This window comes from Nocardia sp. NPDC050712 (assembly GCF_040654295.1).
Lineage (GTDB): Bacteria > Actinomycetota > Actinomycetes > Mycobacteriales > Mycobacteriaceae > Nocardia.
The window spans coordinates 336,199-447,054 of sequence record NZ_JBFAHT010000005.1; the positions used below are offsets into that span (position 1 = coordinate 336,199).

Consider the following 110,856-nt stretch of genomic DNA (forward strand, 5'->3'; position numbering starts at 1 on the left):
GGCGAGGCTGTCCTCGTAGACGTGGTGGCGAGTGACGAGTCCGTTCTCGACGGTCAGGTGCAGTGCGAATCGGGAGCGGTAGGCGCGGCCGGTGGGCCGGGCGGTCTGGCGGATCTCGCCCAGCACCACCGCATCCGGGCCGTCGACCAGAATGCGCTCGACCACGGTGGCGACCTCCTCCGGCACATGGTGCCGGGCGATCTCGCGAAAATGCTCGGCCGCGTCGGCGCGGGTGGCGCGCGCCCGAATCCACGGAGTCGCCGGCCGGTCGTGTTCGTGCTCGGGCCAATTCAGTTTCCAGTCGCTGATCGGGGCGTACACCGCGGCCGTCGCGTCTGCGTCGCCCGCACCGATCCGGTGCAGCAAATCCTCCACGACCGTTCGGGTGGTGCTCGTGCCGTTGTTGTTCATGCCCGCCACTGTGCCCGGGACGATGCGTCGCGTCGATTACCTGGGAGGTAAGCGCGCTCGGACCATCCCGAGTGGCGTGGTCGTCAATGTCCGCCGGGCACCACCCGGCCGGTTTCGTAGGCGAAGACGACGAGTTGGGCGCGGTCGCGGGCGTCCAGTTTGGTCAGGAGGCGGCCGACGTGGGTTTTGACCGTGGCGACGCTGACGTAAAGGGCGGCGGCGATTTCGGCGTTGGACTGGCCGGCGGCGACGTGGGCCAGCACTTCGCTTTCGCGGTCGGTGAGTGCCGGCGCGGTGCTCGGCTGCGGTGTGGGTGCGGCGGGTTGGCGGGCGAAAGCGCTGATGAGTCGGCGGGTGATGCTCGGTGTCAGCAGGGCGTCGCCGCCGGCCAGGACTCGGATCGCGTGCAGCAACTGCTCGGGCGGCGAGTCCTTCAGGAGGAAGCCGCCGGCGCCGCCGCGCAATGCCCGGAAGACGTGTTCGTCCTGATCGAAGGTGGTGACGATCAAGACGTGCGGGCCGTCCGCGCCGTCGGCCGCGATATGCCGCGTCGCCTCGAGGCCGTCCATGATCGGCATCCGGATGTCCATCAGGACGACATCGGGGTGGAGTTCGCGGGTGAGCCGGACGGCTTCGCCGCCGTTGCCGGCCTCGCCGACCACGGTGAGATCCGGCGCGGAATCGACGAGGACTCGGAACCCGGCTCGGACCAGCGCCTCATCGTCGGCGATGAGGACCCGAATCGGGGCCGGGGGGAGTGGCTCAGGCATGGTGCTCCCGATCGATCGGAAAGCTTGCGGTGACGGCGAATCCGCCTTCGGGGCGAGGCCCGGCGTCGAGCCGGCCGCCGAACAGCGACACCCGCTCCCGCATCCCGGCCACACCGAGACCGGAGCCGCTGGTCTCGATGCCGGTGGACTGTTCGGCCAGGCCGGTTGGGCCGTCATCGGTGATGGCGGCGATCAACTCGTGCGGAGAATGCCGGATCTCGACCCGCGCACGGTCGGTCCGCGCGTGCTTGACCACGTTGGTGAGTGCCTCCTGCACGATGCGGTACACGGTGGTCTGGAGTAGGGCGGGATAGTCGAGTGCCGCACCGACGGAGTGATACTCCACGACGAGCCCGCTGTGCCGAAGCCGGTCGACAAGGCCGTCGATCTCGGCGAGACCGGGCTCGCTCGGCTCGTCCGGCGGCGCGGACTCCCGGATCTGGGCCAGCACCGCCCGCAGGTCGGTCAGCGCGGACCGGCTGGCCGTCTCGATAGCGCTCAACGCCCGACGCGCCTCCTCCGGCTGCTCATCGATCACCAGGCGCGCCACTCCCGATCGGACAGCGACCATGCTCAGCGTGTGCGAGATCAGGTCGTGCACGTCGCGTGACACTCGCAACCGTTCCTCGGCCCGGATGCGGCGTTCCTCCTCCGCTGCCCGCCGGCGTTGCTGCTCGGCGAGGCTGCGCCGGTACTCGCGCCGCGTCCGGGTCATATCGCCGAGCAGCCAGGCGGCGGCCGCGATCGGCAGTTGGACGAAGTTCTGCTCCTGATCGGTATGCAGGTCGACGGCGATTTGGGCGGTGACACACAGGGCGACGAGCGCGAGGCCGGTGGCGAGGAGCGATTCGCGGCGCGGTCGGCGGTCTGCGAGGGTGAAGACGGCGACGGCCAGGGCCGGGCCGGCATTGCTCACCCACGGGGTGAAGCGGACGCCGGCTATGGCGGCCAGGCACAGAACAGCCGAGACAACGACGAGAGCGGTGAGTGGCAGGCGCCGCCGGACGAGCAGCGGCGCGACAGCGGCCGCGCCGAAAGCGGCGATCGCCGGTGTGGACCCGATCCCGCTGATCCAGCCCGTGAGGATGGGCCCGGTCATCGCCGCGAAGCAGATCAGGGCGATCGCGATATCGATCCATTCGGATCCCAGGCGTGGGACCGGGGTGAGCCGCCGCGGCCACGGCGGCCGTGCGGCCTGGCCCGGCGGCGAGGAAGTGATCGACATAGCGCAGACGGTAATCGCCCGGACAGTGCCGGTGCATCACCCGGAAGCCGGGGTCGCGCATCATCCGGAAGTCGGAGAGACCCCGCGGCCTCCACCCGTGGTCGCGCGGCTTCTCGCGGCGGGAGGATGACGACACGGCCGCGTCGAAGAACCAGGCTGAGGGCATGAATACTCAAGGCTCCGAACATATTCGGTCCACAGCCCGGCTCGGCGATTCGACGCGAATTCGCTCACGGCTGTCGGCCCCGCTGGTTGCCATTACCGTTGCGTCGTTCGCGGCAGGCGTCGTGTCCGGCGGGATCCACTATCTCCAGCGTTCGCCCCACCGCGAGATGCATGTCGACGGCACCGCCGCGTGGGGCCCGCACCTCGTCTTGCTCGTGCTGGCCGTCATCGCCTTCGGCGTCGTGCGGCGCCGTACACACTCGGACGCTCGGTTCCTGCTCGCCCCGGTAAGCGCCGCCGCCTCGAAACGCCTGGTGCACACGCTGTCCGCGGTCTTCCGCCACCCGACCGCACTGCTGCGACTGCTGCTCGCCCTCGTGCCCGTCGCGCTCCTCGTCTACAGCCCGTGGCGAATCGGAATGCAGATCCTCGCCGGCCTGGACCCGAACTTCACCGTCAACGCCTGGGGCGGCCCGAGCTACCTCGGCGCAATGGCATGCCACTACCTCGACGCCGTTCTGTTGATGGCAGCGGCGGCGGGTCTGCTGAACCTGCTGCTGTTGCGGCGGAACATAGGATCGAGCGATGACGCTGGCATGCCGTGAATGGGCAGGTCCGCTAGGCGCGGAAACGAAAAGCGGCGCCTACGATCGGCTGCTCGAACTGAAGAACACGCTCACGCCGATCCTCGACCGGTACCCGTCGGCGCGGTTTCGTGCGCGCGGCTACTTTTCGACAGTCGACATGGAGAACGACCTGCTCGTCCCCGGGCAGTTGCTGTCCGCGGCCGGTGCACTGCCGGTCCTCTGGCTCAATATCACCTACGAGCATCCGGACTTGCCGGCCGATGCGCTCCTCGAGGTGGAGCGGCAGTTCGGGCTGCGGTTACTCGGGGAATTCATGGCGGAGAGCTGACGTCGGCATCCGATTCGCTTGCGGATCAGTCGGATTCAGGCACTTTGCGGGTGGATGAGCGGTAGGTGAGGATGACCGCCACGATCAGAACCGTGATGATCTCCAAAAGGTCCCAGCCGACCGGGTTTTGGATCGGCTCGAATGCCGCGATACCAGGCAGCGCTGCCTCGGGCGGAATCGATGGTGCCGGGACAGTGGCTGGTGCCGGGGCAGCGGCTGGGTGGGCAATCGCGCTTCCCGGAATAGGCAAGGGGGACATCGCACTTGGGCCGATAAGTAGCTGGCCGGGGATCAGCGGCGGTTGCCCGGCGGGCGGGGGAATCTGGATCGGGACTCCGGGTGCCGGCGGGGTCGGGGCAGCGGGCAGTAGGAGGGAGAGGCAGGTGAGCGCCGCGCTTCCGGTGAGGCCGCTGCCGGTAGCGGCGCTGCCCAGGGCGGCGCTGCCGGGGCCGAGGGGGGCCGAACTGGCGGCGCCGGATCCGGCGCCGGCCGAGCCGACCACGAGGGCGGATCCGAGCACGACCGATCCGGGGCCGAGGACGCCCGAGCTGATGCCGCTACCGGTGAGCAGGGCGAGGACCAGTGCGGATCCGCCGAGTACGGCGCTGCCGGCGCACGCGGTTTCCGCGCTGCCGGTAGGGGCGGCGGCGGGGTGACGAGCGAGATCGGTCCCGGGCGACTGCTCGGTTTCGAGCGCACTATCCGTGGGCGGCAGCGCCGGGCCGAGCCGGAGCGGGGTGCTCGCCTCCTCGGGCGTGCCGCTCTGACCGCCGGTCGAGCCGGTGCCGATATCGCCGAGGAACGGCAGGTCGGCGGGCCCGGCGGCGGCGAGGGGGCAGCCGAGCGTCATCGGGAGTAATAGGGCCAGTGCGGTGATTCTGCTTGCGGCACAGTGCCTTCGGCTAGCGGAAGCCATGCGCAGAATCCTCACTGCGGGGTGCCGCGCTGTCGTGCTGGAACTCGGTTCGGGCGTAGGTGAACGCGTCGGCAGGGATGCCGATGACACTGGAGAACGGCCGTTGCAGCCCGTAGATCGTCAGCAGCGCGGCGCCCACCACGATGCCGAGCAGTGCGGTCATCACGACGCTGCGCCAGGTCACCCGCATCCCGGACAGCACGGGGCTCAGCAGCACCAGAATCGAGCCGATGCACAGGGCGGTGAAGAGAAACCCGGGCAGCTTGCGCCCGGCGTCGATGGCGCGCTCGTAGCGCGCCTGGTCGACCCGCTCCAGCGCGGACAGGGTGCGCGATCGCGCATCGGTGACCAGCGCGTCGGGGGAACGCACCGCCGAGACGGTCTCGCGGATGTTGTCGAGTTCGTCGCCGACGGACCGGCTGACCCGATGCTCCCGGTCCATCAGCGGCCACTCCTGGGTGACCACCGCATCGGTGTAGGCCCGCACCAGCGCGCGCACCCGCTGCTGTTCCGGCGCGGGCAGCCCGTGTGCCGCCTGGTACACGTCGACCAGGGCTTTCGCCTCGGTGACGGTGTGGCTGTGCGCGGTCTGCACCTGCTGCCAGCAGACCACGAAGGCGAACGCGATCACGGCCGTGAACAGGGTTTTGATCAGGTCCAGCACCAGCGTGCCCGAGGATTCGTCGCTGGTCTGCCGCCAGGACTTGGGCCGCAGCCGGTCGCCGAGCACGAGCAGCGCGACCGTCGCCAGGGCGACGCCGAGGACGACGAAACCTACCTGATCCATGCGCGCTGCACCTTCCCGGTCGCGATCGGTTCAACTGGTTCCGAGTCGAGCGTTCGAGAGGACGAAAGTGAAACGTCGATGGATCGTACCAATCGCCGGATCGGACTATCGGGACCTTTCGCCCAGGAGTCCGGCGGCGCCCAGGGCCGCGTAGGAGCCGGTGAGGGCGAGCATGGGCAGCGCCGCGCGTACGGGGACGTCGCGCCGGAGCAGCTGCGTCAGGCCGGACGCGGTGTCGATGACGTCCACAGCCAGCCCGAGCCGCCGCCAACGCCGGCGTTCCCGCGCGTCGGCGGTGAGGTATCCGAATCCCATCGCCAATGCTCGGACGCCGTAGACGCGGGTCGTGTAGGTCAGCTCCGGCGTGGATTCGATCCCGAGTGTCGCGGCGAATCGCTGTGGGGCGGTGAGGGTCAGCAGCGCCAGCAGTATTCGTCCGACCGCCATGAGCTGGGCCGTGCCGGCCGGTTGATCAGCGGTGCGTTCGGCGTGGGTCGGGAACAGGCGGGGCAGCAGGCGCGCCGCGAGGAAGGGATGTGCCAGCAACGGCGGCACCAGCGGGATGGGATCGAAGTAGGTGTCGTTGCTGACGAAGCAGCCGTCGCGCAACACGATTCGGTCGACCACGTCGATCGATACCGGCCGCTTGCCGAGGGTGCCGCTCAGGGTGAACTCGATCAGGACGCCGTCTCGCGTCGGCCCCCAGCGGTGGACGGTGCCGTGCAGGTCGGGCACCGCGGCGAACGTCGCCGCGAACAGGCGCCGGAACCCCGCGTGGCCGTAGCTGCCGCGCGCGAGGGGTTGCCGCTGCCGGGCGTCGGGGCGTATACGCGGAAGGAAGTGGTCGAGGAACGCGTCCCGGTTTCCGAGGGCCAGGCCGCGGCCGAAATAGTCGACGAATTCGGCCTTTTCCTCGATGTGCTCGGTCGTGGGGCTGGTGATGTCAGACATGTGCGACTCCTTGCGGGGCGGTCTCGGGCTCGAGAAGTGTTGAAAAGCAAGGGACTTCGGTTCGGCAGGCACCCGCGGATCGATCGTTACATAAGTTTTTGTAGTAGACAAGAAGGAATCTGTACTCTTAGTGTTCGAGAGGTGGCGCGCCGTACCTATGACCAGTTCTGCGGTCTCGCTCGTGCGCTCGATATCGCGGGGGAGCGCTGGACGCTGCTGATCGTTCGGGAATTGATGGCCGGGCCGAAGCGGTACTCGGACTTGGCCGGTGCGCTCGAGGGCATCAATACCTCGTTGCTGGCCGCTCGCGTCAAGCAGCTGGAGGCCGAGGGTTTGGCCGAGCGCCGGCATCTGGCGCCGCCGATCGCGTCCACCGTCTATCAGCTGACGCCGGTCGGCAAGGAACTCGCCAGCGCGCTGACACCGCTCGCGGTGTGGGGCGCTCGCCACTACCTGCCCGAAAAACGTTCTCCCGCTGAGTCCTTCCGCGCCGAATGGGCGCTGGTCTTCCTGGCCGAACTCTTCGAACCCGGCCAGCTGTCGGGAATCGAGGCCACCTACGAGATCCACGCCGACGACAGTGTCGCCCGGCTTCGCATCCACGACGGCACCGCGGAGGTGCGACCCGGTGTGGGCGATCACCTACCCGACGCGACGTTCACCGCGGATGCGGCCGCGCTCGCCGCGCTCGCGGGCGGCACGTTGACGGTCGAGGCGGCGCTGACCCAGGGCCGGCTGCGCGCCGACGGCGATCCCGCCGCGCTCGCCGCGCTGCTCGCCGTGCTGCAACCCGCGCTGGACAGCATGGTCCAAAGACGTTCGGCGAGAGAGTAACCCCGGCGATCGCGCCCGAGCGGCGGCGGCCGCGGGCTACCGTTGTCCCATGCCGGATGCCGTGAGCTCTGCCGCGCTCGTCATCACCCACGCTGCCCGTGCCGAATGGGCGACGGTACTCGAGTGGGCCGCCGCGGAGGGCTGGAATCCGGGGGAGGGGGATGCGGTTCCGTTCTTCGCCCAGGATCCGGACGGCTTCTTCCTGGGCCGGCTGGACGGCGAGCCGGTGAGCGCCGTGTCGGTGGTGAACTACGGTGCGGCGTACGCGTTTCTGGGCTTCTACCTGGTCCGGCCGGATCTGCGCGGCCACGGTCTCGGCCTCGCGACCTGGCGGGCGGGCCTGGAGCACGCGGGCGATCGGCTGGTCGGCCTGGACGGTGTTCCCGACCAGCAGGACAACTATCGGCGCAGCGGATTCGAACTCGCCTATCGCAGCGCACGTTTCACCGGCATTCCGGATCTGCCCGCACCCGACGCCACGGTGCGCGCGCTGGCGCCGGGCGATCTCGCGCGGCTGCACGGCTACGACGCGGAGTGCGTGCCCGCCGACCGGCCCCGATTCCTCGACGCCTGGCTCGGCGATCCGCGGCACCGGACCGTCCTGCGGATCGTCGACGGCCGGTTGACCGGCTACGGAACCATCCGCCCGGCACGGGATTCCATGCGGGTCGGCCCGCTGTTCGCCGACACCGCCGACGACGCGCGTCAGCTCCTCGCGGGACTGGCCGCCGAGGCCGACGGCCCGCTGGCCGTGGATGTCCCGCTCCGCAACGACTTCGCCGTCGAGGTGGTCGAGGAAGCGGGGCTGAAGCCGAGCTTCGAGACGGCGCGGATGTACACGGGCCCGGTGCGCCCGCATCGGCTGGACCGTCTCTTCGGGACCACGACACTCGAACTGGGCTGAGTTCGTGGCGGTGGAATAGCCCGCACCCGTGGTCCCGGTGCCCGCCTGCGCGGACGCGAATTGCCAAGCACGGTAGGCGAAATGACTCGTTGACGGGCTGTGTCACCCGGGTTTAACTTAGCTAGGGAAACGAGTTTTGTGAGAGCCCGCTCAGATCCGGAAGGGAGAGCGTGATGACCACCGACTTCGAGGTTCGCCACTATCCGTTCGGCGAACCCGTCCGCCTCGACATCCACCCGCTGCTGGCGCGATTACGCCGCGAAGAACCGGTGGCCCGCATCCAATTGCCGTACGGCGGCGAGGGCTGGCTGATCACCCGCTACGACGACGTCCGGCTGGTCCTGGCCGATCCGCGCTTCAGCCGCGCCGAGGCGGTCGACCGGGAGGACCTCCCGCGCGCGACACCGGAACCGCCCCGCGGCGATTCGCTGCTCAGCATGGATCCGCCGGAACACACCCGCCTGCGCAAACTGGTCGCCAAGGCCTTCACCGGCCGCCGGGTCGAACAGCTGCGCCCGCGTGCCCAGCAGATCGTGGACGAGCACCTCGACGCCATCGAGCGGTCCGGCCCGCCCGCGGACCTCGTGCGGCAGTTCGCGCTGCCGCTGCCGGTCACCCTGATCTGCGAAATGCTCGGTGTGCCGACCGATCAGCAGCACCGGTTCCGGGATTTCTCCGACGCGATCCTGTCCACCACCGCCTACACCCGCGAGCAGATCCTCTCGGCCCGCGCCGAGCTGGAAGGCTATCTGGCCGAACTGGTCGCTCAGCGCCGTGCCGAACCTGCCGACGATCTGCTGGGCGCGCTGGTCGCCGCCCGCGACAACGACGACCGGCTCAGCGAGACCGAGCTGGTCAACCTCGGTGTCGGCCTGCTCATCGCCGGGCACGAGACCACCGCGAACCAGATCGCCAACTTCACCTACGTCCTGCTCACCGAGCCGGGGCACTGGGATCTCTTGCAGCGTGACCCCGGCCTGCTGCCGGGCGCCGTCGAGGAACTGCTGCGCCACGTCCAGCTCGGCTCCGGCGGCGCCTTCGCCCGGATCGCCACCGAGGACGTAGAACTCAGCGGCGTCACGGTCCGCGCGGGCGAAGCGGTCTTCGTCAACACCCAGGCCGCGAACCGCGACGAATCCGTCTTCGCCGACCCGGAGGAGCTGGATCTCACCCGGGCCGGCAACCCGCACATGGCCTTCGGGCACGGCGCGCACCACTGCCTCGGCGCGCAGTTGGCCCGGCTGGAGCTCCAGGTCGCGATCGGCACCCTGCTGCGCAGGTTCCCCGGTCTTCGCTTGGCGGTCCCGCTGGACGAGGTGCCGTGGAAGACCGGGTTGCTCGTGCGCGGCCCGAAAGCCCTGCCGGTCACCTGGTAGCGGTTACTCGGGCCCGCACAGCGCCTGCTGGTAGAAGGCCGACAGCGCGTTCTCGATCCGCGCCGCGCCGGACTTGTTCCCCCGCACGGAGTTCATCGCGACCGACAGCTGCCGCCGGCCGTCGGGGGAGTGCAGCGTCATCGTCGCGGCGCCGAACACCGAGCCGTCGTGACCCCACAGCACCTCGCAGCCCGGAAGTTGCACCCGGTGCAGGCCGAGACCGTAGACGATCGGCTGCCCGTCCAGGGCGATGACCGGCACCGTCTGCTGCATCTGTGTCAGCGCGGCCGGATTCACGATCTTCCCGGCGAGCAGCGCGGCGTAGAAGCGGTTGAGGTCGGACATGGTCGACACCAGGCCCGCACCCGGCATGGTCCAGGACATGTCGTAGACGCTGTAGTCCCGCGGCGGATCGATGACGCCGTACATGCCTTCGTACATCTTCGGGTGCGGGCCCTCGAGGTACGGGCTGTCCGGCAGCGAGGTGTGTTCGAGCCCGGCGGGCCGGATGATGTTCTCGCTCAGGTACTGCGCGGTCGGACTTCCGGTCACCGACTCCAGCAGCTGGCCGAGCAGGAAGTAGTTGGTGTTGGAGTACACCCCCGGCAGTGCGCCCGGCTCACCGGCGGGCGCGTTCAAGCCCATCGCGATCAGTTCGGCGGGGCTGAAGACGCGGAACCGGTTGTCGTCCAGGCTCTGCGCCGAGACCGCGCCGTCGCCGCCGAACAGGCCCGCTAATGACGGGAACGCGTACGGCATGAGGTCCGGGATTCCGCTGGTGTGGTTGATCAGCATGCGCACCGTGATCGCCCGGCCGCGCTCGCCCGGCACCAGCTCGGGCAGGTAGTCGCCGATCGGTGCGTCGAGCCGGATCCGGCCCTGCTCGACCTGCTGCATGATCGCGACGGCGATAAAGGTCTTGGTGATGCTGCCGACTCGTTGCCGCATGTCGGGCGTGACGGGGCTGCCGGTGCTCAGGTCGGCGACGCCGGAAGCGCCGCGCCACACCTGCTCTCCGGTGCGCACCTCGGCGAAGACGCCGACCACTCCGGCCCGCTGGATCTCCTCCAGCGCCGTTTGCAGCGAATCATGCGTAGTTGCAGAGTGTGCCGACGTGCACGCACTGATGCTCAGTGCGGTCGCGACTGCCAGCAATATCGGTCCGGTTCTCACAACATTCGTCCTCTCGTGCACAACGTGGTGCCACGATGGTCGCGCCGGACCGGTCCCGTCCGCGTCCGCCGAAACGCGCGATCGGCTACGTCGGCGGGCGTACTCAGGAATCGAGTCGACTCAGCCCGGTTCGGTAGGCGATGACGACCAGTTGCGCGCGGTCGCGCGCACCGAGTTTCGTCATCGCGCGGCTGACATGCGTGCGCGCGGTGGCCGGGCTGAGGAACAACGCGGCCCCGATCTCGTCGTTGCTCAACCCCTGACCCACCAGCGCGAGCACTTCGCGCTCCCGATCGGTCAGCACCGCGAGCCGCTCCGCACCGGACTTCGCGGCCCGGCGCTGCGCGGTGACCTGGCCGATGAGCCGGCGCGTGACGCGCGGCGCCAGCAGCGCCTCACCCGCGGCGATCACCCGGATGGCGTGCAGCAGTTCGGCGGGACCCGCGTCCTTGAGCAGAAAACCGCTCGCGCCCGCTTCCAGCGCCTCGAAGACGTTGTCGTCGGTGTCGTAGGTGGTGAGAATGAGGACCCGGACCTGTTCCAGCCCGGCGGCTTCGGCGATCCGGCGGGTGGCCTGGATGCCGTCCAGCCGCGGCATCCGGATGTCCATGAGGACCACGTCGGGCCGGGTGGCCAGCGCCTGGGCGACGGCGTCCGCGCCGTTGGCGGCCTCACCGGCCACCGTGATGTCGTCCTCCAGATCGAGCAGCAGCTTGAAACCGGAGCGCACCAGATGCTCGTCGTCGACGAGCAGAACTTTGATCGGCTGGGTCATGCGGCCGAACCGACCGGGGCGAGCGGCAGCCGGGCGCTGACTTCGAATCCGCCCTGCGGCCGCGCGTGCGCGTCCAGATCGCCGCCGAGCAACTGGCAGCGTTCGCGCATGCCCGCGATCCCGCGGCCGGGATCGGCGGAGCTGTCGGTCGGTGCGCCGCGCCGGCCGGCGTCGGTGACGCGGATGCGCAGATCGTCGATACCCGGTTCGACCGCGACCGTCACCTCGGTGGGGCCGGCGTGCCGGATCACGTTCGTAATCGCTTCCTGCACAATGCGATAGGCCGCGCTGCCGACCGCACCCGGAATCGGCGTCGGCGGTGCGCCGAGCCGGATCTCGATGTCGAGGCCGGCGTCGCGGGCCTTGCCGGCCAGGTCGGCGATCTGCTCGAAACTCGGTGCGGGCGCGCGATCGTCACCGTCGCGCAGCACACCCAGGATCGCGCGCATTTCGCGCAGCGCCCGCGAACTGGTCTGTTCGATATTGCGCAGGGCGTCCTTGGCTTGCTCGGGGCGCTTGTCGAGTACGTGCGCGGTGACACCGGCCTGCACGTTGATCACGGCGATCGCGTGAGCGACGGTGTCGTGCACCTCCCGGGCGATCCGCAGCCGTTCGGCGTCTACCCGCGATCGGGCCTCCTCCTCCCGGGACCGTTCGGCCAGCTCCGCGCGCTGCTGGGCGTCGGCGGCCAGCACCCGGCGGGACCTCGCGGACTCGCCGAGCGTCAGGCTGATCACCGAGGCGCCGATGCGGAACAGCACCCAGCCGATGGCCGGGCGCGGCTCGATATCCGCGGCGGCGAGCAACCAGCCGACCGCCAGCACCGCGATACCCGCACCGGCGATCCGCAGCGAGCGGTCGCCGTCGCCCTGGGCGGCCAGGGTGTAGAGGGCGACGAAAAGCCCCAGGCAGGACAGCCCTTCGGGGAAATCGAGGGCGAAGTAGATCAGGCAGACCACCGTGATGACGGCGAACACCGGAACCGGCCACCGCCGCCGGGCGGCGACGGCCATGCCGCTCACGACCAGCAGGGCGTAGGCGATACCGGTGGCCGGCTGCGCGACCGGCGCGAGCGGCAGTGCGAACGACGCGGCTTGCACCTGGACCGCGGTGACGAACAGCGCCAGCAGCAGGTCGGTGAACCAGGACGGCCGGCGGGCGAACCGATCCGCCGCCACCCGCAAGAACATGATGCGACAGTACAACATCGGCCTACCCGCGGATCTACGCTCGAAAGCGCGACCGGCTACGTCGATCGACGTAGTGCCCCAGGCGTCGCGGGACTCACCAGCCGTTCCAGTGCAGCACGTGGTCGCGGGAGATGCGCTGGGCGGGACGGAAATCGGTGCCGACGGTGAAGGCGAGCGGGATGAGGGCGGCGAGCATGACCCGGTCGTAGTCGACCCGCAGGACCTCGGCCAGTTCCTGTTCGAGCGGGGCCTGCGCGGTGGTCCAGACGGTGCCGAGGCCGCGGGCCCGGGCCGCGAGCATGAAGCTCCACGCGGCGGGCAGGATCGAGCCCCAGGTGCCGGCCTGCTCGGTCACCGACGCGCGATCGGTGCGGCCCTCGACCGCGGGAATCACGATGGCGGGCACCTGATGGATGTGGTCGTAGAGATAGTCGACGCCCGCGGCGATCCGGGGCCAGGAGCCGTGCGCGTTCATGCGCTGCACATCGCGGGCGGTCAGCGGCGTGCCCTCGGCGAGATGCAGTGCCCTGCGGTAGATGTCGGCGACCGCCGCGCGGCGCGCCTTGTCGGTGACGACCAGGAAGTGCCAGCGCTGCCGGTTGCGGCCGGTGGGCGCCTGGGTGGCGAGGTCGACGCATTCCTCGATCAGGCGGCGCGGGACCGGCCGGGTGAGGTCGAGGCGTTTGCGCACGGCTCGGGTGGTGGACAGGACCTCGTCGGCGGACAGGTTCAGCGTCATCGGGTTCCTCGCACTTCGTCTGCTGGCAAATCATCTGTGCCCAGATGATTGGAACCTTACGAGCAGGAATCGTCTGCCGTCAAATGATCTGCTGACAGACGATCGTGATAGGTTGCGGCCATGGCCAAGACCGACGCCCGCGCCGCCTACCTGCCGGGGCTTGCCGCGGAACGACCCGACATCGCCCTGTGCCGGGCGTCGGCGCTGGTGGCCCGTGCCGCGGACGCCGCCGGTGGTGAGCTGGGCGTGGGCCCGCACTTGGTCCTGAAGATGCTCGCCGACGTCGGGCCGTGCTCCCAGCAGGTGCTCAGCGCCGAGCTGCGCATCGATCGCAGCGTCATGGTCGGCATCGCGGACGAACTGGAGAAATCCGGTTATGTGCGCCGCGAACGCGATCCGTCGGATCGCCGCGCCTACGCGGTCACCCTCACCGAGGCCGGGCAGCGCGCGCTCGCGGCCGCGGAGCGGACCGTCCCGGCGTTCCTGGACCGCACCTTCGCCGCCCTCACCCGCGCCGAGCGCGACCGGCTCACCGAACTCCTCGGCAAGCTCCTGTTCGCCGACTAGGGCAGGGTGGTCTGTAACCGCTTGAGCGCGTTACGAATCCGGGATTTGACCGTGGGCAGCGGAATCCCGAGGTATTCGGCCACCTCGGGATAGGTGCGCCCGCCGTAGTAGGCCAGGGCGAGGGTCTGCCGCTGCGCGGTGGTCAGGGTCTGCAGGCCGTCGATGACCGCGCGCTCCTCCGCGCGCTGGCGCACCGTCTCGGCGACCACATCGTGATCCCGGCCCAGATCGCGCAGTCCGTAGGCGAAATCGCGGGTGGTCGAGCGTGATTCGACACGGACGTGATCCACCGAACGGCGGTGCGCGAGCATCATGATCCAGCCGATCGGGCTGGCCAGCCGCTCGTCGTACTGCCCGGCCGCCTTCCAGACGTGCAGATACACCTCCTGGGTGACTTCCTCCGCGGCCGCGTGCTGCCGCACGATCCGCAGCGCCAGTCCGAACACCCGGGACTGGGTCGCCCGATAGAGCTGGGTGAAGGCGTCGCGATCACCGTCGGCGGTGGCGGACAACAGCTCTTTGAGCCGGCGCGTGGCGTCAAGCGCCGTTGCCCGCCGATCCACGGGACCGGCCGGTCTTTCGTCGACGTTCACATCGGCGTGATCGCTGCTGACGGTGTGGAAGCGCTGTAGATCCGCCATACCGGGGTGACTCCGTACGTCGTTGTCGCTCGAAACCGTGCTTTTGGAGGGTTCGATCCGCCCACCGGCCCGGTTTGGTCGGAGTCCCGGAAACTTTGCGCCGGCTCGATGGCTGGGTGTCAGCTGAAGGCGCGCCGGTAGCTCGCGGGACTCACCCCGGTGGTCTTCTTGAAGCGGTCGCGAAAGGCGGTGGGTGAGCCGAAACCGACCTGGGCGCCGATGCGTTCGACGGGGTGACGGGTGGTTTCCAGCAGGTGCTGGGCGCGGCGGATACGGGCGCGGTGCAGCCACTGCAGCGGGGTGGTGCCGGTCTGCTCCCGGAATTTGCGGATCAGGGTCCGGGTGCTGGTGCCGGCGTGAGCGGCGATGTCGGCGAGGGTGAGCTCGGCGTGCAGGTTGTCGTGCAGCCAGGTGAGGACGGGTTCCAGGGCCGACCCGTCCGGACTCGGCGTGTAGGTGTTGACGATGAATTGTGCTTGGCCCCCTTCGCGTTCCAGCGGCATCACCGACAGGCGAGCCGCGTCCGCCGCCACCGCCGAGCCGTAGTCGGCGCGAATCATGTGCAGGCACAGGTCGAGTCCGGCGGCGGCGCCCGCGGCGGTGAGAATCTGCCCGTTGTCGACATAGAGGACATCCGGGTCGACATCGATCGCCGGGTGGGCCGCGGCCAAGAGGTCGGCGACGATCCAGTGGGTGGTCGCGCGCAGGCCGTCGAGCAGCCCGGTGCCGGCCAGTGCGAAGGTGCCGGTGCAGATGGAGGCGATGCGGGTGCCGTTCGCGGCCGCCGCGCGCAGTGCGTCCCGGACGGCGGGCGGGAGCGGAGCCGCCGGGTCGGCGGTGCCGGGCACGAAGATCGTGTCCGCGCCCTCGAAGCCCGCCAGCCCCCAGGGGACGCGCATCGTGAAGGCGCCCGCGTCGACTTCCGGTTGCTCGCCGCAGACGCGGATCTCGTAGCCGGGGCTGCCGTCGGGCAGCAGGGTGCGGGTGAAGACCTCGATCGGGGTGGACAGGTCGAAGGGGATCACCTTGTCCAACGCGAGGATCGCGACCGTGTGCATGGGCAGAAGATACCTCCGGCGGCTGTCACTAATCCGTTGAAGCCTGTCACTATCGCCACTGGGCGGTCGAACGTGGGCGGATTAGCGTCGGATCCGGGCCCGGTACCGACCGGGCCGACGAATGGAGGGACCTACCGATGCACGTCCAGATAGTCCTGTTCGACGGCGTCGATCCCCTCGACGCCGTCGCGCCCTTCGAGGTGTTCGTCGCCGGTGGAATCGCCTCCGCGGGAGTGGTTTCCGTGGAAATGGTCGCCGCGGAGGGGCCGCGCGAGGTGGTCAGCGGCAGCGGGGGACTGGTGCTGCGTGCGACTGCCGCGCTGGACCCCGACCGTGCGGGACTGGTCCTGGTCCCCGGGGCCGCGGGCCGGGTCGGCGAACCCGGCGAGGTGCCCGACGACGAATCGATCCCGGTCCTGCTGGGCCGCACGTTGACCACCGCCCTGCCCACGCTGCTGAAGGCGGCGATGGACAACCCGGCCGTGACGGTGACTTCGGTCTGCGGCGGATCGCTGGTGCTGGCCATGGCGGGGCTGCTGGAAGGCCGCTACGCCACCACCCATCACCAGGGCATGGATCTGCTCGACGCCACCGGAGTGCGGGCGGTCGACGCCCGCGTGGTCGACGACGGCGACCTCGTCACCGGGGCGGGCGTCACCTCGGGTCTGGACCTGGGCCTGTATCTGCTCGAACGTGAAGTGGGTCCGCGGATCGCGCACGCGGTCGAGCAGTTGTTCGCCTACGAGCGGCGCGGCGTCGTCTGGCGTGCGCACGGCCCGGCGCCCGTCACCGTCTGAATATCGCTGTCACAGTTAGGAATACGCACATGTCCATCGAAGGCACCTGGGACCTGATCATCTCGACCCCGATCGGCAAGATCGACGTCGTGATCGAGCTGCGGCGCCACGACGATCTGCTGTCCGGTACGGCGCACGGCGCGGGCGAGGACGTGCCGATGCGCGAACTCGCCGTCGACGGCGATCAGCTCACCTGGCAGCAATCCATCACCAAGCCGCTACGCCTGAACCTGGCCTTCGCGGCGACAGTCGACGGCGACGACCTGCGCGGCACCGCCAAGGCCGGACGCCTGCCCGCTTCCACACTCGCCGGACGCCGCCGCACCGTTCCCCTGGACCGCGTCTAGGCCCTGCCCTATCACCCGCGAGGGCGCGGTCCGGTTGTGGCCGTTACGATATCGGCGGTTATCTGGCACTGACGTGCGGGTGCAGGGGCGGAAGGGTTGGGGATGAGGGTTACCGCAGGGCTGTTCGGTCTTTTGATCGCTGTGGCCGGGGCCGTGATGATGTGTTTCGGCTATATGGCTCAGAAGGATTTGCGCGACGATTCGGCGCGAATGGCGATCAATATGGGCTGGACTTGCGAAGCGAATCGAGACGATCCCACGATGCAGGAGTGCCGTTGGGGTAGGTGGGACGGCAAGAGCAGGACTGCGGGCGAGGACGTCACGCCCGTCCGGGAGCGTTCGGGTGAACTCATCAGCAATGTCGTGCTGATCGGTGCCGCCCTCTTCGTCGGGGGTTTGGTCCTGACGGGCGGCGCACTCGCCGGCGGGGGCCGGGCGGCTCCCGTGCCGCCGCAGCAGTGGCATGGCGGCGGGCACTAGTTTCGTTCGACGCGCACGGTGTTGCGGGCGGCGAAGGGTTGCTGGAACTCGGTGAAGAGGCGTGCGACCAATTCGCCGCGGCTGGTGACGCCGACCTTGTCGAAGATGGCTTTCACGTGGTCGCGGACGGTGTGCGGGGACAGGTGCAGGTGGGTGGCGATGTCCCTGGTCGGCAGGCCGCGGGCGATGAGGTCGATGACGTCGAGTTCGCGGTGGGTCAGTTCGAAGGCGGCGGTGACCAGCGCGGCGATCTCGGAGGGTTTGGCGGGTTCGATGACCAGCGCGGTCGAGGTGGCGCCGCCGTCGGGGGCGCGCAAACAGGACGCGTGGCAGACCAGCCAGCGGCCGGTGGTGGCGCGGATCCGGATGCGGGCACTGCCGCCGGTCAGCCGGGCGCGACCGGCGGTGCTCAGAATCCATACCGGCAACGGCAATTCGATGCCCAGCGGTGTGGTGGTGGACGGGCCCGGCGGCATCTGGTCGAGCAGATCGCGGGCTTCGTCGTTGAGCGACACCAGGTTTCCGGCGGCGTCGAAGAGCAGCATGCCGGGCGCCCGGGCGGTGTCCTCCGGAGTCGGTGTCGCCGAAGGCTGGACGAAGGACCGCAGCCGCTGAGCCAGGGGCGCGGACAGCGATTCGACGAGGTCGATATCGGTGGCATCGAAATCGGCGCGGCCGCGCTCACGGAACAGGCTGAGCTGACCCCAGGGCTGGCCGTCGACGCGGAAGACAGCGCGCAGCTCGTCCTCGAAACCTCGGGGGCGCATGAAATTCCGGTAGAGCGGGCTGCGGGCCGGCTCGCCCTCGGTGACCGCGCGCAGCCCCGCGACCGGCACCCGGGCCTGCGCGAGATCCCGGAAACGATTGACGTGCTCGGCGAAAAGTTCTGATTCCCAATAGGTTCCGCAGCCACCCTCGTGCAGGTTCTCCACCCGCACGGGCGCTGTGGTCAAGCCGTTGATGGGGTCGGTAGCCACCCAGACCGCGGCGTCGAAGGGCGCGAGGCGGCGCAGGCGAGTGGAGGCGTCGGCGAACAGGCGCTGCGCGTCCGGCGCGTTCGCGATGTCCTGGAGCAGTGCCTCGACCGCGTTGCGGGTCGGAGTGGTCATAGTCGCGATCCTGCTGGGTCCGCCGAGCGCGCGCCATCCCTCATATGAGGGGGAACCCGGACGCGCCCAGCCGAATTCCCCCCGATCGGGGGATGGGAGCGGGCGCCGAACCCGGCGACGCTGGTCGACGCACCGCACGGTGCCCGGAAGGAGCAGTGTCATGCATATCGGAATCGTCGGAGCCGGAGCGGCCGGAGTCGGCCTGCTGGACGCACTCGCGGCGGCGGGCGCGGAGCCGGGAACGGTCACGGTTTTCGACGGCTCGCCCGCCCTGTGGCGGGGCCGGCCTTATCAGCCGGACCTCGAGGCGGTGCGGGTGAACGCGCCGCCGGTGATCATGTCGATTCGCGCGGGCGATCCGGCGCACTATCAGCGGTGGTTGTCCGCGCGGACCGGCGTCGAGCAGTATCGCGACGACCTGCTGGAGCAGATATTGCTACCGCGGGCGCACTACGGCGAGTATCTGACGGACACCGCCCGCGCCGCCATCGGCGCATTACGCAGGGCCGGTTGGCGAGTGAGTGTCGTCAACGCCCGCGTTACCGGGTTCTCGCGGGGCGAGACCGCGGTACTGCACACCGAGGACGGGGGCCGGATACCCGTCGATCGCGCCGTGCTGGCGGTCGGCAACGGCCGCCCGCACGATCACTACGGACTGACCGGCGCGCCGGGCTACGTGAACGAGCCCTATCCCTTGGCGCGCACGCTCACCGATATCGCGCCGGAAGCGCACGTGGGCGTGATCGGCAGCGGATTGACCGCCGTCGACATCGCGGTCGCGTTGTCGGCGCACGGCCACACCGGCCCGATCAGCTTCCTCTCCCGCAGCGGCACCTTGCCGTTCGTGCAGAAGCGACCGGCCCGGCTGGAACTACGGCACCTCACCCCCGAGGCGATCGCCGCCGCCGGCGCCGGTCTCACCTTCGACCATCTCGTCGACCTCATGCGTGCCGAAATCACCGGCCTGGGCCAGGATTTCGACGCCTTCGCCGCCGAGATCCTGGCGACCGAAACCGAGTCACCCACCGACCGGCTGCGCCGGCAACTGACCGAGGTCGACTCCCCGCGGCACGGTACTCGGCTGCTCGCCATGGCCATTCGCGTGGTCGGGCCACTCGCCTGGCCGCTGCTGCCGGAATCCGAGCGCACCCGGCTGCGGGAGCGGCACTTCCGCACGATCAACAGCCTCAGCTCGCCGATGGTGCCGCACAACGCGAAAATTGTGCTGCGCCTGCTGGATTCGGGTCAACTGCGGCTACGGCCCGGGGTGCGCAAGATCGAGGCGCGACCGAACGGCGGGTTCACGATCACCGACGAAAGAGAAGGGATGGCCGACGTCATCGTCAATGCCGTCAACCCGCCCGCGTACACCACGCCCGCCGAAACCGCGGCGCTGGTGAGCGCGCTGCTGGCCGGTGGCGCGGCCGAACTTCGCGCGGTCGGCGGTCTGCCGGTCGACCGCGAGACCCGCGCACCGCTGGTGCAGGGCCGCCCGGACCCGACCTGGCATGTGCTGGGCAACCTGGCCGCCGACTCGATGTTCATCGCCACCAACCCGCCGGGCCTGGCGGCCGAGGCCGCACGGTTGGCGCGCATCCTGACCCGCGCCGGGTAGCAACCCACAGAGTTCTCTCACAAGTCATGGCAGCGCGGGGTCGATGCAGCCAGTAGCGTCCCCGGGGAACGATGAGGAGAGAGAACATGGCTGCTGGCCGCAACGGATTCCTGCTGCTGGGTGGCGTGGCTTCGCTCGGGGCGGGTGCGCTGCACCTGTTCGCCGCGGGGCTGCATACCGAGCACGCCACGCTCGCGCGGCTGATGGTGGTGCTCGCGGCGGCGCAGTGCGCGGCCGGGTTGCTGGCGGCGGTGAGCGCGCGAAAGGCCGTGCCGGTCACGGTGATCGGGGTCAACCTGGTCGCGGTGGCGATCTGGGGCTACACCCGGTTCGCGGGGCTGCCGTGGCCCGCCGGCCTCACCGCGGCGGAGGCGCCGCAGTTCCTCGACAGCACGTGCGCGGCACTGGGTGTGCTCGCGATCGCCGGGGCCGCCGTCGCTCTGGTCCGGCCTGGGGCGACACTGGCCACGCTGTCGACCGCGACCGCCGCGGCGCTGGCGGGTGCGCTGGCCGTCGCGGCGATGCTCGGCGGCGCCGGGCACGTACACAGCCACGAGGGCGGTGGCGGCCACTCCCATGCGGCCGCGGGCGAGCACGACCACGGGACCGGCACCGCATGGCCGCGGCCGTTCGATCCCGCGAGCCCGATCGACGTCTCAGGAGTGCCCGAGGTGACCGCCGCGCAGGAACAGCGCGCGAGCGCCCTGATCCGCACCACCCTCGATCGGCTGCCCGCGTTCGCCGACGTCAATTCGGTTGGCGCACTGGGTTTCCGCTCCATCGGTGACGCGTCCACCGGCTACGAGCACTTCATCAACTTCGGCTACATCCGCGACGATCGATTCCTCGACGCCGCTTACCCGGAGTCGCTGGTCTACCGGGTCGACGGGACCGCGCGGACCCTGGTCTCGGCCATGTACATCGCCAAGAACAAGAAGATCGACGATCCTGATCTGGTCGACTACGGCGGGTCGCTGATGCAGTGGCACGTGCACGACAACCTGTGCTGGAAGTCCGGCGACAACGGCCCCCAGGTCGCCGGAGTCGTTGATGCCCAGGGTAATTGCCCGCCGGGCTCGCTCAACCCCGGTTCCGGTAACCCGATGGTCCACGTCTGGATCACCGCCAACCAGTGCGGGCCGTTCGCGGCGCTGGAAGGCCACGGCGCGGGCCAGGCCGACACCACCGCGGCGGGTCGCCGGACCGACACCTGTTCTCACGATCACGGCGGTAGCCACCGCTGACAGTCAGCCGGCGAGACGTTCGATCAGAGCCTGCCAGCTGTCGCCGAGCATGCCGTCGACGTCCGGTGCGGGCGGCGCGTTCGTCTCCGACATGGATAAATACAGCAGCAGCGGGCCCTCGAGCGCGGCGGTGAGCTGGACCGAGAGGCCGTCGAGGCTGGGCATCCGCACGTCGGCCAGGCCGAGCAGCATGCGGATATGGACCTGGGAGACCGAGATATCGCCGGCCGGCACCGGCTGGTTGCGGTCCAGGGCCGCGCGGGCGATGGCGTGGTGGTCCAGCAGGAACGCGATCCGGGCGCGGCCGTAGGCAACCAGGCGCGCCACCGGGTCGGCGCCGGGTCCGAGCGGTGGCGGGCCCGACATGACCTGCTCCTGGAAACGGAGCTCGTCGGCGTCCAGCAGGGCCTGGAAGATGCCGGCGCGGGTGCCGAAGCGGCGGAAAACGGTGCCTTTGCCCAGCTCGGCGCGTTCGGCCAGGCCGTCCATGGTCACCTTCTCCACGCCGTGCTCCGCGATCATCGCGCGGGCCGTCGCCAGGAGGTGCTCACGGTTGCGCACCGCGTCGGCGCGTTCGCCGCGCGACTTTCCGAAGGGGATAACTGGCCCGGTCACGGGGTTCAATCTAGCCGGGAATAGTAAACGGGGTAAAGTCCGTTTAAGGTCTTGTCGAAGCGACCACCCCCGAACTCTCGAAGGAATCACGTCATGAATCTGTTCCGTCTGGACGCCAGCATCCTGCCCGGCACCTCCACCAGCGCCGAGATCGCCGATGCCGCCGAAGCCGAGTGGACCGCCGCGCACCCCGGCGCCACGGTGACCCGCCGGCACCTCGGCACCGACCCGCTGCCCGCCGAGGCCTGGGCGCTGGCGACCACCGCCGCGTTCACGCCGGAGGCCGATCGCACCCCGGCACAGCTCGAGGCGCTCGCGCTCGCCGCGACCCTGGCCGAAGAAGTCCAGCGGGCCGACGCCGCGATCCTGGCGGTGCCGCTGTACAACTTCGGTGTCTCCCAGCACTTCAAGACCTGGGCGGACCTCGTCATCGCCGGCGCCGGCCCGACCACCCCGCTGCTGAAGGGCACGCCCACCGTGCTCGCCACCAGCCTCGGCGGCGGCTACGGCCCCGGCACCCCGCGCGAAGGCTGGGACCACTCCACCCCGTACCTGGAACGCGTCCTCGGCGACATCTGGCAAGCCGACCTCACCGTCATCAAGCGCGAACTCACCCTCGCCGCCACCACCCCCGGCATGGAAAGCCTCCAGGATCTCGCCGAGCAGCACCGCATCGAGGCTCTCGCCGCCGCGAGCCGCGCGGGACGAACCCTCGCCGGAAACTGAAGCCCCCGCCGACGATCGAGCCCTCAGCGGAGGTCGATGTATTCCATGTAGGCGGTGCCGCTGATCGCGCGGCCGGCGAAATGGCCGGTGTAGTCGTAGCTGCCGACGAAGCCGGCGCCGAGGCCGTAGCTGTAGTCGTCGTTGCTGATTCCGTCGATGGTGAGCAGGGGGTGGTCGCGGTCGTCGCGGACTTGCCAGCGCAAGTGGTGGGGGAGGCGCATCGGGCGGCCGGTGGGGGTGGTGCGGGTGCGGGATTCGGTGACGGTGAAGTCGAAGCCGCGGGTGTAGACGCTGCCGTGGTCGTCGAGTCCGCGCACGTAGGCCCGGCGCTGAATGGGCAGGCCGGCGGGGCCGAGCACCTGAACGAGCAGAACCTGGGTGGCGGCATCGATATTGAGCACGTGATAGGTGAAGAACGGCACCGGTAGGTTGCGCGGATGCCGCCGGCGATGCTGTGCAGTCCGACGCCGGTGGCGTATTCGACCGTGCACAGCGTGTCGACCGGCAGGACGCCGTGCTGGTCGCGAATGCTGCCGCGGCACCGGGCCAGCACGCTCCAATGGTCGTAAAGGCCTGGGACGCGGGCGAAGTGGGAAACCACGTCGGTGGCCTGGATCTCCAGCTCGACCTCGGCCTCGCGGTGCCGCCGGTGCACCGTGAAGGCCGGATAGCTGCCCTCGATCAGCAGGTCGTCGCCGAACTTCAAAGAGCTGCCGTCGGAACGGAATTCGCAGTCGCGCTCGCGGCTGTGCACCAGGAACTGCCCGTCGGACATCGCGGCGGTCGCCGAGCTGGTGTAGACGGTGTCGGCGGGAGTGGTGGTGATCGCGTGATCGTTGGCGAAGATCGCGACGCCCGGCGTCCCGAGGATCGACATGACGCCGAAGAAGCGGTGCGGCGCGGGCAATCCGGGCACCATGACGCCGTAGTGCGCCCAATTACGGCGGCGCCCCTCGGGGGTTCGCATCGGCGTGTGCGCATCGAATCGACGGCCGTTGACCGCACCCGTCCGGTTGATCACCCCGGCCAGCCGCTCGATCATGGCTACGCGGTCCACGGCACCTCCGATATTGTTGTTACCAACAGTAACGTACACATCGGGAGCGACCCGGCGCTAGCTCAGACGCCGCACCACGGCACCGGTCGCGGTCGCGGCCACCTCGTCGATCCAGGCCGGAATCGGCGCCGCGGCGGCGATGTACTCGCGGACCAGCCCGTAGGGGATCGCCTTGACCGCGGCCGCTGCGATCGCCATGTGATGCTCGTCGGCGTCGCCGAATTCCGCGACGACGGCGGCGCGCAGCGCCTCGTTCATTCGATCGTTGACCGTGGCGATCTCGGCGCGCAGCTCGGCGGGGCCCACCTCGAGCAGTTCGTCGCGCCGGAACATCTTCATCGCGCGGGCTTCGGTGGGGTTCTCGCGGCAGTATCGCGTCAGGTAGATCGCGGCCGTGAGCAGCGGGTCGGGTCCGCGCAGGGCTTCGAGAAGGCCGGTGTGGAAGCGCTGGATCGAGCGCAGCCACAGCCGGGCCAGCAACTCTTCGCGAGAAGGGAAGCGCACGTAGATCGACCCGGTGTGGATGCCGGCGGCGGCGCTGATCGCGGCGATGGCGGGCCGGGTCGTCGCCGGATCGGCGAGTAGATCGCGCGCCGCGTCGAGGACCTGGTCGTCGGTGAACCTGCGGGGTCTTGCCACGGGGGACAGCTTAGGGCAAGGTTTATGAATATGGATTCAAAAACTGGTTTCCCGCTCACGGGTGTTCTGCTCGCCGTCATCGGCACCGCCCACACCGCCCTGGGCGTGGTCATCTGGACGACCGGCGCCGAGCAGGCCGAGCTCTCGTTCTGGTTCACCGCGTTCGGCGTCGCCGCCGTCGGTTTCGCCATCGCCGTGCTCGAGGTGGAACGCGTCCGCGGGTACGTCCCGGCGCCGATACTCGCCGCCCTCCTGGTGCTGACCGTGTTCGGCCTGATCTTCGAACCGGTGTCCGGATTCCTCACCCTCCTGCTGCCGCTGGCCCTCGGCCTGCGCGGATGGCTGCGCCATCGTCGACTCGTGGCGGTCCCGGTGTAAGACCGTTTGGACCCGCGGGGCCGGGGTATCAACCCCGAGCCCGCATTCGGTAGCAGCACGAGGAGTTCAGATGAGCAAGCGGCGGAACGACTCGGAGTCGACGAGTGACAGCTACGACAACATCGAGCCGTGGTTCGAGAAGTTGGCGGCGCTGGACCCCGAGGACCCCCGCCACACCGCGCTGCGCGAGGAGATCGTGCACCGCTGCCTGCCCCTGGCCGGAAATATCGCGCGCCGCTTCGCCAATCGCGGCCAAGAGCTCGAGGATCTGACCCAGATCGCGCGGGTGGGCCTGATGAACGCGGTGATCCGGTTCGACGTAGCCCAGGGCAGACCGTTCCTCGCCTTCGCCGTGCCCACCATCATGGGTGAGGTCCGCCGCCACTTCCGCGACCACAGCTGGGCCGTACGGGTGCCCCGTGGCCTCAAGGAATTGCAGCAGCGCCTCGGCCCGGCCACCGACATCCTGACCCACCGCCTCGGCCGGGTGCCCACCGCGCGTGAACTCGCCGCCGAACTCGGTGTCGAGCTGACCGAGGTCACCCAGGCCCTGGTCGCGCGCAACGCCTACGCCAGCGAATCGCTGGACACCCAGCACAGCGGCGGCGGCGAGGAGGGCTCGATGCCCGCGCTGCGCGAGACCCTCGGCGTCGTCGAGCCGCTGTACGGCCTGCTCGAGGACGCGATGGCCGTCCGCCCGCTGATCGCCGCCTTGCCCGAGCGCGAGCGCCAGGTCCTGATCATGCGGTTCTGGGAGAACCGCTCCCAGGCCGAAATCGGCAGCCGGCTCGGGTGCTCCCAGATGCAGGTGTCGCGGATCCTGGCAACCACGCTGGAAAAGCTGCGGACCCAGGCGATGGCCGAGGGCCCGGCCAAGCGCGCCGTGGCCTGAACGCGCAAGGATGCGCCGGACCGTTCGGGCGGTCCGGCGCATCGAATCCGAAGGTGACAGAGCTACTTCGGAGGTGCGGGCACCATCGGGTCCTTGCACAGCGGGAGCTCCGGCGGGCAGGGCGCCAAGATGGTGGAGAAGTACTGGTAGGCCGAGAACAGCGCGAGCGGCCCGCCGACGGTGAGCAGGCCGACCATCGCGCCGACCGCACCGAGCGTGGCCGCGCCGAGCACACAGCCGGCGATGGTCGCCCCGACCCAGGGCAGCAGCAGGGCGATGACGGGGCTGGCGATGGTCGCGCCCGCCGCGCCGCCGACGAGGCAGCCGACCCCGCCGCCGAGCACCGCGCCGATGATCGCGCTGACCGAACCACCGATGGTCAGGCGCTGGGCCAGGACGCCGAGCGCGCCCTGATCGCGCGGCGTGAAGGACTCGGCGACCGACTGCAATGCCTGATCGGTGCTGACGACATCACTCGGCGTCACCGCCGCGACGGGCACGCCGCCCTCGCGGGACGGAGTGAGAATCGCTGTGTCGCCCTCGATTCGGGCCGCGATCGGGTACGCAACCGCGTCCACCCGGTAGGTGAGCGGGATGGCGGCGACCGGAGTGTCCTGAGTGTCGGTCAGCACGAGCTGATCGGCGACCGCGCGGAGTTTCCCGTTGCTCACCGACAGCAGCGCGGAATCACCTTCGCGGCTGACCTCGTAGCGCACCTCGTGCGGTGCCGGCGTGGGCTCGGCGTTGGTGACACCGGAGCTGACCCCGAGGGCCACGGTGGCGAGCGCCGCGGTGACTACTGATCTGTGCAATTTCATGGATGAACCTCATCGATGGTTTTCAGAGCTGGCCGCGACGCCGGACTGCGCCGCGGCGGTCGGGATGGCTACTTGGCGGTGTTGATGACATCTCCGGTGAGCGTCCAGTGGTCGCCTTCGAACCGCTGGATCCGCATCGCCTCGATCGGAAAGGCGTCGCCGGGGCCGGTTTTCAGGGTGAGACCGGGCAGCAGCAAGTCGACGCCGACGTTGTCGAGGGCGCGCAGGGAATCGCGAAGTCCTTCGCGGGTGGGGCATTTCGCCGCGTCCATGGCCTTGTGGAAGCTCTGGGCCATCGCCCAGCCGACGGCCGTGTACTGATTGGTGGGGTCGGCGCCGGGCGCGTACTGCACCACCTTCTCCCGGTAGATGCGCATGCCGTTGTCCCCGGCCCATTGCGCGTCGGCGGGATCCTTCATGAACGCGACCGACACCACGCCCTGCACGTTCTGGAAGCCGACCGGCTTGAGCATGCTGACCGTGTTCGCGACCTGGGCCAGGATGTGCAGCGGGTTCCAGTCGGTGTTGCGGGCCTCGGCGGCCAGTGCCTGCGAGGCGAACTTCGGCGTCGAGAAGTTCAGCAGCACATCGGCTTTCGAATTCGCGAGATTGCGCAGCTGCGGTTCCACGGTCGGGTCGGTGACCTCGTAGCTCTGCTCGCTCACCACCTTGACGCCGCTGCCGGCGACGGCCTCGGTGAAGCTGGTCAGCAGATCCTTGCCGAAGTCGTCGTTCTGGTAGAGCACCGCGACGGTCGCGTTCGGGCGCTGTTCGCGGACATAGCGCGCGAACGCCTGCCCTTCGGCCCGGTAGCTGGGCTGCCAGCCGATCGTCCACGGATGTTCGGTGTCGGTGCCCCACTTGGTCGCACCGCCGGCGACGAACGCCTGCGGCACCTTCCGCTGACCGAGGTAATCCCAGACCGCGGACGAGGTGGCCGTGCCCAGGGTGGAGAAGACCGCGAACACCTGATCCTGTTCGACGAGCCGGCGGGTTTCCTCCACTGTTTTCGGCGGCTGATAGCCGTCGTCGCGGACCAGGTATTCGACTTTCCGGCCCTTCATTCCGTCCAATTCGGCATTGACGTAGTCGAAATACGCGCGGACGCCCTTGGGAAGTTCTCCGTATGCCGAGGCCGGCCCGGACAGCGGATAGACGCCGCCGAGTTTGATGCTCTTATCGGTGATTCCGGTAGTTTGCTGACCCTGGCAGTCGCCCTGTCCGACGGTGCCGCCGTCGCCGTCGCGGCCGCCGCAGGCGGTGACCGTGAGCAGGACCGCCACCGCCGCTCCTACGGCTCGAATCGCCTTCGTGCGCATCGGATTCTCCCTTTCCTCTCGAGCATTCGGCCACCCGCCCGCGTTTGAGACGCGGGAAAGATTCGCTGCGGGACAACAAACTTCCGCCGCCTGGTTCGGTGCCGGTGGCCAGCGTAAATTCGCTGGTCAGCGCGCGCATCGGCCGCGGCGGCCCAAAGTCGGTCGGCGTTATTGGCCCCGTGGGACATGGACGGGACCGTCCCCGATCGTGTTGACACCCCCGCCACGGCAATGGAGTATCCGCATATGTCAGCTGGGTCACATTCGGGCAGCGCGCTATATCCGGACGAAGTGCAGGCCGAGCGCAAACGAATCATCGGCAATGCCTATGACGACGCGGAAAAGATCGCCGATGCGGGAATGTCGGCGATCCTCGCGCAGATCCCCGGTTATGCCGCGCGCGACGACACCTTTCACGCCGATGTGCACGACCAATTGACCCGATTGACCCGGTCCGGACTCGGCGCGTTCCTGGACCACCGCAAGGTCACCGCCACCGATGTCGCCTATGCCCGGCAGGCCGCGGCGCGGCGGGCGCGGGCCGGACTCACCCTGATCGACTACATCGCGGCCTTCCGGCTCGGCCAGCAGGCGACGTGGAAGTCGCTGCTGGCCTTCGCGGGTGAATCCGAGGCCGGACGGCTGGCCGCGTTGTCGATGGTGGTCCCGCTGGCCCGCTACAACGATCTGATCAGCGCCGAAGCGGCCAACGCCTACCTCGAGTTCCAGCAGTCCTGCACGGCCGACGCCGGGCGCGAAGGCCAGGAACTACTGGAGAGTCTGCTCGCCGGCGCGCTACCCGACCGCGGGCCACAGCTGGCCCGGGCCAGCGCGCACGGCATCGGCGCGGACAGCACGGCCCCGATGGTGGTCGTCACGGCGACCGTGCTGGGCAGCCGGCTGCGCGGCGAACGGGACGGAACCGAAACGGAGGCAAGGCAGGTCGCCGCCGCGGCCATGGCGGGCGTCGCGGTCAACGGCCTGCGCACCCTCGCGGCGGTGCGCGGCGCCGAGGTCATCGCCGTGCCCGCGCTCGGCCGCAGCGCGAGCACGGCGGAACTGTGCGAGCGACTACGGGCGATGCAAACCAAGCTCAGCGCCGCCGGGATCACGCTCGCGGTCGGCGTCAGCACCGTCGTCGCCGGCATCGCCCAGCTCCCGAAGGCGTATCAGCAGAGCCGCGACGCCCTGGACCTGCTGCCCGAGGCCGGTGGTGTGCTGGCGCTGCCGCAGATCACGCCGTTCCGGTACCTGATGCTGCGCGCCGACGACACCGCCCGCCACCTCATCGACCCCGCCATCGCGGCGCTGCTCGCCGACGACCGGGTGCGCGGCGGCATGCTCGCCGAGACGATCCGCGCCTTCGCCGCCGCCGACATGAACATTCGCGAAGCCGCCGACCAGCTGCGCATCCACCACAACACCGCCAAGTACCGGCTGCGGCGGATCCAAGACCTGACCGGTCGCAGCGTGCGCACCGTCAACGATCTGATCGAGTTGCTGGTGGCGATGGAATTGCAGCGGTAGTAAGGGGTTCAGCGTCCGAACGAACTCAGCAGGCCGGTGTAGGTCTTGGCCGGTGGCGGCGCCGACTCGCCCCGCCCCGAGGGCCGCAGATCCATGGTGAGCAGGGATTGGACGGTCAGGGTCGCCGCGGCGACCCCGTCGACCACCGGGACGCCGAGTTCGGCGCGGATATGCGCGCACAGGTCGGCCATGCCCGCGCAGCCGAGCACGATCGCGTCCGCGCCGTCGGCCTCCAGCGCGGACCGGCAGGCCTCGGTCACGATCTTGCGGGCGTCCGGATCGTCGTCCAGCGCCAGCACCGGGAGTTCGCAGGCGTGGATGCCGCGGCAAAACCGTTGCAGCCCATAGTGATGCACCAGGTCCGCGGCGCGGCCGACGGTGCGGCCCAGCGTGGTCACCACACTGAAGCTGCGTCCCAGCTGGGTGGCTGTGCGCATGGCGGCCTCGGCGATTCCGATGACCGGTCCGCGCGCCAGTTCGCGGGCCGCGTCCAGGCCGGGATCGCCGAAGCAGGCGATCACGTAGCCGTCGACACCCTCGCGTTCCCCCGCGGCGATAGCGGCGAGAATGCCTGGGACGCTGAGGGCTTCGTCGTAATGACTCTCGATCGAAGCCGGTCCCATGCCGGCGGTGACCGCGTCGAGCAGGGTGGCCGGGCCGGCGACGGCCGCGGCACACTCCTCGATGGTCGCGGTCATCGCCTGCGTCGTGTTCGGGTTGATGACCCGGATCCGCATCAGGCAGTTGCTCCTCTCGTTTTCGGGCGGGCGATCAGGTAGTAGACGGCGAAGCCGATACCGCAGCCGATGAACCAGCTGTACTGGGCGGCGGTGTACATGCCCGGCACGCCCCGGGCCAGGACCGGGATCACCGCGATGATGGCGCCGGCGGCGGTGGCCGCGATCGCCGCGGGGTTGTATCCCTTGCGGTACCAATAGGTTCCGCTCTCGGACATGGTGAACAGGTCGTCCACGTTCACCTGCTGCTTCTTGATCAGGTAGTAGTCGGCGATCAGCACGCCGAACAGCGGGCCGATGAACGCGCCCAGCGTCTCGAGGGTGTAGTGGATGACGTCCGGGTTGCTGTACAGGTTCCAGGGCGTGATCAGCACCGAGCCCACGGCGGCGATCATGCCGCCGGCCCGCCAGCTGATCCGCTGCGGGCTGACATGGGAGAAGTCGAACGCGGGGGAGATGAAGTTGGCGACGATATTGATGCCGATGGTGGCGATGGTGAAGGTCAGCGCGCCGAGCACGATGGCGAAGGTGCTGTCGATCCGGGCCACCGTCGCGACCGGGTCGGTGATGAGTTCGCCGTACACCGGCAGCGTCAGCGACGCGGTGATCACCACCAGCAGGGCGAACACCAGGAAATTCAGCGGCAGGCCGAGCAGGTTGCCGCGCCGCACCACCGCGAAAGACTTTCCGTAGCGGGAGAAGTCGCCGAAGTTGAGCATCGGGCCGGAGAAGTAGGACACCACCAGGGCGATCGCGCCCAGCATCACCGGCACCGAGGACCAGCCGGTGTATTTCACCTCACCGAGACTCAGATCGATGGCGCCCCAACCGGCTTTCGCGATCAGGTACCCGCACAGCGCGAACATCACGACGTAGACCGCGGGCCCGCAGAAATCGATGAACCGGCGAATGGCCTCCATGCCACGCCAGAACACGCACGCCTGCACCACCCACAGCAGCAGATAGCTGCCCCAGCCGAGCAGCGAAAGACCCAGGAAGCCATAGTCGTCCACTACCGCGTAGGGCGCCAGCGACGGAAACAGCTTGATCAGCACCACATCCAGCGCGGCCGAGGCGAGGAAGGTCTGAATTCCGTACCACGCCACCGCGATCAACCCGCGGATGATGGCGGGGATATTGGCTCCGAGCACACCGAACGAACTGCGGCACATCACCGGATACGGCACCCCGGTCACCTGGCTCGGCTTGGCGACCAGATTGCAGAAGAAATACACCAGGGTGATGCCGATGACCAGCGCGACGAGCACCTGCCAGCTGGCCAGGCCGAGCGCGAACAGGCTGCCCGCGGTGACATAGCCGCCGACGCTGTGCACGTCCGACATCCAGAAGGCGAAGATGTTGTAGGAGCCCCAGGATTGGTCGCGCAGCGGCGCCAGGTCCGCGTTGGTCAGCCGGGGGTGATATTCCGCGGGGGGCGCGGTGGTGGCGACGGGCGCCGGGAGCGTTTCGGTCATGGTGGTTCCGATCCGAAGGTGAAACTTGGATGGAACGACGGTAGGAATCTCCGATTGCGGCGCCGTTGCGCGGCTATATCTCGATTATTGCGCGAAGGATATATCTTCCGCGGGTGCGAGCAGTCCGGTGTCGGTGGGCAGGGTCGCGATCATCGCTTCCAGTCTGCGGTGATGCTGTTCGGCCACCTGGATCAGGCGATCCGCGTCCCCGGCCAGAAAAGCGTCGAGCATCAGCGAGTGATCGGTGTGCAACAGCGCCCGGTCGGCCGGGCCGATGTGCACCATGGACTGCACCGGCTCGGTGACATTCCAGGCCGACTCCAGCATGTGCAGCAACCGGAACATGCGCGAGGGGCGGGTCAGCGCAATGTGGAAATCTCGGGAACGGCGCTGGTAGGCGACCGGGTCATCGTCCCGAATCGCCTGTTCGAGCCGCTCGTCCAGCTCGCGCAGCGCCGCCCGATCGGCCGGGCCGGCATTGCGCACCGCCGCGGCCAGCGACGCCGTCTCCAGGGTCTCGCGCACGATATACATCTCGCGCAGTTCATCGGCGGTGAGCTGCGCGACGGTATATTCGCCGTGCGGCTGATGGGTGATCAAACCCTCGCCGATCAGCGTTTTCAACGCCTCCCGCACCGGAATATGACTGACACCGAACAGTTCCGCCACTTCGCGCAACGGAATCTTCGTGCACGGCGGCACCGCGCCATCCAATATCACCCGGCGCAATTCACCGAGAATGATCTTCGGCCGGCCCGGCTCGTCCACGACCAGCCGCGCGAGCAAAGCGGAACGTCTGCGTGGAGGCATGCCGACCACGGTAGAGCGCGGGTGTTGCGGTCACAGGGCGGCATGTGACGACCGGGAAAACATGATCGGTCGCGGCCCCGCGCCGAAGCGTGTCGATCTCCGGATCGGAACCCGGCCATCGATACCTTTCTACCCATGGACGAATTCACGATCGGTGAGACGGTGCGGATCACGGGGAAGACGATGACGGGGAACGTCGGTACCGTGGTTCACCAGGGTAAGGATGGGAAGTACCTGGTGCGGGTCGGCGCGGTTACGCAGAATTACTTCACCGCCGATGAGCTGGAGCAGTTCACGAGTTGAGCGTTGTCCGGTCCGGCACTGGTAGAGGAGTGAGCGCATGGCACGTCAACCGATCGACATCACCATTCCCGATCTGACCGGACAGCGGGCCGTCGTCACCGGCGCCAGCGACGGCATCGGGCTCGGGATCGCCACGCGGCTCGCCGCGGCCGGGGCCGAAGTGCTTCTGCCGGTGAGGAATCCGCGCAAGGGTGCGGCCGCGCTCGCCACAATTCGCGAGCAGCAGCCGGACGCCGATGTGTCATTGCGGGACCTGGATCTGTCGTCGCTCGAATCGGTTGCCGCGCTCGGCGAGACGCTGCGTGCGGAAGGTGCTCCGATCCACCTGCTGATCAACAACGCCGGTGTCATGACACCGCCCGATCGGCAGAGCACCGCCGATGGCTTCGAGCTGCAATTCGGGACCAACCACCTCGGACACTTCGCCCTCGTCGGCCAATTGCTGCCGCTGTTGCGCGCGGGTCGCGCCCGGGTGACCTCGCAGATCAGCGTCTCGGCGAACCAGGGCGCCATCAACTGGGACGACCTGAACTGGGAGCGGTCCTACCGCGGCAACGCCGCCTATAGCCAGTCGAAGATCGCGTTCGGGCTGTTCGGGCTCGAACTCGACCGGCGCAGCCGCGCGGGCGACTGGGGGATCACCAGCAATCTGTCGCACCCCGGCGTCGCGCCGACCAACCTGCTCGCCGCCCGTCCCGAGGTGGGACGTGATCGAGATACGTTGGGCGTGCGGCTGATTCGCGTCCTGTCCGCGCGCGGCATTCTGCTCGGCACCGTCGAGACGGCGAAACTTCCCGCCCTGTACGCGGCGACCGCGCCCGATGCCGCGGGCGGCAAATTCTATGGTCCGAGCGGCCTCGGCCACCTCGGCGGACCGCCGGCCGAGCAAAAGCTCTACTCCCGGTTGCAGAGCACCGAGGACGCCCGGCGGATCTGGCAGGTCTCCGAAGAACTGACGAAGGTGCCGTTCCCCGCCAGCTGAGTTGTCCGGTGCTCAGGCGTGCAGCGAGCGGCGATAGTAGGCGGGCATCACGGCACTGGTCGTGGCGAGGACACCCAGGGCGATCGCCGCGACGGTCAAGACGGTGTCGACCAGCGCGCCGATCCCGGCGGTGTCGTGGCTGACGAGGATCTCGCTGACTCCGGTCAGCCCCAGGGACCCGGGTACCAGAACCCAGAACGCCGGCAGGAACAGCACGAGCGCGGACGGGGCGGTGCGCCAGCGGGCCAGCAGCAGCGCCGCCAGCGGCAGCGTCGCACCACCGGCGAACGCGCCGAACAGCGGTGACGCCCACCATGTCACGGCCACCTGCGCGCCGTGCGCGACGCACATGACCGCGATCAACCACGGCAGCGTCGACTTGCTGGCCGAGGAGAACAGCGAGTAGCCCGCGGCCAGCAGGACCACGCCGACCCAGGTGGCCCACATTCCCAGCGGGTGATGCTGACCGGCGTGCTCGACCGGATGAATCGTGGCGAGTTGCGTGCCGACCGCCACCCCGAACGCGATCAGCACCAGGACATTGGTGCCGTAGACGAGCCGGCTCGCGCCGGCGACGACCGACCCGGTGGCGAGTTCCATGGTGCCCAGCGTCAGCGCCGCGCCGGGCAGGAACGCCACCAGCGGTGGGATGAGCAGCGTGGTCGCCTCTTCGTTGAGGATCGGCCCGGCATATCGGAAGGCCAGTACGGTCACCACTATCGCCGCGATCGCGGGCACGAGCAGCGAACTGCTGCCGCCGCGGAGTTTGGCGCTGAGTTCCCGTAGGCAGGCGACGACGAAACCCAGGCAGGCGTAGCCGATGACGGTCAGCGGTTCGGGTCGTGAGAGCAGACCGAGGCCGACGCTGATCGCCACGTATCCGGCGATGCGCGCGAGCAGGCCGAAGCGCGGGGGCGCGTCGGCGATAAGGGTCAGCTCGTGCAGGCCCTGCTCCGGCGGGATCGGTTCGGCGCGCACCTGGTGCAGAAACCGGAATAGTCGATCGATCTGATCCAGGCGCAACTGCGATTCCTGCACCGACCGGAACTGGACCACCTCGCCGATCCCGATGAACACCCCGGTGGGCAAGACGAAGCAGCGCGTATCGACAGCGTGGTAGCGGTGCCCGATCTCCTCGATCAGCGCGGTCACCAACGTCGTCGGCTCACCGGCCCGGCACAGCATCACCGCGGCCTCGCGCAGGAACAACGCCAATTCCTGCTCGGAGCCCTCAGGCGCTTCGACCTCCGGGTCCGGGGTGTGCCACCAGTCCCGCAGCCGGCTCACACCGGCCTGAACACCGGGTGCCCAGCTCGAGGGAACGGGCACGCCGGATTTCCACTGGCGCAGTACTCGGGCGATGTCGGCCGCACGGTCGGCGGAATCAGCGCGCGGCATGGATCCCTTCCGCTCGGTCGATCAGATAACTGATCTATGAGAACAGCAGGGTGATCCGGAGTTGTGCTCGCGGGTGCGCCGAGGTCGACTCGCTCACATCCACGCCGAAGTGCGGCGTGGATCACAGGAGTGGGCCGGGTTACAGCTCGAGGCTTTGGGCGACGAGGTCGAGGAACACCCAGATGTCGCCGCGCATATAGGCATCCGGTTCTTCGGAGCCGCCGAGGAAGGGGTAGGGGGCGGCGATGTAGACCTCGCCGTCGTCGAGTTCGCCGAGCAGTTGGCGGATTTCTGCCACGTGCGGCGGGCGCAGGACGTACTTCATGAACACGCGGTCGAGCAGGACGTCGGTGATGAAGTCGTCGAGATCGAGGAAGCGGCCGTGGGCGGCGGCCCGCGCCTCGTAGGGATGCAGGACCGCGTATTCGCGGCTCGCGCTGTTGCGCAGGAAGACGTGCCCGAGTTCGGAGTATCCGCGCACCGTGTCGTACTGCGGGAAGTGCGGTTCCCAAGCCGGCATGACCTCACCGAGGTGACGCGGCTCGATCAGCCGGAAGCAGTCCGGTTCCACGCGAGTACCACCTTCTCGAAAAGTATGACCATACGGCGGGCCCGCGCGCGGCTACACCTATGGCCCGTCTCACGCAGAGCTCGGCAACTAAATTGAACAACTAAGTTGTATGGTTGGCTAATGACTTCTGCACCCTCCACCGCGCAAGCACTGGGTGAAGCGCTGTATCCGATCGCCCGCCGGCTGCTCGCGGGCCGGACGATCTCGGCGGGCAAGCTCGGCGTGCTCGGGTATCTGGACAAGCACGGCCGCGCCTCCGCCACGACGCTGGCCGCGGTCCAGACCGTGAGCCCGCAGGCCATCGCCACCGCGGTGCGCGAACTCGAAACCCTCGAACTGGTCGTGCGCACGCCCGACAGCGACGATCGCCGGCGAATCTGGATCGAACTGACCGACGCCGGCCGGCAGCGGCTCATCGAGGAACGCGCCGACGCGCTGAACTGGCTCGAACGGGCCGTCGGCACCAGGCTCGACGCCGAGGAACGCGCCGCGCTCGAACAGGCGCTGCCCGCCTTACGGAAGCTGGGGCCGCTCGCATGAGACGTCTGACTCCAGCCCTCGTCTACACCGCTCTGACCGCGGCCATCGTCAGCTCGCTCGGCATGCTGCTGGTCCCGGCTATCTCGCGGGAAATGCATGTCGACGTCAGCGCCGCGCAGTGGATGCTGACGGTCAACCTGCTCGTCGGCGCGGTCACGACGCCGATCATGGGCAGACTCAGCGACGGCCCGCACAAGAAACGGCTACTGCTGTGGTCGCTGTCGATCATTCTGCTCGGCTCCTTCATCGCCGCCCTGGCCCCGAACTTCGCGGTCTTCCTCGTCGGCCGCGCGTTGCAGGGGCTCAGTTACGGCATCGTCCCGGTGACGATCGCGCTCGCTCGCCGCTACCTGCCCGCCGACGAAGTGCGCAACGGCATCTCGACGCTGTCGGTCACGGTCGCCAGTGGACTCGGGCTCGGTTACCCGCTCACCGGCATCCTCGCCGACGTGTTCGGCTACCGGTTCGCGTTCTGGGCCGCCGCGCTGTTCCTGCTGTCGACCGTGCTGGTGGTCTGGCGCGCGGTGCCGGATGGCCCGGACGAGCAGGCCCCGCGCACGCCGTTCGATCTTCGTGGCGCGCTGCTGATCGGTGTGGGTCTCGCGACGCTGCTGCTGGTCGCCGGTGAGGGTTCGCGTTGGGGCTGGGGTTCACCGTGGACGATCGGCCTGGCCGTCGTCTCGGTCGCGATCCTCGCCCTGTGGGCGCTGGTCGAGTTGCGGACCCGCCACGCCCTGGTCGACCTGCGCGTGCTGCGCACCAGCGATGTGCTGGTCGCGAACGGCACCGCCATCGGGCTCGGCGCCGCGATGTACGCCTGCCTCTCGATCGCCAGCCTCATCGCCCAGGCCCCCGCCTCGACGGGGTACGGGATCGCGCTGCCGTTGTTCTGGGCCGGGTTCGTCATGCTTCCGCTGTCGGTGGGCAGCTTCGGGGCCAATCGGGTGGTGCGGGTGATCTCGGCTCGTATTCCCATGCGCGCCTTACTGATTCCCGGTGCCGCGATGGTGAGCGCGTCCAGCCTGCTGTTGCTGGTGGCCCACGACGAGCTGTGGGAGATCATGATCGGCATGCTCGGGTTCGGCGCGGGCATCGGGACGACCTACGCCGCGATGCCCGCGCTGATCGCGCGCGGTGTCGCCGACCGCGAACTGGGCAGTGCGGTCAGTTTCAACCAGGTGCTGCGCACCGTCGGCGGCTCCCTGGGTAGCGCCGTGTCCGGCGCGGTGATCGCCGCCCATCTCGACCCCGCCGGCCATCCGACCGGCACCGGGATCGAGATCGCGCTGGGCGTCGGTGCCGCCGGATGCGCGGTGGTGCTGGCCGTCCTGCTGATCACCCACGCGACCACCCGCCAGAAGGCGATGAGCGTGGCCGGCGGGTGATCGGCCGCGGTCAGCGTGCGGTCGGCACCGAGCCCACCAGGCCGCCGTCGACGACGATGTCCTGGCCGGTGATGTAGGAGGCGTCCTCGGAGGCGAGGAACGCGACCGCGGCCGCGACATCGTCGGCGTGACCGATGGTGCCGAGCGGGACTTGCGCGGCGTTGACGGCATCCGCGTCGGTATCGGGGTTGGCGCCGCGATACATCTCGGTGTCGATGTAGCCCGGGCTCACGGAGTTGACCCGGATGCCGCGCGGTGCGAGTTCGGCGCCGAGGGTGCGTGCCAGGTTGTGCACGGCGGCTTTGCTGGCGGAGTAGATCGAGGCGACCGGAAGCCCGCGGTACAGGGTCCACGACGCGTTGATGACGATCGCGCTGCCGTCCCGCAGCAGCGGCTGCGCCGCGTGAATGGTGAAGAAGACGCCTTTGACGTTCACGTTCAGCGTGCGGTCGACGTCCTCCTCGGTCAATTCCGCACTCGGCTTGAAGATTCCGACTCCGGCATTGGCGAACACCGCGTCCAGCGTGCCGCGCCAGGTCTGAATCCGGCGCATGAGTTCGTCGGTATCGGCGAGCGAGGCCGCGTCGGCCCGCACCGCCAGCACCCGCGGCCCCGCGTCCAGCCGCGCTACCGCGGCATCGAGCCGCTGCTGATCGCGTCCGGTGATCACCACATAGGAGCCTTCATCGAGTACCCGCCGCGCGGTAGCGAACCCCATTCCGCTGGTAGCGCCGGTGATGAGAACTGTTTTATTGCTGAATCGCTGCATGTCAGCAATCCTGCGGCCGGGCACCCGGGCCCGGCAGTGCCGGATGAACCTGGGTCTGTCACCACCACCTTCAGCGTGACACCGGCTCCGCCCCGGCGAGCAGATCACCCAACCGCGCTTCGGTCTCGGTTCCCGGTGCCGGAGTGTGCAACAGGAGGCGGTGGCCGGGGAGGTCGAGGAGGGGGAGGGTGGTGTATTCGAAGGTCAGTTCGCCGACCTGCTCGTGGTGCAGGAATTTGATGCCCTGGGTGGCGCTGCCGACAGGGTGTTCGGCCCAGATCTCGGCGAATTCGGGGCTGGCGGCGCACATGTCGGTGGCGAGGCGGTCGAATTCGGGGTCGTCGGGGTAGCGGGCGGAGTCGGAGCGGTATTGGCCGGCGATCTCGCGGGCCACATCGCGCCAGTGCGTGTAGGAGGAGCGGAACGCGGCTTTGGTGAAGAAGCTGACCAGGCAGTTGTGGTCGCCGGCGTCGTAGCCGAAGACCAGGTGGGCGGCGTGATTGACGACGACGAGATTCCAGTGCCGGTCGATGACGTAGGCGGGGCGGGGCAGCCAGGCGTCGATCACCCGCCGCAACTCCGGGGAGACCTCCCCGCCCGCCGGTCGAAGCGCGGGCGGGTTGAGCCCCGCGAGCAGATACAGATGCTCGCGTTCGGCTCCGTCGATCCGCAAAACCCTTGCGACAGCGTCGAGTACGTCCGGTGACACGTTGATGTCGCGACCCTGCTCCAGCCACGTGTACCAGGACACCCCGACTCCGGCCAGCACCGCGACCTCCTCGCGCCGCAGCCCGGGTGTGCGCCGCCCACCGGAGACCGGCATGCCCGCGTCGGCGGGGGAGATCCGCGCGCGGCGAGTCCGCAGGAATTCGCGGATCTCGTCGCGGCGGCGTTGCCGGGCATCGGGGGATAGCGCGGGGGTGGCCATCCATCGAGGATACGACCGACCGGTTTCGGCTCCCCGGGCCTACCTCAATCGGTGATGATGGGCGTGGTCTGAGCCAGGCCGATTTTCCAGCCGTCCGCGGTCCGGACCAGGACATAGCTCATGGCTCCGGAGGAGGCCGGCGCCGGCTGCGCGTCGGGCCGCTCGTCGTGCACCGTCTTGATCAGGCTGACGAGCACGGTGTCGACGGTAAGCGCCTGGATATCAAGCACTTCGAGGCTGGTGCGAACCTGTCCGAGGCCCTGTCCGAGCGCCGCGCCCATCGCCGCCTCGAACGCCGCGCGCCCGAAAAGCCGCCGCCCGTAGAAGTTCACGATCCGGGTGTCGTCGGTGTGCAGACCCGGGAGCACCGCGGCGTCGGCCTGGGACCGGTCGGCGAGATCCACCAGATCGCGAATGGCGGCCAGGTCCGCGTCGGAAAGCACTGCGGTGGCATCGGATTGTGAGCTGTCGATCGAAGTCATGTAAAGCATTATTCAACCTCGAGCTAACTCGAGGTCAAATGTCGCAGGTGGGTCAGCCGCCGATGTCGCCGTGCCGCAGCGCGGCGATGATCGCCAGCGTCGGCCTGCGCCCCGCCTCGGTGTGGTCGAGCATCGCGTATTCGGCGAGGCGCTCGTCGCCGGAGACGATGGCGTCGATGAGGTGCTGGTGTTCGTCGAGCTGGCCCGCGACGGCGCGCTGGGTGGTGATGACGAACAGCCAGGCCATGCGCGCCAGGATGGTCCGCATCAGCTGGGTGAGCAGGCTGTTGCCGGACAGCTGGACGATCTCGCCGTGCAGTTTCGCGTTCGCCTCGGCGATGCGCAGGGGGTCGTGGGTGGCCAGGGCGGCGTGCGAGTCGCGCAGCGCGGCGTGCAGCGGGGTGGTGTCCGCGCCCTGCCGGACCCGGGCCGCGGCCAGCCGAGCGGCCAACGGCTCCAAGCCGATTCGCACATCGAACAGCTCCTCGACCGCGGTCCGGTCCCAGGAGCGGACGACGGCGCTGCGGCGCGGGCTCACGCTGACGATGCCGTCGAAGGCGAGCAGGGCCAATGCTTCCCGGACCGGCAGCCGCGAGGTGCCGAGCTGGTCGGCCAGGCGCGCTTCGGGCAGCTTCTGGCCTTCCTTGTAGGCGCCCGTGATGATGCTGCGCCGGAGATCGTCATAGATCCGGCGCGTCTGGGACGTGTCGTCGATCGCTGGCGGAGACGACCGGGATTCTCGGGGCATCAGGTCAGTCTACGAAGCGGTGCGCCGAAGTGGCGGTTCTGCCCGTGCGGACCATTCGGTAGACCGTATGCGCCATGGTCGCCGAAGTGCTTCGCCGCGCACCGCGGACTGCCGCCGTCCTGGTTTTCGCAGTCTTACTGCGAGTTTCGCTCCCGAAGATAGATCGATTGGTTCACCAGCTCGAAACACCGCGAACACGGCGGAGATACGGATTGAGCCGATTCTGTATACCGAACCGCTGCAAGGCAAGGAGAGCTCGAGTTTGGCCGTCTACCTTCTGCGCCGCCTGATCCAGGCGGTGATCACCGTCTTCGTCGTCGTCTCGCTGGCCTTCGTGCTCGGACGGCTCACCGGCAGTCCGGCGGCGTCGCTGCTGCCCGATACCGCCAGCGAGGCGGACATCGCGGCCCTGAACACCCAGCTCGGTTTCGACCGGCCGCCGCTGACCCAGTACTTCGACTATCTGGGCGGGGTGTTCGGCGGCAGCTTCGGTGACTCGTACCGGCAGCAGGGCACCTCGTCGATGACGATCGTGCTGGAGCGGCTGCCCGCCACCCTGCAACTCGGCGCGACCGGATTCCTGATCGGCCTCGCCCTCGCGTTCTGCGCCGTGCTGACCGTGCACCTGAGCGGCTTCTGGTCGCTGCGCGGCCTGCTGCTCGGTCTGGGTGCGGCCCGGCTCGCGGTGCCGGACTTCCTGTTCGGGCTGCTGCTGGTCCTGGTGTTCTCGGTGTCGCTGGGCTGGCTGCCGTCGCTGGCGGGCCCGAATCCGCTCTCGATCGTGATGCCCGCGGTGACCATCGCGACCGCCCAGTTCGTCGTGTACTCCCGGCTGCTCGACAATTCGCTCACCACCGAGAGCGGGCAGGACTACGTGCGCACCGCCTACGCCCGCGGCGAGCGGCGCTCGACCGTGCTGCTGCGCGAGATCCTGCCCAACGCGCTGCTGCCCGTGCTCACCGTCTCGGGCATCAATCTCGGCACGCTGCTGGGCGGCCTGGTGATCGTCGAGGCGGTGTTCGCCTGGCCGGGGCTGGGCCAATTGATGCTCACCTCGGTGTTCAGCCGCGACTTCCCGGTCGTCCAGTCCGGGCTGGTCGTGATCGCCACCCTCTTCGTCGTCGTGAATCTCTGCGTCGACGTCCTGTACGGCTTCGTCGATCCGAGAGCGAGAGTCCGATGATCCCTGCCCCGCGAAATATCTTCGCGCTCACCGGTTTCGCGATGATTCTCGTAGTCGCGCTGTTCTCCCTGCTGTATCCGCTGCTGCCCGGGTACGACCCGTACGGGCAGGAGCTGGCGCAGGCGTTCACCCGGCCCTTCACCACCGGGCACTATCCGCTGGGCACCGACTCCCTGGGTCGGGACCTGGCCAGCCGCCTGGCGCTGGCCGGCCGGATCACGCTGCTGCTCGTGGTGATCATCGTGGGCGTCAACGCCGCCATCGGGGTCGTCATCGGCACGGTGTCCGGCTACTTCCGCGGCCCGCTCGACAGCGCGCTCATGGGTTACGCCGATGTGCAGCTGGCGGTGCCGATGAGCTTGGTGCTCATGGCGCTCTCCGCGCTGCGGGGGCCCAGCGTCGGGTTGATGGCCACGATTCTGGGGCTCACGTTCTGGGTCGGGTATGCCCGCGTCGCCCGCTCGGTCGCACTCGGTTTGTCGGCGCGCGATTTCGTCATCGCCCCGCGACTGCTCGGCGCCCGCTCGACCTGGGTGATGCGCAAACACGTTGTCCCGCATGTGCTCGTTCCCGTCGGCATTCTCGCCGCCGCCGATCTCGGAAATGTGATCATCATGATCTCCTCGTTCGACTATCTCGGTCTCGGAGTCCAACCACCCACGCCCAGTTGGGGACTCATGATCACCGATGGGCAGAAGTATGTGCGCCAGGAGCCGTATCTGACGATCGTGCCCGCCGTCGCGCTGCTGCTGGTCATCGCCGGAACCCTGCTGGTCAGCCAGCGATTCACGAATCAGGGGCCGGGACTGCGCCGCACGACCCGGCTGCGCCGCACCGAGCCGTCCGCGAAGGTGGTGGCGGCATGAGCGACGCGCCCGTGCTCGAGGTCACCGATCTGACCGTCGGCTACATCGCCGAGGACGGCACCCGGGTCGTGCTCGTCGATGCGGTCAGCTTGCGATTGGACGCGGGCGAAGTGCTGTGCCTGGTCGGCGAATCCGGCTCCGGCAAATCGGTGACCATGCTCGCCGTCCTCGGACTGCTCACCCCGCCGCTGACGGTCTTCTCCGGCAGCATTCGCTTCCGCGGCCGCGAACTGGTCGGTGCCGACGACGAGACCCTGCGGCGGCTGCGCGGCGCGGAGCTCGGCATGGTGTTCCAGGACCCGATGACCTCGCTGAATCCGGTGCGACGGGTGGGCGTCCAGATCGAGCGCGCCCTGGCGATCCATCAGCGCCTGGATGCCCGCACCCGCAAACGCCGGGTCGTGGAACTGCTCGCGGATGTCGGTATTCCGCAGGCGGCCCGCAGATCTCGCGCCTACCCGCACGAGTGGTCCGGCGGTATGCGCCAGCGCGCGGTGATCGCGATGGCGATGGCCAACGATCCCGCGGTGCTGATCGCCGACGAACCGACCACGGCCCTGGATGTCACGATCCAGGCCCAGCTGATGGCGGTCCTCGCGGCGGCGCGCGCCCGCAGCGGCGCCGCGATGGTGCTCATCACCCACGATCTCGGGCTCGTCGCCCAGCACGCGGACCGGGTCGCGATCATGTACGCCGGACGGGTCGTGGAGACCGGCACCGTGTGGCAGATCTTCGACGACGCCGCGCACCCGTATACCCGTGGCCTGCAACGGAGTCTGCTGGGCCAGGCGCAGGCGGGCGGCCGCGCCTACGCCATTCCGGGGTCGCCGCCGGCCGCGGCCGCCCGGCCCGCGGGCTGCGCGTTCGCGCCGCGTTGCGAGTTCGAGGGCAAGGACAGCGCGTGCGAGGCGGCCGCGCCCGTTCCGCTCGCGTTCGGCGACGGCCGCACCCTCGCCTGCCCGCCCGTGCTGGCGAGCGCGCTGATCAGTCAGGACGCCCGGCTATGAGCACCATGATCAAGGAAACGACCGAGGCGGTCATTCAGGTCGAGGACCTGGCGGTGACCTTCCCGATCCGCCGCGGCCTGCGGGGCAAGCGCACGCTGCGCGCGCTGGACGGGGTCAGCTTCGAGGTGCGCCGCGGCGAAACCTTCGGCCTGGTCGGCGAATCCGGCGGCGGCAAGTCGACGCTGGTCCGCACGCTGTTCGGCATCAACACACCCAGCGCCGGTTCGGTGCGCATCCTCGGCCACGAGCTGCGCGCACTGCGCGGACGAGAGCAGCGGGCGCTGCGCAACCGGGTGCAGCTGGTCTTCCAGGACCCGTACTCCTCGCTCGACCCGCGGATGACCGCGCACGACATCGTCGCCGAACCGCTGCGCGTCGTCGGCGGCTACTCCCGCGACCGCGTCGTCGAACTCCTGGCCCAGGTCGGTCTCGGCGAGGACGCGCTGACCCGCCGCCCCGCGGCCTTCTCCGGCGGCCAGCGCCAGCGCCTGGGCATCGCGCGAGCGCTGGCGCTGAATCCGGAGGTGCTGGTGCTGGACGAACCGGTCTCGGCGCTGGACGCGTCGGTGCAGGCCCAGGTGATCAACCTGTTGCAAGACCTGCAGGACCGGCTCGGCCTGTCCTATCTGTTCATCGCCCACGACCTGTCGGTGGTGCGGCACCTCGCCGACCGCGTCGCCGTCATGCACCTGGGCAAGCTCGTGGAGGTGGGTGCGACCGAGGAGGTCTTCACCAGCCCCCGCCACCCGTATACCCGCGCGCTGATCGCCTCGGCCCCGCAACCCGATCCGCACCTGCGTGGGCGGCCCGCCGCCGAACTGGTCCGCGGCGAGATGCCCGACGCGGCGGACCCACCGAGCGGGTGCGCCTTCCGCACCCGGTGCCCGACGGCGAAAGACCTTTGCGCACAACGGGAACCGGCGCTGGAGCCGATCGGGCCCAGCGGCCGCACGGTGGCCTGCCATTTTCCCGTGCCCCACTGATTTCGCACCACTGATGATTGAGGAAACACTGTGAAATTCACGAAACCCGCCGCGCTGGCCGTGCTCGCCGCCGCGCTGCTCCTGACCGGCTGCGCGCCGGCGGGGAGTTCGAGTTCGTCGACCAAGGAGATCGTGGTCGGGGCGGTGACCGAACCCGAGAAGATCCCCGACCCGATCCTGGATGGATCGCTGGCCGGATACAACTACTACTTCGCCGCTTTCGATCAGCTGGCCCGCTTCGACCCGGCCGGCAAGATCACCCCGCTGCTGGCGACCAAGTGGGAGCACAACGACGATTTCACCCGCTGGACCTTCACCATCCGCGAGGACGCGAAGTTCCACAACGGCGAGCCGGTGCGGGCCGCCGACGTCGCGTTCACCTACAACACCATCAAGGCCAATCCCACCGGTGACCCGGCGTCCTACATGGAGATGTTCGAATCGGCCGCCGTCGGCCCGCAGAACACGGTCGTCTTCACCTTGAACGCCGCGTATTCGGCGTGGCCCACCATCGTCACCGGTGTCTCGATCGTGCCCGAATCGGTCTACACCAAGCTGGGTTCCGCGGGCTTCGCCGCCGCGCCGGTCGGCTCCGGCCCGTTCGTGTTCGACCATTACACCCGCGGTGTCGAGTACGTGCTCAAGCGCAATCCGAACTACTGGGGGACTCCGGCCGAGATCGAGAAGGTGACCTTCAAGACCGTGGCCGACGCCGACGCCCGCCTCAACGGCGTGCAGTCCGGCAGCCTGGATATCGCCCTCGTCGCACCGAATCAGGTTGCGGCGGTGTCGGGTTCGGCGAGCGTCGCGGTGCAGTCGATGACCTCGAACGGCGTCACCTTCCTCGGCATGAACTCCTCGACCGGTCCGCTCGCCAATCCGAAGGTGCGCGCGGCGATCGGGCTGGCCATCGACCGGGAGGCCATCGTCAAGACCGTGCTGGCCGGCAAGGCGACGGTCGACAATCAGCTGGTGGCGCCGAACGTGGGCGGCTTCAACCCGAATTACCCGGCGGCACAGCATGATCTGGCCAAGGCCAAGCAGCTGGTCGCCGAATCCGGCTACACCGGGCAGCCGATTCCGTTCCAGTACGCCACCAACGGCCGCATCCCGCTGAGCTCGGAGATCGCGCAGGCCATTCAGGGCGACCTCGCCAAGGCCGGTCTCACCGTCACCCTGCAGGGCACCGACCAGGCCAGCCTGTCGCAGATCATCTACGGCAAGAAGGCGGTGGCGGGCCTCTACCTGAACACCTACGCACCCTCCACCATGGACGGCGACGCGCCGGTGTCCTCCATGTTCGGCGGCCAGCAGAACGACTACGCCATGCTCCCGGCCACCAAGGCCCTGGTCGCCAAGACCCGCACCGTCAGCGGGCAGGCCCGGATCGACGCCTACAGCGAACTGTTCCGGCTCAACGACGCCCAGACGCTGCTGATCGGCCTCTACACGCCCGATACCAGCTACGCGGTGGATCCGGCGCTGAGCTGGACGCCGCGCGCCGACGGCATGATCACCGTGCACACCGCGAGCTTCGGAAAGGACTGAACACTCCGATGAACAACCTGCTGATCAGCAAGGTACGTCCGTGGGGCGGGGAACTGGTCGACATCGTCGTGACCGAAGGCGTGATCTCCGAGATCGCCCCGGCCGCCGACGATCCCGGCCCGGGTCTGGAAGGCGGCGGCCGGCTGATCCTGCCCGCCCTCTCGGATGTGCACCTGCACCTGGACTCCAGCTGCCTGGGCCTGCCGGTCCGCCCGTACACCGGCGAGCCGGGCCGCTGGGGGCGGATCATGAACGACCGGAAGAACTGGCGCACCGCCGAACGCTCCGTCGCCGAACGTGCGACTTTCACCCTGGCCGTGGCAATTGCCAACGGGGCCACCCGGATTCGCACGCACGCCCAGGTGGATGTCGACTCCGGGCTGGAGAAGTTCGAGGGTGTGGCCGCGGCGCGGGAACGCTACGCCGACGTGGCCGACGTGGAGATCGTCGCGTTCCCGCAGGTGGGCATCCTGCTCGAGGCCGGATGCGCGGACCTGCTGGACGCGGCGCTGCGCGCGGGGGCCGACCTCATCGGCGGCATCGATCCGTGCGAGATCGACCGTGACCCGGTCCGGCACCTCGACGTCGTGTTCGATCTCGCCGAACGCCATCAGGTCGGCGTGGACATCCACCTGCACGAAGCCGGCGAACTCGGCCTGTTCACCACCGCGCTCATCCTGGATCGGGTCGAGGCGCTGGGAATGCAAGGGCGGGTGACGATCTCGCACGCCCGCAGCCTCTGTAGCGGACTGCCGGGTGTGCCCGCCGCGATCGATCGGCTCGCCGCCGCCGAGGTGGCGATCACGCACGCCGCCGGGTCGCGCGGCTGGGAACTGCCCCTTATCGCGCTGGCCGAGGCCGGGGTGCGGGTCGGGGTCGGCATGGACGGCCAGCGTGACTTCTGGTCGCCCTACGGCAACGGCGACATGCTCGACCGCGCCTGGCAATTGGCGTTCACCAACGGATTCTCCACCGATCAGGAGATCGAACACGCGCTTGCGGTCGCCACCTGGGGTGGCGCGGGAATCCTGGATCGCGGCCTGCGCCCGCTGGACCGGCTCGGGCTGCACCCCGGCTTCGCCCCGGGTGACCCGGCCGAGTTCGTGCTCGTCGACGCGCCGAGTCCCACTGCGGCCGTGATGGATCGGCCCGGCGCCCGCACCGTCGTCCATCGCGGCGCGGTGGTCTCGGTCGACACCGATCTGGACGGTTTCTCGATGCCCGGCCGGTGCGAATGAGTACGACGCTGCGGGCGGATCACGTGCTCGCGCACGTGGCCGGTGAGCACGTGTTGCTCGCGGACGGTGAGGTTGTCGTCGAAGGACAGCGCATCGTGTTCGTCGGACCGCGCGGTGCCGGCCCCGCGGCCGTGGAGACCATCGAGCTCGGCCCGTCCCTGCTCGTGCCCGGTTTCATCGACCTCGACGCGCTGACCGATATCGACCACACCCTGCTGGACTCCTGGCAATCACCCGAACTCGGGCTGGGCCTGCAGTGGTCGCGCGATTACGCCGAGCATCGGCGGCGCGCCGTATTCGACGCGGAGGAGCGTGCTTTCATCCGCGAGTACGGCTTCATCCAACTGCTGCGGCACGGCGTGACGACGGCCATGCCGATCGCCTCAGAGGTGCACAGCGACTGGGCCGAGACCTATCAGGACGCCGTCGCCATGGCCGAAACGGCCGAAGGTCTCGGCCTGCGCGTCTACCTGGGGCCGAGCTACCGTTCCGGCGTCAATGTGGTCGACGACGACGGCACCCGTTCGCTCTACTGGAACGAGAAGCTGGGGATCGAGGGCTTCGAGGACGCCGCCCGGTTCCTGCGCTGGGCGGCGGAGCGGGATTCGGATCTGGTGCGCGGCGCTCTGCTGCCGTGCCGGATCGAGACGCTCAGCGAAGACCTGCTGCGCCGGACCGCGGCGCTGGCCGCCGAGTCCGGCGTCCTGGTCCGCCTGCACGCCCTGCAAGGGCTGCTCGAACGCGACCTCGTCCTCGCGCGGTTCGGCGCGCCGCCGATCAGCGTTCTGGAGCGCACCGGTCTGCTGGGCCCGAACCTGTTGATACCGCACGGGATCTACGTCGACTCCCATCCGCGCGTGGACGCCGACACTGACGACGACGTCGCCATGCTGGCGTCCGCCGGGGTCGCCATCGTGCACTGTCCGCTCACCTCGGCGCGGCACAGCTCCGCCCTCGACAGCTTCGAGCGCTACCGCGCGGCGGGCGTCACCCTCTGCCTCGGCACCGATTCCTACCCACCCGATCTGGTGCGCGGCATCGACACCGGCGTCACCGTGGCGAAGATCCTCGCCCACCGCGCCGACGCGGCGACCTACGCCGACTATCTGTCCGCCGCTACCCTCGGCGGCGCCACCGCGCTCGGGCGACCCGATCTGGGCCGGCTCGAAGCGGGCGCGACCGCGGACCTGGTCGCCTTCCACCTCGGCGACCCGCTCGATGGTGTGCTCGACGACCCGGTGCGCACACTCTGTATGAACAGCACCGCGCGTGCCGCGACCTTCTCGATGATCGGTGGTCGAATCGTCATGCGGGACAGCCGGATTCCCGGTGTCGATCTCGCCGCCGTGGCCGAGCGCGCGCAAGCGCTGTTCGATCGCATGCGCGCGGCCTACGCCGAGCGGGACTATCTCGGCCGGGCTACCGAAGACCTCTTCCCGCCCTCGTTCCCGAGGGTCGGATAGCGGTCAGGCGCCCCGGGCGGTCTCGCCGCGATCCTCGCTGCCCACCTGGCAGGTCTGTGGATCGGGCGGGGCCGGTCGCCGCTCGGGTCTTCGATAGTCCTCCGGCCGTCTCGCGTTATCCGAGGCCGGTCGCCGACCGGGTATCCGCCAGTCGGTGCGCCGGACAGTTGGATTGCTCACCCACTGCAGCTGAGTATCGGCGGATCCATCGCCGGTACGTCCACGGACGCGCGGCCGATCGCTGTTTTGAGCCAGCGGCGTGCGCGGTCGGTCAGCGCCCAGTTCTGCTCCGGTCCCGCGCCGGTCTGCTCGACCAGGCCCGATCGAATCAGGGAGGCAAGCGCTTTGCGGATCACCTTCGTGTCGAGGTGCGTCACCGACTCGAAACCCCGCATGCACAGTGGTTGCGAGCCGGCGTGCAGGGCCGCTAAGACACGGCCCTCGTTGATGGTTGTCATCGTCGACTTCCTTCCCTCGCCGCCGGGGCGGCGCGATCATGCGGGAGCATGGTTCGACCGTAAGAACCCGGGGCGCGGCGATCAACGGATACGCGCGGATTGGCTAGGACCGCTCGGGCCCAGCGTCGTTTTCCGGACAGAACCGCAAGGGATTTCGTCGCTTGGACGGATTTGTCCCCTCTCCGGTGCGGCCCGGCGGATACTGGGGGCCGAATCGCGTTCTGCCAGCCGAAGAGGGTTTCCGCTATGACCGAGCATCGGATGATCGAGGCGCGCCGGGAGGAACTGTCCTCCCGGGACGCCGAAGAAGCCGTTGCGTTCGTGACCGAGATGTACGCCGACAACGCGCTGCGGTTCTGGGAAGCCCCACCGCGCAGCCGGGTCCGTACCTGCGCGACGGTCTGGGGCGAGGTCATCGCCACCGAGATCCGCAGCACGATCGGCTACAGCTGCCACATCGCGCCCATCGAGGACCACATCTACTTCGAGCGGTCCCTGCGCGGGCGGGCCCGGTTGCGCGGCGGCGGCCACGACTTCCAGCAGCATCGCAACGATCTCGTGGTGTTCCCGTTCGGGGTGCCGATCCTGGCCGATTGCGACAGCCACGACGTGAACCTGCTGCACATTCCTTACCACATGATCACCGAACTGGCCGCGCAGTCCGGCCTCGATCGCGCTCCCTTCCGGTTCACCTCGCTGGAGCCGAGAGACGCACGCAGCGAACGGTTCTGGGGTCGGTTGTTCGATCTGACCCACCACGAACTCAGCGCGCCCGGCTCGCCGGTGCTGACCGAACTGGTGGTGCAGAATCTCACCCGCACCCTGGCCGCGGCGGCGCTGGCCGTCTTCCCCAACACCACCATGGACCGGCACCTGGAGCCCGGCCCGGGCGCGGTGCAGACCTCGGCGGTGCAGCGCGCGGTGGACTACATCCACGCCAACCCCGCCCGCCCGATCACCGTCTCGGAGCTGGCCACGCACGCCGGAACCAGCGTGCGCGCCCTGCAGAACGCCTTCCGTCTGCACCACGACATGACCCCGCTGGAGTACCTGCGCCGCGTCCGGCTGGACCGCGCCCGCAACGATCTGCTCGCCGCCGAGCCCAGCGACGGCTACACCGTGGCGGTCGTGGCCGCCCGCTGGGGCTTCACCCACCCCGGCCGCTTCTCCCAGCTCTACAAACAGACCTTCGGGCACTCTCCGAAGCGGGAACTACGGCGCTGATCTCAGTCGGTGCGCCGGGCCAATCGGGTACCGCGACGCGGCCCGATCGACATCAGATCGCTGGGCTCCTCCAGTTCCAGACGGTGCCAGCGGCCGCGCGGGACAACGCAGGCGTGGCCGGCGGTCAATCGCACGAGATCCGCTGTCGCGCGGTCGTTTTCCGGCCGTAGATAGAGCCGGGCGGCGCCGGTGAGGACGCTGACCAGTTCGTCGCCCGCGGGATGCATCTCCCACATGTCTGCGTGCACGTCGGCATCGGTTTCGACGTGGAAGGTGGCGATGGTCCAGCCGTCCAGGTCGCCCTGCATGCGGCGTTCCTCGGTCAGTAGCCGCCCGTCGGTCAGCAATCGTACGCCGCGATGGCCGCCGCGAGCACCATCAGCACGGCGGCGATGCCGAGTGCGACGCCAGCCCGAAGATCACCAGGCCGCCGACGAACAGCCGCCGGCGCCCGAAGACATCACCCGCGCGCCCACCCAGGAGCAGAAATCCGCCGAAGGTCAGCGCGTAGATGTGCACGACCCACGGCAGATTGCCCTGGGCAAGCGCTACGTCACCGCGGCCGCCCGGGACACCTACGAGCGCGGACTGCGCGCCTTGGTCGCGGGCCTGCTCACGCCTCCGGCGCGGGAGTGAATTCCGTTGGCGTGGTCGCCGGGTCGATGCTTTCGGGGCGGACGCCTAGTCCGATGAAGCGGCCCATGGCATAGCGCAGGGGCGGTAATGCGTTGAAGGCGCGGAAGATCCAGGGCTGGTGCGGGGGAGTGCCGGTGTCCAGGGTCTTCGGATAGAGGTCACGCAGGATGGCGACCTGGAAGGCCTGGGTCAGCCGGACGGGCAGTTCGCGCCGGGACTGGACGCGGCGGAGGTCGCCGGTGGTGAGGGTGCCCGCACGCAGGCGCGGTCCGAGGATGTTCGCGGTGGCGACCGCGTCCTGGATGGCCAGGTTGATTCCGACGCCGCCCGCCGGGGACATGGCGTGCGCGGCGTCGCCGATGCACAGCAGGCCCTCACGATACCAGGTGGTCAAGCGGTCGACACGGACCGAAAGTTCGTGCACGGCAGTCCAATCCGACAGCTCGTCCACGCGGTCGCTCAGCGCGGGGGCGAGTACCGATATCCGCCGGCGCAGTTCGGCGATACCGAGCTCTTGGAGTTCGGCGTAGGCGCCGGCGGGGATCGTGTAGGCGATCTGCCAGTAGTCGCCGCGATCGATGGCCACCATCGCGCCCTTGCCGCCCTGGAAGAACTCGACCCGGTCGGCTTCCCTGCGGGACAGGCGAAACCACAGCACGTCCATCGGCGGCGAACTCGCCGCCAGCGGTAGTGCGCTGCGCTTCCGGACGGCGGAGTGCCTGCCGTCGGCGCCGACCACCAGATCCGCCCGGACGGTGATCGGGCCGTCCGGCGTCTGCGCCCGCACCCCTCGGACCGCTGTCCCCTCGATGATCAAGTCGGTGACCTCGGCCCGCCGGAGCAGCTGAAAGCTCGGGTAGGCAGTGGCTTTCGAGACCAGGAAGTCGAGGAAGTCCCACTGCGGCAGGAACGCGATGAACGGGCTGCGCACCTTCAAGCGCCGGAAGTCGGCGAGCACCACCGGCTTGCCGCCCACCGCCGCGGTGACCCGGTCCATCCGGGAATGCGGAAGCCGATGGAACTCGTTGAGCCAGCCCAGTTCCGCGATCAGCTCCTGCGTGGACGGGTGGATCGTGTCGCCGCGGAAGTCGCGGAGGAAATCGGCGTGCTTCTCCAGCACCGTCACCCGGATGCCCTGCCTGGCCAGCAGGAGTCCGAGCATCATTCCGGCGGGGCCGCCCCCGACCACGCAGCACGTGCGCACCTGCTCAGTCATGGAAATCGCCCTCGCGCACCAGGGTGCCGAGCAGCACGATCCGCACGAGTTCCCCGGCATCGATCGGGGTCGCGGTGCGCACACCCATCGCCACCGTGGCGAACAGCGCGGTCGCCGCCACCTCGGCGTCGTGCGGCCGCAATTCCCCCGCCTCGGCGCGGGAGCGCAGATAGTCCGCCAGCATCGCTCGGCCGTCGCGAACGAAATCGCCCATGGCGGCGTGGATCTCGTCATTGGACCGGCTCGCCCCGAAGAACAGCTCGACCAGCTGCGCGTTGTCGGCGAGGACCTGCTGAAAGCCGCCGACCACCAGCGAAAGCACCTCGGTCGCGGGCTTGTCCGCCGCCTCGGCCAGCAATTCCCGCAGCCGCGGCCCGAATCCCCGTTCCCGCAGCACCGTCGTGACCAGATGGGTCTTGGACTCGAAGTAGTGATAGACGAGGCCGGGAGTGACCCCCGCCTCGGCCGCGATGTTCTTGATCGACGCGCCGTCGACGCCCTTGGCGGCGAAAACCGCGAGGGCCGCGTCCATCAAGGCCGTACGGCGCTGCTCGGCCTGTTCGTCCCGGGTAGTGCCCATGTCACCTCATTGATTAAACGTTCATTCAATGAAATGACGATAGGTCACCGCCGTGGGCCGCGCAACCGCTGAAAACGGTTGGCGGGTAATGAATCAGGCGAGTATGTCGTCGACGATCGGGCGTAGCAGCTGGACCCAGGCGCGGTATCCGGCGCCGTTGAGGTGCAGGCCGTCTTCGGTCAGTTCCGGGCGCAGCGTGCCCTCGGGCGTAGCCAGCACCGGCCACAGGTCGAGGTAGGCGACGTTCGCGCCGACGGCGTCGACCAGTTCGCGGTAGCGGTGATTGAGGTGGATGACCTCTTCGCGGTAGGCCAGGGCTCTGGGCATGATGCTCTGCACGATGACAGAAGCGCCGGGTGCGTGAGTCCGGATGGCGTGCAGCATCTTGCGCAGGTTGTCGACGATGTCGGCGGTCGGCACCGCCCCGGTGAGGTCGTTCGTGCCGATCAGCAGGAAGACCGCCGTGGGCTCGTTGAGCGCGTCCTCGATGCGCAGCAGCACCTGCGCGGTGGTTTCCCCGGCGACGCCGCGGTTGACGATGGGTGCGCCGGGAAACCATTCGCTCCAGACGCCGAACTCGGTAATGCTGTCGCCCAGGAAGAGGATGCCGCCGGGCGGTACGGGCAGTGCCGCCAGTTGGGTGCGGCGTGCCTGCTGGAGCGGGACGAGCACCCGCCGTATCAGCTGTCGTAGGCGTCGGCGCCAGCACGCGCGAAAACGATTGGTGCGGCTCGGAAATCGGTGCGCGGCGGCGGTGCGGCGCGTATTCAGCGGGTAATCAGGCATCGCGGGGCACCAGGTGCCGCACGAGGCGTTCGATGTCGGCGAGGATGTCGGTCTCGGGGTCGCGCAGCCACTGCACTTGCAGGCCCTCGAGTGCGGCCACGAGGATGCGCGGCAACCAATCGTCCTCGCTCTCGCTCAGGCCGAGCACAGTGCGCAGCCGGACGCGCATCCGCGCGTCACGGGCGGTGAAGAATGCGTAGGCGGGGTGTTCGGGGTCGGCGGCCGCCACCATCATGTCGACGAAGAGCTTGACCTCGCCCGGGGTTTCATAGGTGCGGCGCAGGGCCGCGAAGATGCCCGTCCAGCTGGTCAGGTCGAAGGATTCGCCCGCGACGTCGTCGCGCGCCTGGAGTACCGCGACCAGCATGTGGTCCTTGCTGTCGAAGTAGTGCAGCAGCCCGGCCTCGGTCAGGTCGAGCGTGTCCGCGATCTGTTTCAGCGACGGCGGCTGGTGATCGGCCCGGCCGTAGGCGGCCAGCGCCGCGTGCAGGATCTCGGTGCGCCTGGCCAGGCCCTTGGCGTACGGACCCCGTCGAGTGCGAGGGGGCATGGACGGCTACCAGTCCGTCGTGGCGATGATGTCGCGGTAGGTCTCGACCGCGTCGGTCGGCACGCGGGTCAGCGCCGGGTCGCCGACGGCATCCACCGAGTACAGGCCGAAACGCGGCCGGTACCTGCCCCATTCGTAGTTGTCGGTGAGGCTCCAGTACAGCAGGCCGATGATCGGCACCCCGCGCTCGCGCGCCCGGCCGACCGAGGCCACGACGTTGGACAGCTGCCGGCTGCGGGTCAGGCCGTCGGCGCGGGGCTTACCGTCGTCGGTCGGCATCCCGGACTCGATGATGAAGATCGGCAGATCCGGGTATCGCGCCGCGTAATAGCTTGCGACAGAACCGATTCCGTCGGGTGGCTGCGGAATATTCCACGGCGTGCCCTGAACCAGCTGCTGGATGCCCTCGATATCGATGTCGGGGTAGTAGACGTCGAGTCCGAGGAAATCGAGGTAGCCCTCGGCCACCTGGTCGAGGAACGCCGCGTCGGCCTGGATGCGCATGGCCTCCGGCATATTGCCGGTCGCCTCGTTGCTCGATACCTGCGCCGCGGGATAGGTGTTCTTGATGGCGGTGTACGCCTGCCGATGCGCCACAACGAGATTGGCGGCCATGGTGGCGCCCTGCTCGGGGGACAGGCCGCGCATCGCGGTTTCCATCAGGACGTTGAACGAGGGCTCGTTGAACACCAGCCACCACGGGCAGGCGCCGAGTTCCTCGACCGCGGTCCGCGCGAAGGCCAGGAAGTGGTCGATCGTGGACTCCGCCACCCACCCTCCGTCGTCGAGAACCCATGCGGGATAGACGAAATGGTCCAGGGTCGGCATCGGCTCCAGCCCGGCCTCGCGGATCGCGGCGACGACATCGCGGTAGAAGGCCCAGCCCACCTCGGAGCGCTGCCCGCGCGCCGGTTCCACCCGCGCCCAGTTCACACCGAACCGGAAGACCCGCACGCCGAGGCCCTTCGCGAGCGCGATGTCCTCGCGGTAGCGATGCCGGAAGTCGACGGCCTCCAGGTAGGGCTCGCGCTCCGGATGTTTCCCGTCGCTGAGGTAGACCTGCCAGTTGCACGGCGGTAGATCGCCCTCGGATTGGAACGCCGAACCCGCCACTCCCCAGCGGAAACCACCTGTTGATCGCACCGTTGCCGACCTCTCCTCGGGGCGGCCGTCGCGGCCGCCCAAAACCTAGGGTAGCTAGGTTTTGGGATCTGGTCCAGGTCGCCGGCGCTGATACGACCCCGGCGAGCTCCCGGTCCAGCGGCGGAACGCGCGCGAAAACGCGCTGGGCTCGGAGAAACCGAGCCGGCGGGAGAGCGCGGCGACGGTCTCCTCGCCGCGCAGCAGGCTCGCGACGGCCGCGTCGCGCAGGATCTGCTCGCGGATCTCGCGGGGGCTGGTGAGTTCCTCGTGCAGGCGGCGGCGCAGAGTCTGCGGGCTCATCAGGAGTTCCCGCGCGATGTCCGCGACCCGGGGCCGGCCGTCGGCGCGACCGTATTCCAGAATCCGCCGGACCTGTGCGGCCAGGGAGACCGAGTAGTCGCGGACGCCGATGATGCCCGCCGGGGCGCTGCGCAGGAACGCCAGCAGCTCGTCCTCGGTGCGCACGGGCGGCAGATCCAGCTGCTGAGCATCGAAGACCAGCACCGGCGCCGAAGCCGAAAAGCGCACGGGCGCACCGAAGACGGCGTCGTAGTCGTCGAATTCGGGGTCCCGCGGATGCGGCACTTCGAGTCGCCGCAGCCGTATCCGCTCGCCGACCGTCCACCCGAGGAAGCGATAGGTCATGGCGAGCAGGGCGTCGGTCATCGTGCCCATCGGTTGTGCCACGCCGCTGATATCGAAGGTCAACCGCGCTTCGTCCGCGGTCTCGGTGAGCCTGATCGGCGGGAACCCGGGCAGTGAGCGCTCGAAGCTCTCGAACCGCCGCAGGGCCGAGCGCAGGTCCGGCGCGCTGCCCAACCCGAAGCAGATCATCCGGAAGGTGCCACGCGGCACCGGGCCCGGCCCGAGGCCGAGCAGTTCGTCGTCGGTGGTCCGCCACAGGTGCCGGACCAGCTCGCCGGCCTGCGCCCAGGTAAGGACCAGATCCCCCGCGGGGGACCGGACCGGCGTGGTCCCCGCCCCGGTCAGGTGATCCGGCACCGTCCAGCCGCGCACCCGCGCCAGTTCCGTCAGGGCGCGCATCCGTGCGATCGGCAGGGTGGCCGTGGCATCGGAGGGGAGCACGTGGCCGAACCTACCAATCCGGACGACGGCCCGGATCGAGGGTGAGCGTTTCGGTCAATGCGCAGGAAGGTTCGGTCATCGCAGGGGTCCGGTCGGGCTCCCTACCGTCGAACCAGTTCCGGATTCCGCTTCCACGCTGTCGAAAGCACCCTTATGAACCGACGTACATCGACGTACATCTACTGTGCCGGCGCCGTAATTCTCGCCGGATCGATCCTGGGCAAGTTCGTCGGCATGCCCGAACTCGCCGAATTGCCCGCCGATTTCACGGGCACCGGCGTATTGACCGGATCCATCCAGACGCACATCGATCCGAACAACGTGGCGCAACCCAAACCTGTGGACGTCGAGCGAACCGTCTCGGTGATCGCGGTAAAGGGAAATCGCGCGATCATCACGATGAAATCGAAGACCTACCCGCATCCGCGTGTGGACGGCGCGGCGCCGTCCCTGACCGACTCGCACACCTATGCCATCGATCGCCGGACCATGCGGCAGGTGGCACCCTTCGGCTACACCCGCGTCGAAGACCAGCAGGGTGGTGTGACCTTCGCGCTACCACCCGGCGAGGAGGGCGGCGACCAGACGCTCTACGACACCTACACGCGATCGGCGCAACCGCTGAACTATCAAGGGCCGGTGACGTTTCACGGGCGCTCCGGGCTCCGGAACGTCGTCGACGCGACCGGTGAAATCGCGGACGAAGGCCTGCGGGGCAAGTTGCAAGCGCTGGTTTCGTTCCGCTTCCAGGGTGACGGAAACACCGTTCCGAAGGCGGCGCTCGTCGCGTTGGGGGTACCGGCGGAAAAGCTGGACTCGTTACCCGAGGCACTGCGAGTCGATTATCGGGTACACAACCGAACGGAACTGATCAGTGACAAGCGTTTCGGCGTGATTATGAATATCGATACAGTGCAATCTACGTCGATATCCATCGAGGACGCCGCCGAATTGGGGTTGGGTGAGATTCCCCTGACGGTCACGAAGGTTTCCAGCAGCGACGCCGCGGTGACGACGACCTTGGAACGGTTGAATGACAGCGAGCGCAAACTGCTCCTCGCCGATATCGCACTCGGGATCGCCGCCGCCCTGGGTGCTGGGCTGATCCTCTTCGGGATAGCCGGATCGCGCCGGGAACCGAAATGAATTCCGGCCGCCCTGCTGCCGTGCTGGCGATCGACATCGGCGGTACCAAGACGGCGGCGGCGATCGTCGACGCCGACGGCACCGTGTCCAGCTACTACCGGGAACCCACGCGATCCACCGCGGCAGAGCTGTGGGCCGGACTCGGCACCCTGCTGGACAAGGTGCTCGCCGACTTCGGCTCGACCCCGGACGGGATCGGCATCGGTTGCAGCGGACCGATGAACTGGTCCGATGGCACCGTCTCACCGCTGAATATTCCGGCCTGGCAACAGTTTCCACTGCGTAGGCGACTGTGTGACCGGTTTCCGGGCATACCGGTGCGCCTGCACAACGACGCCGTCTGCGTCGCTGTCGGCGAGCACTGGAAAGGCGCCGTGCAAGGCGCCGGGAACGTGCTCGGCATGGTCGTGTCGACCGGTGTCGGGGGCGGGCTGATTCTCGGCGGCCGCCTGGTCGACGGGGCGTCCGGCAACGCCGGCCACATCGGTCACGTCGTGGTGGAACCCGACGGACCCGTCTGCACCTGTGGTGGCCAGGGCTGCGCGGAAGCCATCGCCAGCGGCCCCGCTGTGGTGGCCTGGGCGCAGGCGCAGGGTTGGCGCAGTAGAACGCGAGCCACCGGAGTCGAACTGTCCGAAGATGCCCGCCGCGGCGACCCGATCGCGCTGGCCGCACTGCACCGCGCCGGTCGGGCACTGGGCGTCGCCGTCGCGTCCGCCGCGCAACTGTGCGACCTGGATCTGGTGGTGATCGGCGGCGGACTTTCCCAGGCGGGCCCGCCGCTGCTCGACCCACTCGAAACGGCGCTGCGCAAACACCTGCGCATGGAATACGCACAGCACTTCCGGGTCCTGCCCGCTCGGCTCGGTCAGCGATCCGGATTGGTTGGAGCAGCCGCGCTGGTTCTGTGTGAGCAGTACTGGTCCGGCGTCTAGCGGCAGGGGCCGCCATCGCGAAGACGGCGGCCCCGAATCCGCTGCCGTCAGCCGGTGACCCGTGCGATCGCGTCTGCGTCTACTCCCCAGTCGGACAACAGGGTTCGGATCTGTTCAGGATCTTTGGACAGCCCGGCCGGGACGGTGGTGGCGGCGCGGCTGAAGCGGGGAGCCGGGGCAGGCTGGCGGACACCGTCGATTTCGATGAAGGCGCCGCGGGCCCGGTTGTGCGGATGCTCGTGCGCTTCCCAGGGGCTCAGCACCGGGCTCACGCAGGCGTCGGAGTCGGCGAACAGCCGCGCCCACTCGTCGCGCGGCCGCTCCTTGAACTTCGCGCCGAGTACCGCTTTGAGGCGGGGCCACCCGCCGGGGTCGTGCTGGAACGGCAACTCCGGGTCGTCGATCCCGAGAACGGTGAGAAGTTCGGCGTAGAACTGCGTTTCGACGCAGCCGACGGCGACGTGCTTGCCGTCGGCGCACTCGTAGGTATCGTAGAAGGCCGCGCCGCCGTCGAGCGGATTCTGCCCGCGCGGGGCGTTCCAGAGGCCCACGTTGTGCATGCCGTGCATGAACGCGGTGAACAGCGCGGATCCGTCGACCATCGCCGCGTCCACCACCTCGCCCTTGCCCGACTGGGCCCGCTCGTACAGTGCGGAGATCACCCCGAGCGCCAAAAGCATTCCGCCACCGGCGAAGTCGCCGATCATATTGGCCGGTGGTACCGGACGTTCGCGGCCGACCAGGTCGAGTGCGCCGGAGATGGCGATGTAGTTGATGTCGTGCCCGGCGCGGGGCGCGAGCGGACCGTCCTGACCCCAGCCGGTCATCCGGCCGTAGATCAGGCGGGGATTGCGGGCGGCGAGATCGCGCGGCCCGATGCCGAGGCGTTCGGCGACGCCGGGCCGGTAGCCCTCGACGAACACATCGGCCTGCTCGATCAGCGCGTAGAGCGTTTCCCGGTCGGCCGGGTCTTTGACGTTCAACGCGATGGAGTGCTTGCCGCGGTCCAGCGGACCCGCCGGCGGGGTGAGGCCCGGAGTCGGTGCTCCGCCCCGATCGATGCGCAGCACCTGCGCGCCCAGATCGGCGAGGATCATGCAGCCGAACGGCGCGGGCGCGAGCCCGGCCATCTCGATGACTTTGACGCCCTGTAGTGGTCCCATGTCGATTCTCCTACAGGCTCTTCGCGATGCGGGTCGGCAACTGGCGTGCGAGATCTCGCAGCGCGTCCAGGTTTTCGTACATCCACGGCGATCGATGCAGGGCCACGAGTGAACTCCTCTGTTCTTGTCGGCTCTGCTGTGACGCTAAGTCGGTCTCGGACCCGGGCCAATGACCCGGCCGACCGTGTACTTGACCGGTTCGCTCAGTCCGCCGCGGGATGCTGATACGACCGCGGCGGGCTGCCGGTCCAGCGGCGGAACGCGCGAGAGAAGGCGCTGGGTTCGGAGAAGCCGAGCCGATGCGCGAGCGCGGCCACGGTCTCCTCACCGCGCACCAGGCCGGCGATGGCCGCGTCGCGCAGAATCTCCTCGCGGATCTCGCGCGTGGTGGTGTTCTCCTCCTGGAGCTTGCGGCGCAGGGTCTGCGGGCTCATCAGCAACTCGTGCGCGATGTCGTCGACGCTGGGCCAGCCGTCGGTGAGCCCGCGTTGCAGAATGCGCCGCACCTGCGCGGCCAGGGATACCGAGTAGCTGCGGATGCCGAGCACGCCGGCGGGCGCGTCGCGCAGGAAGACGGTCAGGTCCTCCTCGGTGCGGACGCCCGGCGCCGTCAACTGGACACGGTCGAACACCAGCGCCGGCCGGGTGGCCTCGAAGCTCACGGGCGCGCCGAACAGGACGTCGTAGTCGTCGAAGTCCGGGTTCCGCGGGTAGGACAGCTCGACCCGGCGCAGTCGTATCCGGCCGCCGATCATCCAGCCGAGGAACCGGTGACTGATGGCCAGCATGGTGTCGATCAGGATGGCGAGCGGGTGCTTGATGCCGCTGAGATCGAAGTCCAGCCGCGCTTCGTCCCCGCTCTCGGTGAGGGTCATCGCCGGGAATCCGGGCAGTGACCGGCCGAAGCTCTCGTAGCGCCGGATGCCCGCGCCGAGGGTCGGGGCGCTGATCAGGCCGAAGCAGACCAGCCGGAAGGTGCCGCGCGGAACCGGCTGCAAACCCAGGCCCAGCAGTTCGTCGTCGGTGCTGCGCCACAGTCGCTGGACCAGTTCCGCGGTCTGCGTCCAGGTGACGCGGGAGCGTTCCTCCGACAGCAATACCGGTGCGATGCCCGCCTCGGTCAGCAGGCTCTCCACGTCCCAGCCGCGCCGCGCGGCCAGTTCGGCCAGGGCACGGACCCGTGCGATGGGCAGGGTGTTGTCGGCGTCGGAGGTGGGCACGGGCCGACCGTACCAACCGGCGCGGGCCGCGCGGGCCGACGGTTGAGCGGTTCGGTCAAGCCGCGGAGAGGTTCGGTCACTGCGGGGCCGGGGGCTCGCTCCCTACCGTCGGATGCAGTCAAAGCCGACAATGCGCACAGGAGACACAGCCGTGGCCGACAACGAGGGATTCAACCTCGACCGTCTCGATGTTTGGGGCGAGGAGCAGCAATTCAAGGTCGACGCCGAGCGGACCATCGCGTACGCCCAGGCCACCAACGATCCCATTGCGCAGCACCTGGACGGCACCTACGCGCCGCCGGTGTTCGCGGTGGTGCCCGCGACGGCGCTGATGGCCGACGCCACCATGGCGGTCGTGCCGGATGAGCTGATGTTGCGAATTCTGCACGGCGAGCACGATTTCCGGCTGCACCGGCCGATCGAGCCGGGGGAGACCCTGTCGGTGCGGGCCAAACCGATCGGCGTCGAGGGCAAGGCGTCCGGTGTCGTGGTGACCACGCTGATGGAAACCCGCAGCGATCGTGGGGATCTGGTCAACGAGCAGTACTTCATCGGGTTCTTCCGGGGCGGGCGGTTCGAGGGCTCGGTCGGCGTCGCCAGTCCCGAGCACGGGTTCGACGAAGCCTTGCGGACGCGCGAGCCGGACTTCACCACGGTGCAGTGTTTCGACGCGGACCAGACTTTCCGCTACGCCGAACCCGCCGGTGATCCGATGCCGATCCACCTCGACGACGAGTTCGCTCGCGCGATGGGATTGCCCGGCATCATCATTCACGGTCTCTGCACGATCGCGTTCACCTCGCACGCGCTGCTCACCCGGATCAGCCCGCGGGATCCGGCGCGGCTCAAGCGGCTGGCGGTGCGATTGACCAAACCCGGTCTGCCGCAGGAGACCATCACCAGCACCGTCTGGAACAAGGGCGTGCTCGGCGACCGCGAGGTCTACGCCTACGAGACCGCCGGCGACGAGAAGCCCGGCAAAATCCTCATCACCGACGGCTTGGCCGAGTTCGCCACCGCCTGAGCCGCACCAACTTTCAGGAGCACCCTCATGTCCAACAGAGTTTTCGTCGTCGGTGTCGGCATGACGAAGTTCGAGAAACCGGGCCGCCGGGAAGGCTGGGACTACCCGGCCATGGCCAAGGAATCCGGCACCAAGGCGCTCGCGGACGCCGGACTCGAGTTCAGCGCGGTGCAGGAGGCCGTGGCCGCCTATTGCTACGGCGACTCGACCAGCGGCCAGCGCGCGATCTACGAGCTCGGCATCACCGGCATTCCGATCGTGAACGTCAACAACAACTGCTCCACCGGTTCGACCGCGCTGTATCTCGCGGCCCGCGCCATCGCGGGCGGTTTCGCGGACTGTTCGCTGGCCCTCGGCTTCGAGAAGATGCAGACCGGTTCGCTGGAGTCGCAGTGGAACGACCGGGAACAGCCGCTGATGAACCACATTCAGGCCCTGGCCGAGCTGCGGGAATTCGCGATGCCGGTGGCGCCGTGGATGTTCGGCGCGGCAGGCGTGGAGCACATGCAGCACTACGGCTCCACCCCCGAGCATCACGCCAAGATCGCCGAGAAGAACCACCGGCACTCGGCGAACAACCCGTACGCGCAGTTCCAGGACGTGTACAGCCTGGAGCAGATCCAGCAGGCCAAGATGGTCTACGAGCCGCTCGGGCTGACCCGGCTGATGTGCTCGCCCACCTCCGACGGTTCCGCCGCCGCCGTGCTGGCCAGTGAGCGCTTCGTCGAGCAGCACGGGCTCGGCGACCGCGCCGTGGAGATCGTCGGCCAGGCCGTGGTCACCGACCTGCCCTCGACCTTCGGCGCCAAGACCGCTCGCGCGCTGGTCGGTGTCGACATGACCGCCCTGGCAGCGCGAAAGGTGTACGAGCAGGCCGGAATCGGGCCCGAGGACGTCGACGTCATCGAACTGCACGACTGCTTCGCCCCGAACGAGTTGCTCACCTACGAGGCGCTGGGCCTGGCGGCCGAGGGGGAGGGCCACAAGCTCGTCGACAACGGCGACACCACCTACGGCGGCCGCTGGGTGGTCAACCCCTCCGGCGGTCTGATCTCCAAAGGGCACCCGCTCGGCGCGACCGGCCTGGCGCAGTGTGCCGAGATGACCTGGCAGCTGCGCGGCGAAGCCGGGCCGCGCCAGGTGGCCTCGGCCGCCACCGAATCCGGTGTGGCACTGGCGCACAACATCGGCCTCGGCGGCGCGTCCTTCGTGACCGCGTACCGCTCCGCCGAACGCTGAACCACCTTCGATCGACCCCACAACATCAGGAGTACGAACTATGGCAAAGTCCCACGCTTCCAAGGAATTCCCCGTCTCGCAGGACAAGCTGTGGGCGGTGCTGTCCGACCCGCGCCGCTTCGAAGAGTGGATGACGGTACACACCAAGTGGAAGTCGGAGCCGCCGGCCCAGCTCGCGCAGGGCGCCACGCTGTCCGAGGTGCTGACCATCATGGGCATGGCCAACACCATCGAATTCACCGTCGATAAGTACGACGCCCCCAACAGCACCACGTTCTCCGGTGTCGGCATGGCCGGCGCGAAGATCAGCTTCACCCTGACCGTCGAGGCGAAGGGGCCCGACGCGTCGGTGGCCACCCTGGACACCGAGTTCATCAGCCAGATGATGGTGGGCGCCATCGGCGGCGCGATCGAGCGCGCCTCCACCAAGGAGCTCGTCACCAGCCTGGACAAGCTCGCCGAGCTGCTCGGCTGAGCCACTTCACCTTTCCTTTCACACAGACGGAGAAGCACATGGGTTCATTGGAGAACCGGGTCGCCGTGGTCACCGGTGCCGGCCGCGGGATCGGCCGTGAGCACGCGCTGCTGCTGGCCCGCGAGGGCGCGAGCGTGGTCGTCAACGACCTCGGCGGCAGCAACGAGGGCAGCGGGGCCGACGCCGGCCCCGCGCAGGAGGTGGCGAACGAGATCGTCGCCGCCGGTGGCCGGGCAGTCGCCAACACCGACAACATCGCCACCTGGGCCGGGGCGGAAGGACTGGTCGATCAGGCCATCGCGGAGTTCGGCGGCCTCGACATCGTGGTGAACAACGCGGGCATCCTGCGCGACGGCTTCATCGCGAGCATGGATGAGGCGCAATGGGATTCGGTCATCGCGGTCCATCTCAAGGGCCATTTCTCGGTGCTGCGCCACGCCGCCGCCTACTGGAAGGCGCAGACCAAGGCGGGCAAGAAGGTCAATGCCGCGGTGATCAATACCGCGTCCGCGTCGGGCACCTTCATGCCGAACCCGGGCCAGGCCAACTACGGTGCGGCCAAGGCGGGGATCGCCGCACTCACCGAGGTCGCCGCGGCCGAGCTGGAGCGCTATGGCGTGCGGGTGAACGCCATCGCGCCCGTGGCCCGTACGCGTCTGACCCTGGCGACGCCGGGTATGGGCGCGATGTTCGCCGAAGAAGTGCCCGAGGGCGAGTTCGACGCGTTCAGCCCGGCCAATATCGCGCCGATCGTGGTGTACCTGGCCGGTGCCGATTGCCCGCTCACGGGCAAGGTGATGGCGGTGCAGGGCGGGGCGGTGTCGCTGCTGCAGGGCTGGAACTCCAAGGAAACCGTCGAGACCGACGGACCCTGGCTGCTGGACAAGCTGCCCGGTCAGCTGGACCACTGGGCCAAGGCGGAGTAATGCCCCGCGAGCGGCGTGCGGTCTACGCCGGATATCGCACTCGCGAACTGTATGTCCAGGGCGCGGGGCCGACACTGGTGCTGGTGCACGGTTTCGGCACCCCCGCGCCGTGCTGGCAGCCGGTGCTGGCACGGTGCGAGCAGGCCGGTCAGCCGGCTGTCGCCGTCGATCTGCCGGGCTTCGGCGCGGCCGACCCGCTCGCGGCGGGTCCTCGGCTGCCGCAACTGGTCCGGTTCCTCGCCGACGTGGTGGCCAGGCACGGTGCGGCCACCCCGGTTGTGCTGGTGGGTAATTCGCTCGGCGCGGCCACCTGTGTGCGGCTGCTCGACACGGTCCCCGGCCTGCCGGTGGGTGGGCTGCTGGCGCTCGGCACGGCGACCGATCAGTGGACGCCGCTGGTGCGAGCGGCGCTGATCGGTCGCGGGCGGCCCTTGGCGGCGCTGGCCGCGCTGCCGCTGCCGCTGCCGCGTGCGGTGCGCGACCGCGTCGCGGTTCGGCTCGTGGGCCGAGTGCTCTACGGCCGGTCGCCAGCCGATCCGGCGCTGGTCGGCCTGCTGCTCGCGGAACTCGGCTCGATCGAGCGGCGCGAATTGGTCTCTATCGGTATCGGTTACGTCTCCGACGTGGCGGCAGTGGCCGCCGTGCGCACTATCGGCTGCCCCACGATCGTGGTGCACGGCACCCGCGACCGCCTGGTGGCCGGCCAGGGCAGCCGGAACCTGGCCGCCGCCGTGCCGGGCAGCCGCCTGGTCGTGCTCGAGGGCGTCGGCCACTGCCCGCACCTCGATGCCACCGATGAGGTGGTAGCCCTGGCCCGGGAACTGGCCCGAGCCATCTCGGCGACCGGTACCGAAACAGCTTGAGGATCAACAGCATCCGGGCTGCCAGTCGCGCGGCCCGGCCGGGGCGCCGAATCACCCTGTACAAGAACATCTTCGAAGACGAGGACGCTCGGAATGACGAATCGCCCCATAGTCGCCCAGCCCGCCACCCTGTGCGCGGCATTCCAGGAAACCGTGCGGGTGTCTCCGGATGCGGTGGCACTGCGCACCAGTGGTGACGCCGTCACTGTCACCTGGCGGCAGTATTCGGATCGGGTGCGGGCCATCGCCGCCGGTCTGGCCGGTCTCGGCGTCGGCCGCGGGGACACGGTCGCGCTCATGCTCACCAACCGGCCCGAATTCCATCTCTGCGACACCGCGATCCTGCACACCGGCGCGACACCGTTCTCGATGTACAACACCAATCCGGCCGAAATGCTGGCCTACCTGTTCGAGAACGCAAGCAATCGAGTGGTGATCTGCGAGCGGCAGTTCCTCGCGACGGTGCAGGCGGCGCGACGACTGGGCGGCAAGGTCGAGCACGTGGTGTGCGTCGACGGCGCGGACGAGGACGTGCGCACCCTCGACGAGGTGGTGGCCGCACCGGCCGCGGGCTTCGATTTCGACGCGGTCTGGCCCTCGATCGGCCCGGACGATCTCTTGACCATCGTCTACACCTCCGGCACCACCGGCCCGCCCAAGGGTGTCGAGCTGACCCACCGCAATTTCATCGAAAACGCGCGCGTGGTCACGGAATTCGGCGGTATGAGTTCGGATGACCGGGTCATCTCCTATCTGCCGGACGCGCATGCCGCCAACCGCTGGCTCGCCCACTACAGCAGCTTGCTGTTCGGCGTGCAGATCACCACGGTCGCGGACATGGCCCTGATCCTGCCCGCGCTGATCGAGGTCCGGCCCACGGTCTTCCTGGGTGTGCCCCGGCTCTGGGTGAAGCTCAAGGCCGCGCTCGAGGCGACGATCGACAACGAGCCGAGTCCCCTTCGGAAGCGTTTGGCGCACTGGGCGATCGGCGTCGGCCGAGCGCGTGCCCGGGCGGCGTCGGCGGGGCGGCCGCCGGGGCCGATCGACGCGGTGCGGTTCGCGCTGGCCGACCGGCTCGTGCTGGCGCGGGTGCGCGCGAAACTCGGCATGGATCGCCTGCGCATGGGCATCACCGGCGCCGCGCCGATTCCCGTCGAGGTGCACGAATTCATGCTCGGGCTCGGTGTGCTGCTCTGCGAGGGCTGGGGCATGAGCGAATGCACCGCCGCCGCTTCGGTGAGCCGGCCCGAGCGGATCAAACTCGGCACGGTCGGCGCGCCGGTCCCGGGGGCCGAAGTCCGCATCGCCGCCGATGGTGAACTGCTGGTGCGAGGCCCCATGGTGATGCGCGGCTACCGCAACGACCCCGAGAAGACCGCGGAGGCCATCGACGCCGACGGCTGGCTGCACACCGGTGACATCGGCGAGATCGACGACGAAGGCTATGTGAAGATCGTCGACCGCAAGAAGGAACTCCTCATCAACGCGGCTGGAAAGAACATGTCGCCGGCCAATATCGAGAACGCGCTGACCGCATACGGTCCGCTCATCGGCACCGCGGTGGCGATCGGCGACGCGCGGCCCTACAACGTCGCACTGATCTGCCTCGACCCCGACGCCGTCGCGGCCTTCGCCACCAGAAACGGCATCCCCGACACCTCGATCGCCGCGCTCGCGCGCCACCCGCGCGTGCGCGAGACCCTGCAATCCGGAGTCGACGCCGCGAACGCGAAGCTGTCGCGGGTCGAGCAGATCAAGAAGTTCGCGGTGTTGCCGGAGGTGTGGGAGCCGGGGAGTCCGCACCTGACTCCGACCAACAAGCTCCGGCGCAAGCCCATCGCCGGTGACTATGCGGCGGTCATCGAGGAGTTGTACGAATAGTGGTCTCTCCCTGCGGGATGGGTGTTTGTCGGCGCGACGGTGGCGGACGACAATCGTTCGCACTGTCGAAGTGGAGGTGGCCGGTGACCGAGGCGTGGCGTGAAGTCGCTGAGAAGGTGCGCAATTGGGGGCGATGGGGTGCGGCGGACCAGCTCGGGACGCTGAACCTGATCACCCCCGCCCGGCTCGCCGCGGCGGCCGGGTGCGCCCGGCAGGGGCGGGCGATCGCGCTCGGCATTCCCTTCGATGCCTACGGGCCGCAGGGTGCGAGCGGGTTCCGGCGCAATCCGATCCACCTGATGGCCGTGGACGGTGGCGACGCGAACTTCGCGGAGCTGCTCGGCGGCTGGGGCGGGCGCAGCGAAGCGCAGGTCGCGGCCATGTACGCGAACGGGCCGATGCGGTTCAACGACGACTACATCATGATGCCGTTGCAGGCGGCCACCCAGTGGGACGCGCTCTCGCACATCTACTACGACGGGCTGCTCTACAACGGCATCCCGGCCGCCGCCGTCACCAGTTTCGGCGCGACCAAGCTCGGGATCGAGCAGGTCGCCGAGCGCGGCGGTGTGGTGGGCCGCGGAGTGCTGCTCGATGTCGCCCGGCATCGGAATGTGGCCCGGCTCGAGGCGAGCAGCGTCATCACGCCGCGGGAATTGCAGGCGGTCGCGGACGCGCAGGGCGTCGATTTCGCCGGTGGCGACATCGTGCTGGTGCGAACCGGTTGGTGGACAAGCTTTCTCGAGAACCGCAAGCACTCCGAATGGTTCGCCGGTAGTCCCGGGCTGAGCTGGCGGTGCGCGGAGTGGTTGCACGAGAACGAGATCGCCGCCGTCGCGGTCGACAACCCGGCCGTCGAGGTCCTGATCCCCGAGGACGGCGTCCTGATGCCGCTGCACATGCTCGCGCTGCGCGACATGGGCATGCCGCTCGGCGAGATCTGGGATCTGGAAGCGCTCGGCCGGGACTGCGCCGAGGACAGTGTTTACGAATTCTTGCTGTGCGCACCGGCTTTGCGGATTCCCGGTGCGGTGGGCACGCCGATCAGTCCCGTCGCGATCAAATAGGGGCGGGCTATGGTGGACCGATGGCATCGGTCAGAACAGTCCAAGTCACCTTCGACTGCGCGGAACCCGAGCGGCTCGCTCGCTTCTGGTGCGAGGTGCTGGGGTACGAGCACAAGGGTTCGTCATGCGTCGACCCCGCCGGTGTCGGCCCGCGCCTGTACTTCCAGCGCGTTCCCGAAGGCAAGGTTGTCAAGAATCGGGTGCATCTCGACGTGCGGGTCGGCACCGGGCTGGTAGGGGACGAGCGGGAGGCGGCACTCGAGGCCGAATGCGCACGGCTGGTGCCGCTCGGCGCGGTCCGTGTGCGATTGCTCCGGGCCGACGGGGTCAACGAATCGTGCCTGGTGATGCAGGACATCGAGGGCAACGAGTTCTGTCTCGACTGAGTGCTCACGCGTTGACGCGAGTGAAATCCAGTGGGGGACCGATGCCGTCGAAGTAGACGAGCGAGAGCGAGTCGGAGTCGGAGAAGGTGACGCCGTAATAGAACATCGGGGCGGACACCGGCGTCCCGGCTTCGTCGATGGTGATCAACCGCAGGACCGGCCGATCGACGGCCGCGGGGATCCGGGGCACGCTCCCCGGCGTCACCCAGTCCCAGCGGGCCCGCCAGGGCGTGGAGTTGCCGGCCTGGTCGGTGGTGGTGCCGTCCGCGTTGAAGGTCCGGACCTCGGTGGGGTCTTTCACCGATCGCCAAGCACCGATCAACCGGCTCGCCTCGGCCGGGGCAGCCACCGTGGTCTGCGCCGGAGTGGGTGTGGTCGCCGACCACGGTGCGGCCGTCGTGATGGTTACCGAGGGACTCGGCGCCGCGGACCCATCATCACCGGCGCCACAAGCCGCAACCCCCAAGGCGCAGAACAGGATCAGGCCCGGCCGCCAGATTCCGAACATCTTGTCCCACCGCATTATTCGATCCCCACCGTTCAGCTCGCCGTTCCGGCGGCAAGGCTACCAAACTAGGCGGGTTCCGGCGGTAGCGTTGCCCGCTCGCCCTAAGACTGCCTGCGCGGTCCGGCAAATCTTCAGCTGCGGCCGAGCGCTACTGGTGGCGAGCCTCGAGTAGCCTCGGTTCATGGATTTGCGCACCCCCATGCACCTGTACCGGAATCAGGACCTTGTCGGCTCGATCGTCGGGTACGGGTACGAAACGCCATGGGCCACCGGCTCGATCGAGGATGTCGATGCTGATCGGGCCGAGCGTTCGGATCGGGTCGCCGAATTCCTCCGATGGGCGGACGAGGACGTTGACGATGACGCCTTCGACGCGGAAATGGCCCGTCGCGGGGTGACGCAAGCCGATGTCGACTGGTGCAGGCGCGGGGACTGGGTGATCCGAACCCGGGACGGGATCGACCATCGGGTCTACTCGCTCGACTTCCTCACCGAGCGAACTATTCAGTGGCGGTGGTGAATTCGAGTAGCCGGTTCGGTTCTCAGGAGTCCGCGAAGCGGGCGACGGCGCGGATGACCGCCTCGCCCATGGCGGGACTGCCGGTGTGACCGGAGTCGTCGATGACGTGCAGCCGAGCATCCGGCCAGGCCTGCGCGAGTTCCCAGGCAGTTTCGAGTGGCGCGCTGAGATCGAGGCGCCCGTGGATCAATTCGCCGGGGATACCGGCCAGCCGCCCGGCCTCGCGCAGCAGCACGCCTTCGTCGAGCCATGCCGCGTGCGCGAAGTAGTGCGTGCAGATGCGGACGAAAGCGAGCATGGCGTTGTCCGGTCTGGCGCTGTATTGACCTGGACTGCCCAGGGATTCGTGTGCGATCACCGCGTCCTCCCAGCGGCACCACTCGATCGCGGCGTTCTCGCGGACTGTGGGGTCCGGGTGTTCCAGCAGCTGCCGGTAGCCCTCGACCGGGTCGCCGTCGCCGGGCAGCGCGGCGCGGAATCGCTGCCACTCGGCGGGTAGCAGCCGTCCGACACCGCGATACAGCCAGTCGATCTCGCGCCGGCGGGTGCTGGTGACGCCGACCAAGACGATCCCGGTAACCCGCTCCGGGTAGCGCTCGGCGTAGGCGAGGATGAGCGTCGACCCCCAGGATCCGCCGTACAGCAGCCAGCGGTCGATGCCGAGGTGGGTGCGCAGCCGCTCCATATCGGCGATCAGGTGCTCGGTGGTGTTCACCGCCATGTCGGTGTCCGGGTCAGCGGCGCTCGGAACGCTTCGCCCGCACCCGCGCTGATCGAATTGCACGATCCGGAAGACGTTGGGATCGAACGTCTTCCGCGCCCGCGGGCTGCTCCCACTACCCGGCCCGCCGTGCACGATCAGCGCCGCTCGCCCCGCCGGGTTGCCACTGGTGCACCAGTACACCTGGTTTCCGTCGCCGACCTCGAGCAGGCCGTCGGCATACGGGTCGATCGGGGGCGTCGGCACGAGAGCCGAGGCTAGCGGAAACCCCGGCCACCGCTCCAGTGCGCCGGAACTGGTTCGCGAAATATGCCGCCGTAACCGAGGATGAGACCATGATCGAACTCACGGCGGTGTTGGGAGTGGCGGCACTCGAACTCGGAATGGTGCTGACGCCAGGTCCGAACATGGTGTACCTGGTGTCGCGCACCATCTCCCAGGGCCGGCGTGCGGGTCTGGTCTCGCTCGCGGGCGTCGCCGTCGGCTTCGTGGCGTATCTCGTGGCCGCCACCATCGGGATCACCGCGATCTTCGCGGTCGTGCCCGGCCTGTACCTGACGATGAAACTGGCCGGCGCGGCGTACCTGGCGTACTTGGCGTGGAAGACGCTGCGCGGCGGCCTCTCCGTCTTCGAGCCCTCCGATCTGCCGCCCGACTCCACCCGCCGGCTCTTCACGATGGGCCTGCTCACCAACCTGCTCAACCCCAAGATCGCCATCCTCTACATGGCGCTGATCCCGCAATTCGTGACCCCGGAACAGGGCCAGGTCTGGTTGCAGAGCCTGATCCTGGGCGCCACCCAAATCGGCATCGCCCTGACCGTCAACGGCTTGATCGTCCTAGGCGCCGCCACGCTCGCGGCCTTCCTGACCGGCCGCCCCCTCTGGATGCGGGCACAACGCTGGATCACCGGCACCATGCTCGGCGTCGTCGCCGTCCTGCTGGCGACCGACAAGACGCGCCCGGTTCCGGCCTAGGAGTGAATGGCTGGGATATGTCCTAGCAGCCGGGATTCTTCGGTGAGCCGATCAGCGAGTCGATCGGGCAGCCGGATTTGGCGCGGCTCCGTTCGGCGCGGTTGTCCATAACGCGGAGCAGCGCGTCGGCGCGGGCGTGGCCCAGCACGGGGTGGCCGCGCAGAGTTACGGTCGCGGCCGAGGTAGCAGGTCGGGTGAAACCGCAAGGGATGGTAAATAGTCCGTGGCCGGTCATCTCGATGATGCCGGAACAGTCGGACTCTGGCGCGGGCTCGCCGCCGATCACGAATTCCATGCGGTACCAGACGAAGATGTTCGGGACCGGCGATGTCACGCCCGGAGTGGTGATCTTGGTGAAAGGAGTCGGAGTGGACTTCACTTTCGCCTCGGCGGTGCAGGACGTCCCGCACGGATCGCTCCAGCCCAGCTCGGACTCGAGCGTCGTCTCGCTATCCCACGCCTCGTGTAATGCGGCCACCGTAGGCCGGATGTCGCGGTAGAAGTCGGCTACCTCGACCGCGCTCAGCAGCGAGACGCGGAGGTCGAAGTTGGGTAGGACGATCCGATCGGCCGTGCCCGCGACGAGATAGGTGGTCACCGTGTCGCTGATGACAGTGGTGGATCGGTCGTCGCTGGGGGAGCCCAACCGGATCGGCTGCCTCATGTCGGCCAGGGGATCGAGGCCGAACCCGAGGCTCGCGGGCTTCAGGGTGCGGGCCACGTCGATGTCGTGGAATCCCGAAGGCCGCAGAATTTGCAGGTCCGCCGCCATGGTGGCGGCGTTCTCGCCGGCACCGTCCGCCAGCAAGGCCGCCCGATCGCCGCGCATGAACGTCTTCTCTTCGATCCGCAGATAGGTCAGCACTTTCCCCGGAGCGAATTCGAAAGTCCCGGTCGCATCACCCACATTCGTGACGCGCAAATCCAGCCCCACGCTCGTGCCATCGGCAGCGGTGAACCGGCCGGTGTAATGCGCACCGGCCGCGTTGACCAACGCCAATTGCGCGGACTGCAATTCCGCACGGGCGAGGTCCTCCGGCGACCTGGGCGGCTCCCGAAGCGCCACCCACCCCACCACCGCCGCGGCAGCGACAATCAGCGCCGAGACGAATGCCAGAACCGACAGCCACCATCGCCTGCGGCGCGACCGGACCTCTGCGACCGGTTCGTCCACCACAGTCATGCGCACCCCAGCAGAGCAATCAAGAAATATCGACGTCAGCGACTATATGGGCGCTGTAGCAACCCCACCAAAAGACGGCGGATTGCCGAATTGGTCTTGCTGACCGAGGGTTTCGGCATGCGAACCTCGTGAGATTGCACCGCTAGTCGCCGAGAGGCCGCAGAACGTCGGTGAGCGCATTCTCGTCGTCGTGCAGCCCGATCAGCACCGCGGTCATGGCGCTGACGCCGGGATCGCGGACGATGACGCCGTCGCCGCACCAGAAGTACGAGCCGCCCACGCACTCTCCGGTCGTCGACCAGCGCGCCATCAGCCGCTCCACCTCCCTGATGGTGAACATCGTCGCGCTCCAGCGGCTTCCGTCGGGAAGGTGCACCTCGACATCGACGTTCTCGACCTGCTCGGGGTCTTCGCCGGCGCTGATGATGTAGCGGACCTCGAACGATGTCGTCCGGATGCGATAGAAGATCCCGTCGAAACTGTGCGACAGCACCGCCGTAGAACCGGCCACTGTTACGAACCCCCTGGTCGATCGAGCACCACCTGCGAAGTCCCGGTGGTGTGGGCGAGCGCGGCGTAAAGCCAGTGATGAACAGGCCCCACGATGAGACGGGTGCCGAGGAGCTGCTCGGTCAGGGTCCAGTAGCGATGAATCCGAGGGTCGGTATCGGTGGCGCCGGTCAGCAATTGCTCGCGGAACCGAGGCGAGTCGCGCTCGCCGCGCGCACGGGCGTGGGCGTCGACGAAGCGGTCGAGTTCACTACCGGCATGTGGCCGGATGCCCGCCGAGACCAGGGCTGCCACGTCGATCATGAGCTCGCCCATTCGGTCGTACAGCCCCTGCGGGTCGCGGATCAGGTGCGGCTGCGCCCGCCAGAGTTGTTGCCGCACAGTTGTGCTCATGCCGGGAGCGGCGGCGAGGGCGGTCAGCTCGGCATAGGCGACAACCGTCTCGACGGAAGGGTCGGCGGGCGGCTCCGGAACATTCCCGCAGAGCCAGGCGCCGACGTCACGGCCCGAAATCGGAGTGAGGATCTGTTTCCAGAACCGCACGAGACAGTCGTATGCCGCATCGCCGTCCTGCGCGTCGGCCAGCAACGCCAAGCGCGCCGCCCGCTGCGCCGGGGGAGCCGCCCCGACCGCCCGCAAGGACGCCCGCTGCCACGCTATCGACCGAAATTCGATATCGAGCCGCGCGCTTTCGGCGTCAATGGCCTCGGCGATCGATCGCTCTTCGCGCAGCACCTCGGCGATCGAAGCCAGCCCGAGCCCGAGTGCGCGCAACCGTCGCACCAGCAGCAGTCGTTCCGTGGCGCGGCCGGCCTCGAACAGGCGATGCCCGCCCGCGCTGCGGTGACTTTCGAGAAGTCCTTCGTCGCAATAGAACCGGATCGTGCGCACCGCGAGTCCGGTGCGGCGCGCCAATTCCCCGATGCTCACTTGTATGTCGTCTGTCACAACGTGTTGAACCTCCACCCCGGTGGAGCTCCTAGCGTAGTGGCGTTCGCGCACAAGTGATTACACCCAGGAGAGTGTTTCGTGGCTACCACGCAGGAAGAGATCGTCGCCGGCATCGCGGAGATCGTCGAAGAAGTAACCGGCATCGACGCCGCGGAGGTGATGATCGAGAAGTCCTTCGTCGAGGATCTGGAGATCGATTCGCTGTCGCTGGTCGAGATCGCCGTGCAACTGGAGGACAAATACGGCGTGACCGTCCCGGACGAGGACATGGCGAGCCTGCGAACCATCGGCGACGCGGTCGCCTACGTCCAGAAAATGGAGGTCGCCCAGCCGCATCTCGTCGCGGAAGTGGAAGCGAAATTCAAGGAGGGACAGGCGCAGTGAGTAGAAATCCGCAGCTCTCCCAGTGGGCGCGTCGATGATCGCTGACCCGCAACTGAATCCGGCCGCGATCGAACTCGGCACCTTCGTCCCGCGCCCACTGGATGCCGTGTGGCGGGCGTTGACGCAGCCGGACCTCCTGGAGCGGTGGCTGCTTCGTCCGATCGGATTCGCGCCCTCGGCCGGCAACTGCTTCCGATTCCTCATCCCGGACGCATCGATCAACGAGATCGTCTGTGAGGTGCTGGCGGCCCGCCCCTGCGAACAGCTGACCTACAGCTGGACCTACCCTCACGCCGACTATCCGACTCCCTGGATCGTCGACTGGACGATGCGCCCGCAGGGCCTCGGCACCCGGCTTCTGCTGACACAGACGGGTTTCGACATCGAAGACCGTCGACAGAAGATGGCGCGCAATGCGATGGAGCGGAGCTGGAAGCGTCTCCTTTTGCCGCGCCTCGGCGAGGTGCTCCAGCATTGATTCGAAACCGGCCTAGAGTCCCACCGATGAATTCCGGATGGCGCCTTCGTCGCTATCTCTGGACCACAGAAAGGAATCCATCATGACGAGACCGTTCCGGTTCGGGGTTGTCGCTTCGCTCGGCACCGACGTGCCGACGTGGCGAGACCACGTCCGCCGCATCGCCGACTACGGCTACTCGACACTGCTGGTGGCCGACTACCCGCTGACGCAGCCGGCGCCCGGGCCGATGCTGGCCACCGCCGCGGCGCTGACCGACCTGCGCGTGGGCACCTGGGTGTACGCCTCCCCGCTCCGCCCGCCCTGGCTGACGGCGTGGGAGGCGCACTCCCTGTCGCTGCTGACCGACGGCCGCTTCGAGATGGGCATCGGGACCGGCCGCCCGGGAATCGAAGACGAACTCCGCGACAAGGGGGTCCCCGGCGTACCGCCGCCGAACGAGCGCCTGGCCCAGGTCCGGGAGACCGTCGAGCGGCTGCGCGACCTCGACGGCCCCGACCAGCACACACCCGTGGCGATGGCCGTATACGGACCGAAGGCCCGGGCGCTGGCGGCCGAACTCGCGGACACAGTCACCTTCGCGCTGGGCGATCAATCCCGCGCCGACGTCGAGCGCCTGGCCCACGACTTCCGCACCACCGGGAAGGTCGAACTCGCCCTTGCCGTCCCGGTGATCGGCGACACGGTCGCGCCGAACATGGCGCCCTCGGATACCGACCCCGCCGCACTCCGCGCCGCAGACGCACTGACCGTGCTGCCGGACGACCCGGCAGCCGCCATCGAGGAGATTCAGCGCCGACGCGAGGAGATCGGCTTCTCCTATTTCGTCTTCGGCGCCGCCTTCGCCGAGCGGTTCGCCCCCGTCGTGGCGGAACTCGCCGGGCGATAGTCGGCGTTCTCCTCGGATAGCGCGATCGGCTCCCCACGCGGACCGCAATCCCACTCGAAGCGGACGAGCGCTGCTAAATTCCGCCTCGAGGACGCGGTAACGACGGCGGCTGGTCGCGCACCGCCGGCGGGCATCCGAAGGCGGCCCGTGCCCGCCCGCTACCCGCCGATCCAGGAGGAACGAATGTCCGTCCGCCGCAACGAGTACGACCAGCCGATCGGCGCACCGCTGCCGGACTGGTCAGCGCGTTCGCTGCCCGGTGCGGTCACGCTGAAGGGCCGGTACTGCCGCTTGGAGTCGCTGGACGCGGCGCGCCACAGTGCCGAATTGGACGCCGCCTACCGCAGCGGGCCCGATGGGCGCGACTGGACCTATCTGCCCGTCGGGCCGTTCGAGAACGCGCAGGATTATCGGCACTACCTGAAAAACATAGCGGCCGGGAATGATCCGCGGTTCTACACGGTGATCGATCACGGCGACGGAACGGCCGTGGGCACCCTCGCGCTCATGCGACAGGACCCGGCCAACGGTGTCGTCGAGGTCGGCAACGTGATGTTCTCCCCGGCCATGCAGCGCAGCCCGATCTCGACCGAAGCCCAGTTCCTGCTCATGAGCTATGTCTTCGACGACCTCGGCTACCGCCGCTACGAATGGAAGTGTGACAGCCTGAACGGGCCCTCGCGGCAAACGGCGGAGCGTCTCGGCTTCCAATTCGAGGGCATCTTCCGGCAGGCGATCGTCTACAAGGGCCGAAACCGCGACACCGCGTGGTATTCCATCCTCGACACCGAGTGGCCCGCGATCAAGCGGGCCTTCGAAAGCTGGCTCGCCCCCGAGAATTTCGATGGCCAGGGCGTTCAGCGCCGGTCGCTCGCCGAACTACGCGCCTCGGTGACCGCCTGAGGTTTTCGGGGCAAGCGCGCGCCATCGACACCCCCTAGGCTGACCGGGATCGAGGCGTGGGCGAAGCGGTGCACCGAGTGTTCCGCGGTGCTCGGCACGGTGTGAGTGGTTCGTTCTCACCACTGTCGGGTCGCAAGATTCGTGAGTAACGCTAAGGTTTTGAAGTTCTTAGCTACATCGCTCGAACTTGGGATCTGATGAATGGTTGAGGTAGAGATCGCGCGTCCGCAAGCTGCTGCCGCACAGCAGCAGGGCTCGGGGGAACGGCGTCGATCGAGATGGGCGGCGTTCGCGGCGGTGCTGGGCGGGGTGCTGGTGCTGGCCTGGCAGGCGGCACGATACGGCCAGTGGCTGGTGGACGACGCCGGCATCACCTTCGCCTACGCACGCAGTGTCGCCGGCGGTCTCGGCCCGGTGTTGCAGCCCGGCGCGGAATCGGTGGAGGGCTTCTCCAATCCCACCTGGCTTGTCGTGCTGGTCGTCGGCGACTGGCTCGGGTTGTTCGATCGCGGCACGCTCTTCGGTGTCGCGGATTTCGTCGTCTATCCGAAGGCGGTCGCGCTGCTCTGCTGCGCGGGAATCCTGGTCGCCTGCTACCTCGCGGCGCGCCGGGTGTCGCGGTGGCCCGCGCTGGTCACGTTCGCGACCGGTGTTGTGCTCGCCGCGATTCCGTCGTTCGTGATCTGGTGCTTCTCCGGCCTGGAGAACTCGCTGTTCGCGCTGGCGGTGTGCGCGCTGGCCGTCCACCTGTTCCTGGCCGTGCTGGACGAGCGACTATGGACGCCGGCGGTGGCGGTGACCGCGGGCGCGATAGCGGCGTTCGCGGCCTTGACCCGGCCCGACGGCTTGATCTACCTGGCCGCGTATCCGCTGGTCGCGCTGATTCTCATTCGACGTGAGTTGTGGCTCACCGGGCTGCGGCACGTGCTGTATTCCGGGATCGCGTTCACGATTCCGTTCGGGGCGTATTTGTTGTGGCGGATCAGCGAATTCGGCAGGCTCGTCGCGAATACCGCGGTCGCCAAGCATCAGGCGATGCCGACCGCGCACGATCTGACCAGGGCGGGGGAATTGGTGCAGTACGCGGGGGCGCCCGCGGTGATCGCGGCGGTCGGAGTGGTCGGGCTCGCCCTGGCCGCGCCGGGCAGGTGGCGCGACGGTGTCGTCGCCCTGCTGGTTCCGCTGGCGCTGGCGATGGTCGCCTATTGCGTGCTGCAACCGGATTGGATGGCGCAGTTCCGGTTCGCCACGCCGGTGTGGGCGCTGGGCGCGTTCATCGTGGTGATCTCGGCGGCGGAGTTGCTCGCCCGGCTGCGCACCCGCGGCCGTTTGCTGGTCGCGCTGACACTGGTCGGCGCGCTGATCCCGTCCGGCGTCGCCCTGGCCGACGCGGCCGAGTCCTATCGCGCCGATTCGGATGTGCCGCTGTGCTGGATCGCCGAGCGATTCGGCCGCTACGTCAACGGCTACGCCGATATCATCGGTCTCCAGCAGGGCAGTCTGCTGGCCCCCGACATGGGCGGCAGTTCGCTGACCTCGCGCCTGCGGCTCATCGATATGGCCGGGCTCACCGAATCGCGGATCGCGGACATCTACGCGGGCACCGAGGACATCAGCCTCGAGGACTACATCTTCGAGGAGCGCAAGCCCACCTTCGTGCACACCCACGGCGCCTGGCTGCTCAACGGGCTCACCAACGACCCCCGAATGAGTCGCGACTACTACCAGATCCAAGGCTTCCGCGACGCGTCGTCCGGCGCGGACGAGGACTGGGTCCGCAAAGAAGTCGTGCGCGACGAGCAGCAACTCCAGCAGCTACGCCAATACTCGGGTGAGGTGCTGAAGCACCTGCTGCCCGACTATCAGAAGGCGGGCGAATGCGGAGCGGTGCTGCGACCAGGGCAGACCGTTCCACGCTGACGGACAGAGCCAGGAGACCGCGACGATGACAGACGCCCGCATGCCCGGCCCGTTCCTCTACGACCGGTCGGGTGACCGCTACGAGCTCACCGATCCGCGCTGGCGCGGTGACGACGGCACCCCACTGGCACTCGGCGCACTCCCCGGTCTCACGCCTGATCAGATCGTTTCCGCCGAGCGGTCGATCTGGCGCTATCAGGCGGCGATCCCGGTCGATCCCCGGCACCGGGTCAGTCTCGGTGAGGGCTGCACCCCGATGGTGCCGCTGGATTGGGACGGTCAGCGGGTGCATTTCAAGCTCGAGTGGTTCAACCCGACCTCGAGCTTCAAGGACCGCGGGGTGTCGGTCATGGTTTCGCACCTGGCCGGCCAGGGCGTCGAGCACATCCTCGAAGACAGCTCCGGCAACGGTGGCTCCGCGGTCGCCGCCTACAGCGCGGCCGCCGGTATTCGAGCCAAGATCATCGTGCCCGGCGCGACCTCGGCGGCGAAGATTCTGCAGGCCCGAGCGCACGGCGCGCGGATCGAGCTGGTCGGGGGCACCCGCGAACAGGTGTCGGACGAGGCGATCCGCCAGTCCGAGCAGATCATGTACGCGAGCCACAACTGGCACCCGTTCTTTCTACAGGGCACCAAAACCGTGGCCTACGAGATGTGGGAGGACCTCGGGTTCACCGCTCCCGACAACGTCGTTCTCGTAGCCGGTGCCGGAAGCAACGTGCTGGGATGCGACATCGCGTTCAACGAATTGCTCGCCGCGGGCCAGATCGAACGCCTGCCACGACTGCTCGTCGGACAGCCCGAACACTGGGCCGCCATCGCCGACACCGTCAACGATGTGGACCCGGCCGTCCGCGGCCCGCGCATGCCCACCATCGCCGAGGGCGCTTCCATCGCCAACCCGCCCCGCCTGCCCGAAGCCGTCGCGGGCATCCGCCGATCCGGCGGCGCGGCCGTCGCCGTCACCGACGAGGCGATCCGGGCAGCGGCGCGCAAGCTCGCCGCGCGCGGGCTGTACGCCGAGCCCACCAGCTGTGTCGCCGTCGCGGCACTGGATCACTTCCGCGCCGACGGCACCATCGGGGCGGGTCAGACCACCGTGGTCGTGCTCACCGGCACCGGGGTCAAGTCCTCCGAAACGATGACCGGCATCGTGGGTCAAGAGGCCAACAGCGAATAATCGGCAGCCTCGTGAGCTACCGTAATTCGTAGAATGTGCGAGTGCCGCCCTCCCGCGATGTGCACCCACCCGGCGCGCCGATGCGCACGAAGTACCCGATCGGAACCACCGGCGCGTGTGCCGGCCGGCCGAACCGATCGTGCGGAGGAGCGAACTGATGGCGGAGATTGTCGTTGGGGGCCCGGAGATCTCGACGGCGGGGACCTCCGGGCGGGAAGCGTTCGACTACTGGAATTCGATGGTGAGCCGATCGGTCGTTCCCTGCGCCATCGAGCCGGAGCGGGAAAGCCAGTTCCACGGGCGGATCGTGCCGCGCGTCTCGTGGGAGCCGCTGACGATCAGCCTCTCGATGCACTCGGCACAGTTCGCGCGGCGCAGTCGCCGGCATATCGACACGAGCGCGGCGCCGTACACCGTCGCCGGTATCCCGCTGAGCGGCCCGATGGATGTCCGCTCGGGCGATGTGTGCCTGCGAGTTCCGGTGGGAGCGTTACTGATCGCGGACGCCACCCGGCCGCTGGACTTCCGGACGGCCGACTACACGGGCATTCTCATCCGGGTTCCGCGGGCCCGGCTGCTGCAGGTCTCCGGATTGGCCGAGGACGAGATGCCCTCGGCGACGGTGCTGGAGCCGATCGGGCACGGCACGCTGGTCATCGACTACTTCCGCAGCCTGGCCGATTCCGCGCCGGAGGTGCTCGGCGCCGAGCCGATGTTGTCGGCCGGTCTCGATCTACTGGGCGCCGGCCTGGCGGTGGAGAACGGTCACCGCCCCGGGGAGTCGGCGTGCGTTGCGGTGGGCCGCGAGCACGTCCTGAGGTTTCTGCGGGACAACCTGGCCGATCCTCGCTTGAACGTCGACCGGGTCGCGGCGGGCTGCGCGATCTCGCGCCGGAAGCTGTTCCGCTTGCTGGGTGAGCACGAAGGCGGTCCGATGGCGTTGCTGCGGTCGCTGCGCATCGACCGCGCCCGCGAGCTGCTGGTCACGGCGCCGGACCAGACAATTCTGGCGATCGCGGAAGCTTGCGGGTTCTCCGGTGACCGGCAGTTCTATCGGGTGTTCCGGGAGCAGACCGGCATGAGTCCGGCGGAGTATCGCGAAAACGGTGTGTCCTGGATCGAAAAGTGACACCCGGCGACAAATCGTGCCGACACGGCGGCGAATTCCCGGCGTTGCCCGTGTCGCAATAGAAAAGAGATCACCACCGCACGGGAAGTGACACCGTAGGACATCGAGTGCCGATCAATACCTGATCTGCCACGCTCAAAGCCGCTGCGGGCGCATCGGTTACGCAGCCCGCTGAGACCTTTCGTCCGGTTTCGGGCGGGCCTCCCGTCCGGATGGCGCTGAGGTGCCGCGCCCGGAACTAGCGTTGCCTGCATGGACACAGAGGCAAGCCCTGTTCCTTCCGTCACCTCCTACACCGCGACCACCGGCACGCTGCGCCACGTGGCGCTGATGGTGGTGCGCGACAGTGTGGATCGGGTCTGGGCGGTGCAGGCGAAACAGCACGCCGAGAAATCGGAGCACGACTACGAGCAGGACCACGGATATCAGCTTCCCGAGGGCCGCTCGGACGCTGACCTGGTCCGGCGAATTCATGAGCAGACGCGAATCCTGGCCGAGGAATTCCCCGAATGCGCGGAATTCGCGGACCGCAGCGCCGCCTACGCCGACGGGTTCGCCGATCCCGCCACCGCGGGGCCCGACCTTCTTCGCACCCTGCGGGAATTCATGGACGACGAGGAGCACTACACGCCGGACGCGCACCACGGGCGCGGCGCGGTAGAACTCGCCGTCGACGGCGACTCCGTCACGATCGAACTCAACGGTCCCGGGGGCGAACCGGTGGCGGCGTCCCGCTACCTCAGAGCGGTCTCCGAGCTGTTGACCACTGCCCGGGCCGAAGGCCGGCGCCTCACCCATACCGAGGAGATCGCGGTCCAGTTCGCCTATCTGCTGCTCGACCAGGGCGCGCGGCCGGAGGAGGACTACCAGCTGTGGGGAGTCCCGGGTTTCCGCGCGCACCAAACCTTTCTGTCGATCACCGACCCCGGCGAGGGGCACGTTCTGGGCAGCACCATGCGGGCGCCGTATCTGGACGGCACCGTCGTGCACGTCGAGCACATCGAGCGGGCCGAGAGCGAAGACCGTGAGGTGTGTGAGCCCTACCGCCTGCCTTCCATCCACACCATCGCGCGCGTGCGGCTGCACATCGGCACGTCGGCGCCACTGTCGGTCTATGTCGGGCGCCCGATGTTCGAAGGCGACTTCGAGGCGTCGCGGCTGAAGTCCGTGCGGTTCATGGCGGCGGTCTGCTCGCTACTGTTCCAGGCGGGGGCGGCGGAGTGCAAGGTCTCCATGGAGCACATGACGGCCGGCCAAGCGGTGTGCTTCATGCGGGCGGTGGCCGCCGACACCCTGATGAATCCGCATCGGCAGACGCTGTCGGCCGCGTTCAACCTGAACAACGGCTTTGTCGATGACCGCGGCCCCGGAAAGCCCCGCAAGGTGAAAGACCGCCTCGGAGTGGGACGCCTGGGCATCGAGCTGGCCCGGGCCGGCGGCTTCGGCAAGGTCGCCTGGGACGGAGCCGGCGACGCCCATCCCAGCAAACCCATCATCGAACAGCTCGGCCATGCCGACGCCGCGACCCTGGTCCACGAGGCGCACAGCGCGGGTCTGCTCACCTACATGTCGGCTGGTATCAGCTTCGACGAGCTCGCCGACGTCGTCTACACCGGCGTCGACGCGGTCGGCATCGGAAGTGCCCTGCACTACAAGGATTCCGAGACCGGTTTCCACGGCCCGTTCATCGAGGAACACATCACCCGCCTGAGCCATATCCGCGACCACGCCGAAGCGTCGGTGCGCGGGCAGGCCGCGTGGCTGCTGGCCCGCCTGGACCGCATGCACTACGAGGGGTCCCTGCCCACCGCCGACGAACCGCAGCGCGAAGCACTCGCCGAGGCCGTCATCGGCTACAAACCCGGCGCCGCGTCGGACGAGCGGTTGCAGCACCTCCTGGAACAGCTCGAACACATCGCGTCCCGGCCCAGCGACACCCGTCACCCCTATCTGGCCTGGACCATGCGCCTGCTCGATGCCGGAAACACCTGCGTGGCCGCGCGCGACACCGACACCACCTGGACCGAGCAACTCGACGTCCTAGAGCGCTTGGCAGGGCAGGAAGACCTCGAAGAACTCCAAGTGCGCCTACGGGCGGTCTCGCCGGTCGCCTCGCTCACCTCCGCTCTCTGAAAAAGCCTGCGGCTCCGCACGATTGCACGCCCCTCCGAGCTTCACCCGGAACAGCGAAGGAGCATCTCATGGATCACACCCAGACCAACAAGCTCATCCGCCAGGACGTGGAAGTAGGCCAACTGGGGCTGGGGGCGGTCGCCCTGTCCGGCCTGTACGAACCGGTCGAGCACGATCAGGCGGTAGCGACGGTCCGCACCGCTCTCGACCGCGGCGTGCGCTACCTCGACGTCGCCCCCTTCTACGGCACCGGCCTGGGCGAACTGCGCTACGGCGACGCCCTGCGCGGCGTCGACCGCGGCACCTACAGTCTGTCCACCAAGGTCGGCCGCCGCCTGGAGAAGCTGCCCAACGGCGAACGCCGCGAACCCGCCGCCATGTTCGAGGGACAAACCCCCTACACCTTCACCTGGGACTGGACCCCGGACGGTCTCGAGCGTGGTCTGGCCGGCTCCCTCGAGCGGCTCGGAACCGACCACGTCGACATCGTCTACTGCCACGACTGCGACTTCTATGAGAAGGAGGAAGACACCACCTTCGACGACCGCACCGCGAACGAGGTGTTCGCGACCCTGGATGGCCTGCGCTCGCAGGGCATGCTCAAAGCCATCGGTTTCGGGCTGAACCTCGACGACTTCCTGCTGCGCATGGTCCGGAATCTCGATCTCGACGTCATCCTGTGCGCCGGCCGCTACACCCTGCTCGAACAGCCCGCCGCGCGAGAACTGTTGCCCGCCTGCGAAGAACGTGACGTCTCGGTGGTCGTCGGTGGACCCTTCAACTCCGGGTTGCTCGCCAATCCGGACGAGCACGCGCACTACGAGTACGACGAGGCGCCGAAGGAGAAGGTCGAGCGGGCCCGTCAGCTCGCCGAGATCTGCAAGTCCCACAACGTCCCGCTGCAAGCCGCGGCCCTGCAGTACCCGCTGCGTCACCATCAGATCGCCAGTGTCCTAGTGGGGTGCAAGAGCCCCGAGGAGGTCACCGAGAACCTGGACTTCTTCGGGACCGACGTCCCGGACAGCCTGTGGTCCGAGCTCGACGAATTCAACTCCGAGGACGGGAGCGCCTCGTGACGCTGCTCGCCGCGCACGAGCGCGAACTCCTGCCCGGGACCGCGGCCCCCGCCACCGTCTACGACTGCGCCTTCCTCGATTTGGACGGGGTCGTCTTCATCGGCACGCAGCCCATCGAGCAGGCCGCGGAAGCGCTGGCGCAGGCGCGGACCCTCGGTATGCGATTGGCCTTCGTCTCCAACAACTCGCTGCACCCGCCGGCCGATGTCGCGGACAAACTGGGCGACTTCGAGGTCGCGGCGCAGCCCGGGGACGTCGTCACCTGTTCACAGGCGCTGGCCGAAGTGCTTGCCGGACAATATGGCCGCGGCGCCCGGGTCCTGGCGATCGGTGGGGAAGGCCTGACGCAGGCGCTGTCCGAGGTCGGCCTGCACGTGGTGGATTCCGCCGATGACGAGCCCCAGGCGGTCGCCCAGGGTTTCGGCGGACCGGACATGCCTTTCAGTCGTTTCACCGAGGCATGTCTGGCCATTCGCGCCGGAATACCTTGGTATGCAACGAATCCCGACCCCACGATGCTGACCGATCGCGGGCTGGGTCCCGGAAACGGGGCCGCGGTCGAACTGCTGTGCGCCAGTACCGGGCAGACTCCTTTCGTTGCGGGCAAACCCTATTCGCCCATCTACGACGCGGCGCTCAAACGCACCGGCGCCAAGCGGCCGCTGTGTGTCGGCGACCGGCTCGACACCGATATCGCCGCCGGATACCGCAACGGCGCCGACAGCCTGCTGGTCCTCACCGGGATCACCGATCCGGAGCAACTCGTGGCAGCGCCACCCGACCAGCGCCCCACCTACATCGCGGACAACCTGCACGACGGGCTGCTCAGCAGCCACCCCGCGGTCACGCGCACCGGCGACAACGCCTCCCGGTGCAACGGCTGGACCGCCCGTGCCGACACCACCGTGCTCGATCTCTACGGCGAAGGCAGCGCGCTCGACGCACTGCGGGCCGTGTGCCATGCGGCGTGGACCGCCGCGCCGCGCACCCCGTCCACCCTCACCCTCACCTCCGCCCTGCGCGCCATGTCGGCGTCCCGTGAAGCAAAGGACTGAACCATGTATCAGATTGTTGTTTCGTTCACCGTCGACAGCGGCAAGCGCGACGCCTTCCGTGACGCCGCCCTTCGGGCGCACACCACCGCCGTCGAAAACGAGCCCGGGACAAAGCGTTTCGACATCGTCGTCGACGAATGGAACCCCAGCCGGTTCTATATCAACGAGGGCTACGCCGATCAGGCGGCGTTCCAGGCGCACGTCGACGCCGCCTCGACCAAAGAGTTCCTGGCCGAGGTCCAGCAGTACTGCAGCGGACCGGACTTCCTGGTCCGCGGAAACAGCCTGCACTGATGGTGCCGCGTCTGCTCGCCGAAATCGACTGCTGCATCTTCGATCTCGACGGGACCGTCACCAAGACCGAGCTGCAACATCGGCGGGCCTGGCACGAAGCCATCCGCACCACGCTCGGGGCGGACCTGTTCGTCCTCGCGGATTACCACGAACTCGACGGTCTGCCGCCGCGGCAGGCATTGCGGGAGTATCTGGCCCGCCGGCAACAAGTCGTGCCGGACGGGTCCGACAGCGACCCGCCGGGAGCGCCCACCGTCGCCGGAATCGTCGCCCGCAAACGCGAGCTGTATTCGGAGATCCTGGCGCGCGAAGGGGCCGAGCCCTATCCCGGCACGCTGCGGCTGCTGTATCAGTTGCGGCAGCGCCGGGTCCCGTGCGCCGTGGTGTCGGCGAGCACGTCCTGTCGTGAAGTCCTCGACAGCGCGGACCTCTCGACCTATTTCCAGGTGGTCGTCGACGGCATCGACGTCCGGGAGCACGGCTTACGCGGCAAGCCCGCACCGGATTGCTTCCTGCGGGCCGCGCGGCAGTTGCGCGTCGCTCCGGACCGATGCGCGGTCTTCGAAGACGCGCCGAGCGGGGTGCTGGCCGCCCGCAACGGCGAATTCGGGCGAGTGGTGGCGATCGATCGCTGTGGCCAGGCCCCGTATCTACTCGCCGAGCAGCCCGACATTCTTCTTTATGACCTGGCTCAACTCCTTTCATGAGTAGAAGAGGTCTCGTGGCACCCCTGGACGTCGGCGGCAGCGACAACCCTTGGCAATGGACGTTCCGTCCCACCTCGGACGACCCCGAGCAGCGCGAGCGATTCGCGACCCTGTGCACGCTGGGCAACGGCGTCTTCGGCACCCGGGGCGCGGCCGCCTACGATTCCGCCGCCGCGCCCGCCTATCCCGGGACCTACGCGGCCGGGGTCTACAACCGCACGCACACCGTGATCGAGGGCGAGGAGGTCGAAGCCGAAGCCGCTGTGCGACTACCGAATTGGCTTCCCCTGCGCTGTTTCGCGGGCCGTGAGCCGCTCGTGCCCGGCCCGGTGCACGCGGTGCTCGAGGAGCGCTATGTCTTGGACCTGTACCGCGGCATCCTGCACCACTACCTCCTGCTGGAAGCCTCGGACGGGCGCCGCACCCGGCTGCACGAGCAGCGCGCGGTGCACGCGGTCCACCCGCACCTCGCCGTCCAGAAATTGACTCTGCACGCCGAGAATTGGAGCGGACTTCTCCAGGTGGAGGGCGGCATCGACGCCGACATGCGCAACGAACAGGTCGAGCGCTACCAGGATTTCGACACCCGGCATCTCACCGGATTCCAGGCCTCCGATCCCGCCGCCGCCGTGGCCTGGCTGACCTGTCACACCACACAGTCCGTGGTCGGCGCCGCCCTCGCCTGCACGGTGACAGTGCCCAACGCGGCCACGGGCTCGACCCCGCACCGCGCGTCCCGCGACGGCTACACCACGCGGCAAACGCATGTCAGCCCGGACCGGCCCGCGATCATCTACAAGGTCGCGACGCTCCGCACCAGCCCCACCCGGTCCACCGGCGCCCTGCGGGACCGAGCGCTCGCCGATCTCGCGAACGCCGGCCGCCCCGAAGACCTCTTCACCAGCCACATCGCGGCATGGCGCGAGCAGTGGGCGGCGACCTCGCTGCCCGCCGACCACCCGCATCTCGACGTTCTCCGCCTGTATTCCTTCCACCTGCACCAGGTCGTGAGCCCGCACAGCGCCCGGCTCGACGTCGGCATTCCCGCGCGCGGCCTGCACGGCGAGGAGTATCAGGGCCGGGTCTTCTGGGACGAAACCACCGCGATCGCATGGCTTTCCCGCACCAACCCCACCCTGGCCCGCGTCGGCCTCGACTACCGATACCGGCGGCTGTCCGCCGCGCGCCGAGAAGCGCGCCGCTGCCACGCCGAGGGCGCCCGATATCCGTGGCAGAGCGGCAGCGACGGCAGCGAGACCACCGTGGCCTGGGTCAAGAACCCACTCAGCGGCCGGTGGAACCGCGACTACACCGTCTTGCAGCAACATCAGGGAGCCGCCCTCGCGCACAGCATCATCCGGTACGCCCGCCGCAGCGGCGACATCGCCTACCTGCACGACGAGGGCGCGCAGATGATCATCGAGATCGCCCGCTTCTACGCCACGTACAGCGCACACGACGCACCCACCGACCGCTATCACCTACGCGGCGTGGTCGGTCCGGACGAGTTCCACGACAAAGACCCGAACAGCACCACGCCGGGCATCGACGACAACGCCTACACCAACGTCATGGCCGCCAGCACCTTACATCTGGCCACCGCACTGTGGGCCGACCTGCCCGCCGAGCGCCGCGGAGCGCTGCGGGAAAGCACCGGGGTGGATCAGAATGAGATCACGTTGTGGGACACCATGTCCCGGCGTATGTTCGTGCCGTTCCACGAGGGCGTGCTCTCCCAATTCAGCGGCTACGAACACCTGCCCTGGATGACCTTGGATGAACTGTCCGACCGCTACGGCAGCGACCTCGGCCGACTCGACCGCCTGATGGAGGCCGACGACGACCATCCGCGCAACTATCAAATAGCCAAGCAAGCGGACACGCTCATGCTCGGCAGCGCACTCACCCCCAAGCGCCTCGCCCGCACACTCCAGCGACTCGGCTACTACCACAGCGCCCGAACCTGGCGGCGCACCGTCGACTACTACCTGCAACGCACCGTCCACGGCTCGACCTTGTCCGCCGCCGCCCACGCCGCGGCGCTGCACCGCATCGGCCACCCGGACGCATCACGCTTCTACTCCGAGGCAATGACCGTCGATCTCGGCCCCGGCACCAGAACCGAGCTCGGAATCCATCTGGGCGCGATGACCGCCGCCTTGGAACTCGCGGTCTCGGCCGGCGGTAGTCAGCCTCTGACCAACGCGGCCGCGGCGATCGACACGATCGCCGTGAGTGCCACCGCCCCGATCGCCGTCCACTCGATCGTCTTGGTTCGTGACCGCAGCTGAGCGGGCAGGCACAGCACGCCCATGATGGCGTAGCGGACTTCGGTGGCCGGTTCCCGAGTGGCGACCCCGGCCTGCGCCAAAGCTCCGAGATGACGCACGAACTCGTCGGTCTCGACCATTTCGGCAGCGCCGTTTACACCCCCCATAGTTACTCACGCGAGGGAGAATGCGGTTGCCCTGCGGATACCATCGCCTGGTGCTCTCCTTCCGCCGCGGCCTGACCCAGTTGTTGCAGGCCAGATTCCCGCTGCTGTATATCGAAACGTTCGAGGAGCAGCGAGTACTCGACGAGATCGTCGCCACCGCGGCCGGGATGAAGACACCGCGCCCGGTGTGGCGCTGGTCGGTCACCGATGGTCTGGCCCGGGCCGGGCAGGCGCCGGAACGCGGCAGCACCGACCCGATCGCGGCGCTGCGCACCGCGCGGCAGGTCGGGGAGCGGGCGATCTTCGTGTTCCACGATCTGCACAGCTTCCTCGGCGATCAAACCCGGCCCGCGGACCCGCAGGCGTTGCGGAACCTCCGTGATCTGGTACGCGCGTTCCGCGACGGCGATCTCGCGCGCACCGCGATCCTGGTCTCACCCGTGCTGCGCATTCCGCCGGAACTCGAAAAAGACATCACTGTCGTCGATTTCGCGTTGCCGGGGGAGCCCGAGCTGCGTGCGCTGCTGGAGGGCATGATCGCGCAGAACGCGGACACGGTGGCGGTGTATCTCGATGCGCGCGGACGGGACCGGTTGACGAAGGCGGCGCTCGGTCTCACCTTGGCGGAGGCCGAGAACGCCTTTTCGCTGGCGATGGTCAAGGACACCAGCTTGACCGCCTCCGGTGTCGAGGTGGTGCTGACCGAGAAGGCGCAGACCATCCGGAAATCCGGCCTCCTGGAATTGGTGCGCACCGATATCGGACTCGACGATGTCGGCGGGATGGCCGTGCTGAAGAGCTGGCTGGCCAAACGGCAGGACGCCTGGCTGTCCGAAGCCGCCGCCTACGGGCTCGCCGCACCGAAAGGCGTGTTGATCACCGGCGTGCCCGGCTGCGGAAAGTCGCTGACCGCGAAGGCGGTTGCCTCCGCCTGGGGCCTGCCGCTGATCCGGCTCGACATCGGCCGGATCTTCGCCGGCCTGGTCGGGGCGAGTGAGCACAACATGCGCCAGGCGATCGCCACCGCCGAGGCCTGCGCGCCCTGCGTGCTGTGGGTCGACGAGATCGACAAGGGTTTCGCGGGCACCGGCGGCGCCGGGGACACCGGCACCAGCTCCCGGGTTTTCGGCACGCTGCTCACCTGGATGCAGGAGAAGACCGCCCCGGTGTTCGTGATGGCGACCGCGAACTCGATCGAGAATCTGCCCCCGGAGTTTCTGCGCAAGGGCCGGTTCGACGAGATCTTCTTCGTCGATCTGCCGGAACTCGCGGACCGGCAGGCGATTTGGCTGCTGCATCTGCGCCGCCGCCTGACCGGGCCGGCCGCGGGTCTCGAACTCACCGAACAGCTCCTCATCGATCTCGCCGTCGCGAGTGCCGGATTCTCCGGCGCGGAGATCGAACAGGTCGTGGTGAGCGGGCTTTTCGACGCCTACTCCGAGCGCCGGGCGCTGGCCGCCCATGACCTGTTCCACGCGGTCCAGCAGACGGTGCCGCTGTCGCTGCTGCATCAGGAGCAGATCGCCGCGGTCCGCGAGTGGGCGAAAATGCGCGCGGTGTCGGCCTCGGCGTTCGCGCTACCCGAGACTCGTTAACCGAATCGCAAGGTTTGTGACCACAATAGGTCGCTATGAGCATCTCGTTGATTCTGGTGCCGCTGGCGGTCGCGGCAGCGGCGAAGGCGGCGTCGGCCGGCGGTTCGGCGCAGCCGAACACGTGCACGGTCGCCACCCGGTTGCGTGATCCCCGCCTGCTGACGCTGGCGCTGGGCGACACCGGCGCGACGGCCATGCAGTCCGGGCCCGACGCGATCGATGCGGCGTGGGCCGACCTGGTCGCGCAATTGCGGCGCGGTGCGGACGGCATCTGGCAGGCGCATTTCACCGGCACCGGCGACGAACAGCGTTGTGTCGATACGGTTCTCGCGATCGACCAGGCCTACGGGCAGCGCGTCCAGGCCGAAGTGCTCCACAAACTGCGCGACAGAGCGCCGCAGGCCGGGATGGACCTGGTGTCGGAGACACAGAACTCCGACCGTTCCGTCACCATGGTGCTGGAGGTGCGTCGATGAGCGAGCCGGTCCGCCTCACCATCGTCGTCGGCGCGGACGGCCGGATCCGCGCCGAAACCCACAATGTGGTCGGCGAACTGTGCCTGCCCTATGTGCAGGCGCTGGAGGATCTACTCGACGCCACCACCGTCGACAGCGATTACACCGCGGACTGGTGGAAAACCGTAGCCGCGCAGGTGAACACCGACGTGCAGCAGCTCGGCGTGCACGAATGACGAGCTACCCACCGACCCCGGAAGCTCTCCTGGCCGACCGTGGCTGGCGAATCCGCAATAGTTTGTGGGTCCTGCCGGTCGGCCTCATCGGCTGTTTGACCTGGGCGAGTTTTCTCTATGTCGCCGTGCGCGCGAAGAAGCGCGCCTATTGGATCGCCGCCGCGGTCTACCTGGCGGCCTTCATCGCCGCGATCGTCCTGAGCGAGCTGGGCGGGCCGACGGAGAACGAGATCAAGGCGGGCGCGGTCCAAACGGCCGCGCAGGACACCGCCGACACCTGGATGGGTGGCTTGCTGTTCGCGACCTGGATCGGGGGGATCATCCACGCGCTGATGATCCGCAAGGAGTTCCTGCGAATCCTGGCCTACCAGTCGGCGCCGAATCCGGTTCTGCAACCCCAGTACGCGAACAACGTGCCGAATCCGGCTGTGCCGCAGCAGCAGCCGCAGTGGATCGCGGATTACACCCGCGGGTACTGGGCCCCGAATCCCGCTCCGGCCGGCGCGGCGCCGGATAATCCGGTTCGCGTGGCGACATCCACGGTCGCCGTCAACAGCGCCTCGGTCACCGAATTGCTCGGACTCGGCCTGTCCGCGCCGGAGGTCGACACGGTCCTCGCCGCGCGTGCACGGCCGGGCGGTATCCGAGATCTGGCGGACTTCGCCGCCGTCACGAAGATGAAACCGCACCAGCTGCCGACGATCGCCGAACGCTTGGACTTCACTCCGGCGTCGCAGTCCGAGCCGGGCCCTCGGCTCGATCTACCGTCACCGGCCGAAACGCCGTCCGATACACGTGCTTTGGGTCGCAGGCTGGATCTGTGATTCCCGCCGAAGTCGCGCCGGACAGTCTGCGAGTCAGCCGCGTCCTCACCGCCACCGAGGCCGAGGGCCCTGGCCGCCGGACCGCGATCTGGGTGCAGGGCTGCACCATTCGGTGTCGCGGCTGCTTCAACCCGCACATGTGGGCGGCCGACGGCGCAACCGTCGTGCCGGTGCGGGAGTGGACCGCGAGCCTGCTCGACGCGGCGCGGGCGGCGCGGGTCGAAGGCATCACACTGCTCGGCGGAGAGCCCTTCGAACAGGCCGCGCCCCTCGCGTACGTAGCCAGTGCGGCACGGGAGCAAGGGGTTTCGGTGATGACCTTCACCGGCTATGAGTACCGTGACCTGCTCGCCTGGTCCGACACACGCGCCGACATCCGGGCCCTCCTGGAGAACACCGACCTCCTGGCCGACGGACCGTACGAGGCCGACAACCTCGACCCCACCCGGCCCTGGATCGGCTCCACCAACCAGCAGCTGCGTGCACTCACCGGCCGATACCGGCACCTCGATTTCGTGACCACCCCGGATCGACTCGAAATCCGCGTCGACGCCGACGGATCCGTCGCGGTCAACGGGTGGCAGGCCCTGGACGCCCTCGATGAATTGCTCGAGGGCCTCGGTACCCGCGCCGACCGGCCCCGCACCCGCTGATGGGTTCGATCGAGCAGCTCAGTTCATTTGCACAGATCGGATCGAGTTGCCCATCACCATGCGATCGATCGCGCTGGTAGCGCTGCGCGGATCGCTCGCGGCGCCGACGGTGGCCAGCAGGGGCACGAAGTGGTCGGCCGTCGGGTGGGCGACCGAGACGGCGGGCGCCTTGCGCCGGTAGTCGGTGAGGGCATCGACATCGCCGCGTTCGAGGGCGTCGGCGGCCCACTCGTCGAAGGCCTGGGTGTACGCGGCCAGGTCCGGGCGACGGAAGACCGCGAAACTGTGGGTCATGAAGCCCGAGCCGATGATCAGGATGCCTTCGTCGCGCAGGGCTCGCAGCCGTGCCCCGAACTCGAGCAATACTTCGGGATCGAGGCTGGGCATCGACAGCTGGACGACCGGAACGTCGGCCGCGGGATACATGGCCATCAGGGGGATGAACGCGCCGTGGTCGAGCCCGCGATCGGGGCGCTCGTGCACCGTGGTCGTCGGGCTGAGGGCGGCGGTCAGCCGGCGTGCGAGGTCGGTCGCGTCCGGGGTCGCGTAGGGCAGGGTCTTGTAGCGGGGGTGGAAGCCGCTGAAGTCGTAATAAAGCGGGGTGCCGGCCGCCGCGCCCGAGATCGAGGCTGGTGCGTCCTCCCAGTGCGCTGAAATGATCACGATGCCACGGGGTTTGGGTAGCGACTGCGACCAGGTGTACAGATCGCCGAGCCACTGCGGGTCGTCGAGGGTGAACGGCGCTCCGTGGCTGACGAACATGGTGGGCAGCGCCCCGTCGGCGGGGGTCCAGAGCCGCTGTTCGCGGGCGTGGGGGAGGACCCGGGCGAGGTGATCGTCGTAGGCCGCGGCTGGGATGTGTTCGGTCATAGCGTGCGGTTCCCTTACCGGACGGTCGGACTGCATTGACTTGCCTGGGCAACTCAACGGTACACAGGCTAACTTGCCTAGGCAATAGATATCTGTTTCCTGGTCAAGTAAAGTCCCGGCCCATGGAAGAACCGTCGCCGTGGCTGGACGCCGAGCAGCAAGAACTCTGGCAGGACCTGCTGACCGTGGTGATCGCGCTGCCCGCGGCCCTGGACCGGCAGTTGCAGCGCGACGCGGGCATGTCGAACTTCGAATACAGCGTGCTCGCCCGGTTGTCGATGGTGGATCAGGACACCATGCGGCTCAGTGAGCTCGCTCGCGACTGCGACAGCACGCTCCCGCGGCTGTCGAAGCTCTTGGATCGCTTCGAAGCGCGCGAGTGGATCGTGCGCCGCATCGACCCGAGCGACGGCCGCTACACCCTGGCCACCCTGACCGAGGCCGGCCGGCAGAAGCTGGTCGACTGCGCGCCCGGCCATGTCGCGCATGTGCGGCGTCTTGTGTTCGACCCCCTGACCACCGTGCAGCGCCGCCACCTCGGCGCGGCGCTCTCCCGCGTCGCGGAGACCGTGCGGCGGGAGGTCACCGGGTAAGTACAAAATTGAATCTTGCATGGTTAATATTAACCATGCAAGATTGAGTCATGAACCCGATCTCTTACCTCGCCCAGACCGCCGTCCCCCTGATCTGGCCGCTGATAGCGGTCATCGGCGCACTCGTTGCCACCCGGCACAGCCCCTCCCGCCAGGCCGCTCTGGAAACCTGGCAACGATGGTGGGCCGTTGTCGCACTCGGCTTCGGCAGCCTGTGGATGACGTTCGCGTTCCTCACGGTTCCGGAGGTCATGGCCACCGCGATCGGCTTCGACTCGACTCCGTTCCAGTTCGAGATCGCGTTCGCCAACCTCGGCCTCGCCGTCTTGGGCTTTCGCGCCGTCTCGGCCACGGCTCGCGAACGCATCACCATCGGCCTCGGTGCGGGAATGTTCCTCTGGGGCGCGCTGATCGGGCACGTCTATCAGTGGTTCGCCAACGGCGATCACGCTCCGGGCAACACCGGGGGAGTCCTGGTCTGCGACCTGCTCCTCCCCGCCGTCATGATCGTCCTCGCCCGCCGCGCGCAACGACTGTCCGCCGAAGCGCCGGTCTCGCCTGCACCGGCAATGAGTCTTAACTAGGTAAGACTCGGATATGCTCGGCGGGTGGACGATGGACTCGGAGACCTACTGCATCGCGTGGTGTACCTGCTCGGCGAAGCGGCCCGGCGGCGGGTGGACAACACCGCCGGGCTCAGTTACAGCCAAATCCGGCTGCTGGGAACGCTGGAAGACATCGCACCGGTCACCCAGCACCAACTGGCACAGGCACTGGCGGTCTCCGATCCGGCCGTCAGCCGCGCACTACGCCCCCTGGAAGAAGCCGGACTCGTCCAGATCGAGACCGACCCCGACCACAAACGCCGGCGACTGGTCGGCATCACCGAGGCCGGCCGCAACGCCTTCCACGCCACCGGCAAACCCCTGGCCGACGAACTACGCACCGCCCTGCTCGCCGCCGATTTCCCCTACGAGCGCTACCTGCGCGACACCGCCGCACTGGCCGAAATCCTCGAACCACCGCGCTAGTTATCGTGGTGACGATGAACGACACGGCAGGGCCCGCGGAATCGGTGCGCTACGGCGGGATCGAATTGCGTCGATGGTTGCCGGCCGACGAGGTCACGCTGCACCGGATCGTGAACGAGTCGCTGGCGCACCTGCGGCCATGGATGGGCTGGGTCACGCAAGTCGGAGAGCATCCGCGGGAAACGGTGCGACAGTCCCTCGCCGAGGCTGCGGGCGCGTGGGAATCGGGTGCGGCGTACGGCTTTGCCGTCCTGGTGGACGGGCGGGCTGTCGGATCGGCCGGCCTGCGACGGGCCGACGAGCCGGGCGTCTGGGAGATCGGCTACTGGATTCACCCCGCGCACACCGGGCACGGGTATGCCGGCGCCGCCGCTGCCGCACTCGTCGAGCAGGCCTTCGCCCTGCCCGGCATCGAGCGGGTACAGATTTGGCACGACGCGGCGAACCTCGCGAGCGCGGTGGTACCACCCCGATTGGGTTTCACCGAGATCGCCCGCCGGTCACCCGCGCGCGATCCACTCACGCCGGGGGAGATCGGGATCGACGTGGTGTGGGAACGTCTGCGGGCTGAAACGCGCGGCTAACCGGAGGGGTTGGTCGGCCGGGCCAGGATCGCGCTGGTGTCCAGTTCACCCGAGACCACGCCCGCGGACACGTCGGCCGGCCGTAGTTGGTTGCTGCGCGCGTGATCACGTAATCGGTGGAAGGCCTGATCCATATCGAGCTGCCCGCGTTCGGCGAGCACCCCTTTGGCCTGTTCGATGACTATCCGGGTGTTCAACGCCGAACGCAGCTGCCGGTTCAGCGTTTCGGCGCGGCTACGCATCCGGTCTTGCAGGATGCCGATGCAGGCGACATCGGCCAGCGCCTGCGCCAGCCGCAGGTCCTCGCCGCTGAGCGCGGACTTGCTCATGCCGAAAAGGTTTAGCGCACCGATGGTTTCGGAACGCAGTCGCAAGGGCACGGCGTATATCGAAAGATAGCCGCTGTCCAAACCGCGGCGGGCGAACTCCGGCCATCGGGAGGCGGCCGCGGCGAGGTCGTGGACCGGAACCGGGATGCCGGTGTGGAAGGCCTGCAGGCACGGCCCGTGCGCGGATTCGAGCTGGAACAGTTCCAGCAGATGGGTTTGCTCGCTGGTCGCGGCCAGCACCTGCAATGCGCCGCGGTGATCGGTTACCAGCAGTCCGGCCTGGGCTACGCCGAGCAACCGCACGCAGGCCTCGACCAATTCCTGGGACAGTTCGACCACGTCGTAGTCGACGATCAAGGTGTCGGCGAGCCGCACGAAGGCGTCGAGCAGTGGTCCTTCTCGAGATTCCATGGTCTGGGAGACCCCCTCCTTCAACGGTTTTCGGGGCCGAAACGCAGCCGTCGGGCCACGACGCGCTCGGCGACTTCGGTCAGGGACAGTCCTTCGGCGTAGGCGTATCCGCGGAGCAGGGCGTAGGCATCGCGGGCGGAGGCGCCGGTTTGGGCGATCACCATGCCGGCGGCCTGGTGGATGTCGCGGTTGCTGGCACCGGCTTGCCACCACCACTCGAAACGGGAACCGACGCCCTCGGTGGCAGGCTGGTCGGTCAGCAGGAGATCACGCAGCGGTGTCACCTCGCGGATGCGTCCCTCGGTATCGCGGTTGCCGCGCGGGCTGCCGGTGAGCAGCAGCGTGGCGACCAGGTCGGCCACGTGCAGTCCCGCCGCGAGAGTGTGACGGTCCAGATCGCCGGGCTCGGCGCAGTAGAGGTCGAGGACGCCCAATTGCACGACCCCGAGCTGTAGCGGCAGCGCGAACATCGAGCCGGTGATGTTCTGGCCGGCGAGGACGCTGAGGAATCCCGGCCAGCGGTGGTTGTCGACGCTCAGGTCCGGAACCAGTACCGGGGAGCTGTCGTCGATCGCGGTGACGCCGGGGCCTTCGCCGAGCATGGCCTGTACCTGCTCGATGGTGGCGGCGGTCCGATCGGTGGCGCACCAGGCTTGCAGGCCGGCGTCCTGCTCGTCGATCGAGATCGCGGCGCGTTCGATCGAGAGCACCTCGGCCGCGGCTGTGCACAACCCGCTCACCCGATAGTCCTCATGATGCAAGACCGTCAGGAATCGTGTGGTCACCTCGGCGAAGGAGGTCATAGGCGATTGGGGAAGCTCACGCCACCGCGCCTGTCCCGTCCGCTTTCCAGGTGGTCCCTGCCTCGGTGCAGTGGGGTTTCCGCGTCGCGGACATACGCGCGAGAAGCATCGAGTTTCATCTTAGGCCGCCGCGAGATCCTTTGTCGCGCGCGACATCTGAAGCGGCGGGCGTAGCTGTTTCAGCTCACCGTTTGACGGCTTGCAAGGTATAGCTCAGCGGGAGGCGCTCCGGATGCTCGGACAGATGCCATTCACCGTCGGCGTCGCGTCGCATTCGGCCGGGCAAAGCGTTCCACGGCACGCTGGTGTGCTCGGTGAGACCTGTCAAGGTCAGGCCGGCGTCGAGCACCGCGGTAACGATCTCACCGAGCCCGTGATTCCACTCGTGCGTCGTGGTGGCGGTGAATTCGACATCGGTGTCGACGTAGGTGCCTTCCTCGGCGAACACCATCGGCTCCGGCAGTTCGAAGTAGGGATAGCCGAGAGCCAGTGCGTCGGTGTGCGTTTCGTCGATGGCCCAGAGCGTCGGATGTCCCTCGCGCAAGAACAGGCGGCCGCCGGGACGCAGCAGGCCCGCGACGGTCTCGGCCCAGCGCCGCACGCTCGGCAGCCAGCACAGCGCGCCGATTCCGGTGTACACCAGGTCGAACCGTTCGGTGCCGAGCGCGGCCCGGGCCGCGTAGACATCGGACTCCACGAAGTCGATCGGCGTGCCGGTCTGTTCGGCGAGCCGGCGTGCCTGGGCCAGCGAGGCCGGAGAGAAATCGAGCCCGGTCATCTGCGCGCCCGATCGTGCCAGCGACAGGGTGTCGGTCCCGATGTGGCATTGCAGGTGCACACCGCGCAACCCCCGCACGGAACCCAGGAGTGGTCGATCGAAACGGACTACCGCGCTGAGGAACTCGGGATCGGTGCGGAATCGGCTCAGCTCGTAGTCGGGGGACGCGGCGTGTGCCGGTGCGCGCTCGTCCCAGTTCGCCTTGTTCAGGGTGCGGTAGTCCTCGGTCACGATCGCCACTGTGGCACAACGGCACCTCGCGGGTCACACAGTTTTACGGTCGAGATGGCCCGAGGACGGGCCATCCAGACCTGTTGCCGGGATGTCCGCTATTTCACGCGCACCGCGGCTTTCCACGGATGCATGACGGCGGGACAGTTGCGGTCCGGATCCGGGCGGCAGGTGCGGTGCACAGTGATCACACTGTCGCCGGGGCCGTCCGCGTGGAAAACGGCCGCGGCGTGACCGGCGGGATTGACGTTGTCGGAGGTGCGCGGCAGTTTCGCCGAGTCGCTGGTTTCCGGGAGCTGCCAGGTGTAGGTAAGCCCGTTCTCGCGGTAGCTGGTGAGCCGGACCTCGATGTCGTGACCGGCCACTGCCTCTACCGACCTGGCGGAGTCCGCGTTGGTGAGGACGATGCTCCCGGTCGCCGATGCCTGGACCGGTACGGCCATGGGCGCCACTGCTAATGCCAGGACGCCGAGAGCCCGGTGGGGGATGCGGTTCATGCTGGCATCCAACCCGGCCCCGGCCGCGTCGAGTGCCAGCCCGCCGTCGGGCCGGAGTGTCGCGGCAGACTCCGCTGCGTGAGCACCAGATCTACTGCTCGACACCACTTCTCGGCAAACTGACCTTCCGCGACATACCGGCCAAATGCACCGTCCCGTCACTCCTTCCACTCAACAGTGCGCGAACAGTTCGATCGCTCGTCGCCGATCGACGCCGTGCGCTCCGTTCCATGCGGCGAGCGGCAGCGGGACGTCGGAGCGATGGGAACGGCCGAGGGTGGACCAGGCGCGGGACTGGTCCACCGCGTCCACCCATTGCTCGGTGCGCAGGCCGATGGAAGTTTGTGGAAGGACGCCGGTGTCGGCGAGTGCTTCGAGGATCCGATAGCGAAGTCCGGCATTGGATTTGGGTATCACCTTGGCTTGGCCGAGGAGTTTGACCGCACCGCTGGGTGACAGCGTCGGCGCGGCAGCGGCGAGTGCGTCCAGCAGTGCCTCGAACACGAGCCGGTCCTGGGCCGTCGGCGTGGCGGGTGGCAGGGTTCGCCATTCCTCGAGGTTGACGACCGCGCCGATCAGGTTCGACCACGGCTGGCCCTGCCAGAACCGGAGGCGCAGCACGGTTCGGTCGACGGTGTTGCTCTGGGTCGCCCCGCATACACCGCAGGCGCGCAACTCGGGGACCGTCTGGTAGCTGTGGTCAGGCAGCTTCGCGCACCACGTATAGCCGTCGAGCACCGGAAGACCACGCCGCGCGCTCCCGCCGACACCAGCGACGAATGCCGCGCAGGCGCCGCGCAGATCGAGCGTTCGCGCGGCGGCGCGGGCCCGATCGACCAGTTCATCGTGCTCCCAGGTCACGAAGTCGTTGACGACGATCCCCGCCGAATCCAGGTGCGCGCGTTCAGCGGTGGTGACCACGGCCTCGTCGAGGATGCTCTGCCCGCGGACGGGATCCCACAGCGTCGCACGCGGCCGATAGCCGGCATCGAGAATGTCGATCGTGCGCTTGTCCATGGGCAGACCTTATTGGCCGCCGCGGGTTTCGACATCCCCGCCGGTGTGCTCACCGCAGGGTGTAATGGCCGCTCAGGATTCCCAGGGCGCCTCGATGGACGGATCGTCGAACGCTTTGGCCGCGTCGCGATAAAGATCGGTGATCCGATCCTGCACCCGCTTGCGGTCCGCGTCGGAGATCTTCGCCTGATTCAGCCGCCCCGCCGCGTGGGTGACCGCGCTGAACACGCGTTTCGGTGTGCCGCCGATGATGTCGGCGACCGGGAATTTGTAGTCGGCTTCGGTCGCCGGGTTGCCCTTCGGGTCGCGATAGAGGTAGACGCTGGCGAGTTTCAGGGGATCGCCGTCGGCCCATTTCAGCGCGCGGGATTCCGCCTCCTGGTGGGACCAGGTGTGGTCCCGCGGAGCCCAGGCCAGATCGACGTCGGCGGCGTTGTCCGACGCGGGCGGAACGGGTTTGTCGTCTCGCGGAGTCATCGTTTCTCCCAACTCGAAAGTTCGGTGAACGCGCTCGCGCCTCTCGATCTGCGGCCCGAGGGTTCAGCGGGGATCGTTCCGGCGGATGAAGATTTCTCCGTCAGTCTGCCAAATATCGGCATCGGTGGCATCCGTCGCGGCCGGACCGCCTGTTTCGCCACTGCGCGGTGGATAGCCCGTCGGTGCCATCATGCCCAGGGAGCCGAAGTAGGGGAGTACGCGCACCACCAGGGCGGCCCATCGGCGACGGCTCATCGCAGGCCCTCGGCCGAGATCCGGGTGCGGCGGCGCATGGCCGTGGACAGGTGCTGTGCCACTCCTTCGATGGTGGGGTGGTCCCACATGACGACGGTGGAGATCGGGAACCGGAGCCAGTTGGCCAGGTCGGTGGCGACCTCGACGGCCTCGGCGGAGTTCAAGCCGAATTCCGCGAACGGTGCGCGGGTGTCGATCTCGGTGGGGTTCAGGTCGAATCGTTCGGAGAGACGGACTTTGAGCCAGGCTTCGATGTCGCCGCTGTCCAGGTCGGCGCCGGCCGGCTCCGCCAGCCACCATTCGTGCAGCACCTCGAATTCGTTGGCCAGCAACATCGTCCGGGTCTCGCGGCGGCGGATCTTGCCGCTCGAGGTCTTGGGGATCTGGCCGGGACGGATCAGCACGATGGCATAGAGCGGAAGTGCGTGTTCGGTGGCGATCGCCCGCCGGATCGCGGCGGTGCTCGCGGCGAGGTTCCCGCGCCAGTCGGCGCGGACCTCCTGCACGATGACCAGATGGTCGCCCTCGTTCTCGGCGCCGGTGCCGATATCGACGGCCGCGACGCAGCCCGGGCGCAATGCCGGATGGCATTCTTCGGCGGAGCGTTCCAGATCCTGCGGGTAGACGTTCTGACCGCGGATGATGATGACGTCCTTGCTGCGGCCGGTGACGAAAAGCTGTCCGTCGTGGACGAATCCGAGGTCTCCGGTGCGCAGGTACCGGGCACCGTCGCCGGCCAGGGTGGCCCCGAAGGTCTCGGCGCTTTCCACCGGCTGCTCCCAGTAGCCCGAGCCGACGCTGCCGCCCGTGACCCAGATTTCCCCGACCTGCCCGGCGCCGCACTCGGTGCCGGTTTGCTCGCCCACGATGACGACATGCTGTCCCTCGACAGCGTGGCCCGCGCTGACCAGCACGACACCGTTGCCTTGTTGCCGCGCGGGCTCGGCGATCCCGCGGCCGAGCGCCTGGGCGTCGAACCGCTCCACCTGCGGCGGGCTGTGGACCGGACCGGTGGTCAGCACCAGCCCTTCGGCGAGGCCGTACAGGTTCAGGTGTGCCGAGCTGCGGAAACCCGCCGACGCGAAGACCTTGTCGAAACGGTCCAGGGTGGCGGCCCGGACCGGTTCGGCGGCATTGATCGCCACCTGCCACGAGCTGAGGTCGAGCTGCTCCACCTCCTGGCGGGTGGTGCGGCGGGCACACAGGTCGTAGGCGAAGTTCGGCGCCGCCGTCACCTGGACGCGGTAGCGCGACATCGCCTCGACCCAGCGCGCCGGCCGCCGCAGAAAGTCCAGCGGCGACATCATGATGATCGGGTTGCGGCCGTAGACCGGTTGCAGCAGACCGAAGAACAACCCCAGGTCGTGGTACTGCGGCAACCAGCTCAGGATCCGCGCACCCGGTTCGGCGAGCCGCGCGAAGACCGAACCGCAGTGCAGCATATTGCCATGGGTGACCATGACGCCCTTGGGCGCCGAGGTCGAGCCGGAGGTGTATTGCAGGAAGGCCAGACTGTCCTCGGTGAGCACCGGCGCCACCCAGTCCGCGGCCCGTTCGTCCGGTACGTCGCCGGTGACGATCCAGCGCAACGGCGCGAGCGCGGGCTCGACGCCGAGGAAGGTCTCGATGCGGGCGTGCACCTGCGCGTCGGTCAGCGCGACCTCGATGGCCGCACCCGCGATGATGGCCCGCAGCTGGGAAACCGAACGATTGAGTTCCGGCGGATACGCGGGCACCGCGAATACCCCGGCGTACAGGCACGCGAAAAACGCCACCACGTAATCGATTCCGGCCGGATAGACCAGCAGCACACAGCGTCCCGCGAGCCCGCGCGCTTGCAGTTCCCCCGCGATAGCGCGGGCTCGCGAATCCAATTGGGCCCAGCTCAGCTGGAGTTCCCGCGATTCACCGTCGACCAGATAGGTGTAGAGAACTTCGTCGCCGCGGGTCCGCGCGCCCGCGCGCACGAGGTCGATGTAGGAAATCATGGTCTCACTTCCGGCTCAGGAGACGTTCCGCGGCTTCTCGGCCGGAACGGAAGCACGCCTCCAGCGGCGCTCCCTTCACGTAGTCACCGGCGAGTTCGAGGCCGGGCGCCCCCGCCAGCTCGGTCCGCACCTTCGACAGGAAATCTCCGTAGAACGGCAGGTAGGCGCAGTAGGCGGCATCCCAGATGCGGGTCGCCGAATGCACTCTGCGCAGGTCGCCTTCGATGCCGAGCAGACCCTTGATGAGGTCTTCGGCTTCGTCGATCCAGGATTCGAGATTGTCGGCGGTCGGCATGGGGCGGGCGGCGCGCCCGCTGAAGGTGTATCGCACGATATTCAAATCGTTGACGCCGTAGACGCCGGCATTGCTGCAGCGCCCGCCGTCGAGCGCGATCGCGCGGACGACCTGATCGAAGACCGGCCGATCGTATTCGATGACCGCGACCGCGGCCGGGAAGTATCGGACCTCGGCCAGCAACTCGCTCAGTTCGGGCAGATTCGACTTCACGATGTCGGCGGTGGCGTAGGCGGGCGTCGCGACCACGACCCCGTCGTAGGAACGGACCTCCGGTGCTCTGCCGTCGCGCGCGATTTGGACGCCACGCACCTGACCGTCTTCGATTACCAGCGACTCCACCCGGGAATTCGGAAGCACCGTAACCTTTTTCGCGAATTCGGTGAGCGCGGGCTGGACACCGTCGGTCAACTGGTCGAAGGTGCTGGCCAGGCTCAGATTCACATTGAAGTTGCCCAGGTACATCTCGTCGGGCTCGGCGCCGTTGAGCCGCACGGTCAGCGGCCGGAACATGTTGTTCACCAGCGCCTGTCCGAAATAGACGGTGAGCGGCTTGTGATCACGGCGCGCCCCGACGCGGGAGAAGGTCGCGCCGCCGAGGAACCGGTTGCTCTCGTCGCGCTTGATCGTGATCATCAGGAGGAGCAGTTTCAGCAGGTCCAGCGGTGCGCCCAGTTTGCCGAATTTGCGGATCAGGTCGAGCCGGCTGTTCTTGCTGTCGAAGGTGACCAGCTTGCCGTCGATGAGGCGGGAGGTATTGACGCCGAAGTATTCGAACTTGTCGGCTCGCATCGCGGCGAGGAACCCGCGCAGTTCGGTGTAGGTGCGGCTGATGTTCTTGCCGCCCATCATGACCGGGCGGTCGCCGAGGTGGTCGACGCCGAAACGCCCGCCCAGCAAGGGATTACGCTCGAGCAGCTCGACTTCGTGACCGGCCAGATGCAGGTGGTAGGCCGCGGCGATACCGGCTACGCCGCCACCGACCACCGCGAATCTCTTGGCGCTGTTGTTTGCCGAACGATTCATCGTTGTGACTCCTTTGTGTGCTCAGGCAAGGCCCGGATACGGCGCGAGTTCGATGCGGCAGTGCGCGATCTGCGTGCCGAACTGATGCACGCCGAGTTCGACCTCGGCGCCCCCGGTATCGGCGTCGCTGTGTGCGGTGGCCGAGAATTCGATGAGTGATCCGAGTTCGGCGAACCCGGTGAAGGTGGTGGCGCAGGCGGTGACGGCCGCGATCGGGGACGCCAGCGCACCGGCTTCGACCGCGGCGACGATCGCCGCCTGCCGACATCCTTCGATCAGCAGCGGGCCGGGCACGTGGTCGTAGGGATGGTCGAAGAAGGACGGGTGCCGCTGATCGACCACCAGCGGTATCCGCGGCTGGTCCCCGGGTAGCGCCGCGCCCACCACTACGTTGCGCGGATCACGTCGGCCGACCCGGGCCGGATCGACGGGTTCGACTGTGGCATTGCCGGATTCGTCGCCCATCGGCCGACCGGCCTGCTGGAGCTTGCGGATCTCCTGGTAGGTCGCCGCCGGAAACTGGATCCCGCCCCCGCGCAAGGTCAGCGCTCGCACCCGGCCGATGGTCAGCACGGCCTCGAAGAAGGTGCCCGCGGCGTCGCCGAAGGTGCCCGCCAGCCCGGCGCGCGCCCGGACGATACCTTCCAGCGGGACGTTCGCCTGGTCGCGGTAGGCGCTCAGATCCTCGACCTCGAACTCCAACTGCTGGAGGCTGGCCGGGGCGCCGGCCGGGACGCTCATGTACCGGTGCCCGACCACGATCATCGCCTGCCGGATGGCCTCCACGGTGGACAACGGATCGTGGTAGTCCACCAGCCGGTCGAACCACAGCGAGTGCGCCCGCGGAATCTGGATGGCGGCGAGGAAGCCGTCCATCTCGGCCGGGGCGGTATCGGCCACGAACACCTCGCCGAGGGCCCGGCGGTGGGCCAGTGCGCACGGCACCGTGCGTTCGAAACTCAGCCCGGTCTCGGTCGACGTCATCGCGCCACCTCCTGTAAAACGGGTTCGCCGCGGCCGGTGATCAGTTCGGCCGCACCGCGGACGGTCGGATGGGTGATCAGGCTCTCCAGCGAGATCGAAGTCCCGGCAACATGATTCAGCCTGCTGCGCAGTTCCAGCATCGAGAGCGAGGTCAGTCCGACCTCGAAAAGGGTTCGGTCGGAGTCGAACACCGTGTCCTGGTCGACCAGGATCTCCTCGACCTGTGCCCGCACCACCGCCGCGGCGAACTCGAGCCGCTCGGACTCGGGCAACTCGGCCAGCCGGTTCCGGAACTCCTGCGCCGGGTCGGCCACGGGCTCGGCCTGGGTCCGCGGGTCCAGCATCGCCACGGTGGTGATGTCGGCGCCGATCCAGTAGTGACGGTGCTGAAAGCTGTAGGTGGGCAAGTCGATTACCTCGGCCGCGCGTCCCGCGTAGACCGCACCCCAGTCCAGCTCGGCGCCCGCGGCCCAGGCGGCGGCGGTGGCCCGCAACAGACTCCGGGCCTCCGGCTGGCCTTTCCGCAGGGTCGCGATCGTGGTCCGGCCGCCCTCCGCGAGGCATTCCTGGGCCATCGCGGCCAGCGCCTCGCCCGGACCGACCTCCAGGAACGTGCTCACCCCGGCGCCGGCGAGAAAGTCGATGCCGTCGTGGAATCGCACGGTCTGGCGAGCCTGGCGCCCCCAGTATTCGGGCGAGCACAGTTCCGCGGCCGTCGCGAGGCGACCGGTCACGTTGGATACCAGCGGAATCGAGGAGGGGCGCAGCGACGTCTCGGCCAGCACCCGGCGGTATTCGTCGAGGATGTCGTCCAGATGCGGGGAGTGGAAGGCGCGTTCGACCCGGAGTCGTTTGACCCGGCGCCCGCGTTCGCGCCAATGCTTGGCCGCCGCGGTCACCGCGGCGTCGTCACCTGCGATGACCGTGGCATTGGGCCCGTTGCTCGCCGCGATCGATACCGTGGCTTCCTGGCCCGCGATGGACGCCTCGACCTCGGCATGGGAGGCCCGCACCGAAACCATGGCCCCCGGCCGCAGCCGCTGCATCAGCCGGCCGCGCGCCGCGACCACCGCGGCGGCCTCGGTGCGGTCGAAGACGCCGCCGAAGTGCGCGGCGGCCAGCTCGCCGATGGAGTGGCCGAGCACGAAATCCGGTGCCAGCCCCCAGGAGTGGAGCAGGTGCAGGGTGGCGACCTCGATGGTGAAGAGAGCGGGCTGGGTGTATTCGGTGCGATCCAGCAGCTCCGCGTCGGTCCCGAAGACGACCGCGCGCAGCGGCCGATCGAGATGCGGGTCGAAGGCGGCGCACAGGTCGTCGAATGCCGCGGCGAACGCCGGAAACGCTTGATACAGCTGGTATCCCATGCCCACGGCCTGGCTGCCCTGGCCGGGAAGCAGCACCGCGATCTTCCCGGGCGACGCGGCGCGGCCGGTGATGACCGACGGCGTGTAGGCGCCCTCGGCCACCATCGCAAGACCGTCCAGCAGTTCGGCTCGGCCGTCCACGACCAGGGCCGCCCGGTGGTCGAACGCGGCGCGGGTGGTCGCCGTCGACAGCCCGATGCTCGCGACGTCGGCCCGCGGATCGGCTTCGCACGCGGCGCGCAGTCGTTGCGCTTGGCCGCGCAGGGCCTGCGCGGTCTTGGCGGACAGGACACACACCGACAGCTCGTCGCTCTCGATCCGATCCGGTTCCGCCGCAACCGATCCGGTGATCAGCGGGTCGTATTCGACGATCACGTGCGCGTTGGTGCCGCTGATCCCGAAGGAGGAGATGGCCGCCCGCCGCGGGCGACCGCGCTCGGGCCACGGCTCGGGCTCGGTCACCAGCCGGATGTGCCCGGCCGTCCAGTCGGCGTGCGGTGACGGTTTGTCGACGTGCAACGTCGGTGGCACCACCCCCTGCCGCATCGCCAGGATCGTCTTGATCAGCCCGGCCATGCCCGCGGCGGACTGGGTGTGCCCGATATTGGATTTGATCGACCCGAGCAGCAACGGCTGCTCGGCGGGCCGGCGCCCATAGGTGGCCAGCAGGGCCTGTGCCTCGATCGGGTCGCCGAGCACCGTCCCGGTGCCGTGGCCCTCGACCACGTCCACCTCGGAGGCCGCCAGGCCCGCGTTGGCCAGCGCCTGCCGGATGACCCGTTGCTGAGAAAGGCCGTTCGGCGCGGTCAGGCCGTTGGAAGCCCCGTCCTGGTTGATCGCCGAACCGCGCAGCACCGCGGCGACCGGATGACCGTTGCGCCTTGCATCCGAAAGACGTTCCAGCACAACCAGACCCGCGCCCTCGGACCAGGAGGTGCCGTCGGCCGCCGCGGCATAGGACTTACAGCGGGCATCGCGCGCCAGCCCCCGCTGCGCGGAGAAGAAGACGTAGCCGAGCGGCGAGATCGTCACCGTCACGCCGCCCGCCAGCGCCAGCGAACTCTCGCCGGTCCGCAGCGACTGCGCGGCCTGGTGCAACGCGACCAGCGAAGACGAGCACGCCGTATCGATCGAGACCGCAGGGCCCTGCAATCCGAGGAAGTAGCTGATCCGGCCGGACGCGACGGCGGGCATATTGCCGGTCAGTAGATAGCTTTCCGCGCCGGCCAGCTCCGGGCCCGCGCTCAGCAGCGACCGGTAGCCCATATCGTTGAGCCCGAGGAACACGCCGGTGTCGGTGCCCCGCAGAGACTCCGGGTTGATCCGGGCCCGTTCCAGTGCCTCCCAGGCGAGTTCGAGCATCAAGCGCTGCTGCGGATCCATCGCCAGCGCCTCGCGTGCCGAGATCCCGAAGAATCCGGCGTCGAAGTCCCCCGCACCGTCGAGGAATCCGCCCTCGCGGACGTAGGACGTCCCCGGGGTGCCGGGCTCGGGATCGTAGATCGCCTCGAGGGGCCAGCCGCGATCGGCCGGAAAATCGGCGATCGCGTCGCGCTGCTCGGAGACCACCCGCCACAGGTCGTCCGGGGTGGCGATCCCGCCGGGGAACCGGCAGGCCATCCCCACGATCACGATCGGGTCGTCCTCGACGCTCGCCGCCGGGGGCGAGGCCGCGGCGGCCTCGATCGCCGGTCCCGATTCCATCAGCTCCCGCAGGTGCTCGGCCAGGTGGCCGACCGTCGGATGGTCGAAGACCACCGCGGCGGGCAGGGCGATTCCGGTTTCGGCCGCCACCCGGTCCCGCAGCTCCACCGCGGTCCGGGAATCGAGCCCCAGATCACCGAAACCCAGTGCGGGATCGATGTTCTCCGGCGCGAAATCGCCGAGCACCAGCTCTATCTGACGTTGAATCATGCTGGTGAGCAGTCGGTGCTGCTCGTCGAGGTATCGGCGCTGCAACTCGCCGAGCGCACGGCCCACCGAATCCCCCGAGCGAGCGGGTCCCGACGCACCGTTCAGATCAAACTGCGACATTCGGCAAACCTCGTATCCATCGAAACCGGTTGCGCTGCGCTACCCCGAGTTATCGCGCGGCCGGCTTGTTGCCATCACATTGCCCAGCATAGGACGGCGTCCGCGCCGAACACCCATTGTCGGGTAACTACTCGAGCATGGTTGAATCATTCGGTATTGCCTGCTGTAACTGCGCGCCCGACGGTTACCGATCAATTACCGATGCCCGGCTAAGATCTGTCGCGATAGCGAATCGAAGCACCGTTACGGACTTTTCGAATATCGGCGCCCGATTCACCACAGCGATAGTTTCGAGGTTGTGATGGTTTCGCTGAAAGAAGTCGAATCAATCGAGATACCCGGTAATTTCGCCGGAGTCATTCGAGAACGGGCGCGCACGCGACCGGGGGATACCGCCATCGTGTGCGGCGCCCGGTCGATCGACTACTCCGCGTTGGACCGGACCTCGAGCCGCGCCGCGAACGCGCTGCTGGCCATGGGCCTGCGCGCGGGTGATCGGATGGCCTATGTCGGCAAGGACTCCGAGTACCTCTACGAGCTGCTGATCGCCGCGGCCAAGACCGGCACGGTGCTGATCCCGGTCAACCGCGTGCTGGTCGCCACCGAGATCGCGCACATTCTGCGGGACTCCGGCTGCCGGTTGCTGTTCGTCGACGCCGCCGCGGAAACCGTGGTGGACAAGGCGCAGTCGGAGGCAGGCACGCAGATCGCGGTGGTGCGGGTCGATGCCCCAGCACAGCCCGGCGGCGGCTTCGAGACCTGGCTGACCGGCCACGGCGACACCGACCCCGAAGCGCAGGTGGGCCCGGATGATCCGTTCATCCAGATGTACACCAGCGGCACGACCGGGTTGTCCAAGGGCGTGGTGATCGGCCAGCGCAGCGTCTACGCCGCCCGCGCCGCGCTGATGTCGACGGAGGTGGACTGGTTCGACGTCCGCGACACCGATCGACTGCTGGTCGCCATCCCGAGCTTCCATATCGCCGGCCTGGCCTGGGTTGTCCAGGGGTTGTTCGCCGGAATCCCCTGTGTCCTCATGCCCGAGTTCACACCGGGTCTGGCCATGGATCTCATTCTCGGCCAGGACATCACCGTCTTCGTCGGGGTGCCGGTGATGTTCGCCCTGGTGCTGTCCGAACCCGCGGCGACCAAGGACGCGTTCGGCAAACTGCGGCTGGCCGCCTACGGCGGATCGCCGATCCCCGAGGCCCTGCTCGTGCAGTGCATGGAGCGCTTCGACTGCGGATTCGTTCAGTTCTATGGCATGACCGAGACGGGGTCGGTGATCAGTTTCCTGCCGCCTTCGGAGCACGTGGCCGGCAATCCGCGACTGCGCTCGGCCGGATATCCGTGCCCGGGGTTCGAGATCTCGATCGTCGACGCGGCCGGAGATCCGTTGCCGCAGGGCGAGATCGGTGAGGTGCTGATCCGGAGCCGGGCCACCATGGTGGGCTACTGGAATCAGCCGGAGACGACCGCGCGCACGGTGGTCGACGGCTGGCTGCGCACCGGCGACGCGGGCTGGGTCGACCCCGAGGGCTATCTGTTCCTGTGCGACCGCATCAAGGACATGATCATCGTCGGCGGCGAGAACGTCTATCCGGCCGAGGTCGAAAACGCCATCACCGATCATCCCGCGGTGCGCGAGGCCGCCGTGATCGGTGTCCCCGACGAACGCTGGGGCGAAGTAGTCCACGCCTTCGTCGCGGTGCACGCCGGCCAGCAGGTCACCGGGCGGGAGCTGGCCCAGTTCCTGCGCGGAAAAATCGCGCAATTCAAGCTGCCCCGGAATTTCGAAGTCATCGACTATATTCCGCGAAATGCGACCGGCAAGATTCTGCACCGGCAGCTGCGGGAGAAGTTCTGGGCGGGCCGGGAGCGCGCGATAAATTGACCAGACGTGAATGATCCGGTGGCCGCGCGCCTGGATCGGCCGATTGTTCCGCATCCCAAGGCGCGCGGCCCGGCGCTGGGGAATCTGCACAATGATTGCGCAGATTTCGAAATAGTCAGCATGACATAATTTATCCTGCTCGGGTTGCAAAGACGTGGCTCCCGATCGATTCCGGCCACGGGTGACTTCACTGGGGAACTTCCGCCGTGGCACAAGCGAGAGGCGGCGGTCGTGGAATTCCGTATTCTTGGTGAGCTGGACGTTCTGGACAGTGGGACACAGATCCGGCTGGGTGGTGTCACCCGGCGTGCTGTGCTCGGATACCTGCTCCTGCACAACAATCAAGTCGTACCGGCCAGTCAGCTGCGCGAGGCGCTGTGGAACGACGATCCACCGGCGACCTCGCGCAAGATCGTGCAGAACGCGGTCTCGGCGATTCGCAAGGTGCTCGCGTGCCACGAGTCCGCCGCGGGGGCGGTACTGCTGACCCAGGACCCGGGGTATCTATTGCGGGTGGATCCCGACGTGGTCGACCTGTGCCTGTTCCGGCAGCTGGTGCAGCGCGGCAACGCCGAACTCGCCTCGGGCGAAGCGGAATTGGCGCGGGTGCGGTTCCGGCAGGCGATCGGGATGTGGCGCGGCCGGGCGCTGTCCGACCTGGCCGAGATCGGGATCCGGTGGAGCGAGCTGACCGCCATCGAGGACGAACGGCTCAACGCTTACGAGGCCTGTTTCGAAGCCGAACTCGCCAGCGGGCGCAACCGGGAGATCACCCCCGAACTCAAGGTACTGACGGCCGCGGTGCCGGCGCGCGAGACCTTCTGTAAGCAATACATGCTCGCGCTGTACCGATCCGGCCGGCAAGCCGATGCGCTGGAGGCCTACCAGCGCGCCCGGGGAGTTCTGGTCGAACGGCTGGGGATCGAGCCGCGGCTCGATCTGCAGCGGCTGCATCAGATGATCCTGTCGCAGGATCCGGATCTCGAATTCGTCTCCAGCTCAAGCCCTTCGGGTCCGTGGCGGCACATCGCGGCCCGGTAGCAGGCTCACCAGCCGGGCCAGCGGGATCATCATGCGCTGCCACTGTTCGTCGGAGAGGAACGGTGGGGTGTCCAGGTTCTGATATCTCGTCGTCGCCACCGTTTGCGACTCGGTGTACTTGAGCAGTCCCTCGACACCGTTGCGACGGCCGACGCCGGAGGCGCCCATACCGCCCATGGGCGCGCCCATGCTGCCGAACGCCGGCACGTAGCCCTCGTCGACGTTCACCGAACCGGCCCGGATCTGCCGGGCGATC

At 68.4% G+C, this 110,856-nt stretch carries 118 protein-coding genes and 1 pseudogene (2 of these 119 cut by a window edge); 64 read left to right on the plus strand and 55 right to left on the minus strand.

Annotation, left to right across the window (positions count from 1 at the left end; all coding sequences use genetic code 11):
- From AB0H76_RS34260 to AB0H76_RS34270, 3 genes are all read right to left on the minus strand, one after another.
- A protein-coding gene (locus AB0H76_RS34260) for a nuclear transport factor 2 family protein (protein WP_357331220.1) crosses the window boundary here: on the minus strand, positions 1-411 show its 5' portion. Its footprint begins 96 nt before the window's first position; only the first 411 of its 507 coding nucleotides appear in the window; its start codon is at positions 409-411; the stop codon falls past the left edge of the window.
- An 83-nt stretch (positions 412-494) separates the two neighbouring features.
- Positions 495-1,181, minus strand: coding sequence for a response regulator transcription factor (locus tag AB0H76_RS34265; protein ID WP_357331221.1), 687 nt, complete (start codon positions 1,179-1,181; stop codon positions 495-497).
- Positions 1,174-2,406 (minus strand): histidine kinase, encoded by a 1,233-nt coding sequence (locus tag AB0H76_RS34270; protein WP_357331222.1) that lies wholly within the window; start codon positions 2,404-2,406, stop codon positions 1,174-1,176. Before AB0H76_RS34270 ends, AB0H76_RS34265 begins: the two co-directional genes overlap by 8 nt.
- 164 nt (positions 2,407-2,570) lie before the next feature.
- Here AB0H76_RS34270 and AB0H76_RS34275 point away from each other — a divergent pair, with 164 nt between their 5' ends.
- Entirely contained in the window at positions 2,571-3,176 is a 606-nt protein-coding gene (locus AB0H76_RS34275; protein ID WP_357331223.1) for a hypothetical protein, read from the plus strand.
- Complete coding sequence (locus tag AB0H76_RS34280; RefSeq protein WP_357331224.1) at positions 3,157-3,486, plus strand: hypothetical protein; 330 nt, start codon at positions 3,157-3,159, stop codon at positions 3,484-3,486. The genes AB0H76_RS34275 and AB0H76_RS34280 overlap by 20 nt, the downstream gene beginning before the upstream one ends.
- Positions 3,487-3,511: 25 nt before the next feature.
- Here the strand turns inward: AB0H76_RS34280 and AB0H76_RS34285 are convergent, their stop codons facing one another.
- The 3 genes from AB0H76_RS34285 to AB0H76_RS34295 form a co-directional block, all read right to left on the minus strand.
- Positions 3,512-4,336, minus strand: a complete 825-nt coding sequence (locus AB0H76_RS34285) for a hypothetical protein (protein WP_357331225.1) — start codon at positions 4,334-4,336, stop codon at positions 3,512-3,514.
- 52 nt (positions 4,337-4,388) lie between these two features.
- Positions 4,389-5,189 carry a DUF4239 domain-containing protein gene (locus AB0H76_RS34290; protein ID WP_357331226.1) on the minus strand — a complete coding sequence of 267 codons (801 nt, stop codon included), beginning with the start codon at positions 5,187-5,189 and terminating at the stop codon, positions 4,389-4,391.
- Between the two features lie 105 nt (positions 5,190-5,294).
- On the minus strand, positions 5,295-6,140 hold the full coding sequence (locus AB0H76_RS34295; RefSeq protein ID WP_357331227.1) for a nuclear transport factor 2 family protein: 846 nt from the start codon (positions 6,138-6,140) through the stop codon (positions 5,295-5,297).
- 141 nt (positions 6,141-6,281) lie between these two features.
- Between AB0H76_RS34295 and AB0H76_RS34300 the strand changes: the two genes are divergently transcribed.
- The 3 genes from AB0H76_RS34300 (at position 6,282) to AB0H76_RS34310 (ending at position 9,254) form a co-directional block, all read left to right on the plus strand.
- Positions 6,282-6,974: a helix-turn-helix domain-containing protein gene (locus tag AB0H76_RS34300; protein WP_357331228.1), complete on the plus strand. Its 693-nt coding sequence runs from the start codon at positions 6,282-6,284 to the stop codon at positions 6,972-6,974.
- A 49-nt stretch (positions 6,975-7,023) separates the two neighbouring features.
- Positions 7,024-7,878, plus strand: coding sequence for a GNAT family N-acetyltransferase (locus tag AB0H76_RS34305; RefSeq protein ID WP_357331229.1), 855 nt, complete (start codon positions 7,024-7,026; stop codon positions 7,876-7,878).
- A 173-nt stretch (positions 7,879-8,051) separates the two neighbouring features.
- The gene (locus tag AB0H76_RS34310; protein ID WP_357331230.1) at positions 8,052-9,254 is read left to right on the plus strand and encodes a cytochrome P450; all 1,203 of its coding nucleotides are present in this window, start codon (positions 8,052-8,054) and stop codon (positions 9,252-9,254) included.
- Positions 9,255-9,257: 3 nt separating this feature from the next.
- Here AB0H76_RS34310 and AB0H76_RS34315 read toward each other — a convergent pair whose 3' ends face one another.
- The 4 genes from AB0H76_RS34315 to AB0H76_RS34330 all read right to left on the minus strand — a co-directional run bounded on the left by AB0H76_RS34315 (position 9,258) and on the right by AB0H76_RS34330 (position 13,131).
- Positions 9,258-10,427 (minus strand): serine hydrolase domain-containing protein, encoded by a 1,170-nt coding sequence (locus AB0H76_RS34315; RefSeq protein ID WP_357331231.1) that lies wholly within the window; start codon positions 10,425-10,427, stop codon positions 9,258-9,260.
- A gap of 103 nt (positions 10,428-10,530) precedes the next feature.
- Positions 10,531-11,202: a response regulator transcription factor gene (locus tag AB0H76_RS34320; RefSeq protein ID WP_357331232.1), complete on the minus strand. Its 672-nt coding sequence runs from the start codon at positions 11,200-11,202 to the stop codon at positions 10,531-10,533.
- The gene (locus AB0H76_RS34325) at positions 11,199-12,392 is read right to left on the minus strand and encodes a sensor histidine kinase (RefSeq protein ID WP_357331233.1); all 1,194 of its coding nucleotides are present in this window, start codon (positions 12,390-12,392) and stop codon (positions 11,199-11,201) included. Before AB0H76_RS34325 ends, AB0H76_RS34320 begins: the two co-directional genes overlap by 4 nt.
- Positions 12,393-12,486: 94 nt before the next feature.
- Positions 12,487-13,131: a nitroreductase family protein gene (locus AB0H76_RS34330; RefSeq protein ID WP_357331234.1), complete on the minus strand. Its 645-nt coding sequence runs from the start codon at positions 13,129-13,131 to the stop codon at positions 12,487-12,489.
- Positions 13,132-13,251: 120 nt separating this feature from the next.
- Here AB0H76_RS34330 and AB0H76_RS34335 point away from each other — a divergent pair, with 120 nt between their 5' ends.
- A complete protein-coding gene (locus AB0H76_RS34335; protein WP_357331235.1) occupies positions 13,252-13,698 on the plus strand; it encodes a MarR family transcriptional regulator in 447 nt (148 codons plus the stop codon).
- Here the strand turns inward: AB0H76_RS34335 and AB0H76_RS34340 are convergent.
- Complete coding sequence (locus tag AB0H76_RS34340; protein WP_357331236.1) at positions 13,695-14,339, minus strand: sigma-70 family RNA polymerase sigma factor; 645 nt, start codon at positions 14,337-14,339, stop codon at positions 13,695-13,697. The genes AB0H76_RS34335 and AB0H76_RS34340 overlap by 4 nt on opposite strands.
- 119 nt (positions 14,340-14,458) lie before the next feature.
- Positions 14,459-15,397, minus strand: coding sequence for a helix-turn-helix domain-containing protein (locus AB0H76_RS34345; RefSeq protein WP_357331237.1), 939 nt, complete (start codon positions 15,395-15,397; stop codon positions 14,459-14,461).
- A gap of 137 nt (positions 15,398-15,534) precedes the next feature.
- Between AB0H76_RS34345 and AB0H76_RS34350 the strand changes: the two genes are divergently transcribed.
- The 3 genes from AB0H76_RS34350 (at position 15,535) to AB0H76_RS34360 (ending at position 17,021) form a co-directional block, all read left to right on the plus strand.
- Entirely contained in the window at positions 15,535-16,194 is a 660-nt protein-coding gene (locus AB0H76_RS34350) for a DJ-1/PfpI family protein (protein ID WP_357331238.1), read from the plus strand.
- A gap of 29 nt (positions 16,195-16,223) precedes the next feature.
- Positions 16,224-16,541, plus strand: coding sequence for a hypothetical protein (locus AB0H76_RS34355; protein WP_357331239.1), 318 nt, complete (start codon positions 16,224-16,226; stop codon positions 16,539-16,541).
- Between the two features lie 102 nt (positions 16,542-16,643).
- A complete protein-coding gene (locus tag AB0H76_RS34360; protein WP_357331240.1) occupies positions 16,644-17,021 on the plus strand; it encodes a hypothetical protein in 378 nt (125 codons plus the stop codon).
- On the opposite strand, the gene AB0H76_RS34365 is transcribed toward AB0H76_RS34360, so the two are convergent.
- Complete coding sequence (locus tag AB0H76_RS34365; protein WP_357331241.1) at positions 17,018-18,130, minus strand: LuxR C-terminal-related transcriptional regulator; 1,113 nt, start codon at positions 18,128-18,130, stop codon at positions 17,018-17,020. The two genes, AB0H76_RS34360 and AB0H76_RS34365, sit on opposite strands and share 4 nt — an antisense overlap.
- Positions 18,131-18,290: 160 nt before the next feature.
- Here AB0H76_RS34365 and AB0H76_RS34370 point away from each other — a divergent pair, with 160 nt between their 5' ends.
- Together AB0H76_RS34370 and AB0H76_RS34375 are read left to right on the plus strand one after the other, a co-directional pair.
- Entirely contained in the window at positions 18,291-19,745 is a 1,455-nt protein-coding gene (locus tag AB0H76_RS34370; protein ID WP_357331242.1) for an FAD/NAD(P)-binding protein, read from the plus strand.
- Between the two features lie 86 nt (positions 19,746-19,831).
- Positions 19,832-20,989, plus strand: a complete 1,158-nt coding sequence (locus tag AB0H76_RS34375) for a hypothetical protein (RefSeq protein WP_357331243.1) — start codon at positions 19,832-19,834, stop codon at positions 20,987-20,989.
- 3 nt (positions 20,990-20,992) lie between these two features.
- On the opposite strand, the gene AB0H76_RS34380 is transcribed toward AB0H76_RS34375, so the two are convergent.
- On the minus strand, positions 20,993-21,604 hold the full coding sequence (locus AB0H76_RS34380) for a helix-turn-helix domain-containing protein (protein ID WP_357331244.1): 612 nt from the start codon (positions 21,602-21,604) through the stop codon (positions 20,993-20,995).
- Between the two features lie 93 nt (positions 21,605-21,697).
- On the opposite strand from AB0H76_RS34380, the gene AB0H76_RS34385 reads away from it, so the two are divergent.
- Complete coding sequence (locus AB0H76_RS34385; RefSeq protein ID WP_357331245.1) at positions 21,698-22,330, plus strand: NAD(P)H-dependent oxidoreductase; 633 nt, start codon at positions 21,698-21,700, stop codon at positions 22,328-22,330.
- 23 nt (positions 22,331-22,353) lie between these two features.
- Here AB0H76_RS34385 and AB0H76_RS34390 read toward each other — a convergent pair whose 3' ends face one another.
- From AB0H76_RS34390 to AB0H76_RS34400, 3 genes and pseudogenes are all read right to left on the minus strand, one after another.
- Positions 22,354-22,752 carry a DUF6670 family protein gene (locus tag AB0H76_RS34390; protein WP_357331246.1) on the minus strand — a complete coding sequence of 133 codons (399 nt, stop codon included), beginning with the start codon at positions 22,750-22,752 and terminating at the stop codon, positions 22,354-22,356.
- Between the two features lie 35 nt (positions 22,753-22,787).
- Positions 22,788-23,372 (minus strand): annotated as a pseudogene (locus AB0H76_RS34395) (DUF6670 family protein); the annotation flags it as partial.
- Positions 23,373-23,444: 72 nt separating this feature from the next.
- Positions 23,445-24,026: a TetR/AcrR family transcriptional regulator gene (locus AB0H76_RS34400; RefSeq protein WP_357331247.1), complete on the minus strand. Its 582-nt coding sequence runs from the start codon at positions 24,024-24,026 to the stop codon at positions 23,445-23,447.
- A 30-nt stretch (positions 24,027-24,056) separates the two neighbouring features.
- Between AB0H76_RS34400 and AB0H76_RS34405 the strand changes: the two genes are divergently transcribed.
- Together AB0H76_RS34405 and AB0H76_RS34410 are read left to right on the plus strand one after the other, a co-directional pair.
- Complete coding sequence (locus tag AB0H76_RS34405; RefSeq protein WP_357331248.1) at positions 24,057-24,404, plus strand: DUF6463 family protein; 348 nt, start codon at positions 24,057-24,059, stop codon at positions 24,402-24,404.
- A 70-nt stretch (positions 24,405-24,474) separates the two neighbouring features.
- Positions 24,475-25,296 carry an RNA polymerase sigma factor SigF gene (locus AB0H76_RS34410; protein ID WP_357331249.1) on the plus strand — a complete coding sequence of 274 codons (822 nt, stop codon included), beginning with the start codon at positions 24,475-24,477 and terminating at the stop codon, positions 25,294-25,296.
- Positions 25,297-25,358: 62 nt separating this feature from the next.
- On the opposite strand, the gene AB0H76_RS34415 is transcribed toward AB0H76_RS34410, so the two are convergent.
- Entirely contained in the window at positions 25,359-26,114 is a 756-nt protein-coding gene (locus AB0H76_RS34415) for a hypothetical protein (RefSeq protein WP_357331250.1), read from the minus strand.
- Positions 26,115-26,182: 68 nt separating this feature from the next.
- A complete protein-coding gene (locus AB0H76_RS34420) occupies positions 26,183-27,433 on the minus strand; it encodes an ABC transporter substrate-binding protein (RefSeq protein WP_357331251.1) in 1,251 nt (416 codons plus the stop codon).
- Positions 27,434-27,679: 246 nt separating this feature from the next.
- Between AB0H76_RS34420 and AB0H76_RS34425 the strand changes: the two genes are divergently transcribed.
- Complete coding sequence (locus tag AB0H76_RS34425; protein ID WP_357331252.1) at positions 27,680-28,960, plus strand: helix-turn-helix domain-containing protein; 1,281 nt, start codon at positions 27,680-27,682, stop codon at positions 28,958-28,960.
- A gap of 8 nt (positions 28,961-28,968) precedes the next feature.
- Here the strand turns inward: AB0H76_RS34425 and AB0H76_RS34430 are convergent, their stop codons facing one another.
- From AB0H76_RS34430 to AB0H76_RS34440, 3 genes are all read right to left on the minus strand, one after another.
- Positions 28,969-29,697: an aspartate/glutamate racemase family protein gene (locus AB0H76_RS34430; protein WP_357331253.1), complete on the minus strand. Its 729-nt coding sequence runs from the start codon at positions 29,695-29,697 to the stop codon at positions 28,969-28,971.
- Entirely contained in the window at positions 29,697-31,172 is a 1,476-nt protein-coding gene (locus AB0H76_RS34435; protein WP_357331254.1) for an NCS1 family nucleobase:cation symporter-1, read from the minus strand. Before AB0H76_RS34435 ends, AB0H76_RS34430 begins: the two co-directional genes overlap by 1 nt.
- 84 nt (positions 31,173-31,256) lie before the next feature.
- Positions 31,257-31,982: a GntR family transcriptional regulator gene (locus AB0H76_RS34440; protein ID WP_357331255.1), complete on the minus strand. Its 726-nt coding sequence runs from the start codon at positions 31,980-31,982 to the stop codon at positions 31,257-31,259.
- A gap of 135 nt (positions 31,983-32,117) precedes the next feature.
- On the opposite strand from AB0H76_RS34440, the gene AB0H76_RS34445 reads away from it, so the two are divergent.
- Positions 32,118-32,285 (plus strand): hypothetical protein, encoded by a 168-nt coding sequence (locus AB0H76_RS34445; RefSeq protein ID WP_357331256.1) that lies wholly within the window; start codon positions 32,118-32,120, stop codon positions 32,283-32,285.
- A 37-nt stretch (positions 32,286-32,322) separates the two neighbouring features.
- Entirely contained in the window at positions 32,323-33,267 is a 945-nt protein-coding gene (locus AB0H76_RS34450) for an SDR family oxidoreductase (protein ID WP_357331257.1), read from the plus strand.
- 12 nt (positions 33,268-33,279) lie between these two features.
- Here AB0H76_RS34450 and AB0H76_RS34455 read toward each other — a convergent pair whose 3' ends face one another.
- Both AB0H76_RS34455 and AB0H76_RS34460 read right to left on the minus strand, forming a co-directional pair.
- Positions 33,280-34,665: a threonine/serine exporter family protein gene (locus tag AB0H76_RS34455; protein WP_357331258.1), complete on the minus strand. Its 1,386-nt coding sequence runs from the start codon at positions 34,663-34,665 to the stop codon at positions 33,280-33,282.
- Between the two features lie 139 nt (positions 34,666-34,804).
- Positions 34,805-35,236, minus strand: a complete 432-nt coding sequence (locus tag AB0H76_RS34460; protein ID WP_357331259.1) for a T6SS immunity protein Tdi1 domain-containing protein — start codon at positions 35,234-35,236, stop codon at positions 34,805-34,807.
- A 120-nt stretch (positions 35,237-35,356) separates the two neighbouring features.
- Here AB0H76_RS34460 and AB0H76_RS34465 point away from each other — a divergent pair, with 120 nt between their 5' ends.
- Positions 35,357-35,776: a MarR family transcriptional regulator gene (locus tag AB0H76_RS34465; protein ID WP_357331260.1), complete on the plus strand. Its 420-nt coding sequence runs from the start codon at positions 35,357-35,359 to the stop codon at positions 35,774-35,776.
- Positions 35,773-37,161 (plus strand): MFS transporter, encoded by a 1,389-nt coding sequence (locus tag AB0H76_RS34470; RefSeq protein ID WP_357331261.1) that lies wholly within the window; start codon positions 35,773-35,775, stop codon positions 37,159-37,161. The genes AB0H76_RS34465 and AB0H76_RS34470 overlap by 4 nt, the downstream gene beginning before the upstream one ends.
- 10 nt (positions 37,162-37,171) lie before the next feature.
- Here the strand turns inward: AB0H76_RS34470 and AB0H76_RS34475 are convergent, their stop codons facing one another.
- The 4 genes from AB0H76_RS34475 to AB0H76_RS34490 form a co-directional block, all read right to left on the minus strand.
- The gene (locus AB0H76_RS34475) at positions 37,172-37,930 is read right to left on the minus strand and encodes an SDR family oxidoreductase (RefSeq protein ID WP_357331262.1); all 759 of its coding nucleotides are present in this window, start codon (positions 37,928-37,930) and stop codon (positions 37,172-37,174) included.
- 70 nt (positions 37,931-38,000) lie between these two features.
- Positions 38,001-38,858, minus strand: coding sequence for a helix-turn-helix transcriptional regulator (locus tag AB0H76_RS34480; protein WP_357331263.1), 858 nt, complete (start codon positions 38,856-38,858; stop codon positions 38,001-38,003).
- Between the two features lie 44 nt (positions 38,859-38,902).
- Entirely contained in the window at positions 38,903-39,340 is a 438-nt protein-coding gene (locus AB0H76_RS34485) for an SgcJ/EcaC family oxidoreductase (protein ID WP_357331264.1), read from the minus strand.
- A gap of 52 nt (positions 39,341-39,392) precedes the next feature.
- Entirely contained in the window at positions 39,393-40,088 is a 696-nt protein-coding gene (locus AB0H76_RS34490; RefSeq protein ID WP_357331265.1) for a GntR family transcriptional regulator, read from the minus strand.
- Positions 40,089-40,350: 262 nt separating this feature from the next.
- Here AB0H76_RS34490 and AB0H76_RS34495 point away from each other — a divergent pair, with 262 nt between their 5' ends.
- Genes AB0H76_RS34495 through AB0H76_RS34525 form a run of 7 tightly spaced genes read left to right on the plus strand, consistent with a single transcriptional unit; the run spans position 40,351 to position 48,376 of the window.
- Positions 40,351-41,271, plus strand: a complete 921-nt coding sequence (locus tag AB0H76_RS34495) for an ABC transporter permease (protein WP_357331266.1) — start codon at positions 40,351-40,353, stop codon at positions 41,269-41,271.
- Complete coding sequence (locus tag AB0H76_RS34500; protein WP_357331267.1) at positions 41,268-42,137, plus strand: ABC transporter permease; 870 nt, start codon at positions 41,268-41,270, stop codon at positions 42,135-42,137. The genes AB0H76_RS34495 and AB0H76_RS34500 overlap by 4 nt, the downstream gene beginning before the upstream one ends.
- Positions 42,134-43,144: an ABC transporter ATP-binding protein gene (locus tag AB0H76_RS34505; RefSeq protein ID WP_357331268.1), complete on the plus strand. Its 1,011-nt coding sequence runs from the start codon at positions 42,134-42,136 to the stop codon at positions 43,142-43,144. Before AB0H76_RS34500 ends, AB0H76_RS34505 begins: the two co-directional genes overlap by 4 nt.
- Positions 43,141-44,127, plus strand: coding sequence for an ABC transporter ATP-binding protein (locus tag AB0H76_RS34510; RefSeq protein WP_357331269.1), 987 nt, complete (start codon positions 43,141-43,143; stop codon positions 44,125-44,127). The genes AB0H76_RS34505 and AB0H76_RS34510 overlap by 4 nt, the downstream gene beginning before the upstream one ends.
- Before the next feature lie 30 nt (positions 44,128-44,157).
- Positions 44,158-45,675 (plus strand): ABC transporter substrate-binding protein, encoded by a 1,518-nt coding sequence (locus AB0H76_RS34515; RefSeq protein WP_357331270.1) that lies wholly within the window; start codon positions 44,158-44,160, stop codon positions 45,673-45,675.
- An 8-nt stretch (positions 45,676-45,683) separates the two neighbouring features.
- On the plus strand, positions 45,684-46,913 hold the full coding sequence (locus tag AB0H76_RS34520) for an amidohydrolase family protein (RefSeq protein ID WP_357331271.1): 1,230 nt from the start codon (positions 45,684-45,686) through the stop codon (positions 46,911-46,913).
- A complete protein-coding gene (locus AB0H76_RS34525) occupies positions 46,910-48,376 on the plus strand; it encodes a chlorohydrolase family protein (RefSeq protein ID WP_357331272.1) in 1,467 nt (488 codons plus the stop codon). The genes AB0H76_RS34520 and AB0H76_RS34525 overlap by 4 nt, the downstream gene beginning before the upstream one ends.
- A 176-nt stretch (positions 48,377-48,552) precedes the next feature.
- Here the strand turns inward: AB0H76_RS34525 and AB0H76_RS34530 are convergent, their stop codons facing one another.
- Positions 48,553-48,834 carry a hypothetical protein gene (locus tag AB0H76_RS34530; RefSeq protein WP_357331273.1) on the minus strand — a complete coding sequence of 94 codons (282 nt, stop codon included), beginning with the start codon at positions 48,832-48,834 and terminating at the stop codon, positions 48,553-48,555.
- A gap of 246 nt (positions 48,835-49,080) precedes the next feature.
- On the opposite strand from AB0H76_RS34530, the gene AB0H76_RS34535 reads away from it, so the two are divergent.
- On the plus strand, positions 49,081-50,058 hold the full coding sequence (locus AB0H76_RS34535) for an AraC family transcriptional regulator (protein WP_357331274.1): 978 nt from the start codon (positions 49,081-49,083) through the stop codon (positions 50,056-50,058).
- A gap of 2 nt (positions 50,059-50,060) precedes the next feature.
- On the opposite strand, the gene AB0H76_RS34540 is transcribed toward AB0H76_RS34535, so the two are convergent.
- On the minus strand, positions 50,061-50,405 hold the full coding sequence (locus tag AB0H76_RS34540; protein ID WP_357331275.1) for a cupin domain-containing protein: 345 nt from the start codon (positions 50,403-50,405) through the stop codon (positions 50,061-50,063).
- Between the two features lie 52 nt (positions 50,406-50,457).
- On the opposite strand from AB0H76_RS34540, the gene AB0H76_RS34545 reads away from it, so the two are divergent.
- Positions 50,458-50,694 (plus strand): hypothetical protein, encoded by a 237-nt coding sequence (locus tag AB0H76_RS34545; protein WP_357331276.1) that lies wholly within the window; start codon positions 50,458-50,460, stop codon positions 50,692-50,694.
- Here AB0H76_RS34545 and AB0H76_RS34550 read toward each other — a convergent pair.
- The 6 genes from AB0H76_RS34550 to AB0H76_RS34575 form a co-directional block, all read right to left on the minus strand.
- Positions 50,672-51,910, minus strand: coding sequence for an FAD-dependent oxidoreductase (locus AB0H76_RS34550; RefSeq protein WP_357331277.1), 1,239 nt, complete (start codon positions 51,908-51,910; stop codon positions 50,672-50,674). The two genes, AB0H76_RS34545 and AB0H76_RS34550, sit on opposite strands and share 23 nt — an antisense overlap.
- On the minus strand, positions 51,903-52,490 hold the full coding sequence (locus AB0H76_RS34555; protein WP_357331278.1) for a TetR/AcrR family transcriptional regulator: 588 nt from the start codon (positions 52,488-52,490) through the stop codon (positions 51,903-51,905). The genes AB0H76_RS34550 and AB0H76_RS34555 overlap by 8 nt, the downstream gene beginning before the upstream one ends.
- Before the next feature lie 93 nt (positions 52,491-52,583).
- Positions 52,584-53,162, minus strand: a complete 579-nt coding sequence (locus AB0H76_RS34560; RefSeq protein WP_357331279.1) for a GDSL-type esterase/lipase family protein — start codon at positions 53,160-53,162, stop codon at positions 52,584-52,586.
- 106 nt (positions 53,163-53,268) lie between these two features.
- Positions 53,269-53,826: a hypothetical protein gene (locus tag AB0H76_RS34565; RefSeq protein WP_357331280.1), complete on the minus strand. Its 558-nt coding sequence runs from the start codon at positions 53,824-53,826 to the stop codon at positions 53,269-53,271.
- 6 nt (positions 53,827-53,832) lie between these two features.
- The gene (locus tag AB0H76_RS34570; protein WP_357331281.1) at positions 53,833-54,969 is read right to left on the minus strand and encodes a family 1 glycosylhydrolase; all 1,137 of its coding nucleotides are present in this window, start codon (positions 54,967-54,969) and stop codon (positions 53,833-53,835) included.
- 54 nt (positions 54,970-55,023) lie between these two features.
- Entirely contained in the window at positions 55,024-56,055 is a 1,032-nt protein-coding gene (locus tag AB0H76_RS34575) for an AraC family transcriptional regulator ligand-binding domain-containing protein (protein WP_357331282.1), read from the minus strand.
- Positions 56,056-56,208: 153 nt separating this feature from the next.
- On the opposite strand from AB0H76_RS34575, the gene AB0H76_RS34580 reads away from it, so the two are divergent.
- A complete protein-coding gene (locus AB0H76_RS34580; RefSeq protein ID WP_357331283.1) occupies positions 56,209-57,201 on the plus strand; it encodes a porin PorA family protein in 993 nt (330 codons plus the stop codon).
- Positions 57,198-58,136 (plus strand): ROK family protein, encoded by a 939-nt coding sequence (locus AB0H76_RS34585; protein ID WP_357331284.1) that lies wholly within the window; start codon positions 57,198-57,200, stop codon positions 58,134-58,136. Before AB0H76_RS34580 ends, AB0H76_RS34585 begins: the two co-directional genes overlap by 4 nt.
- 47 nt (positions 58,137-58,183) lie before the next feature.
- On the opposite strand, the gene AB0H76_RS34590 is transcribed toward AB0H76_RS34585, so the two are convergent.
- Both AB0H76_RS34590 and AB0H76_RS34595 read right to left on the minus strand, forming a co-directional pair.
- On the minus strand, positions 58,184-59,305 hold the full coding sequence (locus AB0H76_RS34590; RefSeq protein ID WP_357331471.1) for a CaiB/BaiF CoA-transferase family protein: 1,122 nt from the start codon (positions 59,303-59,305) through the stop codon (positions 58,184-58,186).
- A gap of 197 nt (positions 59,306-59,502) precedes the next feature.
- Positions 59,503-60,519: an AraC family transcriptional regulator gene (locus tag AB0H76_RS34595; RefSeq protein ID WP_357331285.1), complete on the minus strand. Its 1,017-nt coding sequence runs from the start codon at positions 60,517-60,519 to the stop codon at positions 59,503-59,505.
- A gap of 151 nt (positions 60,520-60,670) precedes the next feature.
- On the opposite strand from AB0H76_RS34595, the gene AB0H76_RS34600 reads away from it, so the two are divergent.
- The 8 genes from AB0H76_RS34600 to AB0H76_RS34635 all read left to right on the plus strand — a co-directional run bounded on the left by AB0H76_RS34600 (position 60,671) and on the right by AB0H76_RS34635 (position 68,380).
- A complete protein-coding gene (locus AB0H76_RS34600; RefSeq protein WP_357331286.1) occupies positions 60,671-61,543 on the plus strand; it encodes a MaoC/PaaZ C-terminal domain-containing protein in 873 nt (290 codons plus the stop codon).
- A gap of 27 nt (positions 61,544-61,570) precedes the next feature.
- Entirely contained in the window at positions 61,571-62,782 is a 1,212-nt protein-coding gene (locus tag AB0H76_RS34605) for a lipid-transfer protein (protein ID WP_357331287.1), read from the plus strand.
- A 40-nt stretch (positions 62,783-62,822) separates the two neighbouring features.
- Complete coding sequence (locus tag AB0H76_RS34610; RefSeq protein WP_357331288.1) at positions 62,823-63,257, plus strand: SRPBCC family protein; 435 nt, start codon at positions 62,823-62,825, stop codon at positions 63,255-63,257.
- Between the two features lie 38 nt (positions 63,258-63,295).
- Entirely contained in the window at positions 63,296-64,183 is an 888-nt protein-coding gene (locus AB0H76_RS34615; protein ID WP_357331289.1) for an SDR family oxidoreductase, read from the plus strand.
- Positions 64,183-65,046, plus strand: a complete 864-nt coding sequence (locus tag AB0H76_RS34620) for an alpha/beta hydrolase (protein ID WP_357331290.1) — start codon at positions 64,183-64,185, stop codon at positions 65,044-65,046. The genes AB0H76_RS34615 and AB0H76_RS34620 overlap by 1 nt, the downstream gene beginning before the upstream one ends.
- A gap of 93 nt (positions 65,047-65,139) precedes the next feature.
- A complete protein-coding gene (locus AB0H76_RS34625) occupies positions 65,140-66,927 on the plus strand; it encodes an AMP-dependent synthetase/ligase (protein ID WP_357331291.1) in 1,788 nt (595 codons plus the stop codon).
- Positions 66,928-67,010: 83 nt separating this feature from the next.
- Positions 67,011-67,994, plus strand: a complete 984-nt coding sequence (locus AB0H76_RS34630) for a cyclase family protein (RefSeq protein ID WP_357331292.1) — start codon at positions 67,011-67,013, stop codon at positions 67,992-67,994.
- Between the two features lie 20 nt (positions 67,995-68,014).
- Positions 68,015-68,380, plus strand: a complete 366-nt coding sequence (locus AB0H76_RS34635) for a VOC family protein (protein ID WP_357331293.1) — start codon at positions 68,015-68,017, stop codon at positions 68,378-68,380.
- Positions 68,381-68,384: 4 nt separating this feature from the next.
- On the opposite strand, the gene AB0H76_RS34640 is transcribed toward AB0H76_RS34635, so the two are convergent.
- Positions 68,385-68,903, minus strand: a complete 519-nt coding sequence (locus AB0H76_RS34640) for a hypothetical protein (RefSeq protein ID WP_357331294.1) — start codon at positions 68,901-68,903, stop codon at positions 68,385-68,387.
- Positions 68,904-69,069: 166 nt separating this feature from the next.
- Here AB0H76_RS34640 and AB0H76_RS34645 point away from each other — a divergent pair, with 166 nt between their 5' ends.
- Positions 69,070-69,408 (plus strand): hypothetical protein, encoded by a 339-nt coding sequence (locus AB0H76_RS34645; RefSeq protein WP_357331295.1) that lies wholly within the window; start codon positions 69,070-69,072, stop codon positions 69,406-69,408.
- Positions 69,409-69,430: 22 nt separating this feature from the next.
- Here AB0H76_RS34645 and pip read toward each other — a convergent pair whose 3' ends face one another.
- On the minus strand, positions 69,431-70,375 hold the full coding sequence (pip, locus tag AB0H76_RS34650) for a prolyl aminopeptidase (protein ID WP_357331296.1): 945 nt from the start codon (positions 70,373-70,375) through the stop codon (positions 69,431-69,433).
- 89 nt (positions 70,376-70,464) lie between these two features.
- On the opposite strand from pip, the gene AB0H76_RS34655 reads away from it, so the two are divergent.
- A complete protein-coding gene (locus AB0H76_RS34655; protein ID WP_357331297.1) occupies positions 70,465-71,106 on the plus strand; it encodes a LysE family translocator in 642 nt (213 codons plus the stop codon).
- 22 nt (positions 71,107-71,128) lie between these two features.
- On the opposite strand, the gene AB0H76_RS34660 is transcribed toward AB0H76_RS34655, so the two are convergent.
- The 3 genes from AB0H76_RS34660 to AB0H76_RS34670 all read right to left on the minus strand — a co-directional run bounded on the left by AB0H76_RS34660 (position 71,129) and on the right by AB0H76_RS34670 (position 73,714).
- Entirely contained in the window at positions 71,129-72,289 is a 1,161-nt protein-coding gene (locus AB0H76_RS34660) for a hypothetical protein (RefSeq protein WP_357331298.1), read from the minus strand.
- A gap of 142 nt (positions 72,290-72,431) precedes the next feature.
- On the minus strand, positions 72,432-72,800 hold the full coding sequence (locus AB0H76_RS34665) for a hypothetical protein (protein WP_357331299.1): 369 nt from the start codon (positions 72,798-72,800) through the stop codon (positions 72,432-72,434).
- 2 nt (positions 72,801-72,802) lie between these two features.
- Positions 72,803-73,714 carry a MerR family transcriptional regulator gene (locus AB0H76_RS34670; RefSeq protein ID WP_357331300.1) on the minus strand — a complete coding sequence of 304 codons (912 nt, stop codon included), beginning with the start codon at positions 73,712-73,714 and terminating at the stop codon, positions 72,803-72,805.
- Between the two features lie 114 nt (positions 73,715-73,828).
- Between AB0H76_RS34670 and acpM the strand changes: the two genes are divergently transcribed.
- The 18 genes from acpM (at position 73,829) to AB0H76_RS34760 (ending at position 92,098) form a co-directional block, all read left to right on the plus strand.
- Positions 73,829-74,134: a meromycolate extension acyl carrier protein AcpM gene (acpM, locus tag AB0H76_RS34675; protein WP_357331301.1), complete on the plus strand. Its 306-nt coding sequence runs from the start codon at positions 73,829-73,831 to the stop codon at positions 74,132-74,134.
- Between the two features lie 34 nt (positions 74,135-74,168).
- A complete protein-coding gene (locus AB0H76_RS34680) occupies positions 74,169-74,612 on the plus strand; it encodes an SRPBCC domain-containing protein (protein WP_357331302.1) in 444 nt (147 codons plus the stop codon).
- 82 nt (positions 74,613-74,694) lie between these two features.
- Positions 74,695-75,501, plus strand: coding sequence for an LLM class flavin-dependent oxidoreductase (locus AB0H76_RS34685; RefSeq protein ID WP_357331303.1), 807 nt, complete (start codon positions 74,695-74,697; stop codon positions 75,499-75,501).
- 183 nt (positions 75,502-75,684) lie between these two features.
- Positions 75,685-76,404 (plus strand): GNAT family protein, encoded by a 720-nt coding sequence (locus AB0H76_RS34690; RefSeq protein WP_357331304.1) that lies wholly within the window; start codon positions 75,685-75,687, stop codon positions 76,402-76,404.
- 201 nt (positions 76,405-76,605) lie between these two features.
- Positions 76,606-78,324 carry a hypothetical protein gene (locus AB0H76_RS34695; RefSeq protein ID WP_357331305.1) on the plus strand — a complete coding sequence of 573 codons (1,719 nt, stop codon included), beginning with the start codon at positions 76,606-76,608 and terminating at the stop codon, positions 78,322-78,324.
- A 25-nt stretch (positions 78,325-78,349) separates the two neighbouring features.
- Complete coding sequence (locus tag AB0H76_RS34700; RefSeq protein ID WP_357331306.1) at positions 78,350-79,504, plus strand: pyridoxal-phosphate dependent enzyme; 1,155 nt, start codon at positions 78,350-78,352, stop codon at positions 79,502-79,504.
- A 157-nt stretch (positions 79,505-79,661) separates the two neighbouring features.
- Positions 79,662-80,633 (plus strand): AraC family transcriptional regulator, encoded by a 972-nt coding sequence (locus tag AB0H76_RS34705; protein WP_357331307.1) that lies wholly within the window; start codon positions 79,662-79,664, stop codon positions 80,631-80,633.
- 252 nt (positions 80,634-80,885) lie between these two features.
- Positions 80,886-82,766 (plus strand): hypothetical protein, encoded by a 1,881-nt coding sequence (locus AB0H76_RS34710; RefSeq protein ID WP_357331308.1) that lies wholly within the window; start codon positions 80,886-80,888, stop codon positions 82,764-82,766.
- 68 nt (positions 82,767-82,834) lie between these two features.
- Positions 82,835-83,842, plus strand: a complete 1,008-nt coding sequence (locus tag AB0H76_RS34715; RefSeq protein WP_357331309.1) for an aldo/keto reductase — start codon at positions 82,835-82,837, stop codon at positions 83,840-83,842.
- Entirely contained in the window at positions 83,839-84,897 is a 1,059-nt protein-coding gene (locus AB0H76_RS34720) for an HAD-IIA family hydrolase (protein WP_357331310.1), read from the plus strand. Before AB0H76_RS34715 ends, AB0H76_RS34720 begins: the two co-directional genes overlap by 4 nt.
- A gap of 3 nt (positions 84,898-84,900) precedes the next feature.
- Positions 84,901-85,191, plus strand: a complete 291-nt coding sequence (locus AB0H76_RS34725) for a putative quinol monooxygenase (RefSeq protein ID WP_357331311.1) — start codon at positions 84,901-84,903, stop codon at positions 85,189-85,191.
- Positions 85,191-85,898 (plus strand): HAD-IA family hydrolase, encoded by a 708-nt coding sequence (locus tag AB0H76_RS34730; RefSeq protein WP_357331312.1) that lies wholly within the window; start codon positions 85,191-85,193, stop codon positions 85,896-85,898. Before AB0H76_RS34725 ends, AB0H76_RS34730 begins: the two co-directional genes overlap by 1 nt.
- Positions 85,895-88,189 (plus strand): hypothetical protein, encoded by a 2,295-nt coding sequence (locus AB0H76_RS34735; protein WP_357331313.1) that lies wholly within the window; start codon positions 85,895-85,897, stop codon positions 88,187-88,189. Before AB0H76_RS34730 ends, AB0H76_RS34735 begins: the two co-directional genes overlap by 4 nt.
- 196 nt (positions 88,190-88,385) lie before the next feature.
- Positions 88,386-89,930 (plus strand): AAA family ATPase, encoded by a 1,545-nt coding sequence (locus tag AB0H76_RS34740; protein WP_357331314.1) that lies wholly within the window; start codon positions 88,386-88,388, stop codon positions 89,928-89,930.
- 35 nt (positions 89,931-89,965) lie between these two features.
- Positions 89,966-90,406 (plus strand): hypothetical protein, encoded by a 441-nt coding sequence (locus AB0H76_RS34745; RefSeq protein ID WP_357331315.1) that lies wholly within the window; start codon positions 89,966-89,968, stop codon positions 90,404-90,406.
- Positions 90,403-90,621 (plus strand): DUF2997 domain-containing protein, encoded by a 219-nt coding sequence (locus AB0H76_RS34750; protein ID WP_357331316.1) that lies wholly within the window; start codon positions 90,403-90,405, stop codon positions 90,619-90,621. The genes AB0H76_RS34745 and AB0H76_RS34750 overlap by 4 nt, the downstream gene beginning before the upstream one ends.
- On the plus strand, positions 90,618-91,445 hold the full coding sequence (locus AB0H76_RS34755) for a hypothetical protein (protein ID WP_357331317.1): 828 nt from the start codon (positions 90,618-90,620) through the stop codon (positions 91,443-91,445). Before AB0H76_RS34750 ends, AB0H76_RS34755 begins: the two co-directional genes overlap by 4 nt.
- On the plus strand, positions 91,442-92,098 hold the full coding sequence (locus AB0H76_RS34760; protein WP_357331318.1) for a 4Fe-4S single cluster domain-containing protein: 657 nt from the start codon (positions 91,442-91,444) through the stop codon (positions 92,096-92,098). The genes AB0H76_RS34755 and AB0H76_RS34760 overlap by 4 nt, the downstream gene beginning before the upstream one ends.
- 18 nt (positions 92,099-92,116) lie before the next feature.
- Here the strand turns inward: AB0H76_RS34760 and AB0H76_RS34765 are convergent, their stop codons facing one another.
- Positions 92,117-92,968: a class III extradiol ring-cleavage dioxygenase gene (locus tag AB0H76_RS34765; protein ID WP_357331319.1), complete on the minus strand. Its 852-nt coding sequence runs from the start codon at positions 92,966-92,968 to the stop codon at positions 92,117-92,119.
- 122 nt (positions 92,969-93,090) lie between these two features.
- Here AB0H76_RS34765 and AB0H76_RS34770 point away from each other — a divergent pair, with 122 nt between their 5' ends.
- The 4 genes from AB0H76_RS34770 to AB0H76_RS34785 are packed head-to-tail and all read left to right on the plus strand — an operon-like array spanning position 93,091 to position 95,176.
- The gene (locus AB0H76_RS34770) at positions 93,091-93,561 is read left to right on the plus strand and encodes a MarR family transcriptional regulator (RefSeq protein ID WP_357331320.1); all 471 of its coding nucleotides are present in this window, start codon (positions 93,091-93,093) and stop codon (positions 93,559-93,561) included.
- Positions 93,562-93,611: 50 nt separating this feature from the next.
- On the plus strand, positions 93,612-94,145 hold the full coding sequence (locus AB0H76_RS34775) for a DUF6790 family protein (RefSeq protein WP_357331321.1): 534 nt from the start codon (positions 93,612-93,614) through the stop codon (positions 94,143-94,145).
- 24 nt (positions 94,146-94,169) lie between these two features.
- The gene (locus AB0H76_RS34780; protein WP_357331322.1) at positions 94,170-94,592 is read left to right on the plus strand and encodes a MarR family transcriptional regulator; all 423 of its coding nucleotides are present in this window, start codon (positions 94,170-94,172) and stop codon (positions 94,590-94,592) included.
- A gap of 14 nt (positions 94,593-94,606) precedes the next feature.
- Entirely contained in the window at positions 94,607-95,176 is a 570-nt protein-coding gene (locus tag AB0H76_RS34785) for a GNAT family N-acetyltransferase (RefSeq protein WP_357331323.1), read from the plus strand.
- Here the strand turns inward: AB0H76_RS34785 and AB0H76_RS34790 are convergent.
- The 10 genes from AB0H76_RS34790 to AB0H76_RS34835 form a co-directional block, all read right to left on the minus strand.
- Positions 95,173-95,916, minus strand: coding sequence for a GAF and ANTAR domain-containing protein (locus AB0H76_RS34790; protein WP_357331324.1), 744 nt, complete (start codon positions 95,914-95,916; stop codon positions 95,173-95,175). The two genes, AB0H76_RS34785 and AB0H76_RS34790, sit on opposite strands and share 4 nt — an antisense overlap.
- A 20-nt stretch (positions 95,917-95,936) precedes the next feature.
- Entirely contained in the window at positions 95,937-96,719 is a 783-nt protein-coding gene (locus AB0H76_RS34795; protein ID WP_357331325.1) for a GAF and ANTAR domain-containing protein, read from the minus strand.
- Between the two features lie 184 nt (positions 96,720-96,903).
- The gene (locus AB0H76_RS34800) at positions 96,904-97,728 is read right to left on the minus strand and encodes a class I SAM-dependent methyltransferase (protein WP_357331326.1); all 825 of its coding nucleotides are present in this window, start codon (positions 97,726-97,728) and stop codon (positions 96,904-96,906) included.
- A 98-nt stretch (positions 97,729-97,826) separates the two neighbouring features.
- Positions 97,827-98,225, minus strand: a complete 399-nt coding sequence (locus AB0H76_RS34805) for a hypothetical protein (protein WP_357331327.1) — start codon at positions 98,223-98,225, stop codon at positions 97,827-97,829.
- 171 nt (positions 98,226-98,396) lie between these two features.
- The gene (locus AB0H76_RS34810) at positions 98,397-99,242 is read right to left on the minus strand and encodes a hypothetical protein (protein WP_357331328.1); all 846 of its coding nucleotides are present in this window, start codon (positions 99,240-99,242) and stop codon (positions 98,397-98,399) included.
- A 72-nt stretch (positions 99,243-99,314) separates the two neighbouring features.
- The gene (locus AB0H76_RS34815; RefSeq protein ID WP_357331329.1) at positions 99,315-99,719 is read right to left on the minus strand and encodes a hypothetical protein; all 405 of its coding nucleotides are present in this window, start codon (positions 99,717-99,719) and stop codon (positions 99,315-99,317) included.
- A 251-nt stretch (positions 99,720-99,970) separates the two neighbouring features.
- The gene (locus AB0H76_RS34820; RefSeq protein WP_357331330.1) at positions 99,971-101,962 is read right to left on the minus strand and encodes an AMP-binding protein; all 1,992 of its coding nucleotides are present in this window, start codon (positions 101,960-101,962) and stop codon (positions 99,971-99,973) included.
- 4 nt (positions 101,963-101,966) lie between these two features.
- The gene (locus AB0H76_RS34825) at positions 101,967-103,283 is read right to left on the minus strand and encodes an FAD-dependent oxidoreductase (RefSeq protein WP_357331331.1); all 1,317 of its coding nucleotides are present in this window, start codon (positions 103,281-103,283) and stop codon (positions 101,967-101,969) included.
- Positions 103,284-103,304: 21 nt separating this feature from the next.
- On the minus strand, positions 103,305-104,267 hold the full coding sequence (locus AB0H76_RS34830; RefSeq protein WP_357331332.1) for an AfsA-related hotdog domain-containing protein: 963 nt from the start codon (positions 104,265-104,267) through the stop codon (positions 103,305-103,307).
- A complete protein-coding gene (locus AB0H76_RS34835) occupies positions 104,264-107,665 on the minus strand; it encodes a beta-ketoacyl synthase N-terminal-like domain-containing protein (RefSeq protein WP_357331333.1) in 3,402 nt (1,133 codons plus the stop codon). Before AB0H76_RS34835 ends, AB0H76_RS34830 begins: the two co-directional genes overlap by 4 nt.
- A 301-nt stretch (positions 107,666-107,966) precedes the next feature.
- Between AB0H76_RS34835 and AB0H76_RS34840 the strand changes: the two genes are divergently transcribed.
- Together AB0H76_RS34840 and AB0H76_RS34845 are read left to right on the plus strand one after the other, a co-directional pair.
- The gene (locus AB0H76_RS34840) at positions 107,967-109,559 is read left to right on the plus strand and encodes a long-chain-fatty-acid--CoA ligase (RefSeq protein WP_357331334.1); all 1,593 of its coding nucleotides are present in this window, start codon (positions 107,967-107,969) and stop codon (positions 109,557-109,559) included.
- Between the two features lie 231 nt (positions 109,560-109,790).
- Positions 109,791-110,600: an AfsR/SARP family transcriptional regulator gene (locus tag AB0H76_RS34845; protein ID WP_357331335.1), complete on the plus strand. Its 810-nt coding sequence runs from the start codon at positions 109,791-109,793 to the stop codon at positions 110,598-110,600.
- Here the strand turns inward: AB0H76_RS34845 and AB0H76_RS34850 are convergent.
- Positions 110,559-110,856, minus strand: the 3' end of a protein-coding gene (locus AB0H76_RS34850; protein WP_357331336.1) for a succinic semialdehyde dehydrogenase. It continues 1,283 nt past the right edge of the window; 298 of the gene's 1,581 nt are visible here — the last part of the coding sequence; its start codon lies beyond the right edge, outside the window; its stop codon occupies positions 110,559-110,561. The genes AB0H76_RS34845 and AB0H76_RS34850 overlap by 42 nt on opposite strands.

Coding starts and splice junctions, on each gene's coding strand:
- AB0H76_RS34285 (WP_357331225.1), bottom strand. CDS start 4,336: ATGACGCTCGGCTGCCCCCTCGCCGCCGCCGGGCCCGCCGACCTGCCG.
- AB0H76_RS34605 (WP_357331287.1), top strand. CDS start 61,571: ATGTCCAACAGAGTTTTCGTCGTCGGTGTCGGCATGACGAAGTTCGAG.
- AB0H76_RS34535 (WP_357331274.1), top strand. CDS start 49,081: ATGACCGAGCATCGGATGATCGAGGCGCGCCGGGAGGAACTGTCCTCC.
- AB0H76_RS34470 (WP_357331261.1), top strand. CDS start 35,773: ATGAGACGTCTGACTCCAGCCCTCGTCTACACCGCTCTGACCGCGGCC.
- AB0H76_RS34505 (WP_357331268.1), top strand. CDS start 42,134: ATGAGCGACGCGCCCGTGCTCGAGGTCACCGATCTGACCGTCGGCTAC.
- AB0H76_RS34455 (WP_357331258.1), bottom strand. CDS start 34,665: ATGCCGCGCGCTGATTCCGCCGACCGTGCGGCCGACATCGCCCGAGTA.
- AB0H76_RS34795 (WP_357331325.1), bottom strand. CDS start 96,719: ATGACCTCCTTCGCCGAGGTGACCACACGATTCCTGACGGTCTTGCAT.
- AB0H76_RS34500 (WP_357331267.1), top strand. CDS start 41,268: ATGATCCCTGCCCCGCGAAATATCTTCGCGCTCACCGGTTTCGCGATG.
- AB0H76_RS34555 (WP_357331278.1), bottom strand. CDS start 52,490: ATGGGCACTACCCGGGACGAACAGGCCGAGCAGCGCCGTACGGCCTTG.
- AB0H76_RS34840 (WP_357331334.1), top strand. CDS start 107,967: ATGGTTTCGCTGAAAGAAGTCGAATCAATCGAGATACCCGGTAATTTC.
- AB0H76_RS34325 (WP_357331233.1), bottom strand. CDS start 12,392: ATGTTCTTGCGGGTGGCGGCGGATCGGTTCGCCCGCCGGCCGTCCTGG.
- AB0H76_RS34525 (WP_357331272.1), top strand. CDS start 46,910: ATGAGTACGACGCTGCGGGCGGATCACGTGCTCGCGCACGTGGCCGGT.
- AB0H76_RS34790 (WP_357331324.1), bottom strand. CDS start 95,916: ATGGAATCTCGAGAAGGACCACTGCTCGACGCCTTCGTGCGGCTCGCC.
- AB0H76_RS34420 (WP_357331251.1), bottom strand. CDS start 27,433: ATGCGCACGAAGGCGATTCGAGCCGTAGGAGCGGCGGTGGCGGTCCTG.
- AB0H76_RS34620 (WP_357331290.1), top strand. CDS start 64,183: ATGCCCCGCGAGCGGCGTGCGGTCTACGCCGGATATCGCACTCGCGAA.
- AB0H76_RS34350 (WP_357331238.1), top strand. CDS start 15,535: ATGCACGTCCAGATAGTCCTGTTCGACGGCGTCGATCCCCTCGACGCC.
- AB0H76_RS34275 (WP_357331223.1), top strand. CDS start 2,571: ATGAATACTCAAGGCTCCGAACATATTCGGTCCACAGCCCGGCTCGGC.
- AB0H76_RS34635 (WP_357331293.1), top strand. CDS start 68,015: ATGGCATCGGTCAGAACAGTCCAAGTCACCTTCGACTGCGCGGAACCC.
- AB0H76_RS34370 (WP_357331242.1), top strand. CDS start 18,291: ATGCATATCGGAATCGTCGGAGCCGGAGCGGCCGGAGTCGGCCTGCTG.
- AB0H76_RS34815 (WP_357331329.1), bottom strand. CDS start 99,719: ATGACTCCGCGAGACGACAAACCCGTTCCGCCCGCGTCGGACAACGCC.
- AB0H76_RS34485 (WP_357331264.1), bottom strand. CDS start 39,340: ATGACTTCGATCGACAGCTCACAATCCGATGCCACCGCAGTGCTTTCC.
- AB0H76_RS34310 (WP_357331230.1), top strand. CDS start 8,052: ATGACCACCGACTTCGAGGTTCGCCACTATCCGTTCGGCGAACCCGTC.
- AB0H76_RS34435 (WP_357331254.1), bottom strand. CDS start 31,172: ATGACCGAAACGCTCCCGGCGCCCGTCGCCACCACCGCGCCCCCCGCG.
- AB0H76_RS34770 (WP_357331320.1), top strand. CDS start 93,091: ATGGAAGAACCGTCGCCGTGGCTGGACGCCGAGCAGCAAGAACTCTGG.
- AB0H76_RS34680 (WP_357331302.1), top strand. CDS start 74,169: ATGATCGCTGACCCGCAACTGAATCCGGCCGCGATCGAACTCGGCACC.
- AB0H76_RS34425 (WP_357331252.1), top strand. CDS start 27,680: ATGTCAGCTGGGTCACATTCGGGCAGCGCGCTATATCCGGACGAAGTG.
- AB0H76_RS34705 (WP_357331307.1), top strand. CDS start 79,662: ATGGCGGAGATTGTCGTTGGGGGCCCGGAGATCTCGACGGCGGGGACC.
- AB0H76_RS34330 (WP_357331234.1), bottom strand. CDS start 13,131: ATGACGCTGAACCTGTCCGCCGACGAGGTCCTGTCCACCACCCGAGCC.
- AB0H76_RS34755 (WP_357331317.1), top strand. CDS start 90,618: ATGACGAGCTACCCACCGACCCCGGAAGCTCTCCTGGCCGACCGTGGC.
- AB0H76_RS34365 (WP_357331241.1), bottom strand. CDS start 18,130: ATGACCACTCCGACCCGCAACGCGGTCGAGGCACTGCTCCAGGACATC.
- AB0H76_RS34295 (WP_357331227.1), bottom strand. CDS start 6,140: ATGTCTGACATCACCAGCCCCACGACCGAGCACATCGAGGAAAAGGCC.
- AB0H76_RS34355 (WP_357331239.1), top strand. CDS start 16,224: ATGTCCATCGAAGGCACCTGGGACCTGATCATCTCGACCCCGATCGGC.
- AB0H76_RS34530 (WP_357331273.1), bottom strand. CDS start 48,834: ATGACAACCATCAACGAGGGCCGTGTCTTAGCGGCCCTGCACGCCGGC.
- AB0H76_RS34830 (WP_357331332.1), bottom strand. CDS start 104,267: ATGACGTCGACCGAGACCGGGCTGAGTTTCGAACGCACGGTGCCGTGC.
- AB0H76_RS34610 (WP_357331288.1), top strand. CDS start 62,823: ATGGCAAAGTCCCACGCTTCCAAGGAATTCCCCGTCTCGCAGGACAAG.
- AB0H76_RS34660 (WP_357331298.1), bottom strand. CDS start 72,289: ATGACTGTGGTGGACGAACCGGTCGCAGAGGTCCGGTCGCGCCGCAGG.
- AB0H76_RS34385 (WP_357331245.1), top strand. CDS start 21,698: ATGAATCTGTTCCGTCTGGACGCCAGCATCCTGCCCGGCACCTCCACC.
- AB0H76_RS34335 (WP_357331235.1), top strand. CDS start 13,252: ATGGCCAAGACCGACGCCCGCGCCGCCTACCTGCCGGGGCTTGCCGCG.
- AB0H76_RS34775 (WP_357331321.1), top strand. CDS start 93,612: ATGAACCCGATCTCTTACCTCGCCCAGACCGCCGTCCCCCTGATCTGG.
- AB0H76_RS34440 (WP_357331255.1), bottom strand. CDS start 31,982: ATGCCTCCACGCAGACGTTCCGCTTTGCTCGCGCGGCTGGTCGTGGAC.
- AB0H76_RS34550 (WP_357331277.1), bottom strand. CDS start 51,910: ATGACTGAGCAGGTGCGCACGTGCTGCGTGGTCGGGGGCGGCCCCGCC.
- AB0H76_RS34710 (WP_357331308.1), top strand. CDS start 80,886: ATGGACACAGAGGCAAGCCCTGTTCCTTCCGTCACCTCCTACACCGCG.
- AB0H76_RS34480 (WP_357331263.1), bottom strand. CDS start 38,858: ATGGCCACCCCCGCGCTATCCCCCGATGCCCGGCAACGCCGCCGCGAC.
- AB0H76_RS34445 (WP_357331256.1), top strand. CDS start 32,118: ATGGACGAATTCACGATCGGTGAGACGGTGCGGATCACGGGGAAGACG.
- AB0H76_RS34520 (WP_357331271.1), top strand. CDS start 45,684: ATGAACAACCTGCTGATCAGCAAGGTACGTCCGTGGGGCGGGGAACTG.
- AB0H76_RS34785 (WP_357331323.1), top strand. CDS start 94,607: ATGAACGACACGGCAGGGCCCGCGGAATCGGTGCGCTACGGCGGGATC.
- AB0H76_RS34725 (WP_357331311.1), top strand. CDS start 84,901: ATGTATCAGATTGTTGTTTCGTTCACCGTCGACAGCGGCAAGCGCGAC.
- AB0H76_RS34745 (WP_357331315.1), top strand. CDS start 89,966: ATGAGCATCTCGTTGATTCTGGTGCCGCTGGCGGTCGCGGCAGCGGCG.
- AB0H76_RS34305 (WP_357331229.1), top strand. CDS start 7,024: ATGCCGGATGCCGTGAGCTCTGCCGCGCTCGTCATCACCCACGCTGCC.
- AB0H76_RS34465 (WP_357331260.1), top strand. CDS start 35,357: ATGACTTCTGCACCCTCCACCGCGCAAGCACTGGGTGAAGCGCTGTAT.
- AB0H76_RS34820 (WP_357331330.1), bottom strand. CDS start 101,962: ATGATTTCCTACATCGACCTCGTGCGCGCGGGCGCGCGGACCCGCGGC.
- AB0H76_RS34765 (WP_357331319.1), bottom strand. CDS start 92,968: ATGACCGAACACATCCCAGCCGCGGCCTACGACGATCACCTCGCCCGG.
- AB0H76_RS34730 (WP_357331312.1), top strand. CDS start 85,191: ATGGTGCCGCGTCTGCTCGCCGAAATCGACTGCTGCATCTTCGATCTC.
- AB0H76_RS34750 (WP_357331316.1), top strand. CDS start 90,403: ATGAGCGAGCCGGTCCGCCTCACCATCGTCGTCGGCGCGGACGGCCGG.
- AB0H76_RS34655 (WP_357331297.1), top strand. CDS start 70,465: ATGATCGAACTCACGGCGGTGTTGGGAGTGGCGGCACTCGAACTCGGA.
- AB0H76_RS34510 (WP_357331269.1), top strand. CDS start 43,141: ATGAGCACCATGATCAAGGAAACGACCGAGGCGGTCATTCAGGTCGAG.
- AB0H76_RS34565 (WP_357331280.1), bottom strand. CDS start 53,826: ATGCCCCCTCGCACTCGACGGGGTCCGTACGCCAAGGGCCTGGCCAGG.
- AB0H76_RS34345 (WP_357331237.1), bottom strand. CDS start 15,397: ATGCACACGGTCGCGATCCTCGCGTTGGACAAGGTGATCCCCTTCGAC.
- AB0H76_RS34410 (WP_357331249.1), top strand. CDS start 24,475: ATGAGCAAGCGGCGGAACGACTCGGAGTCGACGAGTGACAGCTACGAC.
- AB0H76_RS34645 (WP_357331295.1), top strand. CDS start 69,070: ATGGATTTGCGCACCCCCATGCACCTGTACCGGAATCAGGACCTTGTC.
- AB0H76_RS34810 (WP_357331328.1), bottom strand. CDS start 99,242: ATGGACAAGCGCACGATCGACATTCTCGATGCCGGCTATCGGCCGCGT.
- AB0H76_RS34690 (WP_357331304.1), top strand. CDS start 75,685: ATGTCCGTCCGCCGCAACGAGTACGACCAGCCGATCGGCGCACCGCTG.
- AB0H76_RS34320 (WP_357331232.1), bottom strand. CDS start 11,202: ATGACCCAGCCGATCAAAGTTCTGCTCGTCGACGACGAGCATCTGGTG.
- AB0H76_RS34475 (WP_357331262.1), bottom strand. CDS start 37,930: ATGCAGCGATTCAGCAATAAAACAGTTCTCATCACCGGCGCTACCAGC.
- AB0H76_RS34685 (WP_357331303.1), top strand. CDS start 74,695: ATGACGAGACCGTTCCGGTTCGGGGTTGTCGCTTCGCTCGGCACCGAC.
- AB0H76_RS34825 (WP_357331331.1), bottom strand. CDS start 103,283: ATGAATCGTTCGGCAAACAACAGCGCCAAGAGATTCGCGGTGGTCGGT.
- AB0H76_RS34375 (WP_357331243.1), top strand. CDS start 19,832: ATGGCTGCTGGCCGCAACGGATTCCTGCTGCTGGGTGGCGTGGCTTCG.
- AB0H76_RS34360 (WP_357331240.1), top strand. CDS start 16,644: ATGAGGGTTACCGCAGGGCTGTTCGGTCTTTTGATCGCTGTGGCCGGG.
- AB0H76_RS34415 (WP_357331250.1), bottom strand. CDS start 26,114: ATGAAATTGCACAGATCAGTAGTCACCGCGGCGCTCGCCACCGTGGCC.
- AB0H76_RS34585 (WP_357331284.1), top strand. CDS start 57,198: ATGAATTCCGGCCGCCCTGCTGCCGTGCTGGCGATCGACATCGGCGGT.
- AB0H76_RS34265 (WP_357331221.1), bottom strand. CDS start 1,181: ATGCCTGAGCCACTCCCCCCGGCCCCGATTCGGGTCCTCATCGCCGAC.
- AB0H76_RS34290 (WP_357331226.1), bottom strand. CDS start 5,189: ATGGATCAGGTAGGTTTCGTCGTCCTCGGCGTCGCCCTGGCGACGGTC.
- AB0H76_RS34450 (WP_357331257.1), top strand. CDS start 32,323: ATGGCACGTCAACCGATCGACATCACCATTCCCGATCTGACCGGACAG.
- AB0H76_RS34490 (WP_357331265.1), bottom strand. CDS start 40,088: ATGCCCCGAGAATCCCGGTCGTCTCCGCCAGCGATCGACGACACGTCC.
- AB0H76_RS34735 (WP_357331313.1), top strand. CDS start 85,895: ATGAGTAGAAGAGGTCTCGTGGCACCCCTGGACGTCGGCGGCAGCGAC.
- AB0H76_RS34405 (WP_357331248.1), top strand. CDS start 24,057: ATGGATTCAAAAACTGGTTTCCCGCTCACGGGTGTTCTGCTCGCCGTC.
- AB0H76_RS34615 (WP_357331289.1), top strand. CDS start 63,296: ATGGGTTCATTGGAGAACCGGGTCGCCGTGGTCACCGGTGCCGGCCGC.
- AB0H76_RS34715 (WP_357331309.1), top strand. CDS start 82,835: ATGGATCACACCCAGACCAACAAGCTCATCCGCCAGGACGTGGAAGTA.
- AB0H76_RS34270 (WP_357331222.1), bottom strand. CDS start 2,406: ATGTCGATCACTTCCTCGCCGCCGGGCCAGGCCGCACGGCCGCCGTGG.
- AB0H76_RS34805 (WP_357331327.1), bottom strand. CDS start 98,225: ATGAACCGCATCCCCCACCGGGCTCTCGGCGTCCTGGCATTAGCAGTG.
- AB0H76_RS34695 (WP_357331305.1), top strand. CDS start 76,606: ATGGTTGAGGTAGAGATCGCGCGTCCGCAAGCTGCTGCCGCACAGCAG.
- AB0H76_RS34340 (WP_357331236.1), bottom strand. CDS start 14,339: ATGGCGGATCTACAGCGCTTCCACACCGTCAGCAGCGATCACGCCGAT.
- AB0H76_RS34835 (WP_357331333.1), bottom strand. CDS start 107,665: ATGTCGCAGTTTGATCTGAACGGTGCGTCGGGACCCGCTCGCTCGGGG.
- AB0H76_RS34430 (WP_357331253.1), bottom strand. CDS start 29,697: ATGCGGATCCGGGTCATCAACCCGAACACGACGCAGGCGATGACCGCG.
- AB0H76_RS34580 (WP_357331283.1), top strand. CDS start 56,209: ATGAACCGACGTACATCGACGTACATCTACTGTGCCGGCGCCGTAATT.
- AB0H76_RS34640 (WP_357331294.1), bottom strand. CDS start 68,903: ATGCGGTGGGACAAGATGTTCGGAATCTGGCGGCCGGGCCTGATCCTG.
- AB0H76_RS34625 (WP_357331291.1), top strand. CDS start 65,140: ATGACGAATCGCCCCATAGTCGCCCAGCCCGCCACCCTGTGCGCGGCA.
- AB0H76_RS34280 (WP_357331224.1), top strand. CDS start 3,157: ATGACGCTGGCATGCCGTGAATGGGCAGGTCCGCTAGGCGCGGAAACG.
- AB0H76_RS34700 (WP_357331306.1), top strand. CDS start 78,350: ATGACAGACGCCCGCATGCCCGGCCCGTTCCTCTACGACCGGTCGGGT.